Annotated in this window: 101 protein-coding genes and 4 pseudogenes (2 of these 105 cut by a window edge); 53 read left to right on the top strand and 52 right to left on the bottom strand. The window is 70.9% G+C overall.

Annotated features, from left to right (window positions below):
- Nucleotides 1-1,351, top strand: the 3' portion of a protein-coding gene (locus OEIGOIKO_RS08190) for a M20/M25/M40 family metallo-hydrolase (protein ID WP_281288429.1). The gene continues 53 nt to the left of window position 1, outside the view; only the last 1,351 of its 1,404 coding nucleotides appear in the window; its start codon lies beyond the left edge, outside the window; it ends in the stop codon at nt 1,349-1,351.
- Between the two features lie 8 nt (nt 1,352-1,359).
- Nucleotides 1,360-2,958, top strand: a complete 1,599-nt coding sequence (locus tag OEIGOIKO_RS08185; protein ID WP_371859013.1) for a YfcC family protein — start codon at nt 1,360-1,362, stop codon at nt 2,956-2,958.
- 20 nt (nt 2,959-2,978) lie between these two features.
- Here the strand turns inward: OEIGOIKO_RS08185 and OEIGOIKO_RS08180 are convergent, their stop codons facing one another.
- The 4 genes from OEIGOIKO_RS08180 to OEIGOIKO_RS08165 all read right to left on the bottom strand — a co-directional run bounded on the left by OEIGOIKO_RS08180 (nt 2,979) and on the right by OEIGOIKO_RS08165 (nt 6,767).
- Nucleotides 2,979-3,242 carry an SCO5918 family protein gene (locus OEIGOIKO_RS08180; protein WP_125053272.1) on the bottom strand — a complete coding sequence of 88 codons (264 nt, stop codon included), beginning with the start codon at nt 3,240-3,242 and terminating at the stop codon, nt 2,979-2,981.
- A gap of 94 nt (nt 3,243-3,336) precedes the next feature.
- Nucleotides 3,337-4,122, bottom strand: a complete 786-nt coding sequence (locus tag OEIGOIKO_RS08175; RefSeq protein WP_125053270.1) for a VOC family protein — start codon at nt 4,120-4,122, stop codon at nt 3,337-3,339.
- 128 nt (nt 4,123-4,250) lie between these two features.
- On the bottom strand, nt 4,251-5,879 hold the full coding sequence (gene aceB / locus OEIGOIKO_RS08170) for a malate synthase A (RefSeq protein ID WP_125053268.1): 1,629 nt from the start codon (nt 5,877-5,879) through the stop codon (nt 4,251-4,253).
- Between the two features lie 225 nt (nt 5,880-6,104).
- A complete protein-coding gene (locus OEIGOIKO_RS08165; protein ID WP_125053266.1) occupies nt 6,105-6,767 on the bottom strand; it encodes a nucleotidyltransferase family protein in 663 nt (220 codons plus the stop codon).
- Between the two features lie 247 nt (nt 6,768-7,014).
- On the opposite strand from OEIGOIKO_RS08165, the gene OEIGOIKO_RS08160 reads away from it, so the two are divergent.
- A complete protein-coding gene (locus tag OEIGOIKO_RS08160) occupies nt 7,015-7,332 on the top strand; it encodes a DUF5955 family protein (protein WP_246177267.1) in 318 nt (105 codons plus the stop codon).
- 59 nt (nt 7,333-7,391) lie between these two features.
- On the opposite strand, the gene OEIGOIKO_RS08155 is transcribed toward OEIGOIKO_RS08160, so the two are convergent.
- The gene (locus tag OEIGOIKO_RS08155; protein WP_125053264.1) at nt 7,392-8,189 is read right to left on the bottom strand and encodes an IclR family transcriptional regulator; all 798 of its coding nucleotides are present in this window, start codon (nt 8,187-8,189) and stop codon (nt 7,392-7,394) included.
- Between the two features lie 460 nt (nt 8,190-8,649).
- Between OEIGOIKO_RS08155 and allB the strand changes: the two genes are divergently transcribed.
- Nucleotides 8,650-9,984 (top strand): allantoinase AllB, encoded by a 1,335-nt coding sequence (gene allB, locus OEIGOIKO_RS08150; protein ID WP_125053262.1) that lies wholly within the window; start codon nt 8,650-8,652, stop codon nt 9,982-9,984.
- Between the two features lie 59 nt (nt 9,985-10,043).
- Here the strand turns inward: allB and OEIGOIKO_RS08145 are convergent, their stop codons facing one another.
- Together OEIGOIKO_RS08145 and OEIGOIKO_RS08140 are read right to left on the bottom strand one after the other, a co-directional pair.
- Nucleotides 10,044-10,421 carry a hypothetical protein gene (locus OEIGOIKO_RS08145; protein ID WP_125053260.1) on the bottom strand — a complete coding sequence of 126 codons (378 nt, stop codon included), beginning with the start codon at nt 10,419-10,421 and terminating at the stop codon, nt 10,044-10,046.
- 74 nt (nt 10,422-10,495) lie between these two features.
- Nucleotides 10,496-11,446, bottom strand: a complete 951-nt coding sequence (locus OEIGOIKO_RS08140) for an isopenicillin N synthase family dioxygenase (RefSeq protein WP_125053258.1) — start codon at nt 11,444-11,446, stop codon at nt 10,496-10,498.
- Nucleotides 11,447-11,593: 147 nt separating this feature from the next.
- Here OEIGOIKO_RS08140 and OEIGOIKO_RS43465 point away from each other — a divergent pair, with 147 nt between their 5' ends.
- Nucleotides 11,594-12,574, top strand: coding sequence for an Lrp/AsnC family transcriptional regulator (locus tag OEIGOIKO_RS43465; protein WP_170251649.1), 981 nt, complete (start codon nt 11,594-11,596; stop codon nt 12,572-12,574).
- Nucleotides 12,575-12,798: 224 nt separating this feature from the next.
- Here OEIGOIKO_RS43465 and OEIGOIKO_RS08130 read toward each other — a convergent pair.
- Nucleotides 12,799-12,948 (bottom strand): annotated as a pseudogene (locus OEIGOIKO_RS08130) (IS110 family transposase); the annotation flags it as partial.
- A gap of 35 nt (nt 12,949-12,983) precedes the next feature.
- The gene (locus OEIGOIKO_RS08125) at nt 12,984-13,331 is read right to left on the bottom strand and encodes a hypothetical protein (RefSeq protein WP_125053253.1); all 348 of its coding nucleotides are present in this window, start codon (nt 13,329-13,331) and stop codon (nt 12,984-12,986) included.
- 261 nt (nt 13,332-13,592) lie between these two features.
- Between OEIGOIKO_RS08125 and OEIGOIKO_RS08120 the strand changes: the two are divergent.
- Nucleotides 13,593-14,442 (top strand): annotated as a pseudogene (locus tag OEIGOIKO_RS08120) (IS5 family transposase).
- A 108-nt stretch (nt 14,443-14,550) separates the two neighbouring features.
- Here OEIGOIKO_RS08120 and OEIGOIKO_RS08115 read toward each other — a convergent pair.
- Together OEIGOIKO_RS08115 and OEIGOIKO_RS08110 are read right to left on the bottom strand one after the other, a co-directional pair.
- Nucleotides 14,551-15,150 carry a hypothetical protein gene (locus OEIGOIKO_RS08115; RefSeq protein ID WP_125053251.1) on the bottom strand — a complete coding sequence of 200 codons (600 nt, stop codon included), beginning with the start codon at nt 15,148-15,150 and terminating at the stop codon, nt 14,551-14,553.
- A gap of 373 nt (nt 15,151-15,523) precedes the next feature.
- Nucleotides 15,524-16,396, bottom strand: a complete 873-nt coding sequence (locus OEIGOIKO_RS08110) for a ketopantoate reductase family protein (protein WP_125053249.1) — start codon at nt 16,394-16,396, stop codon at nt 15,524-15,526.
- A 69-nt stretch (nt 16,397-16,465) separates the two neighbouring features.
- Here OEIGOIKO_RS08110 and OEIGOIKO_RS08105 point away from each other — a divergent pair, with 69 nt between their 5' ends.
- Entirely contained in the window at nt 16,466-17,095 is a 630-nt protein-coding gene (locus OEIGOIKO_RS08105; protein ID WP_125053247.1) for a TetR/AcrR family transcriptional regulator, read from the top strand.
- Nucleotides 17,096-17,138: 43 nt separating this feature from the next.
- On the opposite strand, the gene OEIGOIKO_RS08100 is transcribed toward OEIGOIKO_RS08105, so the two are convergent.
- A complete protein-coding gene (locus tag OEIGOIKO_RS08100; protein WP_125053245.1) occupies nt 17,139-17,591 on the bottom strand; it encodes a hypothetical protein in 453 nt (150 codons plus the stop codon).
- A 177-nt stretch (nt 17,592-17,768) separates the two neighbouring features.
- On the opposite strand from OEIGOIKO_RS08100, the gene OEIGOIKO_RS08095 reads away from it, so the two are divergent.
- Entirely contained in the window at nt 17,769-18,476 is a 708-nt protein-coding gene (locus OEIGOIKO_RS08095; protein WP_125053243.1) for an RraA family protein, read from the top strand.
- A 53-nt stretch (nt 18,477-18,529) separates the two neighbouring features.
- On the opposite strand, the gene OEIGOIKO_RS08090 is transcribed toward OEIGOIKO_RS08095, so the two are convergent.
- The 5 genes from OEIGOIKO_RS08090 to OEIGOIKO_RS08075 form a co-directional block, all read right to left on the bottom strand.
- Nucleotides 18,530-18,970 carry a DUF732 domain-containing protein gene (locus OEIGOIKO_RS08090; protein ID WP_125053241.1) on the bottom strand — a complete coding sequence of 147 codons (441 nt, stop codon included), beginning with the start codon at nt 18,968-18,970 and terminating at the stop codon, nt 18,530-18,532.
- A 176-nt stretch (nt 18,971-19,146) separates the two neighbouring features.
- On the bottom strand, nt 19,147-19,842 hold the full coding sequence (locus tag OEIGOIKO_RS08085) for a heme oxygenase-like domain-containing protein (protein WP_125053239.1): 696 nt from the start codon (nt 19,840-19,842) through the stop codon (nt 19,147-19,149).
- 103 nt (nt 19,843-19,945) lie between these two features.
- Nucleotides 19,946-21,919 carry a beta-N-acetylglucosaminidase domain-containing protein gene (locus OEIGOIKO_RS08080; RefSeq protein WP_125053237.1) on the bottom strand — a complete coding sequence of 658 codons (1,974 nt, stop codon included), beginning with the start codon at nt 21,917-21,919 and terminating at the stop codon, nt 19,946-19,948.
- A 234-nt stretch (nt 21,920-22,153) separates the two neighbouring features.
- Entirely contained in the window at nt 22,154-22,330 is a 177-nt protein-coding gene (locus OEIGOIKO_RS41505) for a DUF6126 family protein (protein WP_170251647.1), read from the bottom strand.
- A 20-nt stretch (nt 22,331-22,350) separates the two neighbouring features.
- Nucleotides 22,351-22,980, bottom strand: a complete 630-nt coding sequence (locus OEIGOIKO_RS08075) for a helix-turn-helix domain-containing protein (protein WP_125053235.1) — start codon at nt 22,978-22,980, stop codon at nt 22,351-22,353.
- 170 nt (nt 22,981-23,150) lie between these two features.
- Between OEIGOIKO_RS08075 and OEIGOIKO_RS08070 the strand changes: the two genes are divergently transcribed.
- Nucleotides 23,151-23,594 carry a ribonuclease gene (locus OEIGOIKO_RS08070; RefSeq protein ID WP_125053233.1) on the top strand — a complete coding sequence of 148 codons (444 nt, stop codon included), beginning with the start codon at nt 23,151-23,153 and terminating at the stop codon, nt 23,592-23,594.
- A 131-nt stretch (nt 23,595-23,725) separates the two neighbouring features.
- Here OEIGOIKO_RS08070 and OEIGOIKO_RS41500 read toward each other — a convergent pair whose 3' ends face one another.
- The gene (locus OEIGOIKO_RS41500) at nt 23,726-23,899 is read right to left on the bottom strand and encodes a hypothetical protein (RefSeq protein WP_170251420.1); all 174 of its coding nucleotides are present in this window, start codon (nt 23,897-23,899) and stop codon (nt 23,726-23,728) included.
- Between the two features lie 183 nt (nt 23,900-24,082).
- Between OEIGOIKO_RS41500 and OEIGOIKO_RS43865 the strand changes: the two genes are divergently transcribed.
- From OEIGOIKO_RS43865 to OEIGOIKO_RS08055, 3 genes are all read left to right on the top strand, one after another.
- Nucleotides 24,083-24,475: an ROK family protein gene (locus OEIGOIKO_RS43865; protein WP_371858898.1), complete on the top strand. Its 393-nt coding sequence runs from the start codon at nt 24,083-24,085 to the stop codon at nt 24,473-24,475.
- A gap of 164 nt (nt 24,476-24,639) precedes the next feature.
- Entirely contained in the window at nt 24,640-25,308 is a 669-nt protein-coding gene (locus tag OEIGOIKO_RS08060; protein ID WP_125053231.1) for a bifunctional 4-hydroxy-2-oxoglutarate aldolase/2-dehydro-3-deoxy-phosphogluconate aldolase, read from the top strand.
- A 137-nt stretch (nt 25,309-25,445) separates the two neighbouring features.
- Entirely contained in the window at nt 25,446-26,651 is a 1,206-nt protein-coding gene (locus OEIGOIKO_RS08055; protein WP_125053229.1) for a cytochrome P450 family protein, read from the top strand.
- Nucleotides 26,652-26,736: 85 nt separating this feature from the next.
- On the opposite strand, the gene OEIGOIKO_RS41495 is transcribed toward OEIGOIKO_RS08055, so the two are convergent.
- Nucleotides 26,737-27,198: a hypothetical protein gene (locus tag OEIGOIKO_RS41495; protein ID WP_170251645.1), complete on the bottom strand. Its 462-nt coding sequence runs from the start codon at nt 27,196-27,198 to the stop codon at nt 26,737-26,739.
- Between the two features lie 384 nt (nt 27,199-27,582).
- Between OEIGOIKO_RS41495 and OEIGOIKO_RS41490 the strand changes: the two genes are divergently transcribed.
- From OEIGOIKO_RS41490 to OEIGOIKO_RS08015, 8 genes are all read left to right on the top strand, one after another.
- On the top strand, nt 27,583-27,840 hold the full coding sequence (locus OEIGOIKO_RS41490; protein WP_170251644.1) for a type 2 periplasmic-binding domain-containing protein: 258 nt from the start codon (nt 27,583-27,585) through the stop codon (nt 27,838-27,840).
- 127 nt (nt 27,841-27,967) lie between these two features.
- On the top strand, nt 27,968-28,825 hold the full coding sequence (locus OEIGOIKO_RS08045) for a transporter substrate-binding domain-containing protein (RefSeq protein WP_125053225.1): 858 nt from the start codon (nt 27,968-27,970) through the stop codon (nt 28,823-28,825).
- A 162-nt stretch (nt 28,826-28,987) separates the two neighbouring features.
- On the top strand, nt 28,988-29,761 hold the full coding sequence (locus OEIGOIKO_RS08040; RefSeq protein WP_125053223.1) for a GntR family transcriptional regulator: 774 nt from the start codon (nt 28,988-28,990) through the stop codon (nt 29,759-29,761).
- Nucleotides 29,762-30,249: 488 nt separating this feature from the next.
- Nucleotides 30,250-31,263 carry a sugar ABC transporter substrate-binding protein gene (locus tag OEIGOIKO_RS08035; RefSeq protein WP_371858897.1) on the top strand — a complete coding sequence of 338 codons (1,014 nt, stop codon included), beginning with the start codon at nt 30,250-30,252 and terminating at the stop codon, nt 31,261-31,263.
- A complete protein-coding gene (locus tag OEIGOIKO_RS08030) occupies nt 31,260-32,330 on the top strand; it encodes an ABC transporter permease (protein WP_125053221.1) in 1,071 nt (356 codons plus the stop codon). The genes OEIGOIKO_RS08035 and OEIGOIKO_RS08030 overlap by 4 nt, the downstream gene beginning before the upstream one ends.
- 224 nt (nt 32,331-32,554) lie before the next feature.
- Complete coding sequence (locus tag OEIGOIKO_RS08025; protein WP_125058569.1) at nt 32,555-33,409, top strand: ATP-binding cassette domain-containing protein; 855 nt, start codon at nt 32,555-32,557, stop codon at nt 33,407-33,409.
- 350 nt (nt 33,410-33,759) lie between these two features.
- The gene (locus OEIGOIKO_RS08020) at nt 33,760-34,881 is read left to right on the top strand and encodes an ROK family glucokinase (RefSeq protein ID WP_125053219.1); all 1,122 of its coding nucleotides are present in this window, start codon (nt 33,760-33,762) and stop codon (nt 34,879-34,881) included.
- Nucleotides 34,882-34,901: 20 nt separating this feature from the next.
- The gene (locus OEIGOIKO_RS08015) at nt 34,902-35,567 is read left to right on the top strand and encodes a hypothetical protein (RefSeq protein WP_246177266.1); all 666 of its coding nucleotides are present in this window, start codon (nt 34,902-34,904) and stop codon (nt 35,565-35,567) included.
- Nucleotides 35,568-35,634: 67 nt separating this feature from the next.
- On the opposite strand, the gene OEIGOIKO_RS08010 is transcribed toward OEIGOIKO_RS08015, so the two are convergent.
- Complete coding sequence (locus OEIGOIKO_RS08010; RefSeq protein WP_246177265.1) at nt 35,635-36,621, bottom strand: hypothetical protein; 987 nt, start codon at nt 36,619-36,621, stop codon at nt 35,635-35,637.
- 156 nt (nt 36,622-36,777) lie between these two features.
- On the bottom strand, nt 36,778-37,755 hold the full coding sequence (locus tag OEIGOIKO_RS08005; protein WP_125053216.1) for a helix-turn-helix transcriptional regulator: 978 nt from the start codon (nt 37,753-37,755) through the stop codon (nt 36,778-36,780).
- Between the two features lie 123 nt (nt 37,756-37,878).
- Between OEIGOIKO_RS08005 and OEIGOIKO_RS08000 the strand changes: the two genes are divergently transcribed.
- The 5 genes from OEIGOIKO_RS08000 (at nt 37,879) to serC (ending at nt 43,351) form a co-directional block, all read left to right on the top strand.
- Nucleotides 37,879-38,340, top strand: a complete 462-nt coding sequence (locus OEIGOIKO_RS08000; RefSeq protein ID WP_125053214.1) for a VOC family protein — start codon at nt 37,879-37,881, stop codon at nt 38,338-38,340.
- 508 nt (nt 38,341-38,848) lie between these two features.
- Nucleotides 38,849-40,012, top strand: a complete 1,164-nt coding sequence (locus OEIGOIKO_RS07995; RefSeq protein ID WP_125053212.1) for an amidohydrolase family protein — start codon at nt 38,849-38,851, stop codon at nt 40,010-40,012.
- Nucleotides 40,012-40,701 carry an O-methyltransferase gene (locus tag OEIGOIKO_RS07990; protein WP_125053210.1) on the top strand — a complete coding sequence of 230 codons (690 nt, stop codon included), beginning with the start codon at nt 40,012-40,014 and terminating at the stop codon, nt 40,699-40,701. The genes OEIGOIKO_RS07995 and OEIGOIKO_RS07990 overlap by 1 nt, the downstream gene beginning before the upstream one ends.
- 47 nt (nt 40,702-40,748) lie before the next feature.
- Nucleotides 40,749-42,134 (top strand): glutamate-cysteine ligase family protein, encoded by a 1,386-nt coding sequence (locus OEIGOIKO_RS07985; RefSeq protein WP_125053208.1) that lies wholly within the window; start codon nt 40,749-40,751, stop codon nt 42,132-42,134.
- 62 nt (nt 42,135-42,196) lie between these two features.
- Nucleotides 42,197-43,351, top strand: a complete 1,155-nt coding sequence (gene serC, locus OEIGOIKO_RS07980; RefSeq protein ID WP_125053206.1) for a 3-phosphoserine/phosphohydroxythreonine transaminase — start codon at nt 42,197-42,199, stop codon at nt 43,349-43,351.
- Between the two features lie 38 nt (nt 43,352-43,389).
- On the opposite strand, the gene OEIGOIKO_RS07975 is transcribed toward serC, so the two are convergent.
- From OEIGOIKO_RS07975 to OEIGOIKO_RS07955, 5 genes are all read right to left on the bottom strand, one after another.
- Nucleotides 43,390-44,184: a methyltransferase domain-containing protein gene (locus OEIGOIKO_RS07975; protein ID WP_125053204.1), complete on the bottom strand. Its 795-nt coding sequence runs from the start codon at nt 44,182-44,184 to the stop codon at nt 43,390-43,392.
- Nucleotides 44,181-45,725: a class-II fumarase/aspartase family protein gene (locus OEIGOIKO_RS07970; RefSeq protein WP_246177264.1), complete on the bottom strand. Its 1,545-nt coding sequence runs from the start codon at nt 45,723-45,725 to the stop codon at nt 44,181-44,183. The genes OEIGOIKO_RS07975 and OEIGOIKO_RS07970 overlap by 4 nt, the downstream gene beginning before the upstream one ends.
- 292 nt (nt 45,726-46,017) lie before the next feature.
- Nucleotides 46,018-46,524, bottom strand: a complete 507-nt coding sequence (locus tag OEIGOIKO_RS07965) for an aldo/keto reductase (RefSeq protein WP_125053201.1) — start codon at nt 46,522-46,524, stop codon at nt 46,018-46,020.
- Between the two features lie 185 nt (nt 46,525-46,709).
- Nucleotides 46,710-47,294 carry a phosphatase PAP2 family protein gene (locus OEIGOIKO_RS07960; protein ID WP_125053199.1) on the bottom strand — a complete coding sequence of 195 codons (585 nt, stop codon included), beginning with the start codon at nt 47,292-47,294 and terminating at the stop codon, nt 46,710-46,712.
- A gap of 356 nt (nt 47,295-47,650) precedes the next feature.
- Nucleotides 47,651-48,364, bottom strand: coding sequence for an FG-GAP repeat domain-containing protein (locus tag OEIGOIKO_RS07955; RefSeq protein WP_170251642.1), 714 nt, complete (start codon nt 48,362-48,364; stop codon nt 47,651-47,653).
- Between the two features lie 213 nt (nt 48,365-48,577).
- On the opposite strand from OEIGOIKO_RS07955, the gene OEIGOIKO_RS07950 reads away from it, so the two are divergent.
- The 3 genes from OEIGOIKO_RS07950 (at nt 48,578) to OEIGOIKO_RS07940 (ending at nt 51,159) form a co-directional block, all read left to right on the top strand.
- Nucleotides 48,578-49,018 carry an SUKH-3 domain-containing protein gene (locus tag OEIGOIKO_RS07950; protein WP_125053195.1) on the top strand — a complete coding sequence of 147 codons (441 nt, stop codon included), beginning with the start codon at nt 48,578-48,580 and terminating at the stop codon, nt 49,016-49,018.
- A 399-nt stretch (nt 49,019-49,417) separates the two neighbouring features.
- On the top strand, nt 49,418-50,221 hold the full coding sequence (locus OEIGOIKO_RS07945) for a thioredoxin domain-containing protein (protein ID WP_170251640.1): 804 nt from the start codon (nt 49,418-49,420) through the stop codon (nt 50,219-50,221).
- A 257-nt stretch (nt 50,222-50,478) separates the two neighbouring features.
- The gene (locus OEIGOIKO_RS07940; RefSeq protein ID WP_246177262.1) at nt 50,479-51,159 is read left to right on the top strand and encodes a hypothetical protein; all 681 of its coding nucleotides are present in this window, start codon (nt 50,479-50,481) and stop codon (nt 51,157-51,159) included.
- Here the strand turns inward: OEIGOIKO_RS07940 and OEIGOIKO_RS07935 are convergent.
- The 3 genes from OEIGOIKO_RS07935 to OEIGOIKO_RS07925 are packed head-to-tail and all read right to left on the bottom strand — an operon-like array spanning nt 51,102 to nt 56,067.
- The gene (locus tag OEIGOIKO_RS07935) at nt 51,102-52,553 is read right to left on the bottom strand and encodes an MFS transporter (RefSeq protein ID WP_125053191.1); all 1,452 of its coding nucleotides are present in this window, start codon (nt 52,551-52,553) and stop codon (nt 51,102-51,104) included. The genes OEIGOIKO_RS07940 and OEIGOIKO_RS07935 overlap by 58 nt on opposite strands.
- Nucleotides 52,550-54,562 carry a PEP/pyruvate-binding domain-containing protein gene (locus OEIGOIKO_RS07930; RefSeq protein ID WP_125053189.1) on the bottom strand — a complete coding sequence of 671 codons (2,013 nt, stop codon included), beginning with the start codon at nt 54,560-54,562 and terminating at the stop codon, nt 52,550-52,552. The genes OEIGOIKO_RS07935 and OEIGOIKO_RS07930 overlap by 4 nt, the downstream gene beginning before the upstream one ends.
- Nucleotides 54,559-56,067: an ATP-grasp domain-containing protein gene (locus OEIGOIKO_RS07925; RefSeq protein ID WP_125053187.1), complete on the bottom strand. Its 1,509-nt coding sequence runs from the start codon at nt 56,065-56,067 to the stop codon at nt 54,559-54,561. The genes OEIGOIKO_RS07930 and OEIGOIKO_RS07925 overlap by 4 nt, the downstream gene beginning before the upstream one ends.
- A 378-nt stretch (nt 56,068-56,445) precedes the next feature.
- Here OEIGOIKO_RS07925 and OEIGOIKO_RS07920 point away from each other — a divergent pair, with 378 nt between their 5' ends.
- Nucleotides 56,446-57,753 (top strand): PAS domain S-box protein, encoded by a 1,308-nt coding sequence (locus OEIGOIKO_RS07920; protein WP_174857135.1) that lies wholly within the window; start codon nt 56,446-56,448, stop codon nt 57,751-57,753.
- 248 nt (nt 57,754-58,001) lie between these two features.
- On the top strand, nt 58,002-58,598 hold the full coding sequence (locus OEIGOIKO_RS07915) for a ribonuclease FAU-1 family protein (protein ID WP_125053185.1): 597 nt from the start codon (nt 58,002-58,004) through the stop codon (nt 58,596-58,598).
- A gap of 407 nt (nt 58,599-59,005) precedes the next feature.
- Here the strand turns inward: OEIGOIKO_RS07915 and OEIGOIKO_RS07905 are convergent, their stop codons facing one another.
- Nucleotides 59,006-59,404: a hypothetical protein gene (locus OEIGOIKO_RS07905; protein ID WP_125053183.1), complete on the bottom strand. Its 399-nt coding sequence runs from the start codon at nt 59,402-59,404 to the stop codon at nt 59,006-59,008.
- A gap of 67 nt (nt 59,405-59,471) precedes the next feature.
- Entirely contained in the window at nt 59,472-62,834 is a 3,363-nt protein-coding gene (locus tag OEIGOIKO_RS07900) for an ALF repeat-containing protein (RefSeq protein WP_170251638.1), read from the bottom strand.
- Nucleotides 62,835-63,197: 363 nt separating this feature from the next.
- Here OEIGOIKO_RS07900 and OEIGOIKO_RS07895 point away from each other — a divergent pair, with 363 nt between their 5' ends.
- Together OEIGOIKO_RS07895 and OEIGOIKO_RS07890 are read left to right on the top strand one after the other, a co-directional pair.
- On the top strand, nt 63,198-63,725 hold the full coding sequence (locus OEIGOIKO_RS07895; RefSeq protein WP_125053179.1) for a hypothetical protein: 528 nt from the start codon (nt 63,198-63,200) through the stop codon (nt 63,723-63,725).
- Between the two features lie 113 nt (nt 63,726-63,838).
- Nucleotides 63,839-65,374 (top strand): trypsin-like serine protease, encoded by a 1,536-nt coding sequence (locus OEIGOIKO_RS07890; RefSeq protein ID WP_125053177.1) that lies wholly within the window; start codon nt 63,839-63,841, stop codon nt 65,372-65,374.
- Between the two features lie 341 nt (nt 65,375-65,715).
- Here OEIGOIKO_RS07890 and OEIGOIKO_RS43860 read toward each other — a convergent pair.
- Nucleotides 65,716-66,185 (bottom strand): annotated as a pseudogene (locus OEIGOIKO_RS43860) (TraM recognition domain-containing protein); the annotation flags it as partial.
- Nucleotides 66,186-66,669: 484 nt separating this feature from the next.
- Here OEIGOIKO_RS43860 and OEIGOIKO_RS42560 point away from each other — a divergent pair.
- Nucleotides 66,670-66,774 (top strand): annotated as a pseudogene (locus tag OEIGOIKO_RS42560) (transporter); the annotation flags it as partial.
- Between the two features lie 731 nt (nt 66,775-67,505).
- On the opposite strand, the gene OEIGOIKO_RS07875 reads toward OEIGOIKO_RS42560, so the two are convergent.
- The gene (locus OEIGOIKO_RS07875) at nt 67,506-68,747 is read right to left on the bottom strand and encodes an IS701 family transposase (protein WP_125050601.1); all 1,242 of its coding nucleotides are present in this window, start codon (nt 68,745-68,747) and stop codon (nt 67,506-67,508) included.
- Nucleotides 68,748-68,855: 108 nt separating this feature from the next.
- Between OEIGOIKO_RS07875 and OEIGOIKO_RS07870 the strand changes: the two genes are divergently transcribed.
- Entirely contained in the window at nt 68,856-69,971 is a 1,116-nt protein-coding gene (locus OEIGOIKO_RS07870) for an IS110 family RNA-guided transposase (protein WP_125053175.1), read from the top strand.
- Between the two features lie 806 nt (nt 69,972-70,777).
- Here the strand turns inward: OEIGOIKO_RS07870 and OEIGOIKO_RS07865 are convergent.
- Nucleotides 70,778-71,053: a helix-turn-helix domain-containing protein gene (locus OEIGOIKO_RS07865; protein WP_125053173.1), complete on the bottom strand. Its 276-nt coding sequence runs from the start codon at nt 71,051-71,053 to the stop codon at nt 70,778-70,780.
- A gap of 554 nt (nt 71,054-71,607) precedes the next feature.
- A complete protein-coding gene (locus OEIGOIKO_RS07860) occupies nt 71,608-72,228 on the bottom strand; it encodes a hypothetical protein (protein ID WP_125053171.1) in 621 nt (206 codons plus the stop codon).
- Between the two features lie 994 nt (nt 72,229-73,222).
- On the opposite strand from OEIGOIKO_RS07860, the gene OEIGOIKO_RS07855 reads away from it, so the two are divergent.
- The 3 genes from OEIGOIKO_RS07855 (at nt 73,223) to OEIGOIKO_RS07845 (ending at nt 76,624) form a co-directional block, all read left to right on the top strand.
- Entirely contained in the window at nt 73,223-73,417 is a 195-nt protein-coding gene (locus OEIGOIKO_RS07855; protein ID WP_125053169.1) for a hypothetical protein, read from the top strand.
- Nucleotides 73,418-74,963: 1,546 nt separating this feature from the next.
- Nucleotides 74,964-75,581: a hypothetical protein gene (locus OEIGOIKO_RS07850; RefSeq protein WP_125053167.1), complete on the top strand. Its 618-nt coding sequence runs from the start codon at nt 74,964-74,966 to the stop codon at nt 75,579-75,581.
- Between the two features lie 578 nt (nt 75,582-76,159).
- Nucleotides 76,160-76,624 (top strand): SRPBCC family protein, encoded by a 465-nt coding sequence (locus tag OEIGOIKO_RS07845; RefSeq protein ID WP_125053165.1) that lies wholly within the window; start codon nt 76,160-76,162, stop codon nt 76,622-76,624.
- A 146-nt stretch (nt 76,625-76,770) separates the two neighbouring features.
- Here the strand turns inward: OEIGOIKO_RS07845 and OEIGOIKO_RS07840 are convergent, their stop codons facing one another.
- The 8 genes from OEIGOIKO_RS07840 to OEIGOIKO_RS07805 form a co-directional block, all read right to left on the bottom strand.
- Nucleotides 76,771-77,685, bottom strand: coding sequence for a 4-(cytidine 5'-diphospho)-2-C-methyl-D-erythritol kinase (locus tag OEIGOIKO_RS07840; RefSeq protein WP_125053163.1), 915 nt, complete (start codon nt 77,683-77,685; stop codon nt 76,771-76,773).
- The gene (gene dxr, locus OEIGOIKO_RS07835; protein WP_125053161.1) at nt 77,682-78,968 is read right to left on the bottom strand and encodes a 1-deoxy-D-xylulose-5-phosphate reductoisomerase; all 1,287 of its coding nucleotides are present in this window, start codon (nt 78,966-78,968) and stop codon (nt 77,682-77,684) included. The genes OEIGOIKO_RS07840 and dxr overlap by 4 nt, the downstream gene beginning before the upstream one ends.
- Before the next feature lie 271 nt (nt 78,969-79,239).
- Nucleotides 79,240-80,316 (bottom strand): terpene synthase family protein, encoded by a 1,077-nt coding sequence (locus OEIGOIKO_RS07830; protein ID WP_125053159.1) that lies wholly within the window; start codon nt 80,314-80,316, stop codon nt 79,240-79,242.
- A gap of 142 nt (nt 80,317-80,458) precedes the next feature.
- Complete coding sequence (locus OEIGOIKO_RS07825) at nt 80,459-81,475, bottom strand: polyprenyl synthetase family protein (protein ID WP_170251636.1); 1,017 nt, start codon at nt 81,473-81,475, stop codon at nt 80,459-80,461.
- A 380-nt stretch (nt 81,476-81,855) separates the two neighbouring features.
- On the bottom strand, nt 81,856-82,542 hold the full coding sequence (locus OEIGOIKO_RS07820) for a hypothetical protein (RefSeq protein WP_125053156.1): 687 nt from the start codon (nt 82,540-82,542) through the stop codon (nt 81,856-81,858).
- Between the two features lie 355 nt (nt 82,543-82,897).
- Nucleotides 82,898-83,893, bottom strand: a complete 996-nt coding sequence (locus OEIGOIKO_RS07815) for a terpene synthase family protein (protein ID WP_125053154.1) — start codon at nt 83,891-83,893, stop codon at nt 82,898-82,900.
- A gap of 1 nt (nt 83,894) precedes the next feature.
- On the bottom strand, nt 83,895-84,950 hold the full coding sequence (locus OEIGOIKO_RS07810) for a polyprenyl synthetase family protein (protein WP_125053152.1): 1,056 nt from the start codon (nt 84,948-84,950) through the stop codon (nt 83,895-83,897).
- A 59-nt stretch (nt 84,951-85,009) separates the two neighbouring features.
- Nucleotides 85,010-85,912 carry an SAM-dependent methyltransferase gene (locus OEIGOIKO_RS07805; protein WP_125053150.1) on the bottom strand — a complete coding sequence of 301 codons (903 nt, stop codon included), beginning with the start codon at nt 85,910-85,912 and terminating at the stop codon, nt 85,010-85,012.
- 1,041 nt (nt 85,913-86,953) lie between these two features.
- Between OEIGOIKO_RS07805 and OEIGOIKO_RS07800 the strand changes: the two genes are divergently transcribed.
- The 10 genes from OEIGOIKO_RS07800 (at nt 86,954) to OEIGOIKO_RS41480 (ending at nt 97,091) form a co-directional block, all read left to right on the top strand.
- Nucleotides 86,954-88,741 (top strand): 1-deoxy-D-xylulose-5-phosphate synthase, encoded by a 1,788-nt coding sequence (locus tag OEIGOIKO_RS07800; RefSeq protein WP_125058566.1) that lies wholly within the window; start codon nt 86,954-86,956, stop codon nt 88,739-88,741.
- Nucleotides 88,742-88,768: 27 nt separating this feature from the next.
- On the top strand, nt 88,769-89,935 hold the full coding sequence (gene ispG, locus OEIGOIKO_RS07795) for a flavodoxin-dependent (E)-4-hydroxy-3-methylbut-2-enyl-diphosphate synthase (protein ID WP_125053148.1): 1,167 nt from the start codon (nt 88,769-88,771) through the stop codon (nt 89,933-89,935).
- On the top strand, nt 89,932-90,993 hold the full coding sequence (locus tag OEIGOIKO_RS07790; RefSeq protein WP_125053146.1) for a polyprenyl synthetase family protein: 1,062 nt from the start codon (nt 89,932-89,934) through the stop codon (nt 90,991-90,993). Before ispG ends, OEIGOIKO_RS07790 begins: the two co-directional genes overlap by 4 nt.
- Complete coding sequence (locus OEIGOIKO_RS07785; RefSeq protein WP_125053144.1) at nt 90,990-91,970, top strand: 4-hydroxy-3-methylbut-2-enyl diphosphate reductase; 981 nt, start codon at nt 90,990-90,992, stop codon at nt 91,968-91,970. The genes OEIGOIKO_RS07790 and OEIGOIKO_RS07785 overlap by 4 nt, the downstream gene beginning before the upstream one ends.
- 79 nt (nt 91,971-92,049) lie before the next feature.
- Entirely contained in the window at nt 92,050-92,391 is a 342-nt protein-coding gene (locus OEIGOIKO_RS07780; RefSeq protein WP_125053142.1) for a hypothetical protein, read from the top strand.
- Nucleotides 92,388-92,753, top strand: a complete 366-nt coding sequence (locus OEIGOIKO_RS07775) for a hypothetical protein (RefSeq protein WP_125053140.1) — start codon at nt 92,388-92,390, stop codon at nt 92,751-92,753. The genes OEIGOIKO_RS07780 and OEIGOIKO_RS07775 overlap by 4 nt, the downstream gene beginning before the upstream one ends.
- A gap of 31 nt (nt 92,754-92,784) precedes the next feature.
- Nucleotides 92,785-94,314, top strand: coding sequence for an ABC1 kinase family protein (locus OEIGOIKO_RS07770; RefSeq protein ID WP_246177261.1), 1,530 nt, complete (start codon nt 92,785-92,787; stop codon nt 94,312-94,314).
- Between the two features lie 51 nt (nt 94,315-94,365).
- Nucleotides 94,366-94,536, top strand: a complete 171-nt coding sequence (locus OEIGOIKO_RS41485) for a hypothetical protein (RefSeq protein ID WP_170251635.1) — start codon at nt 94,366-94,368, stop codon at nt 94,534-94,536.
- A 560-nt stretch (nt 94,537-95,096) separates the two neighbouring features.
- Entirely contained in the window at nt 95,097-96,674 is a 1,578-nt protein-coding gene (locus OEIGOIKO_RS07760) for a prenyltransferase/squalene oxidase repeat-containing protein (RefSeq protein WP_125053138.1), read from the top strand.
- Nucleotides 96,675-96,923: 249 nt separating this feature from the next.
- Nucleotides 96,924-97,091: a hypothetical protein gene (locus tag OEIGOIKO_RS41480; RefSeq protein WP_170251633.1), complete on the top strand. Its 168-nt coding sequence runs from the start codon at nt 96,924-96,926 to the stop codon at nt 97,089-97,091.
- A 1,121-nt stretch (nt 97,092-98,212) separates the two neighbouring features.
- On the opposite strand, the gene OEIGOIKO_RS41475 is transcribed toward OEIGOIKO_RS41480, so the two are convergent.
- Nucleotides 98,213-98,581, bottom strand: a complete 369-nt coding sequence (locus tag OEIGOIKO_RS41475; protein ID WP_170251631.1) for a hypothetical protein — start codon at nt 98,579-98,581, stop codon at nt 98,213-98,215.
- 835 nt (nt 98,582-99,416) lie between these two features.
- A complete protein-coding gene (locus OEIGOIKO_RS07750; RefSeq protein ID WP_125053134.1) occupies nt 99,417-99,881 on the bottom strand; it encodes a lamin tail domain-containing protein in 465 nt (154 codons plus the stop codon).
- Nucleotides 99,882-100,494: 613 nt separating this feature from the next.
- On the opposite strand from OEIGOIKO_RS07750, the gene OEIGOIKO_RS07745 reads away from it, so the two are divergent.
- Complete coding sequence (locus OEIGOIKO_RS07745; protein WP_246177260.1) at nt 100,495-101,256, top strand: chaplin; 762 nt, start codon at nt 100,495-100,497, stop codon at nt 101,254-101,256.
- Between the two features lie 243 nt (nt 101,257-101,499).
- On the opposite strand, the gene OEIGOIKO_RS07740 is transcribed toward OEIGOIKO_RS07745, so the two are convergent.
- Both OEIGOIKO_RS07740 and OEIGOIKO_RS07735 read right to left on the bottom strand, forming a co-directional pair.
- Nucleotides 101,500-101,895, bottom strand: coding sequence for an STAS domain-containing protein (locus OEIGOIKO_RS07740; protein WP_246177259.1), 396 nt, complete (start codon nt 101,893-101,895; stop codon nt 101,500-101,502).
- A 465-nt stretch (nt 101,896-102,360) separates the two neighbouring features.
- Entirely contained in the window at nt 102,361-103,161 is an 801-nt protein-coding gene (locus OEIGOIKO_RS07735) for an ANTAR domain-containing protein (protein ID WP_246177258.1), read from the bottom strand.
- 131 nt (nt 103,162-103,292) lie between these two features.
- Here OEIGOIKO_RS07735 and OEIGOIKO_RS07730 point away from each other — a divergent pair, with 131 nt between their 5' ends.
- Nucleotides 103,293-103,643 (top strand): helix-turn-helix transcriptional regulator, encoded by a 351-nt coding sequence (locus OEIGOIKO_RS07730; RefSeq protein ID WP_125053132.1) that lies wholly within the window; start codon nt 103,293-103,295, stop codon nt 103,641-103,643.
- Between the two features lie 143 nt (nt 103,644-103,786).
- Here OEIGOIKO_RS07730 and OEIGOIKO_RS07725 read toward each other — a convergent pair whose 3' ends face one another.
- Nucleotides 103,787-104,698 carry a helix-turn-helix domain-containing protein gene (locus tag OEIGOIKO_RS07725; protein WP_246177257.1) on the bottom strand — a complete coding sequence of 304 codons (912 nt, stop codon included), beginning with the start codon at nt 104,696-104,698 and terminating at the stop codon, nt 103,787-103,789.
- Between the two features lie 74 nt (nt 104,699-104,772).
- Entirely contained in the window at nt 104,773-105,015 is a 243-nt protein-coding gene (locus OEIGOIKO_RS07720) for a DUF397 domain-containing protein (RefSeq protein WP_125053129.1), read from the bottom strand.
- Nucleotides 105,016-105,209: 194 nt separating this feature from the next.
- Here OEIGOIKO_RS07720 and OEIGOIKO_RS07715 point away from each other — a divergent pair, with 194 nt between their 5' ends.
- A complete protein-coding gene (locus tag OEIGOIKO_RS07715) occupies nt 105,210-105,611 on the top strand; it encodes a DUF6415 family natural product biosynthesis protein (protein WP_125053127.1) in 402 nt (133 codons plus the stop codon).
- A 238-nt stretch (nt 105,612-105,849) separates the two neighbouring features.
- Here the strand turns inward: OEIGOIKO_RS07715 and OEIGOIKO_RS07710 are convergent, their stop codons facing one another.
- From OEIGOIKO_RS07710 to OEIGOIKO_RS07700, 3 genes are all read right to left on the bottom strand, one after another.
- On the bottom strand, nt 105,850-106,170 hold the full coding sequence (locus tag OEIGOIKO_RS07710) for a SpoIIE family protein phosphatase (protein ID WP_281288342.1): 321 nt from the start codon (nt 106,168-106,170) through the stop codon (nt 105,850-105,852).
- A 244-nt stretch (nt 106,171-106,414) separates the two neighbouring features.
- Entirely contained in the window at nt 106,415-108,007 is a 1,593-nt protein-coding gene (locus OEIGOIKO_RS07705; protein ID WP_125053123.1) for a PHA/PHB synthase family protein, read from the bottom strand.
- Nucleotides 108,004-108,927, bottom strand: coding sequence for an alpha/beta fold hydrolase (locus OEIGOIKO_RS07700; RefSeq protein ID WP_125053121.1), 924 nt, complete (start codon nt 108,925-108,927; stop codon nt 108,004-108,006). Before OEIGOIKO_RS07700 ends, OEIGOIKO_RS07705 begins: the two co-directional genes overlap by 4 nt.
- A gap of 466 nt (nt 108,928-109,393) precedes the next feature.
- On the opposite strand from OEIGOIKO_RS07700, the gene OEIGOIKO_RS07695 reads away from it, so the two are divergent.
- The 3 genes from OEIGOIKO_RS07695 to OEIGOIKO_RS07685 all read left to right on the top strand — a co-directional run.
- Nucleotides 109,394-111,103 (top strand): long-chain fatty acid--CoA ligase, encoded by a 1,710-nt coding sequence (locus OEIGOIKO_RS07695; RefSeq protein WP_125053119.1) that lies wholly within the window; start codon nt 109,394-109,396, stop codon nt 111,101-111,103.
- A 660-nt stretch (nt 111,104-111,763) separates the two neighbouring features.
- Nucleotides 111,764-112,960, top strand: coding sequence for a YncE family protein (locus OEIGOIKO_RS07690; protein WP_125053117.1), 1,197 nt, complete (start codon nt 111,764-111,766; stop codon nt 112,958-112,960).
- 390 nt (nt 112,961-113,350) lie between these two features.
- A protein-coding gene (locus OEIGOIKO_RS07685) for an ANTAR domain-containing protein (RefSeq protein WP_246177255.1) crosses the window boundary here: on the top strand, nt 113,351-113,379 show its 5' portion. The gene runs 595 nt beyond the window's last position; the window shows 29 of its 624 coding nt (coding positions 1-29); its start codon is at nt 113,351-113,353; its stop codon lies off the right edge, out of view.

The raw sequence follows: 113,379 nt of genomic DNA, 5'->3' as shown, positions 1-113,379 counted from the left end.
CGTCGACCACCTGATGCCCGGCATCCGCGACGACCTCAAGCGGCTCGCGGCGATCCCCTCGGTCGCCTTCCCCGGCCACCCGCCCGAGCCGGTCCTCGCGGCGCGCGACGAACTCCTCGCCCTGCTGCGCGCCGCCGGCGTCACCGACCTCGGACAGCTCGACCTCCCCGGCACCGCGCCGGTCGTCATGGGCACCATCCCGCCACCCTCCCCGGACGCTCCCACCGTGCTCCTGTACGGCCACTACGACGTCCAGCCCGCGGGCGACCTCCGGCTGTGGACCTCGCCGCCCTTCGAGCCCACCGACTTCGACGACCCGCACGGCGGCCCCGCCATCCGGGCCCGCGGCATCGCCGACTGCAAGGCGAACCTCCTCGTCCACCTCGGCGCGCTGCGCGCCCACGGCGGCCGGCCCCCGGTCGGCATCAAGATCGTCTTCGAGGGCCAGGAGGAGTACGGCAGCCCCTTCGACGACTACCCGCCCACCGACCCCGCGCGCTTCGCCTGCGACGCGATGGTCATCGCCGACGCGGGCAACCTCCGCGCCGGTACGCCCACCCTCGTCACCGGCCTGCGCGGCGCCGCCGAACTGACCGTGGAGGTCCGCACCCTCGACGAGGCCGTGCACAGCGGCGAGTACGGCGGCGCCGCCCCGGACGCGCTGCTCGTCCTCCTCAATGCCCTGGCCACCCTGCACGACGTACACGGCGACGTCGCCGTCGAGGGGCTGCGCCGCGAACCGTGGACCGGCACCGCCCCCACCGAGGCCGAGTTCCGCGAACTGGCCGGTGTACAGGAGGGACTGCCGCTCCTCGGCTCCGGCAGCCTCGGCGAACGCCTGTGGAGCGGCCCCGCCGTCACCGTCATGGGCCTGGACGCCCCCTCGGTCGACCAGGCCGCCTCGGCCGTCGTGCCGTACGCCCGCGCCAAGCTCAACCTGCGCTGCCACCCGCGCCAGGACCCGAAGGAAGCACTCGACGCGCTCGTACGGCATCTGGAGCGGCTGCGTCCGTTCGGTGTCCCGCTGACCGTGACACCCGGCGACGCGGGCGCCGGCTTCGAGGCCCGTACCGGCGGGCCCGCCTACCGCGCCGCCGAGGCCGCGATGCGCCGGGCCTGGGGCGCCGAACCCGTGCACACCGCGGGCGGCGGCTCCATCCCGCTGGTCAACGGCCTCGCGCGGGCCGTCCCCGAAGCCGAGGTGCTGATCTTCGGCGCCGAGGACAAGCAGTGCAACCTGCACGCGCCCGACGAACGGGTGCTGCTGTCGGAACTGCGCGCCGCCGTCCTGGCGGAGGCCGTCTTCCTGCGCGAGTACGCCGCCGCGTTCCGTACCGGAGCCGCCACGTGAGCGTCCCGATGCCCGACGAGAACCCCCGGCCCGCCGAAGAGTCCCCGGCCGCCGGGCAGTCCGCCACCACCGCCACGGCCGACCCCGCCCCCGACCACGGCGACGGACCGCGGCGCCCCCGGCGCAGGTTCACCTTCCCCAGCGCCCTGACCGTCCTGGTCGTCGTCACCCTCGCGGTCTGGCTCCTGGCCTTCTTCATCCCCTCCGGCACCTACGACCGCGGCGCCGACGGCACCCCGCAGCAGGGCACCTACCACCGCACCCCCTCCGGCCAGTCCTTCACCGACCGCCTCAACGACCTTTTCCTCTCGCCGGTCAACGGCCTCTACGGAGTGCAGGACACCAAGACCGGGCAGGTCGGCCCGACCCTGGCGGGCGAACTGTACGGCAGCGCGGGTGTGTTCCTGTTCGTGCTGGCCATCGGCGCGTTCATCACGGTCGTCTTCTCCACCGGGGCCCTGGACCGCGGCATCGGCCGGCTGGCCCACCACCTCCGCCACCGCGGCGCGCTGCTGATCGCCGGTGTGATGGCGGTCTTCTCGCTGCTCGGCACGGTCGAGGGGTTCGCCGAGGAGACACTCGGCTTCTACGGCCTGGTCGTACCGCTGATGCTGGCACTCGGGTACGACCGGATGGTGGCCACCGCGACGATCATCCTCGGCGCCGGCATCGGCGTCCTGTGCTCCACCGTCAACCCCTTCGCCACCGGCGTCGCCTCCTCCGCGGCGGACATCTCGCTCGGCGACGGCATCGCGCTGCGGGTGGTGATGTGGCTGGTGCTGACCGCCGTCACCATCGGCTACGTGGTGCGCTACGCGCGGCGCGTGCAGGCCGACCCGGACCGTTCCCTCGTCGGCTTCCTGCCCGGCGACCGGGACCGCGCGCGGGCCGCCGACGACGCGGCGGAACCGCCGCCGCTGACCGGGCTGCACAAGACGGTGCTGGTCACCGTGGCACTGGTGTTCGCCTTCATGATCTTCTCGGTGATCCCGTGGGCCGGGGCGCTCACCGGGGACGCCGACGCCGCGCCGTACTCCTTCGAACTGGGCTGGTCCTTCCCCCAGCTGGCCGCGCTGTTCGTCACGGCCTCGATCCTCGTCGGGATCATCGCGCGGATGGGGGAGCAGCAGCTCAGCTCGACGTTCGTGCAGGGCGTCGCCGAGTTCATCTCACCGGCCCTGGTGATCGTGCTGGCCCGCGGCGTCACGACCATCATGAACAACTCGCGCATCACGGACACCGTTCTGCACGCCGTCGAGGGTGCCGTTTCCGGCACCCCCTCGGCCCTGTTCGGCATCATGGTCTACGTCGTCAACCTGCCGCTGGCCTTCCTCATCCCCTCCACGTCGGGCCACGCCACCCTCGCCATGCCGATCCTGGCCCCGCTGGCCGACTTCGCGCACGTCTCGCGCGCGGTGGTCGTCACGGCCTGGCAGGCGGCCAGCGGGTGGATGAACCTGTGGGTGCCGACCACCGCCGTCATCATGGGCGGCGTCTCGCTGGCCAAGGTCGGCTACGACAAGTACCTGCGTTTCGTCTGGCCCCTGCTCGCCCTCCTGGCCGTCCTCATCTGCGGCTTCGTGGGGCTGGGAGCGGCGATGACCTGAGCCGGCCGGACGGCCGCGCGTCACAGGAGGGCGGTCGGCTCCGGTGACGCGGGCCGCGGCTTGCAGGTGAAGCCGAGCCGGCGCAGCGCCCGCACCATCTCCCCGGCGCTGAAGTCCCGCGGGTCCTGGCCGGTGACGATCCGGCCGACCTGCTTGACGGGGTAGGCGACGGAGCCGACGAGCACGGAGTCGCCGTGGATGGGCTCCGGTTCGACCGCGCTCATCTTCTGCTCCACCTCGATCGCCTGAAGGTAGAAGAAGACGCCGGCGATGGTGACACGCATACTGCCTCGACAAGGGTGAGCAGGAATGGAGCCGAGCCCCCACCCTCTCACGTGGCCCCTCCGTACGGTGGCCTGATCGCCGCCGGATTCCGGGTCACGGCGACTGCGGGGCCTCCGCTCCGCGCACCCGCAGCCCGGCGATCTCGGTGTGCGGCGGCCGGTCCCCGGCCAGCAGCAAGGTGGTGATGCGGTCGGCGGGTCCGGCGGCGAAGTGCACCCGGCCGCCTTCGAGCGGTACGACGGTGCCGCTCGCGTCCACCGGGATGCCGGTGAGCGCGCCGAGCCAGGCGGCGGCGCCGTGCGGGTCGGGCGTCTCGACGAGGAACCCGACGAGGTCGAAGGCGCCGCGGTCGACGCGGCCGGACGCCTCGTGCTCGCGGCGGAGCGCGGGGTCGGTACGGACGGTGATGAAGAACGGCGCCCAGGGCGGCACTCCGGAGCCGGTCAGCATCACTTCCTGGAAGGTGACCCGGCCCTCCAGGAAGGAGAAGTCGTGCACATCGGTGCCGTGGCCCGCGCGGCGCAGCCGCTCGGCCGTGGCGGCGGAATCCGTGACGTGCACCGCGAAGTTCAGCGGCCCGCCGCCGGCCGCCAGGAGCGCGTCGATACGGGACTGCCACTGGGCCGTCGCCCGGCCGAACGCGGAGAGCGCGTACGTCTGCGGGTCGACGACGGTGAGGATTTCGACGTACCGGTCGTCCAGCCGCCAGGCGCCGTTCTGGAAGCCCTCGTGCACCGGATTGGTGTGCGCGGGCAGCCCGGCCGCCGTGTACTCCCGTACGGCGGCGGCCACGTCCGGCACGCAGTGCAGCAGATGGTCGAAGCGCGGCGCTTCGACCGGGCGGAGATCCGGGGTGCGGATCGGCTGAGTGGTGGTCATGGACACCCTCCCCAAGTAGGTAAGGGCAGCCTAACCGAACCGGGCCGAGGGGTTCGTGCGGGTGGCACGGGCCCCTCGGCCCGGTGACTGCCGTTCAGGTCGGCGCCCCGCGCGGCGACCGGGGCGAGTCAGTCCAGCAGCTCGTACGCCGGCAGGGTCAGGAACGCGGCGTAGTCCGTGTCCAGAGCGACCTTCAGAAGGAGATCGTGGGCCTGCTGCCAGGTACCGGCGGCGAAGGCCTCGTCGCCGATCTCCGCGCGGACGGCGGCCAGTTCCTCGTCGGCGATCCTGCGGACCAGGTCCGCGGTGGCCTTCTCGCCGTTCTCGAACACGACCCCCGCGTCCACCCACTGCCAGATCTGCGACCGGGAGATCTCGGCGGTGGCCGCGTCCTCCATCAGGCCGAAGATGGCGACCGCGCCGAGGCCGCGCAGCCATGCCTCGATGTAGCGGGTGCCGACCCGGACCGCGTCCACCAGGCCCTGATAGGTGGGCCTGGCGTCCAGGGAGTCGACGGCGATGAGGTCGGCGGCCGAGACCGCGACGTCCTCGCGCAGCCGGTCCTTCTGGTGCGGCCGGTCGCCGAGCACCGCGTCGAAGGAGGCACGGGCGACCGGCACCAGGTCGGGGTGGGCGACCCAGGAGCCGTCGAAGCCGTCGCCGGCCTCCCGGTCCTTGTCGGCGCGGACCTTGGCCAGCGCGGTCTCGTTGGCCTCGGGGTCGCGGCGGTTGGGGATGAACGCCGCCATGCCGCCGATGGCGTGCGCGCCGCGCTTGTGGCAGGTGCGGACGAGGAGTTCGGTGTACGCGCGCATGAACGGCGCGGTCATGGTGACCGCGTTGCGGTCCGGCAGTACGAACTTCTCCCCGCCGTCGCGGAAGTTCTTCACGATGGAGAACAGGTAGTCCCAGCGGCCGGCGTTCAGGCCCGAGGCGTGGTCGCGCAGCTCGTAGAGGATCTCCTCCATCTCGTAGGCGGCGGTGATGGTCTCGATGAGGACCGTGGCGCGGACGGTGCCCTGCGCGATGCCGACGTAGTCCTGCGCGAAGACGAAGATCTCGTTCCAGAGGCGGGCCTCCAGGTGCGACTCGGTCTTCGGCAGGTAGAAGTACGGGCCCTTGCCGAGGTCCAGCAGGCGCTGGGCGTTGTGGAAGAAGTACAGGCCGAAGTCGACCAGCGCGCCCGGGACCGGTGTGCCGTCGAGCTGGAGGTGCCGCTCGTCGAGGTGCCAGCCGCGCGGGCGGACGACGACGGTCGCCAGCTCCCCGGCGGGCTTCAGGGCGTAGGACTTGCCGCTCCCCGGGTCGGTGAAGTCGATCCGGCGCTCGTAGGCGTCGATCAGGTTCACCTGGCCGCCGATGACGTTCGCCCAGGTGGGGGCCGAGGCGTCCTCGAAGTCGGCGAGCCAGACCTTCGCGCCGGAGTTGAGCGCGTTGATGGTCATCTTGCGGTCGGTCGGGCCGGTGATCTCCACCCGGCGGTCGTCCAGCGCGGCGGGCGCCGGGGCGACGCGCCAGCTCTCGTCGTCGCGGACGTGGGCGGTCTCCGGCAGGAAGTCCAGGCTGCTGGTGCGGGCGATCTCGGCACGGCGGGCGTCGCGGCGGGCGAGCAGTTCGTCGCGGCGCGGGGTGAACCGGCGGTGGAGTTCGGCGACGAAGGCCAGCGCGGCCTCCGTGAGGATCTCGTCCTGGCGGGCGGGGGCCTTGCCGGGGTCGACGTCGACGATGGCCAGCGGGGACGGCGCTGGTGCGGACATGAGCTGTCACTCCATTCAGCGGCGGTGCCCGGGCGGCCGCCGGGGCGGGTGCGCGGCACGGGGTGCCGCGGGCCGCGGCCGGCGGTGGCGGGCGCCGTTCGGGTGCAGGGCGCTTCTGACCAGTGGAGAGTAGTTTCCTTATCGCGGAACTTCAATGGTTTGTTGACGTCGAGATTCTCTCCGTCGACAGAAGCGGGGGCCGGATGACTCGGAGTGCCACCGCGGTCACTGCCCCTCGCCTGCCCGTGGGGCGCCCGGCGACGCCAGGCGGAACAGGTCCCGCGGCGTGTCGATGTCGTACGGCTCGGCCACGTCCGCGCACTCGACGAGGGTGAGGGCGGCCGCGTGCTCCTCCAGGTACGCACGGGCCCCTCGGTCGCCCGTGGCACCCGCCGCGACCGCCGCCCACCGGTCCGCCCCGAACAGCACCGGATGCCCGCGCTTCCCGCCGTACGCGGCCGCCACCAGCCCGGCCCCGCCCTCGTACGCGGCGATCACCCGCGCCACCGCCGCCGCGCCGATGCCCGGCTGGTCCACCAGTGAGACCAGCGCGGCGCCCGCCCCGGAGCCCGCCAGGGCGGCCAGTCCGACGCGCAGCGAGGACCCCATGCCCTGCGCCCAGTCCGGGTTCTCGGCCGTCTCGTACGCCGCGAGGTCGGCCCGCTCCCGTACCGCTCCGGCCGCCGCGCCCAGGACGATGTGCACCGGGTCGCAGCCGCCCTCCCGCAGGACCCGGGCCGCGTTCTCGACCAGCGGCCGCCCGCGGAAATCCAGCAGGGCCTTGGGCCGGCCGCCCAGCCGCCGCCCGCCGCCCGCGGCGAGCAGCAGCCCGGCGACCGGGCGGCGTACGGGTGGGGCGTCCGAGGCGGGGGATTGGATGTGTGCCATGGGGCCTGCTTACCTCATGGCCGGGGTCTGCGGGGCAGTACGGGGCCGGTCGTGGCGGCGGGGAGTGAGGCCGGCCGTGGCGGCGGGAAGCAGGGCGGGCCGAGAACGGTACCGCACGGCGGCCGCCGGTGCGCACCGGAATTCGGTGATCCTGATTTCGCTCTCCGTATGGCGCGGACCGCGCAGGGTGGCGTTAACTGGCCCGCGTCGCGGAGCGGGGCCAACGACCGTGGAGGGTACCGTCGTTGTGGAGCAGAGGCAGAAGCACAGGCGAGTCGCAGGAGCCGGGGACGACCCGCGGGACGTCGCCCTGTGCGGGGCGGTGGCCCGGCTACGCCGTGAACTGGCCCTCCACCCGGCGGAGTTGCCCGACCGCGCGGCCGCCGACGACGAACTGGCCGCGCTGCACGCCCTGGTGAGCGCCGGTGACCCCGAGGTGCCCCGGCTGCGCCGCTCCCTGCTGCTGATCGCGGGGGCGGTCGGCTCGGTCAGCGCGCTGGCGCCCGCCCTCGCGGACGTACGCGACCTGATCGGTATGTACGGGGAGGCGCCGCGCCGGTTCTGAGCCCCGGCCGGGGCGCGGGGGCGTACGGCCCGCACCGCGCCCCGGCCGGGGCTGTGGCATCACGCCGGGTTCTGGTTGGCCAGCGCCACGGAGAGTTCGGCCGCGATCTCCTGGAGCACCGGCACGATCTTGTCGATGGACGCCTCGGTCACCCGGCCGGTCGGACCGGAGATGGAGATGGCCGCCGCGGTGGGGGAGTCCGGCACCGGCACCGCGATGCAGCGGACGCCGATCTCCTGCTCGTTGTCGTCCATCGCGTACCCGAGCCGGCGGACCTCTTCGAGGGCGTCCAGGAAACGGTCCGGATCGGTGATGGTCTTCTCGGTCGCGGCCGGCATGCCCGTACGGCCGAGCAGCGCGCGCACCTCCTCCGGCGGGTGGCCCGCCAGCAGTGCCTTGCCCACGCCCGTGGAGTGCGGCAGCACCCGCCGGCCGACCTCGGTGAACATCCGCACCGCGTGCCGGGACGGCACCTGCGCCACGTACACGATCTCGTCGCCGTCCAGCAGTGCCATGTTGGCGGTCTCGCCGGTCTCCTCGACCGCGCGCGCCAGGTAGGGCCGGGCCCAGGTGCCGAGGAGGCGCGAGGCGCTCTCGCCGAGGCGGATCAGCCGGGGGCCGAGCGCGTACCGGCGGTTCGGCTGCTGGCGGACGTAGCCGCAGGCCACGAGGGTGCGCATGAGCCGGTGGATGGTGGGCAACGGCAGTCCGCTGCTCGTCGACAGCTCGCTCAGGCCGACCTCGCCACCGGCGTCGGCCATCCGCTCCAGCAGGTCGAAGGCGCGCTCAAGGGACTGGACGCCACCGCCGGCGGCTGCGGGTCTGGCGGCGGAAGTGCTGGCGCTGGACGGCGGCACGACGCGTTCCTTTCGGGGCAGGTGGTGGCGGACTCGGCGCAGGGCTGGGTGTACGGGTGCCGGGACCGACCCGGAGCAGCCTACCGGTCCCCTCCGGCGGACACACGGTCTGTCGCACACTCGTTCCCGCCGGTCAGAACCCGTCCCCGGTCCGCGCCCGGCCCCTGCTCGGGCGGCGCCCGGGTGCTACCCGCCCGCACCGGCCCGGACCAGTGGCTAAAAGAACATTCCGCTGCCCGATATCCCGTATCCATTCCATGGAATCCTCCAAGCGCCCGCTCTGGCGCCTGATCGCGCCAGGAACCCGCCCCCGCCGCTCCTCCCGTCCGGCGCGATCCGTACCACCGCCCCACCTCCGGCAGGGTCTTGACGGGCCACGGCGCCGGAGGAACACTCCTTCAACAGAAAGTTGAATTCCGTGGTGCGGAAGCCCACGGGGACCGCACGAGGAGGGGACCGGGTGTCCGAGATCGATCTGGTGCTGCGCTCCACGCGCGTCGTCACCCCGAGGGGGACACGCGCGGCGACCGTCACCGTCCGGGACGGGAAGATCGCGGAGCTGCTCCCGCACGACGCCCCCGCCCCGGCCGGGGCGCGGGTCGAGGACTTCGGCGGCGACGTGCTGCTGCCCGGCCTCGTCGACACCCACGTCCACGTGAACGACCCCGGCCGCACCGCGTGGGAGGGCTTCTGGACCGCCACCCGCGCGGCCGCGGCCGGCGGCATCACCACCCTCGTCGACATGCCCCTCAACAGCCTGCCGCCCACCACCACCGAGGCGAACCTGCACACCAAGCGCGAGGTCGCGCGCTCCAAGGCGCACATCGACGTCGGCTTCTGGGGCGGCGCCGTACCCGGCAACGTCAAGGATCTGCGGCCGCTGCACGACGCCGGCGTCTTCGGCTTCAAGTGCTTCCTGTCCCCGTCCGGTGTGGACGAGTTCCCGCAGCTGGACCAGGCACAACTGGCCGCCGCGCTCGGCGAGATCGCCGGCTTCGGCGGCCTGCTCGTCGTGCACGCCGAGGACCCGGTCCACCTGGAGGCCGCGCCGCAGCCGCACGGCCCCAAGTACGCCGACTTCCTCGCCTCCCGCCCCCGGGTCTCCGAGAACGACGCGATAGCCGGACTGATCGCGCTCGCCCGGCGGCTCCGCGCGCGGGTGCACATCCTGCACCTGTCCTCCTCGGACGCCCTGCCGCTGATCGCCGACGCCCGCGCCGAGGGCGTACGGATCACCGTCGAGACCTGCCCGCACTTCCTCACCCTGACCGCCGAGGAGATCCCGGACGGCGCCACCGAGTTCAAGTGCTGCCCGCCGATCCGCGAGGCCGCCAACCAGGACGCCCTCTGGCAGGGCCTCGCCGACGGCACGATCGACTGCGTCGTCTCCGACCACTCACCCTCCACCGCCGACCTGAAGACCCCCGACTTCGGCGACGCCTGGGGCGGCATCTCCTCCCTCCAGCTCGGCCTGCCCGCCGTCTGGACCGCCGCCCGCGAGCGCGGCCACACCCTCGACGACGTCGCCCGCTGGATGGCCACCGCCCCGGCCGCCCTGGTCGGCCTGCACCACAAGGGCGCCGTCGAGCCCGGCCGCGACGCGGACTTCGCGGTGCTCGCCCCGGACGCCACCTTCACCGTCGACCCGGCCGGCCTCCAGCACCGCAACAAGATCACGGCCTACGCAGGGCGCACGCTGCACGGCGTCGTACGGTCCACATGGCTGCGCGGCCGGCGGATCAACGACGGCGGCACACTGTCCGAGCCCGCGGGTGAGCTGCTGGAGCGGCCCTGAGGGCGTACGGTGCCGGTGCAGGCTCTGCGCCGCGAGTGACACGTCCTCACGTACCGCGTTCAGGACCGTGGACGACGTCGTACGAGGGCCGCTCCCGGCACGGCGACGGCCGTGCCGAAGGCGGTCCAGAACACCACCTTGCCGGCCGGCCCGTTGACCGTCCGCAATTCTCCGTCGTCGTGCAGGCAGAACGAGTCGGGCGGGAAGTACCGCGTGACGGGCATGCCGGTGCGGTGGCACGGAGACGTCTCCGGAAACAGAGCCCCGTGCGCCCGCTGCGCGAGAATCCCGCCGACGACCACCGCCAGCCACCCGGCCGGCAAGAACACCGCCCGCATCCAGACGGGAATCTTCGCCCGCCGCCCCAGCGACCAGACGCCGGCCGTGGGCACGACGAACACGATGAGCAGAACGGACAGGAGGAGCAGCGGCTTCACGGCCCGATTACAGCATCGGCTGACGGCAGGCCGCTGCTGGGGTCCCTGCTTCCGGCAACGCGGGGGCGCAGCCCTCAGGGGCTGATGGACCGCAACTTGTCGCGGATCCAGTCGCCGGCGCGCACCGTTTCGTACTGTCTGCGTCCGACGGGCGCGGGCAGCGAGATGATCGGGGTGTCGGGGGCGCAGGCGTGGAAGTACACCAGGGAGGTCAGTTCCTCGGCCGGGGCCTCGGGGGACGGTGGCAGGACGCGGTGGCGGCCGGAGTGCCAGCGGTCGCCGCTCCAGCGCTGCATCAGGTCGCCGATGTTGAGCGTCAGGGTGTCCGGCTGCCACGGTGCGTCCTGCCACCCGGCCGCGGCGTCGTAGACCTGTAGCCCGCCTCGGCCGTTCTGCCGGTCCAGCAGGGTCAGGAGCCCGAAGTCGGTGTGCGCTCCGATGCGGAACTGTCCGGGACGGGCCGGGCCGGTGCTGTGCCGGGCCGGGTACCAGTTGATCAGGACGTTGCCGTTCGGGCGGGTGGTGTGGCGGGTGAAGAAGTCCTCGGGCCGGCCCAGCGCGGTGGCCATGATCTGCAGCAGGGCGTCGGACAGCGTGCGCATACGGTCGGCGAACTCCGTCACGTACGGGCGCAGCAGCGGTACGTGTGACGGCCAGCGGTCGGGCAGCAGCTGGGTGCGGGCGGCGCGGGTCTCGAAGGCGGCCGCCCAGGACTCTTTGAGGTCGGGCGGGGCCGTGGTGCCGCCCTCGGATGCCGCCGTGGTCACCTGGTCGCGGCCGAACCACCCGCACCGGCCGTCCTGTCGGGCGTAGCGGGCCTTGACCTCGTCGGGCAGCGCGAAGAACGTCCGGGCCGCTGCCCGCAGCCGCTCGGGCAGCTGCGGGTCGAGGCCGTGACCGCGCACGAGAAGAAACCCGCCGGCCTGCAGGGAACGGTCGACGGCGGCCGCGAGCCGCTCCCGGGCATCCCGGTCCGCGCCGGACCGTCCGGAGAGATCGATGACGTCAATGGCCGTACGGTGCATGGCAAGGTGCTCCCTTCGCCGCACCGGAGTGCGGAGTCGAATGCCGGGCGTTCCGGCCGTTGCCAGTCACCTTTCCGCCGCCGGCTCCTGAGCCCGAAGCCGTACGCTCGGATACGGCAGGAACCGGCGACGGAACGGGGGACCGCGGTGGATTCCGGCAGTCCGGACGACCTCGACCAGCGCCTGCTGCACGCCCTCCAGCTCGACGGACGCGCCCCCTACCGCCGCCTCGCCCGCACCCTGGACATCTCCGAGCACACCGCCGCTCGCCGCTACCACCGCCTGCGCCGCCTCGGCCTGCGCATCACCGGCCGCCCCGACCCGCAACGGCTGGGACACACCCGCTGGCTGCTGCGCCTGCGCTGCACCCCCGACACGGTCCGCCCCCTCGCCGACAGCCTCGCCCGCCGCTCCGACACCAGCTGGGTCACCCTCACCACCAGCGGCACCGACCTCTACTGCGCCGTCGACGCCCCCACCGCTGACTCACACAACGCCCTGCTGCTGACCGCACTCCCTCGGACGCCGAACCTCGTGTCCGTCACCGCGCACTGCATGCTGCACATCTTCAAGGGCGCCACCACCACCTGGCACGCCACCCGCTACCTCACACCCGCCCCCGCATCCGCGGCAGCTTCCCCCGACCCCACCGCCCCCCTCCACCTCGACACCACCGACCACACCCTGCTCACCGAACTCGCCCGCGACGGCCGCGCCACCCTGCCCGCGCTGAGCAAGGCCGCCGCCCGCTCACCTTCCAGCATCCAGCGCCACCTCGACCGCCTGCGCCACCACGGCGCACTCGACTTCTACGTCGACTTCGCACCCCAGCTGCTCGGCCACCACATGAGCGCACAGTTGTGGTTGACGGTGGCCCCCGCCCACCTGAGCAGCGTCGGCGCGGCCCTGGCCACCCACCCCGCCATCGCCTTCGCCGCCGCCGTCACCGGCTCCGCCAACCTGGTCGCCAACGGCATCTTCCGTACCCCCGCCGACCTGTACACCTACATCGACCAGGACCTCGGCACCCTCCCAGGCATCCACAGCATCGACACCGCCCCCACCTTGTACGAAGTCAAACGCCTCGCCGCCCCCTTCACGCCAGTACGCGCCCGCGCCCGCACGTGACAGGAGGCGTACCGCGCCTTGGTCTACCACCTCACCGACGGCCACAGCCTCGTGGACCGGGAGGTCGTACGCGCCGAGGCCGTCATCCAGGTCGTACGCCGGATCGAGGCGGGCCACGTCATCGAGGACGTCGCGGGCTACCTGTACGTCACGATGCGCCACGCGGCCCGGGCCGCGGTGCGGAAGGCCGTGAAGTCCCGCGAGACGCCTCACGAGGCCAAGAGTCAAGCGGCTGCGGTGAGTGGGGTGGGGAAGGCGATGGTTTCGTCGAACAGTTGGCAGGTGTGCAGGCAGTGGCAGAGCTGGCCGAGGAGGCGGTTGAAGAGGTTGCGCTGGGCGGCGTGCCAGTCTCCGGCTTCGCGTCGTCGGCGGTCCCGGGGCCGAGGGCGGGGCGCGCCGCGGTGGTGTGTCAGGTGCACTTGTTGAGGTGGGAGTGGGTGAGGTTGGTGTCCCAACTGCCCACGTAGCCGGTCTTGCCGAGGCCGTTGTGCCGGGTCCAGTACATCCAGCCCTGGAAGAAGCCGCTCCAGCGCTTGCAGGTGGAGAGCCCCGTGCTGCCGCGAGAGCTGGTCCAGCCGAGCACCGTGTTCCCGTCGACGTCGCCGTACAGGGGCGCGTTCTTGGCGATGGCGATGTCGTGGCTGGACCTGATGCCGGCACTGCCGCTGTCGGTGGCCTGCGCGGCGGGAGCGAAGGCGAGGCCCACGCCCACGGTGACGGAGGCGGTGGCGAGTGCGAGCCGTCGGGTGACGGACATGGTGGTTCCCCCTCGTTCCAGTGGTGTCGTGGTCGGTCGGTGGCTCAGTCTGGGCGATCCGGGGACCCTTCGTGGCGCGGGTCGCCAACAGTTCACCGAGGGGTCACCGGAGGTCGTCACTCCTTCGCCTGGAGCGGCGCCACCGGGCCCGCGGGATCTGGTGGGGCTCTACTGCCCGCTCGGTTTCCACGGCACCTGGGCCTGCCTCGGCACGGCGGGAGACCTGCGCCGCGACGCGGGGCGTTGCTGGGTGCTCCGCAGATGCCGGAGACCGGCCGGACCGTATGGATACGGGAGACCGAGGCGCTCCCCGAGCACCGCCGAGGGGAGAGGGCCCGGCACCGGCGTACTCCGCCTGAGGTGATCGACGCGATCGCCTCCACGTTCCCGTCCGGTACCCCAGTGGGTGCACCTGGCGAGAAGTACGGCACCTGGCGCGGCGTCTGCAACCGGCTGCGGATGTGGGCCGTCGACGGCACGTGGGAGGGGGTGTTCACTGCCCTGGTGGCCCGGGCCGACGCGGACGAAGACGTCAGCTGGGCCGTGTCCGTGGACTCCACCCTCGTGCGCGCTCACCAGCATGCGGCCGGGGCCCGCAAAAAGGGGCCCCGGCCGACGAGCCGGACGACCATGCCGTCGGCCGGTCCCGCGGCGTACTGACCACGAAGATCCACCTCGCGGCCGACGGCCGGTGCCGGCCGCTGGTGTTCGCCCTCACCGCCGGTCAGGCCGCAGACGCACCCGCCGTCACGGAAGTCATGGCCCGTCTGCGCGTTCCCCGCCACGAGGACGGCCCCGCACCAGGCCGGACCCGGTCCCGGCTGACAAGGCGAACTCCTCCCGCGCGATCCGCGACCACCTGCGGCCACGCGGCATCCGCGCGGTGATCCCGGAACGGGCCGACCAGCAGGTCAACGGGCGACAGCGCGGACAGGCGGGCGGCAGACCACCGTCCTTCGACCGCGAGGCGTACAAGAAGCGCAACACCGTCGAGCGGTACAACAACCGCCTGAAGCAGTGGCGCGGCACTGCCACCCGCTACGAGAAGACCGCGGCCACCTACCTCGCCGGTCTTCACATCGCGGGCATCTTCCTCCGATCTGCCTGCTGATCCGAACGAGACCCCAGGGGTATGGGGTGACCACGGGGCGCGGCAGTTGATCAGCTGTGTCGTGCCGGCCTTCCGGTCACCTGCCCACCAAGCGCTGTCGGAGATCGCCTACATACGCGTCCGCCACTTCAACGGGTCGGTGCCTGGGGGGCCTTGATCGTAGATTCCCAGCCTTTCGGTGGGGACGGCTTCGCCTGGGAGCTCCACTTCTTGAAAGGTCCAGCGCTGGTTCTCGTCAGCGCGGTCTGCCAGGCCGACCCGGTGCTTGCGACCGTCCCAGAGCACGGTGACGAATTTGTCGCGGCGTGGCGCCGGCCAGATCCTTCCGTCGCCGGCCTCCCATTGGGTCTGACCCTTCTGGCCCCAGCCGATCAGGCCCAGATCGTCCGGACCGTACGTGATGGTGCTCTCGTTCCTGGGCCCGGCGTGGAGGGTGTACGCGGAGCGGATGTCCCTGTTGGCGTTGACCAGACACCAGGCTTCATCGAACGAGCGCCTCTCCCTGTCGTCGAAGAACCAGACCTCACCCCTCGTATTCTTGACGAGGCCGACGGCCAGGTGCTGGTCGTTGGTGTGGCTGTAGGAGCCTCCCCCTGCCATGTGACTGGCATCGACGTAGGTGGTGCCCCCGGACGCGGCGGACAGGCACACCCCGGTCTGCCTGTTGATGATGCGGAAGAACTTAGCGGTCGGAAATCCGTACCCCATGCCACTCCTGGTGATTTTCGAGTAGCCCTAAGTGACGGTTGGATCGTAGCAAGCATCCTCGCCGCCGCGCTCCGCATCCGGGCATCCCGCTCAGCGGCACCGCCAGAGGTGGCCAGGCGCACAATCCAGGAGACCTTCCGAAGGCCGTAGAACCTGGAAACTTTCCCCTGGTCCGTCAACCGGCGTCGGATCTCATGGGGCCGGAGCCTCCCCGAAGCCTCGGAACGCCCGGGTCCATGGGGCGCCCTCCGGACGTGTCGTCATTCGAACGTTTGACGACAGGCGGTAGGCCTTCTCGCTGGGATCACCGGGCGGACCAGAGGGAGATGCCTGACCAACGACCGGTTTATGCAAGCAAACCGGCCTAGGCTGCTCAACGGGCCTGCGCAGGAGCGCCGAGCTGTTCGGCCAGTCGCTTGAGTTCGGCCGTCGTGGCGGGCGAGGGGGCGTTGAGTCCGCTGTGCGCGGCCGTCGGGCTCTTCAGGAAGAGCCGGAGCGCGGCCACGAGAAGGCCTTGCGGCAGAACCCGCAACGCGGCGAACGCGCGGGGTACCGGCGGTGTCTCCAGCGCGGCGAGGTTGTGCCGCATGCGGTGGAGCATGCCCCGGACCGCGTCCGGGGCGTCGGCCAGCGCTGCCGGGCCGCCCGCCGCGTGTACCGCAAGCCCGAGCGGGACCTCGAACGCGGCGTGCGTCCGGAGCCAGGCATCCATCCGCGGCGCGGCCTTGGCGTTGATCCCGGCGCTACGGAACGTCGCCACGATCCGTTCCAGTCGCGGGGTGGTACGGCCGTCGGGCTCGCCGATCGGCATCGCGATCCGGCGGGTGACGAGGTCGCTCCTGCGGTAGCGGACGACGTCGCCGTCCATCGTGCCGCCCGTCGTGGGGAAGCCGAGCAGCACCCGCTCGTGTCCGATCACCGCGCCCAGCGTCCGCGGACCGGCGGCCCAGTTGAGCAGGAACAGTACGTCACCTCGGACACCGGCGAGTGATTCCAGCACCCCATCCACCTGGTGGGTGCGGACGAAGACGGTGATCAGGTCGTACTCGCCGTCCGGGTGCGCGACCACCGGTACCGGCACCCGCTCGACAACGGAGCCGTCCTCCTCGGCGAGCCGCACTCCGTGCCGGCGCAGGGCGGTCAGGCGCTCGCCCCGGGCGAGGAGCGAGACCTCGTGGCCGGCCTGGTGCATGCGGGCGGCGAACAGGCTGCCGCACACCCCGGCCCCGTACACGAGCAGTTTCAAGGCGGCCTTCTCTCATCGTTCGTCTCACTCATACGTTCGTTTCATTCAAACATATGTATAGTCTTTTGTGTGGCGCCATCAGACACTCGCACCCAGATCCTCGACGCGGCCGAGCACCTCTTCGCCGAGCACGGATACCGCGGCACCTCGGTCCGCGCGATCACCCGGCGCGCCGGGGCCAACCTGGCCGCCGTCGGCTACCACTTCGGCTCGAAGGCGGAGCTGATGGCCGCAGTCGCCCGCCGCGTGGTCGGGCCCGTCACCGCGGCCCAGTGCGCCGGGCTCGACGAACTGCTCGCCCGGACCCCCGAGCCACCGGTCGGCGAACTGGTGGCGGCCTTCGCGGGGCCGCTGTTCGACGAGATGCCGGCCGGTGACGAGGGCGGCGCCCGGACGTCCCGGCTGATCATGACGATCCTCAGCGACCCGGCCGAGGAGGCCCGCGGCTGGACCGGCCCGGCCGAGGAGTCGGTCCGCGAGCGTTACCTCACGGCCTTCGCGCGCGTGCTGCCCGGCCTTTCCCCGGAGGAGCTGTGGTTCCGGATGCGGGGGATCCTTGCCGTGACGGCCGTCGACCGCCTGGAGGCCCACCAGCAGCCGTCCCCCGGCTGCGTGCCCCCGGTGGCGGGCGAGGCGGCCCGGGGGTGGGCGATCACGTTCCTGACGGCGGCGATGAGTGCGCCACCGACTCGTACCTGACGGCCCGGGACAGACGCGGGCGGCGCGGGTGCGGCACTCGGCGCTAGCGGATGCCGCGCGCCAGCCAGGGCGTCAGGCCGGGGCCGGTGATCAGTTCCTTGTACGTCTCGTCACCGGGCAGCGGTAAGACCAGCCACTGACCCGGCGGAAACAGGCGGCTCTTGGTGAAGGCGAGCCCGCCGTAGACGGACCTGAGGAACGCGGGGACCACGTCACGGGGCAGGTCGTGGAACTCCACGCCGTCCACGGTGATCTTCGCGTCGTCCTCGGGGAAGAGCCGGACGCTGACCGACGGTGAGCCCGCCAGCTCCACGAACGCCTCGTGCGGCAGCGAGCCGTCGGGGTCGAACACGGTGAAAGGGGCCGCTGACGTGCGACGGGACGTACGGTCCGCGCCGATGTCGTCGGTGACCGACATCGCCAGGCCGAGTTCCCGCGCGATGTCTCGTATCGCGGTGACCGCGGCCTCGGTGGTCGGAAGGTGGGTGTGCGTCATGGATTCGATCATCCCTGACACCCGCCCAGCGGATCATCCCGGCTTGTGTACGCCTCGTGCGCCGAACCTGTCACCCCCCGCCACCGGCCCTGGCGCGTCCTGGCCGCGGCGGAGGAAAGTGTGCGCACGTTGTCCGTCCGGCACCGGGCGTCGGCCCGGCCGGGGGAGGAGTGCGGTATGGAACACGCAGAGTTGCGACGGCGGTTCGCGGCGCTGACCACGGCTAACCTGGCGGACGCGTGTCTGCGGGCCCGGACGCCGGTGCGCTGTGCGCCCCCGCCGCTGCGGGCGCTGGTGCCGGGTGCCCGGCTGGCCGGTCGGGTGCTGCCCGCCCGGCACGTGGGGAGTGTGGACGTCTTTCTCGAAGCGCTGGAGAGTGCCGCGCCCGGCGATGTGCTGGTGGCCGACAACGGCGGGCGGACCGACGAGAGTTGTGTCGGCGACCTGGTCGCGCTGGAGGCGCAGGCCGCCGGGCTGGACGGCATGGTCGTGTGGGGCCTGCACCGTGACACGGCCGACCTGCGGGAGATCGGCCTGCCGGTCTTCAGTCTGGGGGCGACACCGACCGGGCCGCGGCGCCTGGACGCCCGTCCGGACGGCGCCCTGGACAGTGCCACGGTGGGGGAGTGGTCCGTCGGCCGCGCGGATCTGGTGTTCGGCGACGAGGACGGTGTGCTCTTCCTGCCCGCCGCGGGCGCCGGTGAACTCCTCGCGATCGCGGAGTCGGTCCGCGACACCGAACGCCGGCAGGCCGACCGGATCCGGGGCGGCGAGCCGCTGCGCCGCCAGCTGGCGTTCGCCGCTTATCTCGCCGGGCGGCGGCGCGACCCCGCGCTGACCTTCCGCGCGCATCTGCGGGCCGTGGGCGGAGCCGTCGAGGAATGACGGCCCCGTGCCGCGTCACCCGTGATGTGTGCGGCGGAAAAGGCTCCCGCCGGTCAATTCTTCGGACACAGATGGGTGTGCACGGCCTGCAGAATCTTCTCCGCCTGCTCCGGGGTGAATTGGGTCGCCCCGGAGAAACGCTGCCGGGTCAGATCCACCTGCTTGGCGTGGTCCTTCGGGAAGGAATGGATCGCGCCGCAGGTGCTTCTGCCGCGGCTCACCGCGCGCTCCGGCTTCCCGTTCACGATGTCGCGGGATATCGCGTCGAGGGCGGCGGTGTAGCGCCGCTGGGTCGCGGTGTCGGGCTTCGGGGGGATGCCCAGCCGCGCCTCCGCGTCGGCGATCGCCTTGGACGGTGCCTGCTCCGACGGAGCGCCGGAAGCCGGCGGCGCGGCGGACGGCCGGCTCCCGCCCTTGGCGCCGCCCCCGCACGCGGTGAGCCCCGCGGCGGCGACGAGCGCGGCGGACCAGGCGACGGCGGTGCGGTGTTTCACGATTCTCCCCTGACCGATGAGCAATGACCCATGGCCGGTCACCGGTCATGGGTGACCGGTGACCGGTGGACATGAGCGGTCATTGTGACAGGGAAAATGGCTGGTGCTAAGGGGTGTTGGGGAAAAAATGAAGCTCGTTGTCTTCCGGTGTCGTGATGTGCCGCGTGGGGGGGCGGTCATTCCGCGAGCGCCGTCCAGAACATCAGCTCGTACTCCTGGAGCAGCCGGCCGTGCCGGTGCGCGAGGCGGGGTGTGACCCGCGAGGTGCCGAGACCGTGCCGTACCGCGTCGTGGGCCAGGGCGGCGAGTTCCGAGGCGGGTTCGGCGAAGAAGTCGAAGAAGGCGCACGCCGCTTCGGGAAAGGCGTAGCGGGTGCGCAGGGCGTGCGCGACGGTGGCGCAGTACCCGCCCCAGGCCGCGAAGTTGGCGGACAGCGCGATCACCACGTCGGCGGGCTCCGCCTCCAGCGCCAGCCGCGCCACGTACGACGGGTACGTCTGACACCCGGCCCGCGGCTCGTACTCCCGTAGCGCGTCGGCGTCGAGACCGCAGGCTTCCTCCAGCCCGCTCAGCGCGCCGAGCGCCATCGACTCGCCCTCGGCCAGCGCCTCGAAGAAGGCCGCCACCGGCGGGTCGCCGTCGGCGCGCCGCGCCAGGTGGCGGAAGCTGCCCCGGTCGGTGGTGATGATCTGGTGCTGTTCCAGGGCGAGCACGGTGAACACCTCGCGCGGCGCCTCGCCCGCGGCGATCCGCGCCACCAGCGGATTGTCCGCCGCGCCGGGCGCCAGTCCGCGCACCGCGGCGTCCAGGATGCCGTCGGCGGTGGGCGCTCCCGGCCGCTGCGGAGCGGCCGCGTCGTTCTCACCGGTCATGATCGTGCCTCCCCGCGTGCGGGCTGGTGGATGGACCTGCCGGGGCGCGTACGTACCGGAGAGTCTAGGGCGCCACGCGGCCCGCACCGGGGAGGCCCGCCGGTCAGCGGAGGGGCGCGCCGCCCTGCGTACGGCCCTGCCGGGTGGCTGTGCCGCGCTTGCCGCCGTCCTGTTCGGCGAGGGCGTCCGTGACGAAGGTGTCGATCACACCGTTGGCGACGAGGACGGGCACGCGCTTGCCGTTCATGTCGACATAGACGTACGACTTCGCGTCCGCGACCTGTGCCGCGAGCCGGGTCCGCAGCCGCTGGGCCGTCGCGTCGTCACCCGCGCGCGACGCCTGGACCATGCGCAGCGCCGTGCGGGCGGCGCCGCCCCACGCGGCGGTCGCGTCGAGCCAGGGCCCGCTGTCGGCGACGAAGCCGCGGTCGGGGAGGGAGTCGCGTAGCACTCCCGGTGCGCGCTGGAGCGTGCGCAGGGCCGCGTCCAGGGCCTTCGCGCTCCCGCCGGCCCAGAAACGGCGTACGGCGGCGGCCAGTTCGGGGGACTGCTGAGGGTTGAGGGCGGAGCCGTAGTGGGCGTCGGCGAAGGCGCGCAGGGCCCGTTCGGTGCGTGCGGAGCCGCCGGAGAGTTCCTTGAGCGCCGCAGCCCAGGAGGTGCGGGCGTCGTAGGCGCCGTCGTTCCACGCGTAGTCGGCGACCGTGAACAGGGCGATCTTGGAGGCGGCGGGCTGGATCATGGGGTTGGCGGTGATCCCCGCCAGCCGCCCGGGCAGCCCCTTCGCACGCCCGCTGAAGGGCCCGAGCAGCAGCCGATTCGTCACGTAGTCGTTGACGGGGTAGTTGTCCCAGGTCAGGATCGGGTGCCCGAAGACCTGCCGGGCCGCGTCTGCCTGGGCGACGGTCATCACCGGCGCGATGACCCCCACACCGGTCCACTCCACGAGCACGTCCGGGTCGAGCTGTTCCTTCATCGCCGCCTTGTAGGGCGTCGCCTTCACGTCGTAGTACTCGGTCGGCACCATCTGGAGCGGCTGCGCCCCCGCGTCCCGGTGGGCGGCGATGAACTCGCGGTTCACCCGGTTGAGGAGGTGTGCCTGGGCGCTTCCGGCGGCGCCTCCGCCGGTGCCGAACCGCTCTCTGTCGGCGGCGCAGTTCCAGTCCGTGTAGCTGATGTCGTCCAGCGGCACCGCGAAGGTCCGTACGCCGATGTCCCACAGCGTCTGGAACTTGCCGGTCAGCGCCTTGAGATCGGCGTCCGAGCTGTAGCAGACGGACAGGCCGGGGGAGAGCGCGTAGCTGAACTCGACGTGCCGGGCCCGCGCGCGGTCGACCAGTTCCTTGATCTGCGCGAGCTGCTCCGCCGGGTAGGGGGAGCGCCACTTCTCTCGCAGGTACGGGTCGTCCTTCGGCGAGTAGACGTACGTGTTCATCTTGTGCGCGCCGTAGAAGTCGAGCTGGTCCAGGCGCGCGGCGTGCGACCAGGGGGTGCCGTAGAAACCCTCGATGACGCCGCGCAGCGGGGTGGCGGGCCAGTCGCGTACGGCGGTGCCGCGTATGCGGGCGCCGGGGCGGTCGCGGTGCGGGAGGAGCTGGCGCAGTGACTGGGCGGCGTAGTACGTGCCGGTGGCGTCCGCGCCGGCCAAGGCGATCCGGCCGTCACCGACGGCGAGGGCGTACCCCTCGGCGGGCAGCCCGGCGGTGCCGCGCGCGCCGAGGTCCGCCAGGGTGCGGTCGGCGCCCGGGCCGTCCACGTACACGGTCAGGCCGTGGCCCGCCTTCCCGGCCCGTACGACCCGGTCGGCGCCGGCTCGCTTCAGTGACCGTTCGACGACCTCCAGCGCCGGTCCGTCGGCCTTCGGGCCGGCGACGACCGTGACGGTCGGGGTGATGGTGACCCGGCCGCCGAGGGCGCGGACGGACTGCGGTGCCGGGCTGATGGCAGGCCCGGCGGACGGCGGTCTGTCCCGTCCGCCGCCGTCCCGCTGACCGGCGGCCCCGGCGGGCGGGCCGGTCAGCGGGACGGCGGCCAGGGCCAGGGCGAGGGCGGCGGTGGCCACGGTGCGCGTACGGTGCATCCTTCGAGTCCTCCTCGGTGCCACGAGGTGCGCGGATCTGCCGTGGTGCGTGCGCTGCGAGCGACAGCAGGGTTCACCCGTGGCGGGCGGAGGACAATGGACTTTTGCGCCGGGTGGAGGGATGTTCCGATGGGGCCCCGGTGTGCACCGGGGGTGTGCCGGCAGGACGTCGGTGGCGTCCCGCCCGGTGGCCCGGGCGATGGCGTCCCGTTCGAAGATCCGGGCGGCGGCGCCTCAGCGGTTCTTCGCGATGATGAAGATGATGCTCATGAAGGCCAGCAGGACATGGGTGGCCACGACGTAGATGAAGACGCGCACGTAGACGCCGCGCGGCGGCTTGTTCTCCACGTACTTGCGCGCGGGGGCGGGGGCGGTTTCGGGGACGGCCTGGGGGGTCGGGTCGTCGGACATGGCAGAGGTTCCTTCCTCGGTCACAGGCCGCGGCGCGGAGCGGTGTCGCCGAGGCACAGCTCGGCCGCGCCGCTCTGCAGCAGCGTGTGGACGAACAGCAGCTCCGTGCCGCCTCGGGTGGCGGCGGCGATGCGGTGCGGGGTCAGCGAGTCGAAGTGGGCGGCGTCACCGGGGTCGAGGACGTGGGCCGTCTCGCCGAGCGTGAGCCGCAGCCGCCCCTTGAGGACGTAGAGCCACTCCTCGCCCGGGTGCACCCGCACCAGGTCGCCCTGCGCGCGCTGCGGCACATGCACCCGCAGCGCCTGCATGGCCCGTCCTGCGCCGCCCAGGGTCCAGTACGTCCAGCCGCCCGCCTCGGACGGCTCGGCGCGGCCGGCCCGGATGACCGGGTCCCGTTCCGGCGCCGTCTCGCCCAGCAGATCGGATACCGTTGTTCCGTACATACGTGCCAGGGCGAGCAGCATCGGCAGCGACGGCTGGCGCTGGTTGGTCTCCAGCCGCGACAGGTGCGCGGGCGACAGGCCTACCCGCCGGGCGGCGGTCTCCAGCGTGAGGCCGGTACGGCGCCGCAGCTCGCGCAGCCGGGGCGCGACGGAGGGCAGGTCCTCGGGCAGTTCGCCGGTGGCGGGCTCGGCAGCGGTGTCGCTCATGTACCCGGTATAGCCAGGTTTCGCCTCTCGGGCAAAAGTTTTGCCTCACAGGCAAGTGGATCATTTCCGGGCGTTCCGCTCGCTCGGCCGGGTGGTTTCCGGTGAACTCATGGGAAACATCCGCTCCTTGGCATTGACAGGTACCTGTCTACGCGCGTCATGCTGGGTCCATGAAGATCCCCCCACGCATCACCCGGTTAGGCGCCGTCGGCGCCCTCGCGTCGGCCCTCCTCGTCGGCGGGCCCGCCATCGCAGCCACACCCACCACGACGGCCGCCGCCCCCGTGGCGCACACGGCCACCGTCCGCCCGGCCGCGCACATCAACGCGGTCGGCGACATCTGCTACTCGAAGCTTCCCTCGCAGGCCCACGACACGCTGGGCCTGATCGCCAAGGGCGGCCCCTTCCCGTACCCGAAGGACGGCACGGTCTTCAGCAACCGGGAGGGCATCCTCCCCAAGCAGCAGAGCGGCTACTACCACGAGTACACCGTGAAGACGCCGGGCTCCCCGGACCGCGGAGCCCGGCGCATCGTGACCGGTGAGAAGAAGAACGAGGACTACTACACCGCCGACCACTACAAGTCGTTCGACCTGGTCGACCGGAGCTGCTGAAACGATCGGCCGGCAGGTGCCGACGTGATCGGTCAGTGGCTGCGGAAACGATCAGCCGACAGCTGCTGAAACGATCAGCCGGTCGGCGCGGCGGAGGCCGGGGCGGTGTCCCGGCCTCCGCCGTCGCCCGTTCAGCCGCCGCTGCCCTCGCCCCGGTCCCGGGCCCGGTGCTCCGCGATCAGCAACGGCGTGGGCGAACCGGCCGCCCAGGGGCTGGTGGAGGAGGCGGGCGTGGTCGGCTCGGACGACGGCGCTGTCGTGCACGGCCAGACCGTCGGCTGGGACGCCGTGCCGCTGCAAGCCATGCTGCGCGCCTGCGGCCCGCCCCTCACCGGCCTGCCGCTGTTCCTCGACAACGGCGCCAAGGCGCTGGGCCGCGCCGAGATGAGGTTCGGCGCCGGACGCGGCGCGGACAACGCCGTCATCACGCTCATTGGCCCCGACGTCATCACGCCTATCGGCCCCGGCGCCTGGTGGTGTCCGACGGCATGCCGTACCGCGGTGCCGCCAGCAGCGCGGGCGAGTGGGGGCACCTCGCGATGCGGGTCGGCGGGCGCCAGTGCCGCTGCGGGGCGCGCGGCTGCCTGGAGGCGTACGTCGGCGCCCAGGCGCTGCCGGAACGGTGGTGGGAGACGGGGCGGACGGGGCGCGAGCGGGCGGGGGCCGGACTGCTCCTGGCACCCGGCTGCTGCCCTCCGTACGGGCCGCCGCGGCAGCGTACGCGCTCCGCCGCCCCTTCACGCGCACCGTCATCGAACCGGGGCAGCTCGGCCCCGAAGCCGTCACCGTGGGTGCCGCGGCCCTGCCGCCGGGCCGGTTCCCGGCGTTCGGTGGGCACCGGGACGTACCCCCGCGAGAGGATTGTCAGTGGTCCCCGGTAGCGTTTCGGTAGAAACGACGAATGGGCGGGCAACGGTGGCAAAGGGACCGGGAGGTGTGGTCACCTGCGACGCTGCACGGCCCAGGAGACGCCGTGTGCCCGGCCGTTCCGCGGGCGTACCGCGACGGGTTTGGCGATGGAGACTAAGGAAGGCGGCGAACTGCCGTGTACCGCTGGGAGATCACCCGGGCCGCTCTGGCGCAGCGTGTTTTCGCCGTCGTGCGCAGCGAGACCTACGACGAGGCCAGCGCCACCGCTGACACCCTGCTGTCCGCCGGGATCACCAGCCTGGAGATATCGCTGACCACGCCGTTCGCGCTGGAGGCGGTCACCACCCTCAGCCGCGAGCTGGGCAACGACGCCGTCATCGGCGCCGGCACGGTCCTGGACGCCGTCTCGGCGCGGATGGCGGTGGACGCCGGCGCCCGCTTCCTGGTCTCGCCCAGCCTCGACGCCGAGGTCATCCGCACCGGCCACCGCTACGGCGTACCGGTCTTCCCGGGCGTCGCCACCCCCACCGAGATGGTGCGCGCCCTGGAGCTCGGCGCCGACGCGCTCAAGCTCTTCCCCGCCTCCGCGCACCGCCCGGACTGGCTCCGTGACGTACGCGCCGCCCTGCCGCAGGCGCCGGTGCTGCCCACCGGCGGGGTGACGGTCGAGACCGCGCCCGAGTGGATAGCCGCCGGCGCGGTGGCCGTGGGCATGGGCACGGCGCTCTCGGAAGGCGACCGCGAGACGGTCGCCAAGCGCGCCGCCGACCTGCTCGCCCGCCTCGCCGACGCCGCGCCGCAGCCGTCCGCCGGGCCGGGGACGCCGGGCCTCTACGAAGTCTGAGGCCCGCCCGCGGCAGTACCGCAGGCGAAGCACTCCGTACGGAGGATGCCGGGGCCCCCGGCTCCTCCGTGGGGCCGATGCCGCCCGTCCCCCGTGAACGTACGGTGACGAAAACGTCTACGAGGGGCGGACAGACCATGCCGGAAATCATCGACCTGAACGCATATGGCCCGGATTTCGTCGCCGACCCCCACCCGTACTACGCCAAGCTGCGCGCCCAGGGCCCGGTCCACCGGGTCCGCGTCGCCGAGGCCGACGCCATGGACGTATGGCTCGTGGTCGGTTACGAGGAGGTGCGGGCCGCACTGGCCGACCCCCGCCTCGCCAAGGACTGGACCCGCTCCGCCGCTCCCCTCCTGAGCCCCGACGAGGACGCCGAGTGGCGCCTGATGAACATGCTCGACGCCGACCAGCCGCAGCACACCCGCCTGCGCAAGCTGGTGGCCCGCGAGTTCACCACCCGCCGCGTCGAGGCGCTGCGCCCGCGCGTCCAGCAGATCACCGACGAACTCCTGGACACCATGCTGGCCGCCCCCGACGGCCGCGCCGACCTCGTCGAAGCGCTCGCCTTCCCGCTCCCGATGACCGTCATCTGCGAACTGCTCGGCGTACCCGACATCGAGCGGGAGACCTTCCGCGTCTGGTCCAACGAACTGGTCTCACCGACCAGCCACGAGGCGGCGATGGCCGCCGCCCGCGACATGGCCGCGTACCTGGACGGCCTGATCGAGGCCAAGCGGCGGTCGCCGGGCGAGGACCTGCTGAGCGCTCTGGTGCGCACGAGCGACGAGGACGGCGACCAGCTCTCCCAGCAGGAACTCCTCGGCATGGCCTTCCTGCTCCTGGTGGCCGGCCACGAGACCACCGTCAACCTGATCTCCAACGGCGTACGCGCGCTGCTCCGGCACCCCGCGCAACTGGCCGCCCTGCGCGACGGCTTCTCCCTCCTCGACAACGCGGTGGAGGAGATGCTGCGCTACGACGGCCCCGTGGAGAACGCCACCTGGCGGTTCGCCACCGAGCCCGTCGAGATCGGCGGCACGGTCGTCCCGGCCGGGGACATCGTGATCGTCGGCCTGGCGGCGGCCGGCCGCGACGCCGAACGCTTCGAGGCCCCCGACACCTTCGACATCACCCGCGAGACGCGGGGCCACGTCGCCTTCGGCCACGGCATCCACTTCTGCCTCGGCGCCCCACTGGCCCGTATGGAAGGCCGTATCGCGGTCCGCACCCTCCTGGAGCGCTGCCCCGGCCTGGCACTGGACGCCGGCCACGACGCGCTGACCTGGCGGCCGGGCATGACGATCCGCGGACCCCAGCAACTGCCGGTGCGCTGGCGCTAGAACGGTACGGCCGGCCGGCCGGTTGGAAGCGCGGCACGGCGAGGTGCGGGGCCCGCGCTGAGCCGCGGGCTCCGCACCGGCGTGACTACTCCGTCGTCTCGATCGGGCCCGGGTACTCCAGCGTCCAGGTCTCCTGGAACTCGGGCTCCGGCGTCACGAGTTCGGGCTGCGCGCCACGGTGCCCGGCACGCAGGGCGAGCCCCTTGTCCGACAGGATCTTGACGCCGCCGAGGACCGCCTCGAAGGTGAACCGCGCCCACTCGGGACGCGGCACGCTGTTGACGTAGACCTCGTCCTCGGGCACGACGATGCCCGCGGCAGGCTGGTAGGCGAGGTGGATCACGTACGGCGAGCCGGCCTGGGTCTCCTGCCCGGCCTCGGAGCGGTCGGTGATCCATTCCTGCTCGATCGGGAGCGGGTTGGAGCGGTCGGTGATGACGGGGGTGCCGTGCTTGACGGCGTACTTGGTGGCCGTCAGCAGACTGCTGGGGCCGATGACGTGCGCGTGGATCTTGTATGTGCCGGGCTGGACCGGGAGCGGAGCCATCAACGGACGTCCTCTCTCACGGAGCGCGTCGAGCGATGACCGTGCGCGACCGGCACAGGCTTCCCACCCTCGCCACGCGGCAGTCCGGCACACAGGGTGAAATGCGGCCAAGCCGACTACGGCGCGGACAGTTCGGTCACGGTTGCGAGCGTGAAGGCATGTCGCTGGGCGCATCGACCGGACGTGCCCGCCGCACCCGCCCGCCGGGCCGCAGGCGCGCACCACCCGGGACGAAGAGCGCGGTCAGCGCCGCGACGGCCGCGAACGCGCCGCCCGCGTCCGTACCGCCGACCTGGCCACGCGGACATTCCTGCTGATGAACCACACCTGCGCCCAGTGCGAGCTGATGGGCCGGGAGTTGCGGTCGGCGGGGCCCGGCCGGCCGTGACGGACTTACTGAGCGTGGAGGCCCTCAAGCGCTGCGCCGCTGCCGATCCCGGTGTGGCGCTGCTGCCCGCCGTCGCGGTGGCGGACGGGGCGGCGCGCGGCGAGGTGGCGCGCGGCGAGGTGGCCGTGCCGCCGTGGACCTGTCGGCCCGCGCTCGGCGTCCACCTCGTACGGCACAAGGACCGGAGCCCGGCCGCGGCGCTCACCGCCCACCCCGGCATCGCCCGTGAGCACTGGGCCGCCGAGGCGGGGTGAGGGCCGGGGAGTCGTCCCACCAGCCGGTCGCGCCCTTCACTCCCGTCCGGCCCTCTGCCACGCTGACGGCCCGTTCCGCCTGTTTCCGCCCGTCGCCCACGCCCCCGCCGCGTACAGGAGCCGCCCCATGCGCCGCGCTGTAATCCTCTCCGTCCTGACCTGCGTCCTCGCCCTCACCACGGCCGCACCGACGACCGCTCCGGTGGCCCGGACCACCCACCCGGACCGGCCGGCCACCGCCGCGCACCCCACGCAGCACCCCGCTCCCGTCCCCGCCTCCCTCCTCGACATCATTCCCCGTCGCGGTGTCCTCCGCGTCTGCACCACCGGCGACTACCGCCCCTTCACCCACCGCGACCCCGCGTCCGGGGCGTACCGCGGCGTGGACATCTCGATGGCCCGCGACCTGGCCCGGAGTCTGGACGCCGAGCCCAAGTACGTGCCCACGACCTGGGCGAAGCTGGTCGACGATCTGGCGGCGGGGCGCTGCGACATCGCCATGGGCGGCGTGTCGATCACTCTGCCGCGTGCCCGGAAGGCGGCCTTCAGTGAGCCTGTCCGCACGGACGGGAAGACCCCCATCGTCCGCTGCGCGGACCGGGACACGTACCGGACGCTGGACGAGATCGACCGCCCCGGCGTCACCGTCGTCGTCAACCCGGGCGGCACCAACGAACAGTTCGCCCGTTCCGTCATCAAGCGCGCGACCATCAAGCCGCACCCCGACAACACCACCATTTTCGACGAGATCATCGCGGGCCGGGCGGACGTGATGATGACCGACGCGAGCGAGACCCGCTACCAGTCCAAGATCCACCCTGAGCTGTGCGCGGTCCATCCCGACCGGCCCTTCACTTTCTCCGAGAAGGCATACGCCGTACCGCGCGCCGACTTCCCGTTCAAGGCGTACGTGGACCAGTGGGTCCACCTGGCGAAGCACGACGGCACGTACAGGAAGTACGAGGACGCCTGGATGGCGAAGTGAGGGGAAGACGGTGGTGGTGATGGTGACAGAGGTGGTGACAGAGGTGACAGGGGTGATAACAGTGGCTGAAAGTGCTGGTACGTACCAGCACCGGACGTGATTGTCCGGACAATGTGACCTCTGGACTTCCCGTCATCTTCGCGGCCGGATACGCTCCCGCCCGTGGGGAAACGCGATACAGACTCCAAGGGCGCCGAGAGCCCCGTCCGGTTCAGCGTGGACCGGAGCAGCCCGGTCCCGCTGTACTTCCAGCTGTCCCAGCAGCTGGAAGCGGCGATCGAGACCGGCAAGCTGGCCCCCGGCAGCCTGCTCGGCAACGAGATCGAGCTGGCCGGACGCCTCGGGCTGTCCCGGCCGACGGTCCGCCAGGCCATCCAGTCGCTGGTGGACAAGGGGCTGCTGGTACGGCGCCGCGGCATCGGTACGCAGGTCGTGCACAGCCAGGTCAAGCGCCCGCTGGAGCTGAGCAGCCTCTACGACGACCTGGAGGCCGCCGGGCAGAAGCCCGCCACCCGCGTGCTGCTGAACACCACGACCGAGGCCACGGCCGAGGTCGCCGCCGCGCTCGGGGTCGCGGAGGGCGCCGAGGTGGCGCTCGTCGAGCGGCTGCGGTTCACCCACGGTGAGCCCGTCGCCCACCTGCGCAACCATCTCCCCGCCGGGCTGATCGATCTCAGCACCGAGCGGTTGGAGGAGACCGGCCTGTACCGCCTGATGCGGGCGGCCGGCATCACCCTGCACAGCGCCCGTCAGTCCGTCGGCGCGCGCGCCGCGACGGCCGGGGAGGGGGAGCGCCTCGGCGAGCCCGAGGGCGCGCCCCTGCTGACGATGCAGCGTACGACCTTCGACGACACGGGCCGCGCGGTCGAATTCGGCTCACACGTCTACCGCGCCTCGCGGTACGCCTTCGAGTTCCAGCTGCTCGTACGGCCCTGAGTGCGCCGCGCGCCGGAGAGGCGGTATCTCGTACGGCCTTGAGCGCGCCGCGTGCCGGAGGTCCGATACCTCGTACGGCCCTGAGCTGCCGCTGTGCCGCACGCCGGAAAACCGGCCGCCCGGACCACGCCGGGTAAGAATGTTCTGACAAAGCATTGACGGGGCTCGGTGCGCGCCGCTAGAACTCCTCCAGCCGCCGTCGGGCGGCACGGGAGAGAGGGCGGCCCCATGAGGCGTACCGCGCGCACGGCCCGTACCACCGGCGAGCCCCGGACCGTCCGTGTCCGCCAGGCCCGGCTCCCGGTGATCCGGCGCTGACCGCCCCGGGCCGCCGGAGTACCCGGGGCGCGGGACCCGATGACCCCACGCGGAACAGGCGTAACGGATACTTGGGCGGCCGGGACCGATCATTTTCGGCCCAAACCCGGCACAGCGCCCCGGGCGCACAGTGACAGCAGCAGCAACAGCAACGAGAAGGGCTCGACCTCGTGGCAAGGGTTCGGACAGGGGTACGCGCGGTGACCGCGGTGCTGGCAGCGGTGCTCGCCGCGTCCCTGGCGGGGTGCAGCAGCACCGGCGGCAAGCGCGCCGAGGAAGCGCGCGCCGCCCAGACCGCGGGCGGCAAGGCGGCCGTCAACACCCCGAGGTGGACCTTTGCCATGGTCACCCACTCGGGCGACGGCGACACTTTCTGGGACATCGTGCAGAACGGCGCCCGGCAGGCCGCCGACAAGGACAACATCAAGTTCGTCTACGGGCACGACAAGGAGGCGCAGCGGCAGAGCCAGCTGGTGCAGTCCTACATCGACCAGAAGGTGGACGGGCTGATCGTCACGCTGGCCAAGCCCGACGCCATGAAGGACGTGGTCGCCCGGGCCGAGAAGGCCGGCATTCCGGTGATCACCGTGAATTCCGGCGCCGAGGCGTCCAAGGCCTACGGCGCCCTGACCCACATCGGCCAGGACGAGACGGTGGCCGGCGAGGCCGTCGGCGAGGAGCTGAACGAGCGGGGCCGCAAGAAGGCGCTGTGCGTCCTGCACGAGCAGGGCAACGTCGGCCACGAGCAGCGCTGCGACGGCGCGCGGAAGACGTTCAAGGGCGAGATGCAGAAGCTGTACGTGGAGGGCACCAACATGCCCGACGTCCAGTCCACCATCGAGGCCAAGCTCCAGTCGGACCGCGGCATCGACTCCGTGGTGACGCTGGGCGCGCCGTTCGCGCCGACCGCCGTCAAGGCCAAGGAGCAGGCCGGCAGCGACGCCGAGATCGACACCTTCGACCTGAACGCCAAGGTCGCCGACGGTCTGAAGGACGGCTCGCTCGGCTTCGCCGTCGACCAGCAGCCGTACCTCCAGGGCTACCAGGCCGTCGACCTGCTGTGGCTCTACAAGTACAACGCCGACGTCCTCGGTGGCGGCAAGCCGGTCTTCACCGGCCCCCAGGTGATCACCAAGAAGGACGCGGCGGCCCTGCAGGAGTACACGAAGCGGGGGACCCGATGAGCACCGCGGAGACCCCCGTGAAGGACAGCGGACCGCGGGGCGGCAAGGGGTCGGACGAGCGTCTGGTGCACCGTTCACCGGCGCGCCGCCTGATGAGCCGTCCCGAGCTGGGCGCGGTGGTCGGCGCCGCGGCCGTCTTCCTCTTCTTCTCCTTCGCCGCCGACACGTTCCTGCAGGCGTCCAGCCTCTCCACCGTGCTGTACGCGTCGTCCACGATCGGCATCATGGCCGTGCCGGTGGCGCTGCTGATGATCGGCGGTGAGTTCGACCTGTCGGCCGGTGTCATGGTCGTCAGCTCGGCGCTGGTCTCGTCGATGTTCAGCTATCAGATGACCGCGAACGTGTGGGTCGGCGTCGGGGTGTCCTTGCTGGTCACCCTGGCCATCGGAGTCTTCAACGGCTTCCTGCTGACCCGTACCAAGCTGCCCAGCTTCATCATCACGCTCGGTACGTTCTTCATGCTGACCGGCCTCAACCTCGGCTTCACCAAGCTGATCAGCGGCACCGTCTCGACGAAGTCCATCGCCGACATGGAGGGCTTCGACTCGGCCCGGGCGCTCTTCGCCTCCCATCTGAGCGTCGGCGGGGTGGACATCCAGGTCACCATCCTGTGGTGGATCGGCCTGGTCGCGCTCGCCACCTGGGTCCTGCTGCGCACCCGCGTCGGCAACTGGATCTTCGCGGTGGGCGGTGGCTCCGACGCCGCGCGGGCGGTCGGCGTCCCGGTCACCAAGACCAAGATCGGCCTGTACATGGGGGTCGCGCTGGCGGCCTGGATCTCCGGGCAGCACCTGCTGTTCTCGTACGACGCGATCCAGTCCGGCGACGGCGTCGGCAACGAGTTCCTCTACATCATCGCCGCCGCGGTCGGCGGCTGCCTGATGACCGGCGGCTACGGCTCGGCGATCGGCGCGGCCGTCGGCGCCTTCATCTTCGGCATGGCCAGCAAGGGCATCGTGTACGCCCAGTGGAACCCGGACTGGTACAAGTTCTTCCTCGGAGCGATGCTGCTGCTGGCCACGCTCCTGAACGCATGGGTCCGCAAGCGCGCGGAGGCGACGAAATGAGCAATCCGGACAAAGCTCCGGGCGGGATTCCGGGTGAGGCGCCGGACAGGGATCCGGGCGAAGCGCCGGACAGGGATCCGGACGAGGCGCGGGACAAGAATCCGGACGAGGCGCGGGACAGTGATCCGGGTGACAACCCGGGCGAACCCTTGAGCAGAACCCCGGACGAAGCCCCCGACAAGCCCGCGGCCGGCGCCTCGCCCGCCACGGACGCCTCACCCGCCATGGACGCCCCACCGGCCACCGACGCCCCGTCGGCCGCCGACACCGCCCCGCCCCTCGTGGAGCTGGCGGACGTCAGCAAGTTCTACGGCAACGTCAAGGCCCTGGAAGGTGTCTCGCTGGAGGTGCACGCGGGGGAGATCACCTGCGTGCTCGGTGACAACGGCGCGGGCAAGTCCACCCTCATCAAGATCATCGCGGGGCTGCACCAGCACGACGCGGGCCGCTTCGCGATCGAGGGCGAGGAGACCCGGCTGTCCTCCCCGCGCGAGGCGCTGGACCGCGGGATCGCCACCGTCTACCAGGACCTGGCCGTCGTCCCCCTGATGCCGGTCTGGCGCAACTTCTTCCTCGGCTCCGAGCCCACCAAGGGCGTCGGCCCCTTCAAGCGGCTCGACGTCCAGCTGATGCGCGAGACCACCCGCGCCGAGCTGCTGCGCATGGGCATCGACCTGCGCGACGTGGACCAGCCCATCGGCACCCTCTCCGGCGGCGAGCGGCAGTGCGTGGCCATCGCCCGCGCTGTCTACTTCGGCGCGAAGGTGCTGGTCCTGGACGAGCCCACGGCGGCGCTCGGCGTCAAGCAGTCCGGCGTCGTCCTGAAGTACGTCGCGGCCGCGCGGGACGCCGGGCTCGGCGTGGTGTTGATCACCCACAATCCGCACCACGCCTACCTCGTGGGCAACCGTTTCGTCCTCCTCAAGCGCGGGACGATGGCCGGCCGCCACACCAGGTCGGAGATCGCCCTGGACGAGCTGACGCGCCAGATGGCGGGCGGCAGCGAGCTGGAACAGCTCAGCCACGAGCTGGCCCGCGCGCCCGAGCCCAGCCACCTCGGCGGCCACCCCACGCACTGAGCGGGGCGGCCACGGGCGGTGGCGCGGGTTCCGAAGGGCCCGCGCCGCCATGCGCCGGGTACCGCTGTTAGGGCACAATCGCACCGGACCGTGCACGTCACCGCCGCCGGCACGGCCACCGCGCGCCCTCGGGGCCCGGCCCCGCGAGCGCCCGTATGCGTACGGCACCGTACGAGCGGGACCCGTATGCGTACGGCACCGTACGAGCGGGACCCGTACGCGTACGGCACCGCACGAGCACGACACCGGACCACGCACGCCCGAGGCCCCGGCCTCCCGACACCCGCAGGGACGAGACGACTCTTGCGAGCACGCAGCCGCCGCCACCGCAACGGCGAAGAGGTGGGTCGATGAGCACGTACCGGGACCGGGTGCACCGAGGATCCGCCAGAGCGACCGTGCTGCGCACGGTGGGCACCCGCGAGCGGCGCTCCCACCTGAGCGCGCCGCGCGTGCCGACCGTCGGCATCGACATCGGCGGGACGAAGGTGATGGCCGGCGTCGTCGACGCGGACGGCATGATCCTGGAGAAGGTCCGTACCGAGACGCCCGACAAGTCCAAGAGCCCCAAGGTCGTCGAGGACGTCATCACCGAACTGGTGCTGGACCTCTCCGACCGGCACGATGTGCACGCGGTGGGCATCGGCGCGGCCGGCTGGGTCGACGCCGAACGCAGCACCGTCCTCTTCGCACCCCACCTGAACTGGCGCAACGAGCCGCTGCGGGACCGCCTCGCGGGCCGCTTGGCGGTCCCCGTCATGGTCGACAACGACGCCAACACGGCCGCCTGGGCCGAGTGGCGTTTCGGCGCGGGCCGCGGCGAGGACCACCTCGTGATGATCACGCTCGGTACCGGCATCGGCGGCGCGATCCTGGAGGACGGCGCGGTCAAGCGCGGCAAGTACGGGGTGGCCGGCGAGTTCGGCCATATGCAGGTGGTGCCGGCCGGGCACCGCTGCCCGTGCGGCAACCGCGGCTGCTGGGAGCAGTACAGCTCCGGCAACGCCCTGGTCCGCGAGGCCCGCGAGCTGGCCGCCGCGGACTCCCCGGTCGCGTACAACATCATCGACCGGGTCGGCGGCCGCGTCACCGACATCACCGGCCCGCTGATCACCGAGCTGGCCCGCGAGGGCGACGCCATGTGCGTCGAACTCCTCCAGGACATCGGGCAGTGGCTGGGCGTCGGCATCGCCAATCTGGCCGCCGCGCTGGATCCTTCCTGCTTCGTGATCGGCGGCGGCGTCAGCGCCGCCGACGACCTGCTGATCGGCCCGGCCCGGGACGCCTTCCGGCGCACCCTGACCGGCCGCGGCTACCGCCCCGAGGCCCGTATCGCCAAGGCACAGCTGGGCCCCGAGGCCGGCATGGTCGGCGCCGCCGACCTGGCACGCCTGGTGGCCCGCCGCTTCCGGCGCGCCAACCGCCGGCGCGTGGAACGCTATGAGAGGTACGAACGATCGGGCCGGCGATGACGGAGCTGGACACCCCACCCATGACCGAGGAACACGATCCGGCCTCGCCCGGGGCGGGCCGGACGGCGCGCGAGACGCCTGAGCCTCCGGAGCCGCCGACCGGGCCGCCGGGCGGTCCCCCGTCGGGCCCCCCGCCCGCGCCCTCGGCCGGCGCGTCCGCCGCCCCCCGGCCGAGCCGGCGCCGCCGCTGGCTCACCGCGCTGGTGATCTTCCTGCTGATCGCCATTCCGGCGGGCTACATCGTCATCTCCGCCGAGCAGAGCCGGGACAGCGGCCAGAGCAAGGAGGAGGAAGCGGCCTCCACCGGCCTCTACAACGACTACCCCTCCAAGGTGCAGCAGCGCATCTACAACGTCCCGGTCCCGACCGGTGCCACACCGGTCTACTACTACGAGTCGAACGCCTGGCACCGCAGCTCCCTGTACGTCCAGTTCCGCACCAACGACTGGGGCCTGGACCACTACCTGAAGTGGATCGGCACCAGCCGCGACGCCCTCAAGGACGGCGAGATCACCATCACCGGCGCGCAGGCGGCGAAGGTCGGCTGGGACCTCAGCGGCGGCCAGTGGGCCGGCACCTCCCTCAAGGCCGAGGACCCCCACCCGAGCCAGAACATCACGGTCAACTTCGACGAACCGGGCCAGCCCGTGGTCTACGTCGTCTCGACGGTCCGCTTCGAACGCTGAGCGCCGTACGGGCGGGGCGGGCGGGGCGTTCGACGGCCGCCGCAGCGGCTCGGACCAGTGCGTCCGGTCACCGTCGATACAGAACGATCTCCAGACCGTGCACGCCGCGCCGGTAAGCCGGTGCCAGGCCGGCCCGGGCGGCGAACAGCGGCTCGGCGAGAGACGCGACCAGAAGAACCAGCGGAGGCACGACCAGCCACGGCACGCCGACGGCGAGGACCAGGGACGGAGTCATGCGTCGCCGGGCCGCAAGAAGAGCCACGGTGACGAGGGCCGTAGGAATGAGCAGCAGCTTCAGAGCGCCGGGCAGCGTGCCCTGGCCGGGCGTGAGCAGCCAGGTGAGGAAGTCGTACGGGGTTCCGCCGGTGACCGGCGCGGCCTCACCCACGGCGGAGCGCTGCGAGAACCCGAGGACCAGCAGCGGAACTACGGCGGTGGCACCCGCGGCCTGCGCTGACACCACACGTACGGCTACGAGGCGACCGGGACGCCGCAGAACCACCGTGACCGCGTGCGCGGCCACCAGCAGCAGCCCCAGCACGTTGAACCACCCGAGCAGCGCGATCAGCACGGCATAGGCACCCGACCACCGCCAGTCGCCCGACAGGACCTTCACCAAGGCACCCGTGGCCAGCACCGCCACCGCCATCACAAAGGCGAACGAGCGGGCCTCCTGTGCGTACCGTGACGCGGTCGGCAGAACGGCAAGCAGCAGCCCCGCGCACAGCCCGAGCCGCACCCCGCCGAGCAACTGCCCCAGCCAGGAGAGCCCTGCCGCGGCGACGGACACCGCCACCGCCGAGGGCAGCCGCATCGTGAACTCGTCGACTCCGGCACCCCGCCCGACCAGGTGCATCAGTGCGTAGTACAGCCCGTGCACCGCATCCACCCGCCCCAGCAGCTCCACCAACTGCGCCCCGGACCGCCGCGCCACATCCATGGTGACGATCTCGTCGGTCCACGCGGAGGGGCCCGTGATCCCCCACAGCCCGACACCGAGCCCGACAACCGCCGGCGCCCACAGGGCGGCACCCTCCGGGCTGCTGGGTAGCACCTGGCGAATGACCCGAAGGATGAGCGTTCTCCCAGCGGCTGGCGGCGAACGGGCTACAGGCACACGAAGCGGCCCCGGGCCGCGGCCCGGCCGGGTGCGATCACACGAGGGTACGCCGGATAGCGCCCGATATCGGGCAAATCGCCAGCCCCTCCGTCATGGGCGGGGCGTCGCCCCCGCCGCCAGAAGTCTCTGCGCCAGCACGTGACAGCGCCTGCCGAGCTCCGGAGGGTCGAGCACCTCGAACTCGTGCCCCAGCAGAAGTACGTGCAAGAGCATGGCGTCGAGGCTCGCGGCGCCACTGAGCACCTCGCACAGCCCGTCCCCGCGCCCGCGCACCACCGCCGCCGACGCCGGAATCTGTGCACGCACCGTGTCGGCCGGCGCGCGCACGAGGAAGCGCGCTTGGTGCGCGTAGACCCGGCTCGCCACGCCCTCCTGCACATACGTTGCCGCGTCAGGCGCCGCGCGCGGGCGAAAGCGCCAGGTCCGGGCGGACACGTCGGTCATCCGGTCGACGCGGAAGGTGCGCCAGTCGTCGCGGTCGAGGTCGTAGGCGAGGAGGTACCAGCGCCGGTCGGAGGCGACCAGGCGGTAGGGCTCGACCCGCCGCTGCCGCACATCGCCCTTGGACGCGTAGCCGAACCCGGCCTCGACCTCGTCACGGCAGGCCCTGGCCAGTGTCATCAGCACCCCGGGATCGACCGGCGTCCGGCCTCCGCCGAAGGACTCCACCGAGCCGGACAGCGCCCGTACCTCGTGCCGCAGCCGGGCAGGCAGCACCTGGTCGAGCTTGGTCAGCGCCCGGAGGGCGGCCTCCCCGGCGCCGGTCACCGCACCGTCCGCGCCGGCGAGCAGCGAGACCGCGGTGGCGATCGCCTCCTGATCGTCCAGCAGCAGCGGCGGCAGCTCCTGCCCCCGGCCGAGCCGGTAGCCGCCGCCCACCCCCTGCACGGCATGCACCGGATAGCCGAGCGCGCGCAGCCGCTCCACATCCCGCCGTACTGTGCGCGGGGTGACCCCGAGCCGGTCGGCGAGCTCGGGCCCGGTCCAGGTCTGACGCTGCTGCAACAGCCCGAGCAGGGTGAGCACCCGCTCCGTCGTCCCCCGCTCGCCACCGCTTTCCCCACCCACGCCGCCCGCCCTCCCGCAATAGCGGACCGATTCTGTCCGCCAGAGGTGTCACGGTATCTCCATGGGCAGCCGCCGAACTCGACGGAAACCGCCCACACACCCCGTAACGAACGGAGCAACCCGATGAGCCGCCACCTCCAACTCACCTTCGACGCCCACGACCCGCGCACCCTGTCGTCCTTCTGGCGCGACGCGCTGGGCTACGTCCACCCCGGCCCGCCCGGAGCCGACCTGCCCGAGGGCGCCGACCCCTTGGCCGCGTGGGACGACTTCCTGGCGCGGATCGGCGTACCGGAAGGCGAGCGCAACACCAGATCCGCCATCGAGGACCCGGACGGACACGGCCCCCGCCTGTTCTTCCAACAGGTGCCAGAGGGCAAGACGGCCAAGAACCGCGTCCACTTGGACGTCCGCGCGGCTCCTGGGCTGGAGGGCGAGGAGCGTATGGCGGCCTTGGAGGCCGAGTGCGACCGCCTCGTCGGCTTGGGAGCCACACGGGTACGCCGACATGAGCCGGCTCCTCCGATGAGCGCCGGATTCATCGTGATGGCCGACCCGGAGGGGAATGAGTTCTGTTTGGACTGAGGCGGTCCGGGGGGAGGGCGGCTGGGCTGGCCCCGCGCGCGGGGACCACAAGGGGCTGAACACCACCGACGTCCCGCTGGAGGGGCCACCCCCGCCCACGCGGGGACCACAGGACGCGACCAGCGGCGTTACCAGGAGGGCCGGTGTTTTTTCCTTGCTGTCGAGCATTCCGGCCCACCTGACACGTGGTCAACTACCTCTTCTGCGACAGCGGAAAGGCGGCTGTCGACTGCGCTGAACCTACTTCATCGGGGACCATCCACCCACAGAAGACACCAACGGTACGGAAGTGACGCCAACAACCGCCTGAGACTCCATTGACCGAGCGGCGGTCTTCCCTTTCCCCGTGGGGCGGCCACAATGGTCCGGAGTCTCGGACGCGGGGACGACATCCGTACGGGCGCGCCAACCATCGGCAACCATCACCGACCTGAGTGCGCGTGTGCGGACCCGCGGGCCGGGTGCGCCGACCGACAGACCTTCCCGGGATCTCCCGAAGGAGTGGTACATGGTCGCTCATCGTGACTACCCCGTCATCGACGCCGACAGCCACATCGTGCTGCCCGACTCCGACGACTGGTGGCGGGGGAGGTTACCCGAGAAGTATGCCGCCTGGATGCCGTCCTACCGGGACGATCGGCTGACTGCCGAGGGGCGGGTCATCGAACAGCCCTCGTCCACCTTTCACGGCCGGCCGACCCAGGCCGCCTGGTTCGGTGGTTCTCAAGGGGCCACCTACACCCCTGGCAGCTGGAAGTTCGACGATCCGGCCGCCGTGGACGTGCTCGACGCCCTGCGGCGCGGCGGTCTGGATCCGAAGGACCGGCTCGCCGCGATGGAGCGGGAGGGCATCAGCCGCGCCTACATCTTCCCGTCCAAGGTGCTCGGGCTGCTTCCGGCCCTGCGCAGTTCGGCGTTCGCGTACGAGGTCGCCAAGGCGTACAACGACTGGGTGCTGGCCTACTGCGCCGCGGACCGGGAGCGGCTGTTCCCGGTTGCCGCGCTGCCGCAGCACGACCTCGTGCTGGCGGTGGACGAGGCGCGCCGGGCCCTGGAGCAGGGGGTGCGCACCGTCATCCTGCGGCCCAACACCGTGGCCGGCACCAACGTCGACGACCAGGTGTACGACCTGCTGTGGGAGTTTTGTCAGGAACACGACGTGGCGGTCTGCTTCCACGAGGGGTTCGGGGTCGCCCGTATCCCCCGTATCGGCACCGAACGCACCCACGACACCATGCAGGGCCACCTCGTCAGCCACACCTTCGAGCACATGACGGCGGTCATGCTGCTCATCACCGGCGGTGTGCTGGAGCGCTTCCCCGGAGTGCGGTTCGCGTTCATGGAGAGCGGGGCGGGCTGGGCCCCGTTCTGGCTCAACCGGATGGACGATCACGCCGAGCAGTTCGCCAAGGACCGGCCGCCGCTTCCCGAGCGGCCCAGTACGTACTTCAAGCGGCAGTGTTACCTGGGGGTGGAACCGGAGGATCCGCTGCTGCCCATGCTGATCGAGCAGGGGCTGGCGGAGAACCTGCTGTTCGCGAGCGACTTTCCGCATTTTGACGCCAAGTTCCCCGGGGCTGTCACGGCTCTGGCGGACCGGGAGGACATCGACGAGGCGGCCAAGCGGCGGCTGCTGTGCGACAACGCCCGTCGTTTCTTCGGGATCGGCTGATGGGGCCGGTTCCGGCGGACCCGTACATCCGGTTCACGGCTGTCCTGGCGGGGCTGGAGGAACGGTCCCTCAAAGAGCAGCGGGAGCTGGACGCGCTGCGCGCGCAGGGCGGCACCGCCCTGCGCGACCGCGCCGGGGCCTTCATGCTCGATGTCGGTCCGGACGTTGGTCAGCTGCTGAACACGCTGGTCAGGGCGATGGCCGCCCGTACGGTCGTGGAGGTCGGCGGCTCGGTCGGCTACTCCACCCTCTGGCTCGCCGAGGCGGTACGGGCCACCGGCGGACGCCTGTACTCCATCGAGGTCGACCCCGCGAAACAGGCCGAGCAGCGGGACAACGTGGCGGAGGCGGGGCTCGCCGACGTCGTCGAACTGACCGCGCTGGAGGCGCCCGCCCTCGTCCCCACCCTGCCCGGCCCCGTCGACCTCGTCCTCCTCGACCACTGGAAGGAGCTGTACGTACGGGACTTCGACGCCTGCTGGCCGGCGCTGCGTCCCGGCGGGCTGGTGGTCGCCGACAACATCCTGGTCCCGAAGAAGAACGCCGAGGTCATCGCCGCCTACCGACGGCACGTAGGCGGTGTGCCGGACGCGCAGAGCCAGGTGCTGAAGATCGGGGACGGGGTCGAGTTCACCGTAAAGCGTGAAGCGCGGCCCGGCGTTCCGCGAAGGCCCGGCTCCGGGCCCTAGCGTGGCCCCGCCACCGACGCCCCCTCTTCCGACGGAGAGCCTGGAATATGAAGATCGGCATCGAGTCAGAGCTGCCCGTGGTCGACCGCCGGGGGGCCGCGGCCGACCGCCCGGCCGTCCGGTCCGTCTTCGAACGGCTCGCCGCCCGCCCGGACTTCGACCCGTACCACGACGCCACCACCGGCACGCTGGTCGGCGCCCGGTCGGCCCGCGACCACGGCACCCTGGACGTGGGCAACGACTACGGCGTCTGCACGGTCGAGGCGGCCCTGCCGCCGGAAGAGGGGTTCGCCGCCGCCAAGGCCGCCTGGCACCGCACGCTGGACGACGTGGTGTTCCCGGCCCTGGCGGCCGAGGGGCTGTCCGCCCTCGCACACGGCTGCCAGCCGCTCACCGAGACCCTCGGCGGCCCGTACCTGGCCGACAAGGCGCACTACAACCTGTGGCTGGCCCAGGCCGAGCGGTACCCGGGCCACTACGCCAGCGACGCCTGGCCCGGGTTCGCCGCCGTCCAGTTCAACGTCGACGTCCCGCTGCCGCGGGTGATCGACGCCTGCAACACGCTCGTCAAGATGACGCCGCTGATCTTCGCGTGGGGCGCCAACTCGGCGGTGTTCGGCGGCCGGGTGCAGCCCTGGCACTCCCTGCGACTGCGCGGCTACACGGAACTGTCCGAGACCAACCCGTTCTTCGCCCACCGCCTGCACTACCCCCGCCACCTGTACGGCAGCCTGGCGGACTACATGCGCGAGGCGTGGGCGCTGCCGATCTTCGAGGTCACCCGGCACGGCGTCCCGCACACCCCGCTGGTGCCCGAGCTGACGACGTGGCAGTTCGCCGAGACGGGCCACGCCGAGTTCGTGGACCCGGACGGCACCAAGCGCATCCTGCACTGCACCACCGCCGACCTGGCGTCCGGCCTGGTCTTCTGCTGGCCGGCGGTACGGGTACGGATGCGGCTGGACGAGTCGTGCACCGTCGCCGAGGCGCTGGAGGCGGTGGCGGCCGGCCGGGGCGAGGCGGTGCTCCGGGACGGCGGGCGCGGCACCTTCGTCGAGATCCGCCATCTGCCCACGATGAACCGGGAGGAGACGTTCGCGTGGCTGGCCGTCCTGTTGGGCTGGCTGGGCGACGTCGAGGGCTGCCGCGACCTGTTCGGCGGCTGGTCGCTCCAGGACGCCCGTACGGCCGCCGCCGAGGTCCAGACCCGCGGCTGGGCGGCCGAGGTCGCCGGGGTGCCGCTGCCGGAGTGGGGGCGGCGCGCCCTGGACCTGGCGGCCGAGTCGCTGCGCCGCGACCCGGTGGCGCCCGCCGAGGAGCTGGAACCGCTGGCCCGGCGGCTTCGGGACCGGACGAGCCCGGCGACGGACGCTGTGGCACAGGTCCGTTCCGAGGGCATCGAGGCGTTCGTGGAGGGGCTGCGGATGTGTTGAGGGAGTTGGCGGGGCGGCTGGCGCGCACGTGAGGACGTACGGACGACCGGGAGGGCGGCGGTATGGGCCGACGGCAGGCGGCAGGGAACCGGCGGGGCGCTTCCGGCACGCCGCCGGAGCCCCGGGGCGCCCGGGACGCGTACAACTTCTCCGCGGGGCCCGCGACGCTGCCCCGGCCGGTGGCCCGGCGGGTGCGCGAGGAGTTCGCGGCGCACGCCGGCGACGGTGCCTCGATCGTCGAGATCAGCCACAAGCACCCCCGCTTCACCGGGGTGCTCGACACCACCGTGGCGCTGTACCGGGAGCTGACCGGGCTCCCGGAGGACCACCATGTGCTCTTCGTGCACGGCGGCGCCCGGATGCAGTGCGCCGCCGTGCCGCTCAACCTCATCGGCCGGTCACCGACCCGCACCGCCGGGTACGTCGTGACCGGCCTGTTCGCCCAGCAGGCGCAGCGCGAGGGGGCCCGTTACGGCACCGCCGTGACCGTCGCCGGGAGCGAGGGCAGCGGCTTCGACCGGATACCGGAGGTGTCCGTACGGGACTGTCCGGCGGACGCCGCCTTCCTCCACCTCACCAGCAACAACACCGTCTACGGCACCCGCTGGAACGATTTTCCGCGGGACTGCCCCGCCCCGCTGGTGGCCGACGCCACCAGCGACATCCTCTCCCGGCGGCTGGACCACGGCCGGTTCGGCATCGTCTACGCCGGGTTCCAGAAGAACCTGGGACCCGCCGGCACGGCCCTGGTGACCGTCCGCGACGACCTGCTCGGCCACGCGCTGCCCGAGACACCCCGGCTGCTGGACTACGCCGTCCACGCGGCGTCCAAGTCCCTCGACAACACCCCGAACACCTTCGCCGTCTTCGTCCTCTCCCTCACGCTGGAATGGATACGTGACCAGGGCGGCCTCGCAGCGGTCGAGCGGACGAACCTGGCCAAGGCGCGGCTGCTGTACGAGGAACTGGACCGTACGGCGTTCTACCGCCCCACCGCCCACCCGGACCACCGCTCCGTCACCAACATCGTCTTCCGCCTCGCCGACGAGTCGCTGACCGCGGAGTTCCTGGAGCGCGCGCGGGAGGAGGGGCTCCTCGGGCTGGCCGGGCACCGTCTGGTGGGCGGGGTGCGGGCGTCGGTCTACAACGGGATGCCGCTGGAGGGCGTACGGGCGCTGGCGGACTTCCTCCGGGAGTTCGCGCGGGTACGGGGGTGAGGCGGGGCGGCAGCCGCCCCGCTCCACCCCCGTCCGGCTCAGTCTCCCGGCTTGACCACCGTGAACGCGTACCGCCCGAGGCTGAAGAAGTACTGCCCCGCCGCGTCCAGTTCGCGCAGCTCCCGGCCCCAGGCCTTGGTCTCCTCCGGGTCCGCGCGGGGGTGGCCGGCGAGGAACGCCTCGATGAAGCCGACCTGCCAGTAGCTGTAGGCGTCGCGGTGGCACCGCCGGTTGAGGAAGGTCAGCGTGGTCAGGCTCTCCTCGGCGAACCCGGCCTCTTGCAGCAGCGGGCCGAGCCGCCGGGGCAGCCGGGGGTCGGCGACATGGTCCTCCCACAGGGTGAGGATCCGCCGCATCCGGGGGCGGTCGGCGGAGTGCCACACCAGGGAGTCCCAGTCGGTGTCGAGGATCACCGCGCGGCCTCCCGGGCGCAGCACCCGGTACAGCTCGGCCAGCGCCCGTTCGATGTCGCCGACGTACTCGTACACCTGTGAGGAGACGGCGGCGTCGAACGACGCGTCAGGGAACGGGATCTCCTCGCAGCGCCCCGCCACCAGGTTCACCCGCGCTCCGGCCGGTGCGCACCGCGCCCGCGCCAGGTCCAGCATCGACGCGCTGATGTCGATGCCGCACACCGCGCCGTCCGGGCCGACCGGGTCCACCAGCTCCGAGATCAGGTAGCCGGGGCCGCAGCCGACGTCCAGCACCCGCTGCCCGGGCGTCACGGCGAGCTGCCGGAGCAGATGCTGCCGCTGCCCGCGCATCTCGGGGGTGTGCGCCTCGATGTCGGCCTCGCAGGCCCGTTCGCCGTCGAAGCGCAGGAGTGCGGTCATGAGGGCACCTCCTCCGCGCGGGCCGGCCGGGGGGCGTCGGGTGTCCCGAGCTCCCCGGGCGGCCGGAGCCGGGCACGGGCCACCGCCCGATCGGTCAGGGCGCCGGCCTCGCCCACGTAGCGGGCCGGGTCGAGCAGGTCGTCGAGCGCGGCGGCGGGGATCTGGGACGTGATGTCCACGCACTCGCGTACGCAGGCGCGCAGCGGGCGGCCGTCGCTCTGTGCCTGCTGGCTCACCGCGTAGACGAGGGTGTGCGCGCTCTGCTTGCCGATGCGTTCGCCCAGCGCCAGCATCAGCGCCTCCGTGCACAGGAACTCCGCCACCGAGGCCGCGTTCGCCGCCATCCGCTCGCGGTGCACCTGGAGCCCGGCGAGGACCTCGTTCAGGATCGCCAGCGCCGCCAGCGTGTAGTGCGACACGTCGGCGACGGTGACCCACTCCATCCGCAGGCCGCGCGCGTCGCGCTCGTGCTCCTGCACCATGCCCTCGACGCCGAGCGCGGCGGCGGAGCGGGCCAGCCGGGCCAGCAGGACGACCTGTTCGGAGCGTTCGGGATTGCGCTTGTGGGGCATGGTGCTGCTGCCCACCCGTCCGTACTCCCAGCCCTCGGACAGTTCGCCGACCTCGGCGCGCGAGAGAACCCGGATCTCCTCGGCGATCCGGGCCAGCGTCCCCGTCAGCAGGGCCAGGGTGGTGCCGTACTCCGCCACCCGGTCCCGCGCGACGTGCCAGCCGACGACGGGCTCGCCGAGCCCGAGGCGGGCGGCGAAGTCGGTGAGCAGTTCCTGTCCGCGCCCCTGGAACCCGGCCATGGTGCCGACACCGCCGTGCAACTGGGCCACCAGGGCCCGTTCGCGCAGCTGGGCCAGCCGCTCGCCGTGCCGCCCCAGTTCGTCGAGCCAGCTCGCCACCTTCAGGCCGAAGGTGATCGGCAGCGCGGGCTGGGCGTGGGTGCGGCCCACCATCAGGGAGTCGCGGTGGGCCCCGGCCAGCGCGATCAGACGCGCCGTCATGGCGGCGAGTTCCCGGTCCGCCTCGTCGAGCACGTCCCGCATCTCCAGGGACTGCGCGGTGTCCTGGATGTCCTGGGTGGTGGCTCCCAGGTGCACCGTTTCCCCCGAGCCCGCCTCGCACGCCGCCGCCAGGCCGCGCAGCAGCGGGACGAGGGAGTGGCCCGTACGGCGGAACTCGGGCGCCAGGGAGGCCAGGTCGATCCGTCCCGGCTCGCAGGCCTGGGCCACCTGCGCCGCCGTTCCGGGCGCGAGCATGCCGAGCCGTTCCTGACTGGCCGCCAAGGCCGCCTCCACCCGGAGCCATCGTTGCAGCCGACATCGGTCGCAGAAGATCCGGCGGCTGGTGGCCGTGGCGTACCCCTGCCCGTGGAAAAGGGAATCCAGTACGTGTCCCCGCTCGTGCCCGCACTCCGCCGCCGTGCGGCCGCCGTCACCCCCGAACGCCGGTGGCGGGGGCGCGGCGGGGCCGTGCGGGAGGCCGTCCCCGTACGGGGCGGGTGCCTGCTGGTGCCTGCGAGAAACAGCCATGAATCCTCGCATTCAGTGAGTCGCTTCTAGGTCACTTCGGTCATCCCGGCAGAACTCGCCTCATGGCACCACACGGGGGAGTCGGGGCCAATAGGGTGCGCGGGGGTGGTTCTGTGGGGTGTTCCGGGGCGGCCGCTGAGCCGTACCCGGCGGGAAGGTTCTCTTCACCCACAGCGGTAGGTGTCCCGTCCGCTGCCGTGCCCGTCGACGGTGATGTCGGGCAGGTCCAGGTCCAGGACACGGGGGACGAGGCCGAAGGCCCGGCGGTAGTCCGGGCTCCCGGTAGCCCGGACTACCGGGAGCCCGCCACGGGGCGCGACTTGTAGAAGGACTCCTCCAGGTAGACGGCCGCGTGTGGCTGGTAGGGCGCCTCCAGGTAGGCGGCCTCGTCTGCGTCGAGTTCGACGTCCACCGCGGCGACCGCGTCGGCCGGCTGGGCCGGCTTGGTGACCCCGACGATGGGTGAGGTCACCGCCGGGTTGCGCATGACCCAGGCCAGGGCGACCTGGGCCGGGGACAGACCCCGCTTGCCCGCGATCTCTTGGACGCGCTCGACCACTGCCTGGTCCCCGTCGCGGTAGAGGATCCTGCCGCCCTCGTCGGTCCCGGCACGCGCCGTGGCGGTGCCTCGGGCCCGCGTCAGCCTGCCCCGTACCAGGACCTGCTTGACGATGTCCCGGCTGGCGTCCGCGCCCAGCGACCAGGGCTCACCGCCCCGGCCCGGCTCGCCGAAGCTCATGCAGCCGAGGGTGATGGCGGAGACTTCCAGTCCGGTCGTTCCAAGTCTGATGTATCGCACACCGGCGAACCTGGGAGTGGGAGTGCGTTCTGACGCCATACGTCCCGGTCCGGAGTTCGCCGGGCTCGGGGGCGTACGCCCCGGAGCGCAGGAGGACGGCGTGCCCGTTTTCGCGACTTCAGCGGGGCACTGACGGCGAACCGGTATGCGTGATCGTGCTCCGGCAGTTCCCTCTGCCGGGTCGGTCAGGTGACGAGGAACGCCGCGGCGGTCACCGCGCCGCAGGACGCGCCGGCCACGGTCTGGGCGACGGTGTGGTACGTCAGCGCGACGCGGGACCAGCACACCGCGGCGGTGAGCAGACAGGCCGCCAACCACCAGGGCGAGTGCACGACAGCGAGCAGGGCGGGGACCGCGGAGGCCACGGCGGAGTCCACGGATATCTTCCAGACCGTGTTGACGGCCAGGAGGACGACGGTCATGGCCCACAGGGCGAGCATGGCGACGAGGATGCCGGACGGGGCGTGGCCGAGGACCATGACGAGCGCCCCGAGCCCGAGGGACGCCAGGATCACCAGGAAGATCGGGCCACGCTGCGTACGGTCCACGACGTGCCGGTCACCCCAGGTGCCGCGCTTGCGCTGCCACTCGATGTACCCGGCCGGGACGAGTCCGGCGCACAGCGCGCCGAGCAGGCCCCACGGCAGGCCGGTCCAGTCGCCCGCGGCCGCCAGGCCGATGCCCGACATGCCCACCACGAGGACGTTGCGGGGCTGGAACATGTTGGTCACGGCGCGCGCGGCCGTCGTGGTCGAGGCGGTGGTCGTCATACGGTTGTCTCCGGGGGTTGAGCAGGTCCTGCACCTGTGCCCGGCCATGGTGGCGGGCTGGTGTGCCGGTGCAGTCACCGGGGGGTGTTTGTTCACCCGGGGCGCTACTCCAGCGCAAGACATACGAGAACATCACGTGGCCGGCCCAGTGGCCCAGTGCCCCTGCGGGCCAGGGAGGCAGGACCCCGCGCCGCCGCTGCCGGATGGCGTCCGGATGGCCGTGGGCCGGCCGTACGGCCACAGGCGGACGGGGCCTTGCGCCGGGCCCGGCGCACGACGGCGCGGAAAACGTACGAGCGGCCGGCGTCCCTTGCCGAAGGCGTGGGGGCACCGGCCGCGTACGGTGCGTGCGCCGGTCAGGTGATGGACCTGATCGAGGTCCGCCAACCCCCGTTACCGACGAGCACCGGAGTGCCGTGCATGGTGCCCTTGGCGGGGTGGTACAGCAGTGTGCCGGTGTTCTCGTCGGTGGTGGCCCACAGGTCCGTGAGCTTGTCGCCGTTCGCGTCACCGGGCGTGGCCAGCAGCGGCCGCTTGGCCCGCCACCAGCCACTGGAGCCGTAGACGGTGGTGGTGCCGTTCACCAGGCTCACGGGGTCCGTGCCGCCCGTGGCCGCGTCCGCCGCTCCGTGATGCAGCAGGATCTGGCCGGTCGTGTCGTCGCGGACGAGCAGGTCCGGCCGGCCGTCACCGGTCAGGTCGCCGGGGGCCACGAGATCGCGGCGGCCCCAGCCGGAGTCCGCCAGCGGATAGGCGTCCTCGACGTAGCCCTTGGGGTGGCCGGCCAGGAACCACAGACCGTCGCCGACACGGGCGAGCAGGTCCGGGTAGTCGTCGCCGGTGATGTCTCCCAGGGAGGTGATCTGAGTGATCTTGGCCGGGTCCAGCTCGGGGGCGAACTGCGTGAATTCCTGGGCGTTGTCGGTGTCGATCTCACCGAATCCCGTGTTGGCGTACACCCAGAGTGTGCCGTCGGCGTGGCGGGCGACCAGGTCCTCGTAACCGTCGTTGGTGTAGTCGCCGCGACGGGTGATCAGGGTGTTCTCGAATCCGGACTCGGCGGCGGTCAACGGCGTGCCGAGATTCCCGCCGTCGCCGTTTGCGGTTTGGTCCAGTGTTTGACGCAAGCCCTGGATGCCGGGCTCGATCCGACCGGGGCAACCGCTGCCGCTACCGTGGGGCGCACCAGAACGAACAAGAACTTCAAGAAGCTCATCGGCCCGTGCGATAGTTGCAAGGTGTTGGTCGCGCACTTCAAGATCGATTTCAGGAGGGCGCCGTAGATGCCTCGGTTCTCCCGAGAAGTAGAGGATGTTCTGCGGCGTTCCGGCTGGCTACCGGGTCGGCGGGTTGACCTTGCTCGATGGAAGGTGTCGGCGGCAGAGTTCACCTGGCATTCCGCGGCCGAGGTGTTCCTTCAGGAGTTCGGTGGACTTCGAGTCGATATCGACGGGCCTGGAATCACCTGCGCGCGGGAGCCGTTCGAGTTCGATCCGGAGCTCGCCGTCGGAGAAGGGGAAAGGTTTGCGGAGCTCTCCGCGCTGTTCGGTCTTGGACTCTTCCCTTTGGGGGAAGTGGGGCAAGGGGAATTCTTCCTGGCGATCGATGAAGAGGGCGACATCTACCGCCTTGGGGCTGGGGCGTCCAGATACGGTGTAGGGGATCTGGCCTTGGGGCATCTCGTTACGGGAGTCGCGCCAGAAAGGCTCGGCCCGCCCAGCTGAAATATTTCGTCACCACGTCGCATCGCTGCGGTACGGAGGCCACGGTCGAAGTTCCGTACCAGGTGACGCTCGGAAATGCCGCAGCGGCCCCTCCGAATCTTTTTCGGTGGGGTCGCCGGGGTGTCTGAGGGCAGTGGTGACGGCAGTGTCAGCGGACGGCCAGTGTGCAGACAGCGGGTCGGCGCCGGTCTCTGGACCGTTGGTGGTCTCGGTGGGGTTGTGGAGCGGGTGACTGACGAGTGCCGGAGGGCGTAGTGCCCCCGGAACGGCAGTACGTGCAGCGGCACGACCCCATGAGTGACGGCGGAGGGAAGCTGTCCGGAGGCGGCACGGTGCAGCAGAATGACCAGCCGGTTGCACCAGGGCAACCAAGCGGGGCGGCGCGGGCAGGGAGAGCACATGGACCACGCGGGCGGAGACTCGAACCCGGATACTCGGACGGCTCGGGAGCGGCTGAAGGTCGAGCGTGCGCGGGATGCCGGTAGGAGGCGGGCGCGGTGGCGGTTCTCGGTTGTCGGGGCGGTTGTGGTGGTGGCCGCGGTGATCGGTGTGGTGTTCGCCCTTGGTGGTGGGGCGGAAGACGAGGCGGCGGGGAAGCCGCTCGTCGTGCCGGCCAACACGGTGGGGGAGCAGCGGACTTCCGTGCTGTACGGGAAGGCCGACGCGCGGCACACGTTGGCGGTTGTGGTGGACCCGCGGAGTGCGTCCTGCGCTCGTATGGAGGGCGCCTTGGGGCGGACCATGCGGGAGCTCGCCGGCAAGGGCGCGTACCGGATCGAGTATCGGCTCGCCACTGTCGAGGATGATGCCCGGGGTGGGCAAGGCTCGCGGAGGGCGGTCAACGCGTTGGGGGCGGCGGCCGATGAGGGGCCGGAGGAGTTCGTGCGGTATCTCGGTGCGGTTCTCGCGGGGCGGTCGGGCCGGGAGGAGTGGGACGGTGACGCGTTGGCATCGGCGGACACGTTGCTGGGGATCGCGGGCCGGGTGGACGGGCTGCGGACGTCGGCGTTCGACAAGGCCGTACGGGAACTGACCTATCTGCCCTGGGCGAAGAAGGTGGCCGCGGCCCACAACCAGGAAGGTGATGAGGACGCGTTGCCGGCCGTCACTCTCGATGGCTCGGCGGTCACCGTGCTGGGTGATGACGGTGCCCCGGTCTCTCCGCGGGAGTTCGTCCGGCAGGTGCGTGGGGAGAAGGGGTGAGGCGACTGCGGTGACGCGGGCGTCGGCTGCGTATCGCGTTCCCGGCCACCGCCGAGGCAGCGGGCAACGTCAATGAGCAGTGCGTGTCGGTGAGTGGCGTGTGCTGTTCGGGGGTATGGCGGGAAACAGCGATGACGGGGGAGCGGGTCTCTTCCGGGGGCGCGAGGGGCCGTACGGGCACTTCGTGCGTCTGTTGGTCACGCGGCTGACGTGAGGCGCGTCTGTGGGGCGCGTCGAAGAGAGAGGCGCCGATCGCCATGCAGAGGGTCCTGTTTCGTGGCTTCTTCCGTACCCGTACCTGTATCCGTACCCGTATCCCTTTCCGTGTCGGTCTGGCGTTGCCGGCCGCCGCGGTGGCGTCGGTCATGCTGGGTACCGCGGCGAGTGCGGCCGTGCCGGCGGACGTGTCGCACGGCGTTCCGGCCGGGGCTCGGACGCCTTCGGCGCGTGGCTGTGCCGTCGTCTACTTCGACCTGGGCGAGACTCTGGTGCACACGGCCGCGGACTCCGGCATCAGCTACCTGCCGGGTGCGGCCGCGTACCTGCGTACGTTGCGGGAGCGGCACATCAAGGTCGGGCTGATCACCAACGTGCCGTCCTCGTGGGGCAAGACGGACGCCGAGCGCGCCGCCGCCCTGAAGAAGGAGGTCGACGGCGCATGGAAGGGACCCGTCCCGTTCGCCTGGGAGGACTTCGGCGACCGGATTCTCACGCCGCGCACCGAGGCGGAGCGCAAGCCGGCGCCCGTCCTCTGGAAGCGTGCCAAGACCGCGGCGCACGGCTGCCGCCTCGTCTACGAGGGGGAGACCGCCGAGGAGACGTACGTGGCGGCTTCGCTCGGTTACGTGCCCTATCAGGTCGGACGGCCCTTCCGCCCCGCCTACCTCCCGGCCCGAGTGGTCGAGTGGCTGGCGTACGGCTCCCGGGGGCGCGCCTGAACCGTCGCGGGTGCGTCTGTGCCCGTGCGGGAGCCCGGCTCCTCTGCCGCCTCGGAACCCGGCCGCTCTGCCGCCTCTGCCGCCTCTGTCGCCTTTAGGGCCACAACCCCCTCCGCACCGCGCCGCGTCCGCATGCTCCGCAGCACCAGTTGGAAGGCGCCGAGCAGCACCGCGGTCGCCAGGGCGCTGTGCCAGAGCAGGGCGTCCAGGTGGCCCGCGGAGAGGTAGGCGCCCACGGCGACGGCCGCCAGCGCGCACACCGCGCGGTCCACGATCGACTCGACCGACAGCAGCGTCGCCCGTGGGGCGCCGGCAGGTACGGCGTCGTTGACCAGCTTGCGCTGGATCGGGTAGGCGAAGCCGGCCGCGGCGGCGAACACGCAGAGCAGGGCGACGGCCGTCCACGGTCCGCCGAGGGTGATGCCCGCCAAGGTGCCCGCGAGGACGAGACTGAGGATGGAGACCCAGGCCACCGGTGGCAGGCGGCGGCCCAGCCACTGGGGACGTGCCGAGCCCACGGCCTCGGCCACCGTCATGGCGGCGAGCACCCCGCCGTGTGCGGACTCGCCGATGCCGTGGTCGAGCAGGATCGGCTGGAAGAGGTTGACCTGGCAGATCCTGGACAGGGTGAACACGGCCACGCCTTGCACCATGACCAGCGCCAGCCACGGCGAGGAGACGACGCAGCGCAGCGCGGCCTTCGCGTCGCCCAGCGAGGTGCCGCGCCCGCCCCGTGCCGGTCGGGGCTTTCCGGCCCGGTCCGGCGAGGCCGTACCGCGAGCCTGCGTCGCCGTCCGGGGCAGGGCGATGACGCAAATCAGGGAGCCCGCCGCGCTCAGGGCGCTCAGCAGGTACGGGGCCGGGTGGACGAGGACCATCAGCGGCCCGACCAGGGGCCAGCACAGGATCTTCGCGGCGAGTCCGAGTGCCCGGGCGGTCCCCTCCGCCTTGAGGTAGTGCTCCTCGCACCGCTCGGCGCGCAGCCCGTCGTACAGGTAGGCGCTGGCCGCGCCCGAGGTGAGGGAGCGGCCGGCGGCGATGGCGAGGAAGTGGACGAGGAAACCGGAGTACGAGGAACTGACCACCGGGGCGAGGTTCGCGGCCGTCATCACGACGGCGCCGGCCCGCAGGCAGTTGCGGGTACCGATCCGGTCGGCGATCAGCCCGGTCGGGATCTCGAAGAGGCAGAAGGCCACGTAGTAGATGCTCTGGATACCGAAGATCTGCCCGTCGGAGAGACCTGCGTCCTTCTGGTAGGCGTAGAACACCGGCATCCACCACAGCAGGTTGAACAGCAGCTGGAAGCCGTAGTTGAGCCGGACGATACGCCGGGCGGTGCCGGTCAGGGGCGTGGCAGCGGGCCGCGCCGCGGAGCGCGGGAGGCGGGGGCTCACAGCGCGTAGGGGCGGATCTGGACCAGGCGGAAGTCGCCCTGGTCGGTCAGCAGCCACTCGATGTCCAGGGGGCCGTCCACCTCGGGGGCGCTGAAGTGGGACTGCAGCAGCCGGCCGGTCAGGGACAGGTCGGCGAGCCGGGCCCGGGTGGCGGCGGGCAGGCCCTCGCTCCAGGAACCGAGGGCGACGGTGCGCCCGCCGCCCTCGACGGTGTTGTAGAGGTACTGCTGCGGCAGCACCTCACCCTCGACGACCTGTTCGGGCGAGCCCGGCGAACAGTTGAGGTAGACGTTGCGGAAGTCCTCGCGCCGGGTGGGGTCGCAGGTCACCAGGACGCCGCCGAGCGCGGCGGGGACGTACTCCTGGATGATCACGCCCATGTAGGTGTCGTCCAGGGATATGCCCACCTGGTGGCGCAGCCGCACACTGCGCGGCGAGAGCAGGGAGGCCCATACCTGCCGTACGGCGTCGAGGAGTTCGCCGGTGCCGCGGACGGTGGTGACGGAGTCGTAGACCCCTGCCGCGGAGAAGCCCGGCAGGTCCTCGGCGTTGGAGGAGGAGCGCACCACGAGACGGCCGCCCGCGGCGAGCGGGCCGGGGAAGGACCGGGTGATCTCCCCGGCGACGGCGTCGGGCAGCGCGGTGTGCCGGATCAGGTGCTGGATCTGCAGGCAGAGCGGGTCGAGGACGTCCATGGCGTCGAGTTCGAGCGCCATCTTCAACTTGCCGATGCCCTGCTGGAGCGCGGGGGAGGAGGTGAGGAAGCGGTGCAGGAGGGAGAACGGCAGGGCCACACCCTCGGGGGCCGCGACGGTGCCGGCCACGAAGGAGGAAGCGGCCGCGCGGAGTTCGGCGGCGGAGGGCGCGTCCAGGCCGAGCCGGGCCGCGAGGTGCCCGTACAGGTTCTTACGGGGCGGGCGGGGGCGGCCGTAGAACGCGGTGAGATCGGCCGTGCGGCTGTCGAGCACGTGGTGCAGCTCTCCGAGGTTGGCCGCCTTGGTGCCGTAGCGGTCCCGGTCGGCGTTGCGCAGCCGGTGCAGGGAGAGTACGGGCGTGTCCTCCAGCAGCGGTGGTTCCAGGCGGATGCGCTGCTGGTGCCAGGCCGGGGCCCGCAGCTCGGGAGCCTCCTCCAGCCGCTCCAAAGTGATCTCGTCCGCGCGGACCCGGTAGCGGACCCAGGCCCCGTCCAGGCCGTCCTTCTCGACGAGCTGTTCCAGGTCGCGGACGATCGCGTTGGGGATGCCCCACCCGGAGGCGAGGACGTTGGTGTGGGACAGCGGGGTGATGGGCGCGGTGTTGATGAACCCGGCCACCCGCCGCACGCCGTCCGGCAGGCAGGGCATGGCGACGATGTCCGACCAGCCGAGCCCGCCGGCTGCCGCCTCGTACTCCGCCACGGTCTCGAAGCAGCGCAGCCGGCCGGTGGCTTCCCCGGTGTTGAGCGGCATGCGGACCCGGGAGCCGAAGAGTTCGTGACCGAGGATGCGCGGCACGCGCTGCTCGCTGACCGAGGCCAGTGCCTCTTCCTGGCCGTGGTTGGCGGGCTTGAGAAGGAGCGGCAGCCTGCCGTCGACCCGCTCCCGGACGAAGGTGTAGAAGAACTCCAGCAACTCCCCGTGCATGGTGTCGGCCTCGGTCGTCTCCAGCACGAGGAAGGTGCGCTCGCGGCCCTCCCGGTCCTCGTCGGTGTGCAGGGACAGCACCCCGAGCAGGAAACGGCGCCCGGGGTCCATGTAGACGGACGCGTTGAACTCGTCCAGGGCGGAGTCGAGTTCGTCGAGACTCATGCCGAGGACACGGGTGGCGATGTAGTTCACGTGGAACGGGTGGGCGGCCGTGTCGAGCAGGTGCCAGGTGGCCTCGGCGCGGTCCACGACGACCTTGAGGTACGGGTGGCCCGCAAGGGCCCCGGACAGCGTACGGAACAGCGGCAGGGAGAGGTTCTCACCGACGACCGTGCGGTCGGTCGCGGGATCCGCGACGCTGACGGGGAGCGAAGTGGTGGTCATACGGCGACTCCCTCGGACGGCACGGCCGGCCGGACGCGCGGGCGGGCGGGGGACACGGGTGCCGACGGTGCGGTCACGTTCCGGGGCCGGTCGGCCGGGGGCCCGGACCGCGGTGCGGCGGGTGCGACGGATTCCGACCGCGGCGCGGCGGGTACGGCGGGCGGCAGCACGTAGGGCAGCGCGTCCACCAGAGCCGTGAAGTCGCGCAGCACGGTGCGCGCGTCGGCTGCGGAGAGCAGGCACAGGGCCGCCATCGTGTTGGCGCCGCCGGCGGGGTCGTAGACCGGCACGGTGCTGCCGTCGGGCAGGGAACTCTCCGGTACCACCGAGAGCGTGCTGCCCTCGCTCAGCGCGACGGCCTCCCGCACCACGGGGAAGTCCCACAGCCTGCGGTCCCGCCAGGCCGCGCCGCCGCCGTCCACCGCGAGGACGACGAGGGAACCCGCGGCGCCCCGAGCCTGCTCCGGACCGAGGACCCGCTCGGGCCAGGCGACCGGACGGCCCAGCAGATGGTCCACGAGCATGCCGACGACATCGAGCCCGAACACCTCCTCGATCTGCGGGACAGTCATCGCCCCGCCGAACCGGGCGGCCGTCTCGATCAGCCACATGCGACCGTCGGCGCCGAGCTTGATCTCGGTGTGGGTACCGCAGTCGCGCAGGCCGAGAGCGTCGACGGCCTCCCGGGCGAGGGCGACGACGCGGTCCTGGAGGTCCGCGGGCAGCGACGCGGGCGTGATGCCGGCGCGCTCGGTGAACGGCTGCACCGTCGGCATCCGGCCGCTGACGCAGACCGGCCGGAAGACGCCGCCGGTCACCACGCCCTCGACGCTGACGTAGTCGCCCCAGCCGGGCTCGTCGAACCAGCCCGCGGTGTCTCCGGTCACGATCTCTTCGACCACGAAGTGTCCCGCTGCCTCGGCCACATGGAGTTCGGCGAAGCCCAGCCGGGCGGACTGGTCCATGGTCTCGCGAGAGCGCTGCCAAGCGGCGTCGGCCTCCTGCGGGGAAGCGATGATCTGGTGGGCGGTGGAGCCTGCGCTCCAGGCCGCCTTCAGCAGCAGGGGAGCGGTCAGGGCGGTGACGGCCTCGTGGAGGTCCGTCTCGGTGGCGACGGGGCGGAACGCGGGCTGCGGCAGGCCGTGCCGATGCCAGGTGTGCCGCATCATCCGCTTGTCGCGGGCGAGCGCGGCGGCCTCTCCCGCCCCGGCGAGATTGAGCGCCGCACACGCCTCGGCGACGGCCACGACCGCGTACTCGGAGAAGGTGAGAACCGCGTCCGCGCCGACGGCTTCGGCCCGCGCGACGATCAGCGCGACCAGGTCGGCCCGCTCCGCGTCGGTGGGCAGCACGACCGAGGCGCACAGCCGATCCGCGGACTCGGCGACCGACGGCGGAAGCGCGCTGAGCGCCAGCAGGTGCACGTCCGCTCGCGCGGCTGCCCGGGACAGGACGTGGCCGAGCGGCGGACCGCCCTTGGCGTGCACCAACAGCACCGTGCTCACGGAAATTCGTCTCCTGTCGCTTGTCGCTTGTCACTTGTCTGTTCGCTGGTCCGTCCGGGGCGTCGGGCGGTGGCCGGACCCCGCTGACCGGCCGGGACCCGGACACGGTGACGCAACCCGCGTAGAACACGGCGGGTAACCGGCGGCATACACAAGGGAATCAGAAGGCGGGTGCCGGAAATGCCGCCGGAGGCGGGCACCAATCAGGCAAATGCCAAAGTCGTGGACATCGTTGGAGTGCGCGCGAAGGGTGCGGATCGCCTATGGCGAGCAGCCCCGGCAGTGCGCTCACGTACCGCAGTCGGCCGATAACCGAGCATGGCCGGACCCCGCACGGGATAGGCATCGCCATGTCACTTCCCGCCGCCCGGTGGGGACATGGACGGAAAGGCCGTCGTGGACGATCCCGGTCTCAGAGCACTGCTGGAGCGCCTCCCCGTGTCCTGGTGGGAGGCCGACGAGCAGGGACGCGTCAAGGAGCGGGGCGGCGGGGCCTTCGCCGACCTGCCCACCGCGCAGCGCTTCCTGGACCGCGCGCGCCAAGAGCTGTCCGTTCCGGGGGACGCCCTCCGAGGCGGCCGGCCCCTGGTCCAGTTCGACGGCCGGGCCTTCAACGTGAGCTGGCCCCAGGACGGGAGCCGGGGCTGGACGCGCGGGTTCGCGATGGAGGCCGGTACGCAGCCCGCGAGCGGCCGGCCGTACGCCGCTTTCGCGGACTTCGCCGACTTCGCGCCGGCCGCGGCCTTCCTCCGCGACCGCGACGGCCGCTACTTATGGGCCAATCACGCCTACGCGCATCTCTACGGCACCACACCGGAGCGGGTCGTCGGCAGCCGTATCGAGGACTTCGACACCCCCTCCGACGCCGCCCAGTTCCGCGCGCTGGACCAGGAGATCCTCCGCCGCGGCAAGCCGGTCCGCCACCACCTGCGCTATCACCGTTCGGACGGCAGTGAGGGACAGGCGGCCGGCCACCGCTTCCCGGTCCAGGAGAACGGCCGGACCTGTGTGGCCGGGATCTACGTCGACATCACCGACCACGTCCGCGCGACGAGCCAGCGCCAGGAGGCCGAGGAGAACCTGCGCGCGCTGCGGGACTACAGCGGTCTGCCCTGCGCGCTGCTCTCGGTCGGCGGCCGTATCGAACAGGCGGGTACGGCCGCCGCCGAACTGTTCCGGACACGCCTGTCCGACCTCGTCGGCCGCCGTGCGCACACCCTGCTCGCCGCCACGCCCGACCTCCGCCCCCTGCGTCGCGCCTGGGATGGACTGATCACCCGCCGCATCAGGCGGGCGGAGACCTCCGCCGTCCTCCTGGACACCGAGGGGCGCCAGCGCCGCGCGCGGCTCCACCTGTCCACGGTGAGCGGGCCCGTCGGCCGTGTCGCGCACGTGTGGGCCGTCGTCACGGACCAGAGCATCGCCCACGAGGCCCACCCGCCGCTCACCGCCGCGCAGATCCGGATACTGTCCCTCCTCGCCGGCGGCAGCACCAACGCCGAGATCGCCGCCTCGCTGAAGCTCTCCCGGCAGGCGGTCGACTACCACCTCAGCCGGCTCCGGGACCTGCTGGGCGCCGAGACCAGGCCCGCCCTCGTCGCCCGTGCCTACGTCCTGGGCATCCTCGCCCCCCGCGCCTGGCCGCCGCGCCCGGCCGCGACCCGCGACCCGCTCGGCTCACGCTGAGACGCGCGGGCCGCGCCCGTGACCGGGGCCCGCCCGCCCCGAGAAGGGCCCTTCCGGAGGCAGCCGCAGCCGCGCTCCGGATCCGGTGCGTACGACCGCCCACATTTGAGGCGAGCGCGAACCTTGCGTAAACGGCGTGGGTGACATCGGGATACGCGTGAACCGCCTGCTGTAATGGCAATTTGACGGCCTGTCACGCTGTCGGTGACAGTCGCCGTCGTCCCGCGCCGGCGCGGTACTGTGCGGGCATGAGCCATTTCTTTCGTCCGGGGCACATCATCGAGCGCCGTGAGTTACTGGACGGCCGGGCATGGATCGTCTATCCCGTGCGGGTGGTCGAGGACGGTCCTGAGCTGCTGGCGGTTTTCCTCGCGCAGGGAACTCCGCTCACCTTCGGGACCGGTGATTTCCGTTGGGGGCTGCATCCGTGGATACATTTCGAGCATGCCTGGCAGTCCCCCGGGGTGTTGCAGCTCCAGCGTCCCGGCGACGGCTACTCCGTGTGGCTGTTCTGGAAGGGGCGGGAATTCTCCGGCTGGTACATCAACTTCCAGGAGCCCATGCGGCGCCACGCGGCGGGCTTCGACACCCTGGACCAGGAGCTCGACATATGGATCCCCGGCGACGGCGGTCCCTACCGGTGGAAGGACGTCGAGCAGTTCGAGGAGCGGGAGCGGACCGGCGGCTTCCGGCCGGGTGAGGCGGCTTCCGTACGGGCCGAGGCGCGGCAGGTGGTGAAAATGATCGAGACCGGTTCCGGGTGGTGGGACGAGAGGTGGGCCCACTGGTCGCCTCCGGCCGACTGGTCGGTCCCGGACGCCGTACCGCTGAGCACTCACTCCTGAAACGCATGGCGCCATGGCAGGCTCAGCCGGGGCTCGACGAGAACGAGGCCTCTGTGATCGTCGAGTACGAGCGCGGTGCTGACGCAGGCATGATCAACCAGGGTGTCCGCTGCATGGCCTGGCTGGTGAACCACAAAAGGACGCCTTCCGGAGTCGGGTCCGCACCGTCCGGAATCGGGGCCGGGTTCCGAGAGTTGTCCCCACCCGCGTCGCGCCGCTGGTGAGCTGGTGACGGCATGACACATCCAGCGGACTCCTGGCGCGCCCCGATCCGCTCCTGTTCGCTCGCACAAGGCCGGGGCCGGAGTTCTTCCAGGCATCCGAAAAGGCGCCTGACACGGGCTCTGCCCGTCAGGCGCCTGACTGCTCGATGAGCGGACTGACCTGCTCGCGGATGCCGCCCGGAGTCAACCCCAGTTGAGCCATGCCCACAGGGCGAACGCCACGACGAATCCGACGGACAGCTGAATCGTCAGCCGCTTGTTCGCCGGGCCCGCTTTGCTGGCCGGCGTGCCCAGCGGGTCCTCACCCTGCTTCACCGCTATCAGCATGTCCGCGCGCCGCCCTATGACACCGAGAATCAGCCCGACGGACACGGTGGAATAGATGGAGAGGAGTTTTGTGACATCGTGCCCCCGGAGCTTCCCGAGCACCGTCAGGAAGACAATACCGAAGAGGGGGATCATGGCGATCTGCGTCTTGGCCCGGGACGTCGGCATCATGGGCAGCCAGATCGCGAGGAAAAGGACCGTCATGCCGGCAGCGATGATCCACCAGACATTTACGGGGATGTTCGGGGCGTGCAAGGTTCTCTCCCTTACCACTGTGGGGCCCGCGAGCGGGCCCCACAGCTCAGCTCTACAAAAGGGTCGGTCAGCCGAACAAGCTGGTGACGCCCGAATAGATCGAACCGGCGGCGTCGCCGAACACTTCCTTGGCCTTCGTGCCTGCCGACTTTACTAGACCGGCACCCTTCGAGACGGCGCCCTTGAACTTGCCGCCGACGAAGCCGACGGTGGTACCGAGCGCGGACGCCCAGAATTCATCGCTGCCGAATCCGTAGGCGACACCGGTGAAGATGCTGCTGCCGACTCCTGAGAGGAGGGATATGCCTCCCGCGACAGCGCTGACGCCCTGCGCGACGCCCGGGGCCGGAATCAGGTTCGCGGCTGCAGCGGCCCAGCCGGTCCAGGTGCTGGTCTCACCCATGTAACCGGCCCAGTCGCACCAGGTCTGCTTCCCCGGCGGGCAACCGCCACTGCTGCCGCCGTCGCCGCCGCCACCGCCCTTGCTGCCGGGCAGCTCGGCCTTGTCGTTCTTGGCGTCGTCCTCGGGCCGCTGCTTCTGCTTCGCGGCCTCCTCGGCCCTCTTGCGTGCGGCTTCCGCGGCCGCGCGCTGCTCGGCCTGGTGCTTCTGCAAGGCGATCTGCTTGGCCTGGCTGGCCGCCACGCGCGCGGCCGCCGCGTCCTTGCCGGCTTCTATGGAGGCCGCCCTGGCACGGCTGGCCGACGCTTGGGCGCCGGCCGCGGCGGCAACCGCCTGCTGTGCGGAGTGGGTGGCCTGAGTGGCCGAGTAGTTGGCCTGGCGGGAGGCGACCTGCGCCTTGGCGGCCGCGGCCTTGGCCTTCTTGGCGGAGGCGGCCGCGGAGGCGGCCGACTTGTCGGCCTGGTTGGCGAACTCCTGCGCCCGGTTGGCGTGGCCCTGGGCCTCCTTCGCCTTGGCCTGGGCCTGAGCGGCGTACTTCTTGGCGTCGTCCGCCTTGCCCTGGGCGCGGGCCGCGGCCTCCATGGCGGTCTCGGCGTTCTCGTACGCCTGGGAGGTGGCCTTCGCCGCGACGCTGATCTGGGCCTGCATCGCCGCGGTGTGGGCCGCCGTGTCCTGGTCCGCCTGAGCGGCGCGGTACTGGGCACGCTCGACGAAGACACGGCGCATGGTGTCGGTGCCCTCAAGGGCGACCTGCGCGGCGGCCTTCATCATCGGGCCGCCCTGCTCCAGCTGCCGCAGCGCCTGGAAGCGGTCGTCCTCGGCCTGCGCCTTGGTGTAGCCCTCGGTGAGGAAGGAGTGCAGCGCCTCGGTGGAGCCGTCGTCGAGCGCCTTGGTCGCGGCGTCCTTCACCGCCTTGCCCGCCTCGTTGACGACCTTGAGGATCTGGAAGCGGTACTCCTCCTTCTGCCCCTCGAAGGCCCCCTTGGTCAGGAACTCCTGCACCGCCTCGGGCCCCTTGGCCAGCGCGTCCTCGGCAGCCGCTGCCGTGCGGGGCGTGCCGATCCGGCTGAAGAAGACGGTCTTCTCCCGGTCGTCCTGGTGCTCGGCGTCGATCCGGTCCTGCTTGACCCACGCCTTCATGTCCTCGTCGGAGCCCGACAGGGCGTCCTCGGCCGCCGCGCGGGTCCAGGTGCCCTGGCTCGACAGCAGGTTGACGGCAGCCTGGCGGGCCACCTGTACGGCCCCCTGGTCGTCCTTGCCCAGCTTCTCGCCGGCCTCGGAGATCAGCCGCTTGGTCTCCTCGCCCGTCTGGGCGGCCTGCGTCTCCCGCTTGGCGAGAACCGGCTTGAGTTCGTCCTCGAAGCGCTTGGCGTCGCGCGCCTGCTCCAGCGACGCGGCGAGGTCGGCCTCCAGCATCTTCTTCTCGGCGGCCCGGGCGACGTTGAAGACCTCGGTGGCCTGCTCGGTCGCCTCACCGGCCGTCTCGGCGGCCTTGAGCGCGGCGGCGGCGTGCGCCTTGGACTTGTTGGCCGCGTCCTGCGCCTTGCCCGCCTCGTCCGCGGCCTTGTCGGCAGCCTTGGCCGCCGCGTCCGCGTGCGCGGCCGCGTTCTCGGCCGCGATACGGGTCTGGCGGGCGGCCTTGGCCGCCTGATCGGCCAGGGAGACCGCGCTGTTGGCGGCGGTGGTCGCGCGGTTGGCCTCGGCACGGGCCGTGGCCGCCGCCCGCCTGGCGTGGGCCGCTTCGGCCTGCGCGGCTCCCGCGTTGGCACTCGACTGCGCGGCGGCCTCGGCCGCCGCGGCCGCGTTGCGGGCGGCGCTGGCCGCCGCGGCACCGGACCTGCCGGCCGCCGCGGAGGCGTTCGCCGCCTGGCCGGCCGCGGCTGCGGCGGTACGGGCACCCGCCGCCGCGTCGCGTGCCTGCTCGGCGGCCTGGCGGGCTGCCTTGGCCTGTCCGGCGTCCGACACCGCGGCGTTCGCCGCGCGGTAGGCGCGGGCCGCGGCCTGGCCCGCCGCGGCAGCGGCGGAGGCGGCGTTGGAGGCGGCGCGCGCTGCCGTACGGGCCGCGGCCACCGCGTTGTTGGAGGCGCGGATGGCGGTACGGGCCGCATCGGCGGCGCCCTCAGCGGCCTGCGCGGCCTTGGTGGCGAAGCGGCCGGCCTTGTCCGCGTCGGACTTGGCTTCCGCGGTCTGCCGCGCCGCCTCCTCGGCGGCTGCCTTGGCCTTCGCCGCGGCCTTGTCCGCGACCTCGGCAGCTTCCAGGGCCTCGTCGGTCTGGATCTTGGCCTTCTTGCCGGCCTCGGTGGCGACGTGGGCCAGCTGCGCGATCGTCATCGATTCCTGGTCGCGCGCCCGGGCCAGTTCCTGGCCGCGCTCCAGGAACTCGGCGATGTCCTGTGCGTCCCCGTTCAGCGCACGCTCGGCGGCCTGCTTGACGGCCGGTCCGCCGGAGTTCATCACCTGCAGGACTTCGAAGCGGTTGTCCTCGTTGGTGGCCTTCTCCAGGCCCTCCTGGAGGAACTTCTCCAGCACCTCGGGGGCGCCGTCGTCCAGGGCCCGCTGGCCCTCGCGGTTGACGGCCTTGCCGCCCGCGTTCATGGCGCGCAGGACCGCGAAGCGCCTGTCGTCCTGGAGCGGCTTCTCGTACCCGTCCTTGACGAAGGCGAGGACCTCTTCGTCGGAACCGGTCAGTGCCTTGTCCGACGCGGCGGACACGCCCTTGCCGGCGCTCGCCATCGTCTTGAGGATGGCGAACCGGGCGTCTTCCACCTCGGCCCGGTGCAGCGCACCGCCGAGGAACGCGTTCATGTCGGCGGCCGAGCCGGTCAGCGCCTTGACGGCCTCCCGCTTGGTCGCCGCGCCGCCGGCCTTCCACGCCTCCACGGCCCGCGCGCGGGCGTCCTGCGCGGGCGCCGCTTCGCCGGGCTGCGCCGGGAGCGCGTGCGCCGCGGTCGTACCGAATATCACCGCTGCCGTGGCCGCAGCGGCCACGGCGGTGAGTCTGCCGCGCAGCTGCCGAACTTGGCGCGACATGCTTGACGGTTTCATGTCAGGTGCTTCCCCATCCGGGATCTTTTGTTGAAGTCGAGAAGCGCGGCCACGCGTCCGGAAAGATGATCACACTTACAAAACCTTGACAATGGGGGCTTCTTGCGGGTGGCGGGCTCGTGGGCGGGAGTGCGGCGACAGGCGCGGCGCGTCAACTGCCCGCTGTTTCACGCCAGTTGAGGGCGAATGGGCACCCGGGTATCGATGGATACGTGAGCCGATAGGCGGACGGGTGACGCTTTGATAACAAAGCTCCAGAGTTTGATGGTGTGTGACGCCAAGTGATAATCCTTCCGCTGGGGGCGGTTTGCTCCCTTCAGCCTTCACCGAGCGAAAAGTGAGTCACCGATGCGGATACCCCTGCGCCCGCTGGCCGTCGGCCTGGCCGGAAGCACCCTCGTCGCCGGCGCCGTCCTGCTGACCGGAGCGGCCAGCGCCGCCGACCAGACCTCGGGCCCCCGCGCGGACCGGATCTCGGTCGCCGCCGGCTCGTCCGAGCAGCCCCCGCTCGCCATCGAGGACTTCTCCTACCCCGGTGCGGACCGCATCCTCAAGGAGAAGAACCTCAAGCTGAAGCACGGTGACGGCCACATCGTCCTGGCCGAATGCGACAGCAGCCCGAACCTGCTTCGGTTCATCGCCCGCGACCGCGCGGACTTCTGCTTCAAGGTCCTCGGGGACAGCGGCTACCTCGCGCTGGAGGTCCCCGCGGTCGGCGGCGTGCAGAGCCACGACTACAAGGCCAAGGTCAACATGACCGTCGGCACCGAGAAGAAGTCCTTCGACATCCCGAAGAACTCCTGGAAGGGAATCGGGGAGAACGCCGACCCCGCGGGCCGGGAGCACACGCTGGTCGAAATCATCGCGAGCAAGTAGTCCCGTCCGGGCCCGGGCCCCCGTCAGGCGCTGCCGTGCCGGCCCTCGCGAGCACCCCGCGCCTTTCCCGCCCCCTCCCAGCCATCTCCCTCCCAAGAATTGAGGAAGCAAGAGTGTTTGGCAGACGTCCGCGCGCCACATGGCTCACCGGACTGGCCGCGACCGCCGTCGCGGCCGGCGTCCTGACCGGCACCCCGGCCAACGCTGTCGTGGGTGACGCCGCCAAGGACGGGACGTACCCGTTCACGGCGAAGCTCGACATCGGCAGCGGCAAGCGCGCCTGCACCGGCGCCCTGGTCGACCCGCAGTGGCTGCTCACGGCCGCCAGCTGCTTCGCCGACAACCCCGGCCAGGACAAGGTCGCCGCCGGCAAGCCCAAGCTGGCCGCCTCGGCCACCATCGGCCGAACCGACCTGTCCGGCAAGGGCGGGCAGGTGCGCACCGTCACCGAACTCGTGCCGCGTACGGACCGTGACCTGGTGATGGCGAAGCTGTCCGCACCGGTCGACGACATCACCCCGGTCACCGTCGCCTCCGCCGCTCCGGCCCAGGGCGACACGCTGCGCGTGGCCGGTTACGGCCGCACCAAGGACGAGTGGGTCCCCGGACGCCTGCACAGCGGCGGCTTCTTCGTCGACGCGGTGGACAAGACCACGCTCGCCGTCACCGGCAAGGACGGCGCGAGCGTCTGCATGGGCGACACCGGCGGCCCAGCCCTGCGCGAGACGGAGGCCGGCGGCTACGAGCTGGCCGGGGTCAACCACGCCTCGTGGCAGGGCGGCTGCTTCGGCTCCGAGGAGACCCGTACGGGCGCCGTCGAGACCCGCGTCGACGACCTGCACGGCTGGGTCCAGCAGATCCGCCTGACGGCCCTGTACGAGCATGTCACCGACGTCGTCACCGCGGCCGACTTCAACGGCGACGGCCGTCCCGACGTCGCGGCCGTCCTGGACGACAAGAACCTGCACGTCTTCTACACCGGACCGGACAACAAGCTCGCATACGGCCGCGAGCTGTGGAACCACGACGGTTCCTGGGGCCGCAAGCGCGCGATCGCCGCCGGCGACTTCGACGGCGACGGCCTGACCGACATCGCCGCCCTCAACGTCGACGGCTTCCTCGACCTGTACCCGGGCACCAAGAGCGGCAAGCTGGGCTCGCCCCGCTCGATGGCCAAGGACGGCTCCTGGAAGACCGTCTCGAAGTTCGCCCGCTACAAGGCCGACGACTCCGGCCGCGACGGCCTGGTGGCCATCTGGAACGACGGCTCGCTGTACGCCTACACCACCGCCGCGGACGGTCGGCTGTCCGGCTTCAAGCGCCAGGTCTGGCACGACAAGACCTGGTCCAAGAAGCACCTGACCACCGCCGACTTCAACGGCGACCGCCGCGACGACATCGCCGCCGTCTCCCAGACCGGTGGCCTGGGCCTGTACACCGGCAACGCCAAGGGCACCTTCGACTACGACAAGGCGATGTGGCCCGACGAGAGCTGGGGCGGCTTCCGGGCCGTCATGGGCGGCGACTTCGACGGTGACGGCAAGGCCGACATCGCCGCCATCAACAGCTCGGGCGGCCTGTACCTCTACCCGGGCAACGGCAAGGGCACCCTCGGTTCACGCTCCCCGATGTGGCCCAGCGCGTCCTGACATCAGTACGGCACCACGTTGAGAGGGGCACCCGGCCGCCGCGGCTGGGTGCCCCTCTCCGTTTTTCCCTGGCCAGGCAGGCGCCCCGCGCGGTGCTCGCTCGTAACGCCGGTCACACTCGACGGTGGCTACCGGCCCGAAGCCGTGCGCGAAGTCAACCGGAGCAGGCTCGCGAGTGGGAGAAATGTTCGCCACCAGACGCAGCCGGGCCAGTGCGCCGGTGAACGCCCGAAAGCCACTGGCCGGGAGGCGGGTGGCAGCAAGTGCAGCGGGCGGCCCGGGGCGTTGGGCTGGTGAGCGGTGAAGCCTGGGCCGGTCAGGATGCGCTGGGCCGGGGGAGGTTAAGGAGAGGACGAAGGTGTGGCTGTCGTCGGTGAATCCGATGACGACGTCGTTCTCGTCGAGGAAGGCCATGGTCTCCGAAGGGGCAAAGCGGTGGGGGGAGCTGCCGCCGTTGGCGGCGTCAGCACCGCGATGTGGGCGCCGGGGGGGGAGGCGGCCGTGGTGAAGTCGGACCGTGCCGGGGGCGGCCTTGGCGACGGCGCGCTCGGTGGTGGCCTTCGAGGGGCGGGTGGTGGCGGACAGCTCCTGGCGCATCGGCACGGAGGTCGTCTTCCCGGACTCGGAGGGTGAGGCGGTGCTGGTGCTCTGCATGTCGTGGTTGCCGATCCTGCGGCTCAGCTCGGTCGCGAAGTCCGGATCGTCGGTCCCGCTGCCGATGACCTTCATGGTCGAGGCGGACCACGTGGCGTCCATGCCCGGGCCCCGAGGCTTTCTGGCCCTGCCGGTAGGACCGGAGGTGAGATGTGGGAGCGTGAGCGGGTGAGTGAGACGACGGTGAAGACCCTGCAATTCCGCTCCGACGGGCCGGAAGACGCGCCTTGTCTGGTTTTGGGTGCGGCGCTCGGGACGACCTGGCACAGGTAGGCATACCCGTCTCAGGGCGTCCAGCCAGTCCAATGCGAACACCTATGTCCAGTTCGGTACCTTGGAGTTGGAGGGTGTCCATGGGGTTGGTGACTTTTCGGTGACACGAAGGGGCCCCGCCGGTGATCCGGCGGGGCCCCTTCGTGTGACTGGTCAAGGGTGTCTGCAGCCTGCTTCTTAGGTACTCCGTTGTACTCGGGCTCGCCGCTATCGAGTACCCGGAGCAGGGACATGGAGACCACGCGCGTGCTGCGGCTGATGCGGAGTGTGCGGCACGGAAACTGCCCCTGGCAGAGCAGGTGGTAGCCCTTTGCTCGTGAGCATCCGAACTCCTTGGATGCTTCCGCCACGCAGCCGGTCGCGGGCGGATCGACTTGCCGGGGCTCGACGAGAACGGTGCCCCCGTGATCGTCGAGTACAAGTGCGGCACCTGCGCGGGCGTGATCAACCAGGGTCTCTACTCCATGGGGTTCCACCGCTACCCTGCTTCGCGCTTTAGCAAGGGGCGCCCGCCCTGTCGGTGGGGGAGAATACGATGCTGGGTGTTGAGGGTCGTGACGGCACCGATGTCTCGTCCGCTGCCGCCGGTATCGCGGCTGGTTCAGCCGCGCAGTTGGCTGTCTCGCGTTGGAACGCAGGCCGCCCGCGCATGTGCTCGCGCGGACGTGCGATTCATTGGGGCGCGTGATCCTGGGGCGTGAGCGCTGCCCAGCTTCGATGTATCCGTCACAGGGAGAGTTTTCTGTTACTGCGGGCCTGTGGCTGGGAAGGAAAACGGTGAACACCGCCGCAGCTCCGGGAGCTGACTCCTGACATCTCTGGACCGAAGGGTCCTGACCATCCTGCGTCGTTCATGGGGCCAGGCGGTGCGCTCAGACGTTGGTTCGGGCAGCGTGTCCAGAGCACTGTCCTGCGCGGCGTACGCGCACTGTCTCACTGATGACCGCTCGTCCGGACCAGCGGAATTGCGCACTGGATGACACCACCGACGGGGGTGAATAAACGATCAACTCACCAGAACCTGCCCGCTCTAGTACTCCAGTGGCACTTCACCATTTCCGCTGGTCAGAGGCGTTCTGTCGAGCCTAGCGGGCTGACGGCGGGTCAGGGGACCGTTCGAGGAAACCGTTTCAGGCGCGGGTGCGTCTGCGGTAGTGGCAGGCGCGGGCGATGGCCTGGTGGTGTCTGCGCCAGCGTGACCAGGTCAATGCGCCGACACCGTGGCGCGCGGGGTGGGGGCCGACAACTGCCAGCAGGCGCCGGACCTCCGCCACGGTGAGCGGGGCCAGGTCGGCTGGGTCGTTTCTGCCGCCCCCCTTTCGACCGCGTCCGCGGTCATGGCAGCGAGAAAGGCGTGCGCGAGCATGGCCAGGGTGATGTGCCGATACCAGCCCGGATAACGGCGCACCTCGTACTCGTCGAGACCACACTGGCCCTTGGCGGCCTGGAAGCACTCCTCGATCGCCCAGCGCGAGCCGGCGACGGCCACCAGCTTCTCGACCGTGGTGCCGACGGGCGCGTAGGCCAGGTAGTAGGCGATCTCGTCGGGACGCTTGAGGCTGCGGCGGGCCAGCACCCACCGCTCGTGCGTGGGCGGATCAGGGTCGAAGACGATGTTCACGGGCAGCCTCGCCGCGGCCCAGTCATAGACGCGCGGGCCCTTGGCACCGTCACCGGCCGACAGCTGCTGCCAGGCATCGGCGGGGGCATCATCGATGACCTGGTCGATGCGCCAGACCCCCAATAGCGACTTGAGCTGCTGGGACTTGGGTACCGCGAGCACATAGCCGACCTGGGCCTGCTCGAGCAGGTGGCGAAAGCGCCACTCCTGCCCGTAGAGACTGTCCGCGGTCACCCAGGCGATCGGCAGCGCCGAGGTCAAGGCCCGCAGGACAAGGGTGTGGGCGAGTTCTCCCTTGGTGGCGAAGCCGCGGTCGGCCGGGATGCGGGCGGCCCGGCAGCGGTCTTCGTCACTCGTCCAGGACTTGGGCAGATACAACTCCCGGTCTACCAGTGCCCGCCCCCGGCCGGAGGCATAGGCGGCGAAGACGCCGATCTGGCAGTTCTCGGTCCGCCCGGCGGTGCCGGAGTACTGCCGCTGCACCCCGGCGGAGACGACGCCCTTCTTGAGGAACCCGGTGTCGTCCACGATCAGAACGCCGTCCGGATCACCGAGTCGCTGGGCCACGTACTCCTGCACATCGTCCCGGACCTCGTCCGGGTCCCATCTGCTGCGCGAGAGCAGATGCTGCAGCCCGTAGGGCCCGTTGTGACCGGCGTACTCGGCCAGCTGCCAGCTGTTCTTGCGGCCGACCGGGCCCAACAGCCCCCGCACGTAATCCCGCATCCGGCGCCGCACCTCAACCCGGCCGAACCGTCCACTCACCCGCAAGAACAGGTCCTCGAGCTCGGCACTCCAACGCCCTGTGACGAAGTCCGCCATCATGCCCCGACCCTGCCCGACTCAGACCGCCGTCCACGTCGGCTTCCTCGAACGGGCCCCTGACCCGCCGTCAGCCCGCTAGGCTCGACAGAACGCCTCTGACCAGCGGAAATGGTGAAGTGCCACTGGAGTACTAGGGGTCCTTCCTTGGGCACTACGGAGGCAGTGCTCGGGGTGGATACACATCGCGACTTTCACGTTGCGGCTGTGCTGGCCATGACTGGAAGAACTCTGGGCATCGAGCGCTTTCCCGCCACTGCGAACGGGTATCGACAACTGTTCACGTGGGCGTGCCAGTGGGGCGACATCCGGTGCGCCGGAGTGGAATCATCTGGTACGTACGGCGCGGCTCTTTCGCGATATCTCCTGTCGCAGGGCATCGAGGTCGTTGAGGCTCCGGGCCCTGGGCGTTCGGCCCGCTGCCGACGGAGCAAGTCAGACCGAGCTGACGCGGAGGCCGCCGCGCGTGCCGTGCTCAGCGGTCGGGCGCACTCGCCAGTGAAGTCCGGAAGCGGGCCCGCTGAGACCGCGCGCATCTACATCGTGGCCAAAGACTCTGCAGTGAAGGCTCAACGGCAGGCAGCGAACCAGCTCAAAGCAATTTTGGTCACCGCCGATCCGGCCTTGCGCGAAGAGTTGGCTACGTTGTCCCGCCGCGCGCTTGTCCGCGCCTGCTTGGAACTGAGCGAGGGCGACTACAGAACGGATCCGGTGGTGCGGGCGACACGATTCACGTTACGTGCGCTGGCTGAGCGCATCGAGCAGCTGAGGGCACAGGCTAGAGCGCTGGAGTGTCGACTGACGGACCTGATCCAGTGCCATCACCCCAGGCTTGTTGACGCTGTGGGAATCGGACCGCATAGCGCTGCTGTGTTGCTGACCGTCATGGGTGATAACAGCGACCGCCTGCGGGGTGAGGCGTCGTTTGCCGCGTTGTGCGGGGCAAGTCCGGTTGAGTACTCGTCTGGGAACAGGCAGCATTGCCGGCTCAATCGCGGCGGGAATCGGCAGGCGAACGCAGCGCTGCATCGCATCGTGTTGAGCCGGCTGCGCTGGGATGCTCGTACTCGGGCATATTACGAGCGGCGCGTGACGGAGGGCAAGACGCGGCGAGAGGTCATCCGCTGTTTAAAGCGCTATGTAGCCCGCGAGGTCTACCGGCTGGTTCAGGAGGACCGCCGAAGCCTGAGTTGCACACCGGCTTTGACTTCCGCAGTGCCGCGCTGAACTTCAGCGCCGTCAACTGGACGGACGGGCCGCCGGCGAGGCAAATCCGACCAGGCCAGCAGAAGCTGCCATTCGTGCCGTGATTAGTGACCGTGCAACCTTCCGGGCGAAGTCCGGGACGGGCAGCTAAACGGTTCACGGTGTGCTTCGGGGGAGCGGAAATGCGCCTGCAAGGACACTCGTCGTACGCATCACGCGGCGGCATGGTTGGAGCGCTTTGAGTGGGACCTTGGCGGTTTTGGTGGTGCCCTCCGACATGTGGGTCGGCTGTGGCGGTGGTCATTAACGATGCGGAAGTTCGCTGGTTTGGCTAACCGGCGAACTCGCGCTATGTTGCTCCGCTCCGAATCGGCCTGCGCTCTATGCACCGACTCGCTTGCCCTGAATGAGATCTTGCAGGCAATCTCTGGCGCGGCATGCGCCCGGGGACCCCACTCGCGTTGAAACCACGCCCCGGAATGTGTACTCTCCAAATGCTCTCCTGGGAACAGCACTGCAAGGCGGGGGCCGTCGTTCGCCGTGAACGTCGCTGCGCTCGAAACGGCAAACAGTCCCGCATGCGCGGGGACCGCGCCAGCATCATGTCGTAGAAACCGTCCAGGGTGTCCAGTGGGTCCAGGGGGAGCGCGTAAGTCCAGGGCGGAGCGTTGTGACGTGAGGGTGTCCGTGGGGTTGGTGACTCGGTTGTGATCGCTCGTGACATGTGAGGGCCCTGTCGGCTTGCTTCGACGGGGGCCTGCGTAGACGGGACCTGATATGAGGACGCCCCGCCGGCTTGCTCCGGCGGGGCGTCCTCGTGCAGTTGGTCAAGACGCCTTGGTGCTTGCGCTGGAGGCTGTGTTGTACTCCGGCTCGCCGCTCTCGAGTACCCGGAGGAGCGAGGCGGTGACGACGCGGGTGGTACGGCCTATCGGCAGTACGCGGCAGGGGAATTCCCCGCGGCGAACAAGGTCGTAGCTCTTCGACCTCGACAAGCCGAACGCCTGGGCGGCGTCCTCGACGCTCGCGGTCCCGCTCCAGGTGGCGCGGATGTGCTCAGGGCTGAACGGGTCATGATGCGTCGTGCTGCTCTGGCTGGGCATTCCTATCCGCAGTGCCTTTCGGGTCTGGTTGCTTCCGTGAGTGGGGAAGCAGGAAGAAGCGGTGGACTACCAATAATCCGAGGAATCGCCGGTTTGGGAAACCGGTCGTTTGCGGATACCCTACATTGCTCAGTGTTCAGTGTTAGGGATGAGTTGGAACGGGTCTAGTCGGTGCCAGCATTGCCGGTTGGTGCCGTCGGCATTGCCTCCACGTGTTTCCGGTTACGCATCATGTGGAGTGCGTCGCCATCCTTGAACCGGCCGAGAAGGGCTCCTGACCTGCGGTTTCTCCCGTGCGCATTATGTGCGGTGTGGGCGTTACGGGCGATATCTTGACGCTGAAATGACGCTCGTGACGCTCAAATGACGCTCGTCCTGACGGGGCGTCATATGGTTAATCGTGCAGGTCACGTTGGCTGGGAGGCGCGCTCCCGTGGGCTGGTTTTGCGGGAGCTTGAAGAAGTTTCCGCCGGGTTACGGCGCCCGTCGCTGGTTGCGGTGGCAGGCGCGCTGCTGCCGTACTTCGGCGGGCCGGACGTGTGGCGGAGCGGGCGTCAGTAGGTGGGGCCGTAGGGGCTCCAGTGCCCGAGGAAGGGCTTCAGCTCGTCGGGGCGCGGCTCGGGAATGTCGGGCAGCCGGGGCGGTGTGTTCAGTGGGGCGAGGCGCTCCATGCGGGCTGCTGCCCAGTCGACCCAGGCGTCGGCTTCGGTCCGGGACTGGCCTGGGGGCATGGCCTCGACCCGGGTGCGTACAGCGCTCACGTACTCCGTCAGTCGGGTGGCGTGGCGCCATGTCGCTTCCTGTGCCTCGAAGTGCCTGACGCGGTACGCCTCGGCGTACCGGATTCGGGCTTCTTCCGTGGCGGCTTCCCAGCGGATGCGCTTCTGGCGTGCCACTTCGATCTCGTCCAGGCGTCTGCGTTCAGCGGCTTCGCCGCGGAGGGTGACCTCCTGGGCGATCTCGGCGAGCTGGTCTTCCAGGGGGTGGCCGGGGGTATCGGACCATTCGCTGGCCCGATGCGGTTGGCCGCCGCTGAGGACGAAGCGGAGACGCTCGGACGGGGTGTAGTCGAAGCGGGGGATCCTGACCCAGGAGTCCTTCTTGGCCGCGGTGAGTTCCTTCTCGGTGGCGACGTGCTCGGTCCGGTCTTGCTCCTGGAGGACAACGAGCCCCACAGTCTGGCCCTGTGCGGTGACGGTGAAGTGGGGAGATGCCCTACGACGGCGAGGAGACGGGGGCGCGAAGCCGGTCTGTCCTGCCGAACTGGAATGTCCTACGGCCTCGGCAGCGTTGATCAGCGCCTGGACGAGCCGGAGGGCGCGTCCTTGGACGGGCTTCGTGAGGCCCAGTGGCTGTTGTTCGTTTTGCATGGCCCGGACCACGGTGTGCGGCCGCGTGAGCCGGGAGGGAACGGGGACGGGTTCGAGGACGGCGAGGCGCCAGGCGGGGGTGTCGACGAGCTTGATTTCGTACCCTCCTGGGCACCAACACCCGTACAGTTCCTTCGTCTTCGGGACCTTTCCGGACCTGCGTGCCGCGGCGACGCGGGACGGCCACTTCTCCAAGTCCGGACCTGACGATTCTGCCGCCGGCCTCCGCGAGCTCTTGTAGCAACTGCTCCGTGAACGTCTCCCGAGGCTGTGATGGAGGGCTTGGCCTTCGCCCGGCGGCCGGAGTTTCCTGCGCTCGGGTGGACTGATCTCGTGGAGCGGCGGACTGGCTCTTCGGCGGCGCTGTGGGACAGGGGGCAGCATGCTGGCCAGTCTGGCGGCCGGGTGCCCCGAGTCCTGCGCGGTGGCCCGGGCCGGGACGGGACCCTGCTCGTTGGCCTCGGCCCTACGCCGGGCTCCACGGGGCCGCGCTGCTGCTTTCCGCGGCGCCTCAGATCGGAACCGGGAGCAGCGGTAGAGACTGTTCTCCGGCGGGTCCGTTGCCCGGTCGGCGTAATCGGTGATGCCCCTGTGCTGGCGGAGCCGTTGTCGGAGTATGACCGCATACAGAGCCATGACCGCGCTCGCCCTCACAGGCGCGATGGCGGGCGTAAGCGTGGCCGTCGCACCCGTCGCGTCAGCCGGCGGGATCGGTGTCCTTCTGTCACCGGCGTTCGGCACGCTGTGCGCCAACCGGCCGGGCGCGCACGCAAGCGGAGCCACGACAGGGGGCGGGCCCGTGAGCAACAACATCGCAAAGGTGCCGTTCACCACACCGCTGAACCACTGCGGCGGAGCTGACATGCCGGGAAACCGCCAGGGAAACGAAGCCCCGGATGACGATCCAGGCATTGAGTACATGGCTAACCAGTCCCCCGGCGACACCAGATATCCGGGGGGAGGCCAGACGGATTTCCTGAAATTGTTGAGGTAGAGTCTCGCGCAGCCGCCGAACTGGCCTCCTTGCCGACGGCCCTGCTCCGGCGCGCTGCGCCGAGGGTCTGAACCGCAACAGCCCCGTCATGGTCGTCGTCCCGCGCCTCAGATGCTGGCCCGTCCCCCGGCTGTCGTCATGGCGAACCGACGTACGAGACGGGCACGGCCGATCGGTGCGGGGCCTGTGACCGTCCGCTCCCGGGAAGGCCGCCCAAGACGCCGAGACCACCGCCTACGGTCGGCCAAAATAATGGGCGCGCTACGCGGGCAGTTGATGTTCCGCATGATGAGAGGCGAGTTGTGCACAGACGCCGTACGCACTCGCTCGCCAGCCCCGGGGGCCATGGACATGCCCGTGGAGCCCCGGTCTGCCGGATGGATGCCCGGCTGCGGTACGGGTACGTCGGCAGCTGCCGATGCAGCCGAACGGCGATCAACGCGCACGTTGCAGAACCGCCTGAGCGGCAAGGCATGCGAGCCGCTGGAGTACGTCTCCTGTCCCACCGGGCTGTCCCGGACACCGCTGCGCGACCGCCGGGCCCAAGACGGCTCCGGCAATACCGCAGAGGGCTCTCATCGCTGGCTGGTCCCCGCAGCACAAACCCGCGTGACCCCGGGGCACCTCGGAAGCCGGCCGCACGCCATCGCACTCAGCATGCGGGCACGAAAGGTTTTGACCCGAACGGTGAAGTCAACAGCGCATACACAAACGACGGCGCACCACGGCGCGCACCGGAGGGGCCGAGTGCCTCGACGGCAACCACTCCTTCACCCGGCGGGCTTGCCACGGCCTGACCCGACGGGTGGAGTGAATACAGGCGGCAGGCCGCATCCGTACCGCAATCACTGGCTGGGCCGGTCAGTACCGCATACGCGATGTCCGGTCTGCCGCGTACGGCACACGCGCACGGCGCCGTGCGACGTTCTCGGTGCGCGAGGAAGCCGTCGCACACGTCGATACCCGGCCCCGTAGGCGGCACACTCCTGGCCAGACGCTGCGCCCGATCGTCACAGCGGACCGGATCGCGCGCTTGCACCGGGGTGACGGGCCTGGCCCTGTCCGGTGTGGGAACGAGGCAACGCCCGTCAGGGAGGGTTCGCCGGCCCGGCGCGTCTTCGCGGTAGCCGCGGCGATGCGCGGTGCCGGACGGACCAAGGCGAGACAGCGCGGATTGCCCGCCCGCCGCCCGGCACGGGACATCTTGCACCGCTGACCCCGGCGCGCAGCAACGGCGCACAGCCACACCCCGCGCCCCGGACACACCACGCGGGCGCGCAGGCAGGCGGCACGCGCGTCCCGTCCGCGGTCGTGAAGGGGAAGCATCAGCCCGTCGGGGTACGTCAAATCCTGGTGCAGTCCTGCGGGCGCAGGAGGAGGACGCGTCCGGCGGGCCGGAAGCGGTGGTCGGTGCGGCTTCGACTCCTTTCGGGTGTGGCCCCGGCCCTCCCTGTGGCCGGCTCCCGTCCGTGTGGCAACCATGAGACGACCGCTTCGGGCCAAGCCGTCGCTGCCCGGCCCTGGGCCCGTCAGGAAAGGATCTCGCGTGACCGTCTGGGCCGCTACCACTGTCGTGACTGTCGCGGACCGCCACGACCTCGCCAGGGACCAGGCCGAGGCCCCCTTCGGAACCCGCTTCGGGTGCTGCCTTGCCCGGCACCTGGACGGCCTGGCGGAGCAAAATCACGGCGACCCGGTCGCCTTCGCCGTCTGGAGCTGGACCGTGGCCACCGCGCCGCTCATAAGGCCCGGCTACGTCCGTGTCCGGCCCGACCTGAGTGCCGTACGGCTCACCCGGTCGCGGGACGAGGGCCGCCTGCTGGTCGAGGTCGACATTCCCGTTCCGCACGGCCAGCTTGCCGCCAGCGCCCGCCCGCCGTATGAGGTACGCGACTGGGAACCCGAAGGGCCGCACTCCCGGTGCGCAGAGCCCCGGCGCCTGAAGGTGCCCGCGGACGAGTCGCGGCCCGCGCTGCTGCTGTCCGCCACCTTGCGCCTGCCCGCGAGCGATGGGGCCCTGCACCAGCCCGCCGGAGCCTGGGCCCGCGAGGAAGAGCTGGTTGAAGATGCTGAGCAGGCCGTCGCCGTCGCCGCGAAACACATCAACCGCGTCGCCGGCCGCCGGATCGCCGCCCTGCTCGGCGATAACGCAGGCCGCTGGTGACCAGCTGAACAAGAGTTCCGGGCCGCACCACACCTGCGTGCGGCCGGCCGAGTGGCCGCGTCGCTCGGTGGGCCAGCCAGAAGGTTCCTGACGACCACGGATGCCAGCCAGACGGGAAGCTGCGCGCCTGGCGCTGGCTTCCTCGTGCTGTGGTCAAGCTGATGTCGGCGAACGGCGCGGCGAGCCGTGACACGAACTCGTTCAGGATCTGGTCACCACGTGTGGCTGCAACAGCACCGCTCTCAGTTCACCCCCGCTGCGCAGGCGCCGTCGTCGTCCTTTGCCCCTCAGCGGTCCTTGCGCCAGGTGCGCCGCCGGTCGTCGTGCGCAACGGCGACGCCTGCCCGCCTATCGTGATCGCTTTCACGGCCCTGCTGGTCACGTGCTGCGCCTGGGCAGGCCCCACTGGGTGGCTGGACGGCGTTGAGGCAGCTGCGCCTGCGCCCGGTGCGGAGTGTCTCAGCGGCGGGTTTCGGGCCAGCTCACGCCGGCCGGACGAAACCCGGTGTGGCGGGCGCCGTGCAGGGCACTCGCCACCGGATGCCTACCACAGGCGTGGACACGGATCAAGGAGCGGTATGGGTACGGTCAAGGAATCGGTCGAGGTCGCCGTTGCACTTCGGGCGGCCTACAACCAGTGGACGCAGTTCGAGGAGTTCCCCTCGTTCATGGAGGGGGTGGAAAGGGTGGTTCAGCTCGATGAACGGCATACCCACTGGGTGACCAGGATCGGCGGTGTGCAGCGGGAGTTCGACGCCGAAATCTTCGATCAGCTTCCCGACCAGCGGGTGGCCTGGCGCACCACAGGCGGCGAGGTCCAGCAGCAGGGGGTGGTCACCTTCGACGCCGTGGCACCCGGTCGCACACGGGTGCATCTGACGCTGAAGATCCAGCCGGAGGGGGCAGCGGAGAAGGCGGCGGACCTGCTCGGCATCCTGAGCCGTCAGGCCAGGGGCGACCTGCAGCGGTTCAAGACGTTCATCGAAAAACGCGGCACCGAGACCGGCCAGTGGCGCGGCCGCATCACCCCCAACGACACCTGAACCGAAACCGCCAACGGCGGCGGCACAGGTACCCCGTGCCGTGCCCGCCGCCCTGTGTCCAGCAAGACCGCGGAGCAGATGACCGGGCGAACGGCGGCCGGGGCAGCCCCGCCCCGCGCCCCCGGAGCTGAGGTGCTGATAACACGTCAGGCGGGCCGATGAGCGACGATGTGGGCTCCTGGGACGGGGCCTGAGGCGGCCCGGGCGGTGCAGCAGGTGCCGGAGGCCAGAAGTGCTGCGCAGACCGCGGTGGCGGATGCGGCGTCGCGGGTGAGAAAGGCCGTCGTGGGGCCCGAGCCGCAGACCAGTGCGGCGAGCGCCCCGGCTGCCGTGCCGGCGGCCAGGGTGGCGGCCAGACAGGGGCGCAGGGACAAGGCCGCGGCCTGGAGGTCGTTGGACAGGGCGGGCGCGAGCGCGGCCGCGTCGCCGGTGCGCAGAGCACCGAGCAGAAGTGGCGAGGCTCGCGGGGCCGGCACGGCCTGACCTTCGCGGAGGCGGTCGAACTCGGCGTAGACGGCCGGGGTGGGCAGACCGCCGTCGGCCAGCGCGAAGACCCAGCACAGCGTGCCGCTCACCTCCAGCGGCGTCAGCAGTTCACCGCGGCCGCGGCCCAGTGCCGCCCCGCCGGCCAGGGGGAACGGTACGTCGCTGCCCAGTTCGGCGGCCAGCGACAGCAGACCGTCACGGGAGGCGCCGGTACCCCACAGCCCGTTGCAGGCCATCAGTGCGCCGGCCGCGTCCGCGCTGCCGCCGGCCATGCCGCCCGCGACGGGAATGCCCTTGGCCAGGTGCAGGTGCACGTCGGGCGCGATGCCGTGCCGGGCGGCGAGGAGCTGAGCGGCGCGAGCGGCCAGGTTCGTACGGCCAAGGGGGACGCGGTCGGTGTCCAGCCCGGTGGCGGTGATGCGCAGCGTGTCGGCCGGGGTGGCCGTGACCTCGTCGTACAGGCCGACGGCCAGGAAGACGCTGACCAGCTCATGAAAGCCGTCGGGGCGTACGCCGCCGACGGCGAGCTGCACGTTGACCTTCGCGGGCACCCGCACCGTGACGGGCTTCCTCATCGCCCGCTCCCGCAGCCGCTCTCCACCGGGCGGGCCGTGGCCGCTCGGGCGGCCAGCTCACGGGCGCGGGCGCGCGCCCAGGTTTCCGCCTGCAAGACGTCCGCGACCGTGAGGGAGGTTCCCCTGGCCGGCGTACCGTGCTCCGCGACCACCTCGGCGACCGTATCGACAATTCCTGTGAACGGCAGCCCGCCCTGCAAGAACGCGTCGACGCATTCCTCGTTGGCGGCGTTGAAGACGGCCGGCGCGGTGCCGCCCAGACCGCCGACGTGGCAGGCCAGCGGCACGGACGGGAACGCCTCGGTGTCCAGCGGCAGGAAGTCCCACCGGTGTGCCTCGGTCCAGTCGATGCCGGGGGCGGCGTCCGGCACCCGGTCCGGCCAGCCGATGCCCAGCGCGATCGGCATCCGCATATCGGGCGGGCTGGCCTGGGCCAGGGTGGAGCCGTCGGTGAACTCCACCATCGAGTGGATGTAGGACTGCGGATGGACGACGACCTCGATCCGGTCGAACGGCACGTCGAACAGCAGGTGCGCCTCGATGACCTCCAGCCCCTTGTTGACCAGGGTCGCGGAGTTGACCGTGATGACCGGGCCCATCGCCCAGGTGGGGTGGGCGAGCGCCTGCTCCGGCGTGACGGACGCCAGCTCCGCCTTCGTACGGCCCCGGAACGGCCCGCCGGAGGCGGTGACGACCAGCTTGCGCACCTCCTTGCGGGGCCCGCCCAGCAGGCCCTGGAAGAGGGCGGAGTGCTCGGAGTCGACGGGCACGATCTGGCCGGGACGGGCCGCGGCCCTCACCAGCGGGCCGCCGACGATCAGCGACTCCTTGTTGGCGAGCGCCAGCGCGCGGCCCGCCTCCAGGGCGGCGAGGGTGGGCGCGAGGCCGATGGAGCCGGTGATGCCGTTGAGGACGGTGTGGCAGGGGGACGCGGCCAGCTCGGTGGCCGCGCCGGGCCCGGCGACGATCTCCGGCAGCGGCTCACCCGCGCCGTACCGGGCGGACAGCGCCTCGCGCAGCGCCGGCACCACGTCCTCGCGCGACACCGCCACCGTACGGACCCGCAGCAGGTGCGCCTGCTCGGCCAGCAGCGCCACCCGGCCGCCGGCCGCGGACAGCGCGGTGACCCGGAACCGGTCGGGGTTGCGCAGCACCAGGTCGACGGCCTGGGTGCCGATCGACCCGGTCGAGCCGAGGATCACGATGTCGCGCGGCCCGTCGCCGCCGCCGGTGAGCGGGGCGGGGGTGAAGCGCAGATGCGGGTCAGCGAGGGTGTCCGTCATGATTCCTGCCTCGCTAGGTGAGTACCTCTGCCTGGTGCGCACCGCGGTGTGAGGTGCCCAAGTCGGCGAAGAAGTGCCGACCTGACGCGCTGTTCCTTCGACTCCGGTCCCGCGCTGCGCGTCAGGCTCCGTAAGGGGTGTCGCGCGGCGACGCCCGCGTATCCGCGGCCCTGCCACGGCAGATGCACCTCGGCAGGCCCTCAGCGTTGACAGTCGGTGTCAGCCGCACAGCGATTTCGATGTAGGCTCCGGCCTCGTGGGCAGGGCACGGCTAAAGGCCACTTCCGCTCGGACTGTTGTCGAGAGTTTCCCACCACCAGGCGACGGAGCTGTAGGGCAGGGGCTCAATGCTGGTGTCCGATGGGGTGTCGGTGTAGCGGATGCCGGTGTGCCCGTTTACGGCATAGCGGGGTGAGCGCCGTTGCATCTCGAGTGCGCCTGCGGGAAGGGCGGCCCAGTCGTCGAGACATCTGGCGGCGCTGGGAGATACCAGGGGGCGCACAAGCCGGTACTGGGCCAGAAATCGGGCCAGCATCCTGTCCCGCATCGCCATGGCCGCGCGCAGCGCCTCGGAAAGGGGCAGGTTCTGTTCCGCTGCGACAATGTCGACGAGATTGTGGCCTGTCTCATTGTCTTGCACTTCCTTGGCGCGGGAAACAATGTCGTTGTCGAAGTTGCCGACGGCATAAGCTATTTCCACGCAGGCCCAAAGGGGCGGCAGAGCCCACTCGTGCACCGCAATTTCGGAGCCGTTAACGATCTCATGTGTGTAGGCCACCAGGTGGGTGCCGCTGGCGACGGTGCGCAGTGCCAGGTATTCGTCGAGCGTCGGCCTGGTGTGGTTGACGTGGTGGGACAGCAACCACAGGTGTGCGGAGAAGTACGGGGCGAAAGCTTCACGCCATCGCTTGTGCTGGGCGGGGGTGGCAGCGCTGCGAAACCGTTCGCTGAGTTCCACCAGTGCGGCAACGAACGGATCGTCCACTCGGAGCGGTGTCCCCGGATTCTGCAGCGCACGGACCAGGGTTCCGGTGCGGCGCGCGAGGTCGGCCAGGCGCGATGGCTCCCACTGCGGATCGTCAACGTGGCAGTCGTCGAAGCAGTGCAGCCAGCAGATTAAGTCGGCGTACAGCTGCACCCGGTCGACGGGAGCGCCCGGTGTGAGGTAGGCAGCGAGTAAACCGCTGCGTGCGGCCGTCATGGTTTTGCGGCGGCCGGGTTCGCCGAAGAAGTCGAGCTGCGTCATCCATCGCAGGGAATGCTGTTCCAGCACGTCAGCGGCGGGGTGGAGGCACGCCGGGTGAGGGGTCCAGAACGGCGGGAGCTCATAGGAATTGCTGGTGTCCATCGAATCTCCTGAACGGCCCTGGTTCTTGCACCGAAGGCGGGGCGGAAGGGCTGCTGACGCTCGGGCGCTAGCGGACATGGCCCGGAGCTTGTCGTTCTCTCGGCTCTCGCGTCCGTACCGCACCTAGATGCGGCTGGCGCTGTCAGTCGCCGCCGTGCGTTTGGCTCCGGGGGCCCGCTTCGTTCGAGGGCCTTGGGCGGACGGTACGGGTCACCGTGAAGTTGAGGAGGTCTTCGAGGTCGGCGCGCACCGGTGCGGGCAGGGAAGGGGCGGCGAGTTGAGTCAGGGCCATCTCAAGGTGCTGCCGGCTGACCGCTTCGGCTCCCGCGCGCCCGCCGGCGTCTTCCAGCAGCCGGGCGGCCGCCTTCAGGGCATCGCGGGTGTGCGGTGGATCGCCGAGCAGTGCGGCGAGTTCAGGCACGACAGCCGGATCGTGCTGCGCGGCGAGGATGACCGGGAGGGTGTTCTTGCCCGCACGCAGATCCTGGTAGCAGGGCTTGCCGACCAAGGTCTCGTCGCCCCAGATGTTCTCCAGGTCGTTGACCGCCTGCCAGGCGGTGCCCGCGTGGTGCGCGGCGCGGCGCAGCAGGTGAGCGGTGTTCAGGTCGCCTTCGGTGAGCAGAGCGCTGAGGACGGCCGATACGCCCAGGAGGGCGCCTCCCTTGGCGCCGCAGACGGCCAGGTAGTCGGGGAGGGGGATCTCCTGGGCGGGGGTGCGGTCGAAGAGCGCCTCCCGGCCCGCGGTGTGGATGAGAGCCGACACCGTGGTGTTGAGTTCCGTCACCGCCTGGAGAACTGCTGGGCTGCCGCTGTGCAGCACAGCATCGAAGGCCGCCGCCCACAGGGCGTCCCCGGCCACCACCGAGGTGCCGGCCCCGAAGGCGGCCAGGGCGGTGGGCCGGCCGCGGCGGATGATGTCCTGGTCGACCACGTCGTCGTGCAGCAGCGATACGTTGTGCAGGAACTCGACCGCGACCGCGGCGGGCAGCGCGTCATGAGGGTCGGTACCGGTCGCTTCGGCGGTAAGGAGCACCATGGTCGCCTGCAGGCAGCGGCCGCCGCGGCCGGTGGTGGGGGATCCGTCGGCGTCGCACCAGCCGAAGTAGTAGCCGCATACGCGCGCCAGAGCGGCAGGAAGCGGGGCGACTGCTGCTTCCAAGGCCGGGCGTACGTAATCGCGGGCTCGTTGCGTAACCTGCGGCACGGCCGGGGCAGCGGCTGCCGAAGTGTTGCTCTGTGGGGATTGCGAGGTGCGAGGCATACCAACCACCTTTGAAGGAAGTGCTTCTGCAGTCGTCTGCTGGGCCAGCGCGGAACTGAGCGAAGAGCGGTGGCGTGGGCGTTACCTCCCCGGCCCGGCCGGTGGCGGGCTGCCGGACCGGCCAGGCACAGCAGCATTGACGGCGTCCGTCGCCGCGGCCGCCCGCGCGGCATGAAGGATTGCCACAGGCGGCCTGAAGCAGGAGCGGACAGCCTTCGACATCTCTCATCTCCACAGCGGGAACGGCTGCCCACAGACCTCCAGATTGAAAGCGACCCCTACGGGGCGACACCCGAAGGCTCAGTTACACAGGTGCGCCCCCTCTCTCTGAAATGGATCTTTCCGGTGCGCAGGAGTATCACGGCAATCAGGTAGGAAGCGGCAAGAATGGTCGAGACGGCTCCCATGTAGCCGAGCAGCCAGCGGTCCGTCAGACGGAACTCAGGAGGGGCAAGAAAGAAGGTATTAGGCGCTATGACGGTGAGGAGCAGCCACAGGCTGGCCACCGTCACCGACTGCCCCTGCACGCTTCCGCGGTTGTAGAGCATGACCGGGTAGCACACCGAGACGACGAGAATCGTTGCCACGGCCGCATAGACTCCGTGGGTGTCATGCAGGCTGTGGCTGAGCACAGGGGCGGCTCCGGCGCCGAGTGCCATCACAATGAGGAACACCCAGCGTAACGTCTTCGGTGAAATCCGAGGGAAATCCTTCGGGCCATACGCGAGCACTTGGCATATGAGGAGTGCGTCTGGAATGACGAACACGCTACCCAGCGCCCACATGGGCACAGAAGGAAACCAGCGCTCGTAACTCCCGGCGGTGACGGATACGTCTACGGAGAAGGTAAAGCAGATTGCGCTGGCAGGCATGGCGTAGGAGCGGTCTCGGAAGCCGGTTCGTACGGCGCAAACAAACCACGAGACAGCAATGGCTACGGCGGTGAGCAGCAGGATGCTGAACAAAATGCCCTCCTGTCGGTCGTGCGTGGCGAATTTGCCCTGGTCCGCGAAGACGCCTTGCCGATCACGTCCGACCAGCTGGCCACGGGCTGGCTGGGCCCGGGAGCCACGGCGGCTGAGCAAGGCTGGCTGGCGCCGCCTGGCCCGCCGGACAAGCCAGCGCGGGCGGCGGGCGTAGCGGCCCTAGTGCAGCGCCAGTTGCCCATCGTGCGACCAGGCACGGCATGGTCGGCCGGAGTATCCCAGCGCGGCGGCCCCCGTTGCGGCCGTGCGGCTTCGGGGCGGTGCCCAGCGCTCGGCCGGACCACGTAATGTCACGCGAGAGGACGGCAGCTCGGGCCTCGGGGCCTGCGAGGGGTCATGGCTGGGACGGGCTGAGGTAGCCGGGCTGGTCCGGAGCGGAGCAGGCGGCTTCTTCGGGACCGTATCGGGCGGTGGTGCACTGCCAGTCATAGGCTCCGCGAGCCCATGTGCGCAGGGCCTCTACGTGCCGCGTCACTGCTTGGCGTGTGGACTGCGGCAGGTGGAGGCGGTCACAGAAGTCGTTGACGGCGGCGCTGCGTGTGTGGAGCTGCTGGATGTGCCGGTCGGCGGCTTCTTTGAGCGATTGCAGGGCCTGTTCGCGTGTCTGGTGTCGTTCCCGCATGGCGAGGGAGACCAGGTTGGCGTCGGCGCGGGCGCTTTCTTTCTCCAGCGAGAAGATGTCGTTCGTCAAGATCATGTGGCGCGTCACGTGATGGCGCAGCGTGCTGAGGTAGGCGGCAGGCCAGATGCCCGCGGGGACTTCGTAGCCACCAGTGCGTTCGGCGGCGGCCGCTACCAACGTGGTGCCGATGCTCATGTCCCTGACGCGCAAGTGCTCGTGGTAGGACAAGGTCACGTCGAGTCGGCGGTTCACTGTCTCGGCGAGCATACCGGCGTAGACCTCCTGCCATGTCCAGGCCATGCGCAGGCGCCAGGATTCGGACATGCCCGTGCACAGGCGTCTCCACAGGTCGGCGAATGCGGACGTGAGGGGCGTGGACGGTGTGGAGGTCCGGTACAGCATGCTGGTCAGTTCGGCGGTTACGGTTTCAGCGTGGCCGGGGACGGAGCCCGTGGGGGCATCCATGAAGTCGTCGTAGAGGAAGAGCCATCCGCATACGTGGAACGACAGCCGCAGGTCCTCACTGTTGGGGTCGCCGTAGGCGGCGATGTCGGCGACTGCTGAGCGCAGATAGCGCTCGGTCGACTGCTCGGTCGGGAGCAGGCCGTGCCGGTGCAGCCACTCCACGTGGGCTTCGCGGACCTGTTCCAGGCCGCTGGGGAGCGGCTGGTGGGGCAGGGGCATGGCCAGTGGGATGTTCCGGGGCATGTCAGGCCCGCCTTCCGTGTGGGCTGGGGCGGCGGGTGACGGTGAATTGCAGCAGCTCGGCCAGGTCCTCGTGGACCGCCTTGGGCAGAGAGGCTTCGTCGAGGGTGGCCAGGGCCTGGGTGAGGTGGTGCTGGGCGACCCGTTCGGTAGCGGCCTTGCCGCCGAGCTCTTCCAGCAGATCGGCTGTGGTCTGCAAGGCGTTGTCGTCGGGGGCCGGCTGTGCCAGGAGCTGCCGCAGGTGTCGGGTGTGGGGATGCTGGGACTGCATGGCGGTGATGACGGGGAGGGTGTGCTTGCGCAGCCGCAGGTCCTGGAAGCCCGGTTTACCGACCAGGGCAGCGTTGCCCCAGATGTTTTCCAGGTCGTTGACGGCCTGCCAGGCGGTGCCGGCGTGGTGGGCGGCACGGCGGAGTAGGTCGCCGTCCTGGGCGGGTTTACCGCACAGCACGGTGCCCAGGACTGCCCCGGTGCCCAGCAGGGCGCCGCCTTTGCCGCGGCAGCATTCCAGGTAGGCGTCGAGGCTGATATCGAGGGGATCGGTACGGTCGAAGGCGGGTTCGCTGGCCCAGGCGTGGATCATGTGGGCGACGCCGTCGGTGAACACGCTGACCGCGGTAGTGGCCGCTTGGGTGGCAGCGAGGAGGCGCACGGCTTCGTTGAACAGCGCGTCGCCGGCGACGAGGGTAGGACCGGTGCCGAAGGCGACCCAGGCGGTGGGCCGGTCACGACGGATCTCGTCGCCGTCGGCGATGTCGTCGTGCAGCAGCGAGAAGTTGTGGGTCAGCTCGACCGCGGCAGCGCCGGGGGCGGCGGCTGCCTCGTCTTGCCCGGTGGCCCGGGCGGCGAGCATGACCATGGCGGCCTGGAGGGTGCGGCTGCCGCGACGGTTCGTGGCCGTCCCCTCGGCATCGTTCCACCCGAAGTAGTACCCGCAGATACGGGCGAGGTCGGGGTGGAGGCGGGCGAGGACCTCCTCCAGTCCTCGGCGGGCGAACTCGCGGGCGTGAAGGATGACATCGGGCAGGGGCGGAGGGGCGGCCGCGTCGGGTGTGGTCATGCTCGTCGATCCTTGCCTCGTGTGAAGGGACGTGTCGGGCCCGGGCGGGACGGTCTGGCTCAGTGGGCGGCGGCACCCGGGGTGGCGGGCGTGTCGGGAGGCGGTACGGCGCCGCGGCGAGAGGCGATGCGTATGTAGTTGACGCGGTCACTGCGGTAGCCGTCGAGGTAGTGCTGTTCGATCCCCGTGGCGTAGCGGGAGTAGGAGCGCAGCTCCCAGTAGGGAGTGGCGGGTTGGGTGAGGTCGTCGACCTGGTAGGGGATCAGGCCGCTTTCGATCAGGGCCTTGAGGTAGGTGGTGCGGCGGTGGGTGTGGCAGTGATAGTGCGCGTCGATCGCGGTCGCCTCGGGCGGATGGGGGGCGAGCACGTCGTTGTTGCACCAGGTCAGCAGGACGTAGCGCCCCGCAGGCTTGAGGAGACGGGCGAACTCGGCGAACGTCTCGTACGGGTCGACGTACATGGTGGTCTCGTTGGTGACCACGTAGTCGAAGGAGGCGTCGGGGAAGCCGGTGGCGGCCATGTTGCGGTCGTGGAAGTGCACTTTCTCCGCGCAGTTGTGCTCCTGGGCCTGCCGGCGGGCGAACTCGTTCTGGTAGGCGGAGATGTTGACCCCGTCCACGCGGCAGCCGAACGCCTGGTGGAGCAGGATGGCCGTGCCGCCACGGCCCGATCCGCCGTCCAGGATGCGTGCCTGGGGTGCTACCGGCCCCAGGGCCTCGCTCAGGGCGTCGACCTGCCGGGTTTCCATCCGGTGGAGTTCGGCGTTGATGGCCTGGGCGCGTTCTTCGCCGGAGGTGAGCAGGACCTTGCGGTCGAAGTCACCGACGGCGAAGTGGTGGTGGTAGAAGCCGTCGGTCTCGCCGAGTTTGAGGTTGATGGGGTCGTCGCGCTTGTTGTCGTAGTAGTCGAACGCGGCCTGCTCCAGCGGAGTGCGCAGGGCAGCAGTTGGCTCAGAGGACATGATGTCGCCTTCCGTGACTGGTGGGACCGTGCGGTGACGGGTGCTGCCCCGCGTTGTAGGGCAGCCGGGCATATGGCGCCTGCGGCGGATGTGCAGCTGTGACGGAGTCAGGTGAGTATCTGAGACGTTGTGGCAGCTCGGCCCGGCTCTTCGACGGCCGGCGAACCGGCGTCCGCACCGGGAGGTGTGCCGGTGACTGCTCCGCCTAATCATTGCGGCAGTTCACTTACGCTGGCAGCGCCCGATACGATAGCTTTCAACTAAGCGTCTGCTGCGGCGTTCGGCTCGGCAAAAGAACGGTGGGCCCGTGATGCCGTCGGGCGAGTGCGAGCCGGCGGCCGGTTTGACATGACATCTGCTGCCGCTGACTGCTGATCGGGCATATCTCGTCTGCCAACCCACGACGCTAGGACGGATGTGCGGCCCGCGCCAGACGCTGCGCGAAGTCACCGAGACGTCTAGGGCGTACGGCGGCATACGCCGGTTTTGGTGGAGCACGGGGTGGCGCAGGTCCGGTGGGCTGTGCGCCCCCGGGCGCGGTGCTGGCGGGCAGGACGTGGCCGACGAGGCGTGTTGGCCGGACCGCGGTGACCGCAGGGCGCGGGGTGAAGTGGCCGCGAGACGGCGGGATGCCTTGGCCTACGGGGCGGCGGGCGGATGGGGTGCGGCCGGGGCAGCGTACGCCGGGGCACTTTACGGGGCGGCGCATGGGCTGTGCGGCGGAGCGCGTGCGCGTCCCGGGCGGCGAGGAGGGATACGCCTGTGCGCCGCCTGGCGGTGGGTTGTCAGGTTCTCGGGTTTGCGGTGGGCTCGTAGGGCCTGCGGACCGCCTCGTTGGGGAGAACGGGACGGTGTCCGGGCGCCGCGGTACGGCGCACACCCGGGCAGGGGGCCTAGCCTGTCGATGCCGGATGATGTCCCCGCGCAGGCGCTCAGTGAGCGGGCCGTGAAGGCCCCACAGTTTCTCGGAGTCCTCTTTGCTGAGAGGAAGTCATGCGTCCTGGTGGATTGCCTTCGACCAACGAACACGTCAACGGCCACATGGCCAGCGAGCCGGGGCGGTGGTCGCCGCGGGTGCTGCAGGCGCTGCCGCTGGAGCAGTTGCCGGCGGTGGCCGCGCAGATCCGTGCGCTGCTGATCGAGCAGGTGTGCGCGGCCGGCGGGCACCTGGGGCCGAACCTGGGGGTGGTGGAGCTGACGATCGCGCTGCACCGGATCTTCCACTCACCCCACGACGCACTGGTGTTCGACACCGGGCATCAGGCGTATGTGCACAAGATGCTCACCGGCCGCGCTGCGGGCTTCGCCCGGCTGCGCAAGCGGGGCGGGCTGTCGGGCTACCCCTCGCGCAGTGAGTCGGTGCACGACTGGGTGGAAAACTCCCACGCCTCGACCTCACTGTCCTACGCCGATGGCCTGGCCAAGGCGTTCGCCGCGCGTGGACAGGACGGGCGCTGGGTGGTGCCGGTGGTCGGGGACGGGGCGCTGACCGGGGGGCTGGCCTTCGAAGCGCTGAACAATCTCGGCCGGGCCGGCCACCGCCGCCTGGTCGTGGTCCTCAACGACAACGGCCGCTCCTACGCCCCGACCCAAGGGGCACTCGCCCGCCACCTTCAGGTCCTGAGGCAAGCGGTGGCCGGCCCGGAACCGGGGCCCGGGCGCAACGTCTTCACCGATCTGGGCTTTGCCTATCTGGGCCCGGTTGACGGGCATGACCTGGCGGCCGTGGAGGAGGCGCTGCTTCGGGCGCGGACGGTGGGGGGACCGGTGGTGGTGCACGTGGTCACGGTCAAGGGCAAGGGGTACGCGCCGGCGGAAGGCGATGCTACCGACCGCATGCACACGGTCGGCGTGCTCGACCCGGCCACCGGTACCGCCGCTGCGGGCAGCGCCGCTGTGACGTGGACGAACGTCTTCGGCAGCGAGCTGGCGCGCTTAGCAGCGCAGCGCGAGGATGTGGTGGCGCTGACAGCCGCGATGCAGCAGCCCACCGGTCTTCAGCTGTTCGCCGAGCGGTTTCCGCAGCGGGTCTTCGATGTGGGCATCGCCGAGCAGCACGCGGTGTGCTCGGCCGCCGGGCTGTCCATGGGCGGCCTGCACCCGGTCGTCGCCGTCTATGCGACGTTCTTAAACCGGGCGTTCGACCAGCTGCTGATGGATGTCGCGCTGCACCGGCTGCCGGTGACGCTGGTGCTGGACCGCGCCGGGATCACCGGCCCGGACGGGGCCTCGCACCACGGCATGTGGGATCACACCCTGCTGTCGGTGGTGCCCGGCCTGCGCCTGGCCGCTCCGCGTGACGGCGCGACCCTGCGGGAACTGCTGGCCGAGGCGCTGTCCGACCAGGACGGCCCCACCGTCCTGCGCTTTCCCAAGGGAGCCGTCCCGGCAGACCTGCCGGCCGTGAGCCGGGCGGGGCAGGTGGATCTGCTCACCGAGACCGGTTCGGATGTGCTGCTGGTCGGCTTCGGGGCGATGGCCGGGGCCTGTCTGGCCGCCCGCGACCAGCTCGCCGAGCGCGGCCTGTCGGTGACGGTGGCAGCGCCCCGCTGGGCTCTGCCGGTGCCGCCCGAGCTGATCACCCTGGCCGCCGGGCACCGGCTGACGGTCACGGTCGAGGACAGCTCCCGCACCGGCGGCCTGGGCACCGTCTTGGCACAGACCTGTACCGACGCCGCCATCGGCGCCCCCGTCCACACCATGGGGCTGCCGCGCACGTTCCTGACCCACGGCTCACGCGCCGAACTGCTGGCCTCCACCGGGCTGCTGCCCGACGGCATCACCACCGCCGCCCTGGCGGTCTTGGAGGCCGCCCGCCGCGCCGCCTGATCCTTCTGCACTGTTCGGAGGCTGACGATGAGCACCACCGACCTGCCCCTGCCCGCCTTACGCCCGCCCGTAGCGCCGCGGCGCCGCACCCGCCAGCTGCACGTCGGTGCTGTGCCGGTCGGAGGCGGTGCCCCGGTCTCGGTGCAGTCCATGACCACGACGCTGACCGCGGACGTGGACGCCACCTTGCAGCAGATCGCGGAGCTGACCGCGGCCGGCTGCCAGATCGTGCGTGTGGCCGTCCCGTCCCAGGACGACGCCGACGCCCTGCCCGCCATCGCCAAGAAGTCGCAGATCCCGGTGATCGCCGACATCCACTTCCAGCCCAAGTACGTCTTCGCCGCCATCGACGCCGGATGCGCCGCCGTGCGCGTCAACCCCGGCAACATCAAGAAGTTCGACGACAAGGTCCACGAGATCGCCCGTGCCGCCGCCGACTCCCGCGTCCCGATCCGGATCGGCGTCAACGCCGGGTCACTGGACAAGCGGCTGCTGGCCAAGCACGGCAAGGCCACCCCCGAGGCCCTGGTGGAATCCGCTCTGTGGGAGTGCTCGCTGTTCGAGGAGCACGGCTTCACCGACATCAAGATCTCCGTCAAGCACCACGATCCGGTCACCATGGTCCGCGCCTATGAACTGCTCGCCGACGCCTGCGACTACCCCCTGCACCTGGGCGTGACCGAAGCCGGGCCGCTGCTGCAGGGCACCATCAAGTCCGCCGTCGCCTTCGGCACCCTCCTCAACCGCGGCATCGGCGACACCATCCGCGTGTCCTTGTCCGCCCCGCCGGTCGACGAGGTCAAGGCCGGCATCGGCATCCTGGAATCCTGCGGCCTGCGCCAGCGCCGCCTGGAGATCGTCTCCTGCCCGTCCTGCGGCCGCGCCCAGGTCGACGTGCACACCCTGGCCGAAAGGGTCACCGCCGCCCTGGACGGGCTGCCCTACCCCCTGCGGGTGGCGGTCATGGGATGCGTGGTCAACGGGCCCGGCGAGGCCCGCGAAGCCGACCTGGGTGTCTCCTGCGGCAACGGCAAAGGCCAGATCTTCCGCAAGGGCGAAGTCATCGCCACCGTCCCCGAATCCAAGATCGTCGAGGCACTGGTGGAAGAGGCCCTGCGCATCGGCGAAGCCCAGGCCGCCCCGGACGAGTCCGAGGCCGCTGACGGCGCGCAGGGACGGGAGGCAGCACCGTGAACACCCCGGTGCTCGCAGAGCATCTGGACCTCGACGGGCTGCGCCGACAGATCGACGCCGCGCTGGAGGACTACCTCCGCGGCAAAGCCCTGGCAGCCCGGACCGAGCGGCTGCCATCGGTGCCCGTGCAGGTGTTGCACGAGTTCGTCTTCGCCGGCGGCAAACGCATCCGGCCCCTGATGTGCATCCTGGGCTGGCACGCCGGCCACGGCCACGGCGAGACCGGCCCCATCGTGCGGGCGGCGGCCTCCCTGGAACTCTTCCACGCCTTCGCCCTGATTCATGACGACGTCATGGACCACAGCGCCACCCGCCGCGGCCGGCCCACCGTCCACCGGGAACTGGCCGCCTTCCGCCACAGCGCGGCCTTCGGCGAAAACGCCGCCATCCTCGTCGGCGATATGGCCCTGGTCTGCTCCCAGGAAATGCTCAACGACGCCGGTCTACGTCCCGGCCAGCTGATGGCCGCCCTGCCCGTCATCGACGCCATGCGGAGCGCGATCCTCTACGGGCAGTACATGGACCTGGACGCCGCAGCCCAGCCCGCCGATGACGTGTACCGGGCAATGGCCGTCATCCGCTACAAGACCGCCAAATACACCGTCGAGCACCCGCTGCACCTGGGCACCGCCCTCGCCGGCGCCCCACCTGATCTGCGGAGCGCCCTCAGCGCCTACGCCCTGCCACTGGGCGAGGCATTCCAGCTGCGCGATGACCTGCTCGGCGTCTTCGGCGACCCCAAGACCACCGGCAAGGCGACCCAGGACGACCTGAGCGAAGGAAAACGCACCGTCCTGCTCGCCCTGGCCCTCCGCCACGCCACCCCTGCCCAGAGATCCACCCTGCAGCGGCTGGTCGGCGACCCGCACCTGGACGAGGAACAGGCCGAGACCGTACGGGCCATCCTCACCGATACCGGAGCCCGGGACCGGATCGAGAACCTCATCGACACTCAACACCGCACCGCCCTGCGAGCCCTGGACGCCGCGCCCCTACCCGGCGCCGCCGCCGAGGCCCTGCGGGACGTGGCCCGCACCCTGACGGAGCGCACCCGATGACCGACACCGATGTGGCCGGACGCCGTGTTCTGCTGGCCGCCCCCCGCGGCTACTGTGCGGGCGTGGCCCGCGCTGTGAAGGTCGTGGAAAAGGCACTGGAGCTGTTCGGGGCGCCCGTCTACGTGCGCCGCGAGATCGTCCACAACAAATACGTCGTCAAGACGCTGGAGGCCCGGGGCGCCGTCTTCGTCGAGGAGACCGACCAGGTCCCCGAGGGCGCCACCGTCATCTTCTCCGCCCACGGCGTCGCCCCCACCGTGCATCAGGGCGCGGAGGCCCGGCGGCTGGAGACGATCGATGCGACCTGCCCCCTGGTGACCAAAGTTCACAAAGAAGCCGTGCGCTTCGCCCGCGACGACTACACCATCCTGCTCATCGGCCACCAGGGCCACGACGAGGTCATCGGCACCAGCGGCGAGGCCCCCGACCACGTCACCATCGTCGAAGGGCCCGAACAGGCCGCCACCGTCACGGTCCGCGACCCTGACAGAGTCGTCTGGCTGTCCCAGACGACTCTGTCGGTCGACGAGACCCAGGCCACCGTCGCGGTCCTCAAAAACCGCTTCCCGAATCTGAAGTCCCCGCCGAGTGACGACATCTGCTACGCCACCCAGAACCGGCAGGCCGCCGTCAAACAGCTCGGCACCGACGCCGACCTCGTCCTGGTCATCGGCTCCACCAACTCCTGCAACTCCCTGCGCCTCGTGGAAGTCGCCCTGGAGGCCGGCGCCCGCGATGCCCGCCTGATCGACCACGCCCGCGACATTGATGACACCTGGCTGGCCGATGTGCACACCATCGGGCTGACCTCCGGTGCCTCAGCCCCCGAGATCCTGGTCGACGAGGTGCTGGACTGGCTCGCCGAGCGCGGCTACGCACAAGTCGAGGTGGTACAGGCCGTCGAGGAGCACCAGCACTTCGCCCTGCCCCACAGCCTCACCTCCCGCAAGAGCCCCCCGCACGGCACCGAGACCTGAGCACGTTACGGCGCTGCCCGGTGGCATGTGCCGGCCGGCGCTGAAGACCGCTGACCCCTTACGCAAAGGAGCGCGACTTATGTCCCAGCAGCGCAGCGGCATCACCAAGTACGTCTCCAACGTCCTGGACGACACCAAAACCATGATCGACGATGTGATCGACAAAGTCCGTGACTTCGAGACCGACGCCCGCGACAGCATCAGCCGCAACCTGGGCACCAAGGACACCAAGACGGACATCGCTACTCCGCAGCAGCCCGGCACGCCGCCTGGCCAGGAGACGGAGACCGTCACACGGGCTGAGGCGGCAGCCTTGTACACCCGGCTGGGGCAGATCGAAGAACTCCTGCGCCAGCTGCAGCCCACCAGCGCCCCGGCACAGGGCACGGCGGGCAAGACGGCCGGCAAGTCCTCGACGTGAACGCCACCCCTAACGGCTTTAGCCGCCACGCGGACGGCAGCGACAGCGCTGCCGTCCGCACTCCCTCGGGGCCGCCGCCCGAGCGGCTCCTCAGCCGTCACTTCAGCGGCCAGCTCTACGATATCCGCCTGCAAGAGCCGGTCAGCGTCGGACAGTTGGCCCAGGAACTGCGCGCCGGGCGCACCTTCCGGGCCCACGACCACGCCACCGGCTGCGACTGCAGCTTCCAGGTCCTGGCCGAGGTCCTCACCTGCGCGGTAGGGGCCGCTGTCCTGGGGGCAGGTGACGGCCTGCTGCGTCCGGGCACGCTGCTGGCCCAGGCCGCGGGCCAGGCCACCACGGCCTCAGCCGACCCCGGCTGACCCTCCCCCCGCCGACCCCTGGGAGCCGTGCATGGGTGCTCACCGCACGCACTATGTCTGCTCCACCCTGGCCGGAGTGCTCGCCCACGAAACCCGGCGCACCCTGGCCCGCCGGGTCCGGCCCCGTCGCCCGGCCGACGGGGCCGGACCCACACATGCCGTGGCCCTGCGTGAGGCCCTGGAGAAGCTGGGGCCCTTCTACATCAAAATCGGCCAAATCCTCTCTACCCGCCCGGACCTGGTCTCCCCGGAGGTCATCGCGGAGCTGGAGATGCTCCACGACCGCGTCTCGGTGGCGCCGTTCACCGTCTTCGAGCCGGTGCTCACCCGGGACCTCGGGCCCCGCTGGCCGGCGTTCTTCCGTCACATCGACACCGAGCATCCGCTGGGCGCGGCCTCCCTGGCCCAGGTCTACCGGGCGACACTAACCGACGGCACCCCGGCAGCCCTGAAGATCCAGCGCCCGGGCATCCGGCCGGTCATCGAAGCCGACATGAAGCTGCTGAACAAAGCAGCGCGCTTTGTGGGCCGCCGCGCGCCGCGCTTCACCGCCGTCATCGACACCCACGCCATGCTCGGCGTCATCTTCGACGCCATGCGCCCCGAACTCGACTTCACCCTCGAAGCCCGCAACATGCACCACGCCCGCGAACACATCACCGGCTTCAAACACCTGGCCGTGCCCGCAGTCATCTCCGCCACCCCGAACGTGCTGGTGCAGACCCTGGCACCAGGCTGCTCCATCGCCGACGCCCGCCGAGCGGACTTCACCCTCGAAGAGCGCGAAGGCATCGGCCGGGACCTGATGGCGTTCATGTACCGCTCCTACTTCCTGACCCGCTCCTTCCACGCGGATCCCCACCCCGGCAACATCCTCGTCCACCCCGGAGAAAAAGCCCACCTCATCGACTGGGGCATGGTCGGCCGCATCGACCGGCCGCTGAGCACCAGCATCCTGCTGGTGCTGCTCAGCCTCGCCCAGAACGACGGCGCCGCGGTCGCCAAAGCATGGATCGAGATGGGCCACGCCACCCCCTGGGCGGAGGTCACCGACTTCATCGAGGACATGGCCGCCCTGGTCCCGCAGGTCGCCACCGCCACCCTCGAGGAGCTCAACTTCGGCGTCACCCTCACCAAGATTCTGGAGCAATCCACCCGCCGCGGTATCAAGACCAGCCCCATGATCTCCGTACTCGGCAAGTCCTTCGCCAACCTCGAAGGCTCCATCCGCAACCTGTGCCCGGAGCTGGCCATCATCGACGTCTTCGAGGACGAGTTCCGTCACATCGCCTTCAAACTCGCCACCGAAGCCCTCTCGGAGAAACAGGCCGCCCGCATCGCCCTCGACCTCATCATTGCCGGCAACACCGTCGCGCCCCAGGCGCGCGGCCTGCTGCGCGATCTGTCCAACCGGGAATTCACCGTCCAGGTCAACCAGCTCCCGCTCAAGCGGGCCCTGCAGAGCCTGCCGTTCGGCGGACGCCACACGGTCCGCGACGCCGCCCTGGCCCTCGGCGCCCTGGCCTGGTGGAAGAGACACCGCCACACGCCCGGCCGATGACGGCCGCCCACCCACAGCAGCAGGCCGGGCACCGGCCGGGAAGGGACCACCGTGCTGAGCACACCCCGCGGACTGCTCTTCTGGCTCGTCCTGATCATCCTGCTGTTCTGCATCGCCATCGCCCCCGTCCAGACCGCCCACACCGTCATCGGCCTCATCCACGCCATCGGCAAATTCTTCGCCGGCCTCAAAGCCTTCCTCGAAACCCTCAGCGACCCCTGACCCCCGGTGCCCGTCAGCTACAGCGGAAAGGAAAAGATCATGCGCATCGCGCTGCTCGCACTCCTGGCCTGCGCCGTCCTCGTGGCTGTGGGCTGCACCGCCATACCGCCGATGAGCGCCGAGGTCCGCGTCATCCCGACCATCCCCGCCCCCTCGTCCTCCCCGGCCCCCGCCCAGCCGGCCTCGGCTCCGGCAACTGCCCTGGCGCCCGTACCAGCACCTGCCAACACCATCACCCTGACACTCCGTCCCTCAGCCCCCCGCACAGCAACGCCAACCCCCCAGGACAGCCGCACACCGCCATCCGCCACCCCCACCGTCACCGTCACATCCTGCCCCACACCCTCTGCCACCTCCGCCCACCCCTCAACACCTCCTCCCACGTCTACCGGTGCTCCACCACCGCCCTGCGCCACCTCCTCCGCACCCACGCCGTGCATCTCACCTGACAGCTCCCAATCCTCAGCCCCCGCGACACCGGAAGAAAAAACCGCAGCGCAGCCTGCTGACGCGCCCCCACAGCCGACTGACTCAGCGCGCCCGCCGGAGGGAAACCGTCGATGACAACGCACGGCTTCTTCGAATGCCAGGCCACGGCTTTGCTGACCGAGGCCACCGCGGACGACCTCGGTCAGAGCACCCCCTCGGTCTACGAGAGCGGCCGCCTGGTCAGCGACGCCCCCTGGCTCGCCGGTCACGGGCAACGGCTCCAGGCGCTGTGCGCGAGCCAAAACGCCGACGGCAGCTGGGGCAGCGGCGAGCGCGGCCTGGTGGCGACCCTCAGCGCCGCCGAGGCCCTGCTGAGCGTGCTCACCCGCCGCAACAGCACCCACCCCCCACGCCACCAACTGGTCAACGCCACCGCACTGGCCGTCACCCGGCTCAGCCACTGGCTCGGCGACCACCTGCACCCCCCGACCCTGCCCGACACCATCGAAGCCGGCCTCATCACCCCCGCCCTGACCGAACGGATCCAGCAGCACCTGGGACGCTGCGGCCGCACCGAACCGCCCTTCCTGCCGCCCCGGGCCTCCTCCCTCTTGCTCGCCCACCCCAAAGGCTGCCGGCCCACGGCCCTGACCAGGCTGCGCGCCACCATCCGCGAGGGCCGGCCGCTGCCGGAACACCTCGCGTGCATCTGGGAGATCCTCGCCCCCGCCACTGACTGCCCGCACCGGTGCATCAGACCCCGCGCCGGGACCGTCGGCTGCTCCCCGGCAGCCACCGCCGCCTGGCTGGGCGCCCCGGGCACCAGCAGCGCACAGCAACGCGCCGGCCTCAGCTACCTGCACCGCGTCCAAGACCGCTACCAGGGACCGGTTCCCGCATCCGCCCCCACCACGACCGCCGAACGCGCCCGCCTAACCGCCCTCTTCGCCCGCCACCGCATCCCGCACACCCCACCACGCGCCCTCCTGGCCAGCCTGCGCGCCGCCCTGGACACGCAAGCCCCCTGCCCGCCGTCCAGCGCCGACGACATCGCCGCCGTCCTCTACGCCCTGCTGCACCATGGCGACCGCCTGCGCCCCGACCGCCTCATGCTCTACTACACCAGCGACCACTTCCGCTGCGCCCCCGGTGAAAGCGGCCCGTCCCCGGTCGCCAACGCCCACGCTCTGGAAACCCTGACCCTGTACACCGCACGCCGGGCCGACGACCGCGGCCGCTACCGCCCCGTGAGGCGCAAGACCCTCCAATGGCTGCTGACCCAGCAGCATCCCGACGGCTCATGGCGCGATCCCAGCCACACCTCTCCGTACTACGCCACCGCCTGCTGCACCCAGGCCCTGGCCACCTGCGCCGGCCCTGTTGCCCGCCCGGCCCTGGCCCGGGCCGCCGCCTGGGCCCTGGCCACCGGGCGGCCCAACGGCCGCTGGGGCCAAGCACCGCACGGCACCGACGAGGAAACCGCCTACGCCACATGGATCCTGCTAGCCGGTGCCCCGCAGTCGGCGGCGGCCCGCCACGCACTGACAGCCGCCGGGAAGATCCTGCACCACGCCCACATCAGCGACCGCACTCCAGCCCTGTGGCACGACAAAGACACCTACGCACCCTTGCGGGTCCTGCGAGCCACCCGCCTGGCCGCCCTGCACACCCTGCACCACCTGCCCGACCGGGCACCGACCCCCTGGTAGCCGCGCTCACGCCGCCCGCGCCTCAGCCCCGCGCCAGTTCCCCAATGCACCACCACGACGAACGAGGCCCACGGCTACAGTCCTCGCCCCAGAGACCCGGCACCGGCTTCAGAGTCTGAGGTACCAGTCCCCCCAGCGCGTTCCGGTACCCGGACACACCGCATCAGCGCCGAGGCGTCCATCAAGCCCGGCGTCCGGACAGCGACGTCCGCGATCGGAGTACAGGCCACGGGCAAGGAAGGCGGCAGCATGCGCATGCCCCGCGGATTGCTCTTCTGGTTCGTGCTGATCGTTCTGCTGTTCTGCATCGCCATCGCCCCCGTTCCCACCGCTCACACCCTCCTCGACATCATCCACGCCATCGGCAGACTCTTCACCGGCCTCAAAATCTTCCTCGAAACCCTCAGCCACCCCTGACCCAGCCGTGCCTCCACAGCAGGGGAACCCACGGAAGACTGAGGCCAGCCGGTGCTCAGTAAGAGGGGCTGCCCGTTTCCCAGGCTGCCGTTGATCACTTCCCAGGTGGCCGGACTGCCAACCGGTGGGTTCAACGCCCGGTAGGGAGGGGCCCGAAGGGCCGGTGCACCTCTTGGAGGAGTTTGGAGACCACTTCACCTCCACCATGGACGTCTGGGTGCCACCGAGCGGCAGTTTGCCGATAGAGCAGATGCAGGGCTCCTGTTGTGTCCGGATCGGCGTTGGGGAGCTCGGGCAGAAGGGTACAGGCGGTGGCGCGAACGAGGGCAGAGCGTGCTGATGCGCTCGAAGATCGCGTGATATCGCTTGGCCCCACCGGTGCGGCCGCTCGCTTCCGGCCCGTGGCTGTCGCCATCGCTGGTACGGGGAAACCGCGGTGGCCCGGCAGCTTCGTTCATCCGCTCACGGGTATCGCCCTGCTGACGACGTTTCACCTGAACCCCGGTAAGGCGCTGAGTGAGGGCAGAAACAGGCCGCGGCCAGGAAAGCGCGGAGGGGCGCACCGCTGCAGCCGATGCCGCAGCCTGCGGTTGACGACGGTGTCGATGAGACGGGCTCATCACCCTTGTGCCCGCTTGTGGAGCATCGAGCTTCTGGCGATGTTGTGCCGGAGCTGCCGTTGTCGGCGCCGGGTTCGTTTGGGGCGCCTGCTGCTTACCGGCCTCTGCGGGCCGAGTGCCCGGCGGTGCGGGTACGGCTTCCGGTCGACGCGCCCGGCTGGTTCGTCACCCGCTATGCCGACGGCCGTCTGATCCGCCCCTCCCGGTGGAGACCTGACGCCACCGTAACCGCCGTCGGCAGGGCCTCTCAGCTCATCACCATGATGGAACTGGACTGACCGCGCCATCACGCGCTGCGCGCCGCGGTCGCCGACGCCTTCAGCCTGCGCGCGGTCCGCGAGCGTCGGCCCGTCATCCGGCAGCAGGCCGACCGGTCACTGGGCGAGTTTGAGCGTGGTGGCCGGACCGGGGGCCTGGTCACCGGCTCGCGGAACTGTTCCCCCTGCCCGTGGTGGGCGAACTGACCGGTCCTCCCTACACGGACCGATACGCCTTCCTCCCTCACGCCGACGGCGAGCTGAGCAGCGACGACGTGATCGTCTTCGGCCTCTCCATTCTCGCCGTCGACTTCCGCATCAGCACGATGGTCCTGGCCAACGCCGCCCACCAGCTACTGCTGCGCCCGCCAACCTCGCCGCGCTCCGCGCCGACCGTAGCCTGCTGCTCGGCGCGGCCGAGGAACTGCTCCGCTTCTTGACGGTGATGAAAGGTGCCGAGATCCAGCTGGCCACCGACAAAATCGCGCTGCACGGCAAGACCACCCGGGCCGGTGAAGCCGTCGCCGCAGCCAACCACGAAAACAGGGTCTTCCCCAACGATGTCGAACTGAATCTCCACCGTATACAGAACCCGCATCTGGCCTTCGGACACGGTACCTACAATCACCTCGGTTCCCACCTGGCCCACGCCACACTGCAGATCGGACTGGAGGCATCGCTGAACCGGATGCTCCCGGCTGCGGCTCGCCAGCCGAGGAGACGCTTTCCTGGTGGTGACGGAACTCGTCGCGAACGTCATCCGGCACCATAAGAGTTCCAGCCGGCTGCGCCTGGCCATCTCAGGCTCGCCGCCTGATCGTAGAAGTCCATGACGCCTGCTCCGAGAATCCGCGGATGCGGCCGATGTCCGCGCAGAGGGAGAGCGGGCGGGGCCTGGCCAACGTCGACGCCCTCGCCGAACGCCTCGACTGCCTACTGCCCCCGATGCGCGGCTAGGGCGGTGAAGAAGGGCGGCAGCGCGGGTGGGGCGCCCGCGCGCTGTCGGTGGAGCCCTGGCCCAGCCTCACCGCTCTTCCGTTAGGTGCTGCCTGGTGTCGAAGGACGCCTGCGTAGCTTCGGTTGATCTCGGAGTCGCTGTCTCCTTGCCGCATGGCACTGGGAAGGAGCACGGGGTGGGCAGGAGTCGGTCGAGCCCAGCGGGGCCGTAGGAGATCCGGTAGCCGCACTGCGTGCACTCCTCAGTCATCACGAGGCCGTACTTGGTCTGCGAGCGGTGATGCTCCGGCGTGCACCCGTGCGTGGCCAGGGTGGGAAGCAAGGGCTCCTCCTCGCGCCGGGCACCGGACGGCGCGAGGTTCATGGTTCCAGAGACGGACGGTGGTCCCAAGGACATTACGGGACACCACGATCGGGGGTGCGCCGCAGCCTTTGCCGTGGCTGCTGCGGCGCACCTGGTGGCGAAGCCGCAGGGAGGCGGCTCTGCCCGGTCAACGGCACCCCCAGCGCTTGGTGTCGACCACGTGGCGGTGGTCGTTGCGCAAGGTGGCGGTATCGCGCCGGTTGTCCCAGGCGTAGTCGCGGCGGTCCTGGAAGACATCGCGCCAGGTGTCACGGCCGTGGCCGGTGTGGACCCGGACTTCCTGGCGGCCGCTGAGGCGCAGGTTGCGGAAACGGTAGGTCTTGTGGGTGCGCTCGCTGGTCAGGGTCCAGCCCTTGAGGTTGACCGGGCGGTGGCCGGTGTTCTTGACGGTGACCCACTCGGCGTTCAGGGACCGGTTGGAGCCGTCGTCGCGGCCGGGGGAGTCGGCCTGCACCGCGCCGATGACGACGGGGGAGCGGTGCGGGGCGGGCAGGGTGTGGGAGCCGGTGGCGGCGGTGGCGGGCAGGGCGGCGGCGGTGACCAGGGCGGCCGAGCCGAGGGCGACGGCCGCGAGACGGGCGGAACGGGACATGGCGGACCTCCTGCGCACAGCCCCGCCGCGGGGCGGGGCCGGTGGGACGAGTTGCCCGGACGGCTGCCGGGCGCACTCACTGTGCGCCCGTCGGCCAGGCCGTGGTTGAAGATGCGACGGTCCATTACAGAACACGGACATTTGCACAACCCCTCTCGAACCGCTGCGCACGCCCCGCGCGCGGCCGCCAGTCGCGCGCTCCCAGTGCGCCACATCCCTACCGGTGCTGAGCTGCGGCTTTGCCGAGACAGAGCTTGGTGAGGGTGGCCTTGCGCACAGACGTGCACGCAGGGCGTCGGCTGCTGGGAACGTATGTCCATGACCAGAAGGGCACACTCGGAAGGCGCGGGCGGGTGCAGAACCGTTCAGGTGCCGGGGCATCCCCAGTCCGGGGCGTTTCCTCCTGGCGTGACGATCGTTTGGTCGGATACGACGCGCTCAGCCCCCGGCCCGCCTCTGTCATGGCTGATTAACTGAGGCGGGTGTGAAGGGTGTTCGCCGCATGAGCGGTGATTCCCGGAGTCGGGGGCTGGGCGATATCCCGTACGGGATACGGGCGCCTAGTCAACATCAGGTGCCCGGTTCGTCATCTTCGAAAGATGAAGGACCACACGTGCACCAACTCGTGAAACACAGCGTGCTGGTCGCCGCGACGGCGACCGGGATGCTGGCCGGTGCGGCGGCGGGCGCGCACGCCGACTCCGGCGCCGCGGGGCGCACCGCGGCCTCCCCCGGAGTGCTCGCGGGCAACCTGCTCCAGGCCCCCGTCCATCTGCCGGTGAACCTGTGCGGCAACACCGTCAACGTCATCGGCCTGCTCAACCCCGCCTTCGGCAACCACTGCGCCAACCCCGGCACCCATCACCACCCACCCGGCCACAAGCCGCCCGGCCACAAGCCGCCCGGCCACAAGCCGCCCGGCCACAAGCCGCCCGGCCACAAGCCTCCGGGGAACCATCAGCCTCCCGGCCACAAGCCGCCTGGCCACAAGCCCCCCGGTCATAAGCCTCCTGGCCACAAGCCTCCGGGGCACCAGCCGCCTGGGAACCACCAGCCTCCCGGTCACAAACCACCAGGCCATCAGCCCCCCGGTCATCAGCCTCCGGGGCATCAGCCGCCCGGGAGCCACCAGCCGCCTGGCCACAGGCCGCCGGGGCACCGGCCGCCGTCCGATGTCGCCGGTGAGGTGGACTCCCGTACCCCGTCGGCCGCGTCCCCGGCCGGCGGCAAGGGCCGGGAGGCTGGGCAGGCCGTCCCGGGCCCGGCACTGGCACACACCGGCAGCGATCACCTGGGTGCCGCGGCTGCCGCGAGCGGTGCGCTGCTGCTCGGTGGTGTGGCGCTCGTACGCCGCAGCCGGAGCTTGCGCGCCTGACATGTGCGTCTTCGGCCCTGCGTGACCAGCCCTACTGGCGGCTCCCGGCCCGGGAGCCGCCAGTAGGCATTCCGGCCCGGACAGGCCGACGGGGCGCCTTTCGCCTCCGGGGCTCGACGGTGCTCACGCTTCATCGGCCGTCCCTTCGTGGCCCGGGTGGTCTTCTGGCCGGAGCAACGAACTGGCCCGCGGCCGGTCACGTACCGTTGCGATTCTTTCACCCGATGGTCACGGACGGTGGTGTCAGTGCTGCTCCTGTGCTGGCTCGGAGGAGTGCGTGCTCTCCCCTTCGGACAGCTCGACGCGCTGCCACGCCTGTCCGTCGTCGCTCAGGGCACGGAGCGCGGCCCTGCTGTCGCAGAAGGCGGGCAGCAGCGGTTCGGTACCTGTGCGTGCGATGATTTTGCGCAGGGCCGGTCCGGGGCCGGCGAGCAGCAGTTCACCGCCGGCCGAGCGCAGGCGCATGGCCTTGCGGACCAGGACGGCCAGGGCGTCGATGGTCAGCCGCTCCACCGTCGACACGTCGACGATCACGGTGGGGGTGGTGGCGCGGCACCGGATGGCCGACGCCAGGCAGCTGACCGTCTCCCACGATCCGTCCGGCAGTGACAGCAGGTGGTACTGAGCAGGTCGGGACAAGAGGAACGAGACCTTTCGCGTGCAGGGATGGACGCCTTGGACCCGGAGTGTCTCGGCTCCTCGGTTCGTCGCGCTCACCGTGCCGTTGGCATACCTCTGTGACCTTGCGGCATCTCGGATCGCCTGCGTGGGTTTTCGTACGCACGGGACGCATCGGGTGCCGTGCGGCACCTAGCGTACGGCGGGGGTTTATGGTCCCGAGGCAGGGTTACCCGGCCATGACCTTGGCCGGTTCGCAAGAGGGCAGGGCATGTTCATCGCAGTCGGCCGGCAGGCCACGGTGAGCGGTCGCTGCCGTCGGACAAACGGCGGCGGCGATAAGCCCGCCCCGCCCGGGCACGGCGCGAGCAGCGGGCCGGACGCGGTCTTCCCCCGGTCAGGCCGACGCGGTCCTTCCAGCATGCCGTCGGCGAACTGTTGTTGCCGGCGGGTGCCACAGTTGGCGAAGCCGAGAAGTTGTGGCGGCTACGGGGGTGGTGGGGCGTTGCGTTGTCTGGGGAGGGCGCCGTTGAGGACGGAGGAGTCCGGCGGTCCTGGCGTGTCTGCCTTCACTGCGGCGATCGCGTCCGTCAGGTGCCGTCGTGCGGTGTCGGGCAGGGTGGTGCCCTGGTGGCTGTCGAGGAGGTCCTGGGCGAGGCGGTGCAGTTTGGTATTGGTCTTCTGGGAGGTGGTGACCAGGACGGTCCAGGCCGCTTCGGGGGTCAGGTTGAACGTGGCCATCAGGATGCCGCGGGCCAGGTCGATGACCGGCCGGGTCTGCATGGCCCGGCGCAGCTGGGACACCTCGGCGCACAGTTCCTGGTCAGTGCCGTTCTGGGGGCTGTGACGTTCGCCTGGGGTGGGGGTGGGCGTGGTGTGCTGGCCGTTCGGGGGCGGGGTCTCGAACAGGTCCCGGGTGCCGCTGAGGTCCAGGATCCGCTCGACGGCGCGGCTGGTGGCGGTGATGGTGAGGGTCTTGTCCAGGGCGAGGGCGCGTCTGCGCAGGTCCAGCAGGAGGCCCAGGCCGGCGCAGTCGCAGAAGCGCACAGAGCTCAGACGCAGGTCGAGGCCGTGGACGCAGTGGGCGAGGGCGGCGTGCAGGCCCGGTTCGATGTGCTGGCCAGTGTTCCAGTCGAGTTCGCCCTTGATCGTCAGGCTGGTCCGGTCGCCGTCGGCGGTGACCTCGATCGCCACCAGGTGCGGCCCGAAAACCGCCGCTCCCGGCGGCGGCATGCCGGTGGCGGCGGGCCCGGGGGAGGGGGATGCGCTGGGGGCGGGCTCGGGCATGGCCGTCCTCTCCTTCGTCGGCTCGCCTGCTCGTGTCCAGGTTCGCCCACCCGGGACACACACGTCAACTAATACGTGAAGGATGGTACGTGCTTTGTGGTGCGTGAAGAGCTGTTCGCTATAGTCGGGGCATGTATGAGGTCCCCGAGCCCCACACCGGATGGACGTTTGTGACCAACCATGCCCGGGTGCTGGCGGCCATCGCCGACAACGATCACGCCCGCATCCGCGACATCGCCGCCCACTGCCGGCTGACCGAACGCGCCGTGCAGAAGATCATCGTCGACCTTGAAGACGGCGGGTACCTCTCCCGCACCCGCGAGGGGCGCTCCAACACCTACCGGATCGAACCCGGCAAAACGTTGCGGCACCCGGCCGAAGCGGACCTCGGCCTGACCGTCGCCGCCCTGCTCTCCCTGCTCGTGAAGGACGAACACCAGCGCACCGCACCCGCCGACGACCGCCACACTGACACCAGCTGACCGCCCGGTGGCCTGCCGGCCGCAACGGCACGCAGATCCGTTCGGCGTCAGCGCAGGACGCCGCCAACGCCGGCGCACCTGCGGGCAGTTCGCCGGCGAGCTCGCTCGCGCCGGGAGCCGCGGCCGGCGGTATCGGCCCATGGCTACGTCCCCTCCGCTGCGCTGACCAACTGTTGCAGGATGACCTGGGTCTGCCGAGGGGATGCGGCCTGGGCGCTGAGCTGGTCCGTCACGGCGAGGTAGTGGTCGACGCCCTTGCGTTTGTCCAGGTACAGGGCGCTGGTCAGCTGCTCCAGGTAGACGATGTCGGGCAGGTCCGGCTCCAGGAAGCGCAGGATGGTGATCGGGCCGCCGGCCGCCGCGTGCCCGCCGAGGCGGAACGGGGCCACCTGCACCGTGACATGGGGCAGGCGCGACACCTCCAGCAGGTGCCGCAACTGGCCGGTCATGGTCTCGGAGCCGCCGAGCGGGCGGCGCAGACACGCTTCGTCCAGCACCGCCCACAGCCGGGGCGCACCGGGCGTGCTGAGCAGGGCCTGTCGTCGCAGGCGCAGGTCAACCCGGCGCTCGATGTCCTCTCCGGCCGCCTGCGGGCTGCCGAGCCGGCACACCGCCCGGGCGTAGTCGGGCGTCTGCAGCAGCCCGGGCACGAACTGCACCTCGTAGGTGCGGATGACCGAGGCTGCCTCCTCCAGGCCGAGGAGGGTCTCGAACCAGGCGGGCAGGACGTCGTGGTACTGCTGCCACCATCCGGGCGTGCTGGTCCCGCGCGCCAGCGCCAGGAACTCGGCACGCTCGGCCTCGTCCGTGACCCCGTAGAGCGTCAGCAGATCGGCCACGTCACGTTCCTTGCAGCCGACACGGCCCAGTTCCAGACGGCACATCTTGGCGTGCGAGCAGCGGATGACCTCCCCGGCCGCCTCCCGGGTGATGCCCGCCGCCTCCCGCAGCCGGCGCAACTGCGTTCCCAGGACGATCCGCAGGACCGTCGGGCCGCCCCCGGGCCGCCCGATACGCGGGCGCGGGGACGGAGAGTGCTCGGGCTGCGCGGGCACGCTGACTCCCCTGAGGTCGGATGAACGTTCAGTCTTCCACGCCGGCTGTGGTGAGTATCCGGCCGACATATGCGTCAGCCGGCCGTGGTGAGATCGTCGAAGTCCCCGACCCTGGCCCCCTGGAGGAAAGCCGCGATCTCGGCGCGGGTGTAGACCAGGACCGGTCCGGCCGGGTGGCGGGAGTTGTGCACCGCCACCTGGCCATCAGCCAGCACGGCCAGCTCCACGCAGTTTCCGTTGGGGTTGCTGCGTGATCTCTTGCGCCACACTGCCCCGTCGAGCGCACCGGCAGACATGCCGTTGGAATATGACTCCACCGCGTTTTCTCCTCTTTCTGGGCCGGACGCCGGCCGTTGCGGGACCACCTGCGCATGGCGGGATCTGGGCCCCGCGCGGCCGTTCTTGCCGATGCAATTGCAGATGTACTTGCAGCGGAAGGCAACCGACGAGGATGCTAGCCGTTCCCAACCACGCGGCCCAGCCCCCGAAATGAACCCTGGCGGAGATCGCGATGACCACACCTTCGGCACCGATCAGGCGCGACGCCCTCCACGCGGCGCTGCCCCTCGACCGTGAGCCCTACCTGATGCTGGCCCAGGCCGTCCTGGCCTGGTCCGAACCGCACGACGTGCTCCGGCCCCGCGACTGCGAACAGATCGCTCGGCAACTGGCCGACCATGCCCGCGCCGTCGCCGACGACGTCCGGCACTGCTGCGCCGCGCTGCCGAAGAACAGCGCGATACGGGCCCTGACCGAGGTCGTGCTCGGCGAAGCCGAACGGCGTCTGGCAGCACCACCACGGCCCACGGTCACCGGTGTGCAAAACCTCGCCCGGCTCCTGCGCGCCCTCTACGAGCGCCACGGCCGCCTGCACCACGCACCACAGCTCAGCCGCGCCGCCCTCTCATCCTGACGGCCGACGCGAACTGGTCCAAGGCCGCGGCCGCACCGGCTCTCCCTCTTGCCACCGCAGGCCCAGTTTCCCTTCTGTGAGGCGTAAGCACGGGGCGGACTGCCTCCGCCTACGCTCCTCGCAGATCGACGAAGATGAACCCGTCACCGGCCTCTCGCACCTGACGCGCTCTCGGGATCGTGTCCGTGTTCCGAAGCCTCGATGCAGTGATATGGGGCCGCCAGGGGCGGAGGCGGCGTCAGCAACCGGCCCTCGTGGTGCTCAGCGGGGCTGCCGGGAAGGCGATCAGGAGCAGGGACACATCGTCGGCGGCGTCGGCCGCGGTGACATCGGGCAGCATGGCCTGCACGAGGCGGTCGGCAGCCCTCTCCAGGCCGCCGGCTGGCGAGCAGGCTCGCCCAAGCGCCGCCGTCAGGGCGGTGATGTGGGTGTCGATGTCGCTGTGCGGGGTCTCGACCAAACCGTCGGTGTACAGCGCCAGCGTGGTGCCGGCCCGCAGCGGCAGGCACACCTGCTGGTGCGCCACCCCGCCCACTCCCAGCGGCACGCCCGTCGGCACCTCCAGCGGACTTCGGCGTGGCCCACTGCCGGAGAACGGCCTGCTGCCCCGGCGGCCGCTGTCACAACCCACTCCGGGCCCAACTCATTTCAGCATCCGTCGCAGGCGTGTCACCTGTCACCCACGTCCCGCACAGAACATGTGGGGCTGGAGCGTTTGGCGTGCTACCGGTCGCGCCTTCGGGATGACAGTGATGGCCTCGAACTGGTGAGAGAACAGGGGAGAGGGGGCTGGAATTTCCGGGTCACCCGTCCGGGCGTTTCTGTGGCGGTGCTTGGGCGTAGGTTCCGGGTGCTGGTGTGGCTGCCGGATGGTGGTCGTTTCCGCATGGTCGTGCGGCAACGTGTGGTCCGGACCGGGGGGCCAGCCAGTGTGTCCACGCCGTCCACCAGGACTGGTTGTGGAGGCGGGCGGTGGCCTGCCAGTGCAGCGGGTTGGGCGGCAGGGGGCAGTCGGCGTGCCAGTAGCCGGCCTTGGGGCGCGGGGGGTTGATGACGGAGCCGACGTGGCCGGAGGGGATGAGGTGGAAGTCGGTGCGGCCGCCCAGGGCGCGGGCTCCGTGGTAGACGGTTGGCCAGGGCACGATGTGGTCCCGGACGCTGGCGACGGCGAAGACATCGGTGCTCACGTCCTTGAGGCGGAGCTGCCGGCCGACGAGCTGGAGCCTGCCTTCGGCGAGGAGGTTGTCGCCCATCAGGTGCATGGTGTCGTTGAAGAGGGGGCGGGGGACGGCGATGCCGTCCTGGCTCCAGGCGACGATGTCGAAGGGTGCGGGCCGTTTGCCGTGGAGCCAGCCCTGGGCGAGGGGTTCCCACAGGGTGTCGCCGGAGCGCAGCAGGTCGAAGAAGTCGCTGATGCGGTGGCTGTCGATGAGGGCTTTGCGGCCCATGAGTCCGTTGGACAGCAGCAGGAGCTGGGTGGCGCCCATCGGCTGGTCGGTGTCGGGGTCGGTGTAGTCCAGTCCGGCCATCAGCAGGGTCAAGGAGGCCGTGCGGTGTTCGTGTCCGGCGGCGAGCCAGGCGGCGAGGGCGCCGGCGAAGATGCCGCCGGCGCACAGGCCGACCAGGTGCGTGTGGTCCGTGGCGCAGATGTCTTCGACTACTTGGAGGGCCTGCAGGGGGACGTGGCGGAAGTAGTCCTCCAGTCCTGCGGTCGCCTGGGCGGGGCCGGGGTCGCGGAGGCTGGCGGCGAAGACGGTGAAGCCCTGGCGTACGGCCCATTGGACGAGGCTGCGGCCGGGGGCCAGGTCGTAGATGTAGTACTTGTTGACGAAGGCGGGCAACAGCAGCAGCGGCACGTGGTGGACCTGGGGGGTCTGCGGCTGGTATTGCAGGAGTTCCATGAGGTGGTTGCGGTAGACGACGCGTCCGGGGGTGGCGGCCAGGTCGCGGCCCAGGGTGAAGGCGCCGGAGGGCATCTTGGCCGGGTGTCCCCGGTTGTGCGCGAGATCGTCCAGCAGGTTGCCGGCTCCGCGGACGAGGCTTGCTCCGCGGCTGGTGACCGCGGCGCGTAGCGCGGTCGGGTGGGTGGGCAGGAAGTTGGCGGGCGAGAGGGCGTCGGTGAGGGTCCGGGCGAGGAATTCGGCGGGTCGGCGCCATCGGGGCGGCACCACCGGTGCGGATGCGGCCGCGAGCACGCCGCTGCGCCAGGTCAGGTACGTCTGCAGCAGGGTCCGGTGGTAGGCGCTGGAGTTCCAGGCCGGGTCGTGGTGACGGCGGTCGTCCGGCTCCGGCCGCACCGGTCGCGGCAGCGGCAGTCCGGTCTGGCCGGCCAGTTCGGCCAGGAGGGTGGACAGGCATCGGGCCGGTGCGGGCCACCGGGGACGGGGCACGCTCACGCCGTGCTGCTCGCCGTCTGCGAGGTGGTGTCGTGTTCGGCGCTGTTTGCGGTGTCCGGCAGCGGTTGTGCGGCGAGGAAGGGGGCCGCGACGGCCAGGAGGGCGTCGGGGGCCTCGATGGGCAGCAGATGGCCTGCCAGGGGGATCAGGGCGAGCTGTCCGTGGCCCAGGCGGGCGGCGGCCCGCCGGGCCTGGAAGGCGGGCAGGATGGTGTCCTGTTTGCCCCACACCACCAGGGCGGGCATGGTCAGTTCCGGCAGTCGGTCCGCGACGATGCATTCCTGGCCGCGCAGGCTGGTGGCCTGGCGTATGGTGCTCAGGGCTGCGGCCAGGACGCCGGTCGAGGAGGCGGCCTGGCGCATCTTGGTGGCCCAGGACGCCGGGATCCGCCAGGGGCGCGGGGAGCCCGCCAGGGCCAGCCACAGGACCAAGGACTCGGGGCCGCCGGGGAGCTTGGCGAGGTAGGGGAAGAGCGCGCCGAGCGGGGTGGTGCCCATCAGGATGAAGGCGGGGTGGATGGCCCGGCCCATGCCGGAGGCGCTGACCAGGACCAGGCGCGGCACCCGGGCGGGCCGGGCGAAGGCCATCTCGGCTGCCACGCCGCCGCCTTCGGAGTGGCCCATGAGAGCGGGGCGTTCGAGACCGAGGGCGTCTGCCACGTCCCACAGGAAGTTGGCGATGCCGGCGGGGCTGCTGTCGGGGATGGGGCCGCTGGAACCGTAGCCGGGCAGGTCCACGGCCACCGCCCGGTGACGGCCGGCCAGGTGCGCCAGCACGCTGTTCCAGTCTTCAGAGGTGCCGCCGAGGCCGTGCAGCAGCAGCACGGCCGGTCCGTCACCGGCCTCGGCGTAGGCGACGGGGGTGTCCCGGACGTAGATCGTCTGCTTCGCCGGTTCCGTGACAGTTTTCGTCGCGTTCATATGCCCTCCAGTTCAGTTGTGGAAGCAGAGCAGCCTGCGCACGCGGGGGCCGGTGCGTTGACATACAACAATGCGAAAGTTGAAAGTGCGGCCTATCGCGGGCGCGGCTAATCCGGCGACGTAAATTCGCCCCGCCAGGCAGCTTAGGCAGGATACGCAGGACGGCAAGAGTGCCTCACGAGGAAACGTATGGGCAGTTCCGGACGGCACATCGGTTCGTCATATGCCGCGATCTTTCCTGGCTGCGGAAGTTGTTCTTGACCGGTTTTCGCCACAGCAATGCGGCGCCATTGCGTGGACGAAAGGGGGTGTGCACAGTAAGGTCCAGGCCGGTTTCTTCCGGCAGTTCGGCGCGGCCCGCCGCTGTGCGGCCCGGGGCTCTCCTCGCTCTTCGCCCCGTTCGCCCGCGCCCCGGATGGGTGCCAGTGGCTCTTTCCCGCAGTGTGCAACGCCCAGGAGGACCGCCATGCACAGCACCATGCAGAATGTTCCGCTCAGCGCCGCGCGCCTGCTGCGTCACAGCACCAGCACCCACGGCGATTCGCTCGTCGCGACCTGGCGCGGCGACCACTTCGAGCGCACCACCTACGGACAGGTCGGCCGGCGGGCCGCGCAGCTGGCCCGGGCGCTGCGCGACGAACTGGGCGTGCACACCGGCACCCGCCCGGAGGCAGACCAGAGCGTCGTCGGCACCCTGATGTGGAACAACAGCCGCCACCTGGAATCGTTTCTCGGTGTGCCGTCGATGGGCGCGGTGCTGCACACGCTCAATGTGCGCATCACCACACAACAGCTTGCCTACATCATCAACCACGCAGGGGATGAGGTCGTCGTGGTCGACGGCGATCTCACCGGCCAGCTCGGTGCCGCGCTGCCGCACCTGTCCGGAAAACTGCGGCACATCATCGTCGCCGGGGCCGCAGACCCAGAGGCGCTGGCGCACTTCACCGGCTTTGTGCACGACTATGAAGACCTGCTCGCCCAGCATCCGGCCGACTACCCGTGGGCGGAGGACCTGGACGAGCGCACCGCCGCGGCGATGTGCTACACCTCAGGCACCACCGGGGAGCCCAAGGGCGTGGTCTACAGTCACCGGGCCCTGTATCTGCAGTCCCTGCACCTGGTCAGCCCGGACGGCTGGAACATGAGCGCCCGCGACACCGTCCTGCCCATCGTGCCGATGTTCCACGTCAACGGCTGGGGTCTGCCCCACTCGGCCGCGCACGTGGGCGCCGCCCTGCTGCTGCCCGACCGGCACCTGCAGCCGCGGCCGCTGGCGCAGATGATCGAACAGGGGCGCCCGACCTTCGCCGCGGGTGTGCCCACCGTCTGGACCGCCCTGCACCAGGAGCTTGGCACGGGCCGCTACGACACGAGCAGCCTCCAGCGGGTCGCGACCGGCGGATCGGCGTGCCCGCCGGCGCTGATGCGCTCCTACCACGACCGGTACGGCATCGACTTCGTGCACTCCTGGGGCATGACCGAAACCCTCGGCCTGGCCTCCGCCGCCATCGCCCCCAGCGGACTGCCCGCCGAGCAGCAGTGGTCCTACCGCAGCACCCAGGGCCGCTTCCCGGCCTACGTGCAGTACCGATTAACCGCGCCGGACGGCGAAACCGTCCCCCACGACGGCGTCTCGACCGGCGAACTGGAACTGCGCGGCCCCTCCATCACCGGCGCCTACCACGGAGGCACCGCCGGACAGCCGGCACGCCCCACCGACAGCTTCAGCCCGGACGGGTGGCTGCGCACCGGCGACGTCGCCCGCATCTCCCGTGACGGCTTCCTGACCCTGACCGACCGCGCCAAGGACGTCATCAAGTCCGGCGGCGAGTTCATCTCCAGCGTCGACCTGGAAAACCGCCTCACCGAGCACCCAGCGGTCTTCGAAGCCGCCGTGATCGCCGTCCCCGACCCCCACTGGGGGGAACGCCCGCTGGCCGCCCTCACCTACTGCGAGGGAGCCTGCGCACAGCTGCGCGAACTCAGCGACTTTTTGGCCCAGCACCTCAGTGCCTGGCAGGTCCCCGAACAGTGGGCGGTCCTGCCCGCCATCCCCAAGACCCCCGTGGGAAAGATCGACAAGAAACTCCTGCGGCAGCAGTACGCCGACGGCGCACTGCCCGTCGCCAGGCTTGAGCGCCGCTCCCGCGCCGAGCGCGGCCCAAGCCGCTGACGCAAGGCCGGCGACCCGCAGCGCAGGTACCTCTGATCCGCCAGTGCCGGCACCCCGGCGCACCAGGCCGCGGACGTCTGGATCGGCCGGCCGCTTACGACCAGGGCACGATTCCCACCAGGGCTTGGAGACTTTCGGTGACACAAGGACCCCGCGCGAAAGCCGCGCGGCCCACGCCGCCCCCGCGCAGCGGTCGAAGGCACGCACCCGCCCGCCAGCGGCGCGGACTTCACGCCGCGCTGAAGGCGGTCCGCAGCGGGGCGCAGATGCTGCGGGCCGGCCTGCGGCAGGTCACGGCCCGGCGCGGAGAGCGCCGTCGTTTCCCTGCGGTGCGCCGCACACCCCCGCCTGCGACTGCCCCCGCCGGGCCAAGCGTCCCGAAGCGAACCACGGGCGACGGCCGGGCCGACGGCCACACGCCGCAACCCACCCGGCCCGCACCAAAGGCCCCCGACGCACCCGCCACCAGTTCCCGCCGACAGGGGCTGTGCGGCTTCGACCCCTACTGGGCCGCCCCCGCAGACACCCCCCGTGACACCGACGACCAGAACCGCTCCTGATCCCCCGGCAAGCCCTCAGCGCACGCACGGCCCGCCACGCGGCCTACCCGTTCACCGAAGCTTCCGCCCCAGCTCCTCCGCCTTCCGCAGGAGACCCGCCATGGCCTCACAGCAGCAGACCACGCGATCCCGCCACAACACCAAAGCCGCCCTGCGCGAAGTGCTCTTCGTCGGCAACAACTGGGACGGCACCGTCGACATCCTGGACTCCTCCGCCAGCCTGGAACGCATCGGCCGCATCAACGCCATCCCCGACCGTGAGCAGCGTATGCGCGAAATCCGCGAAAGCCCTGTGAAACACGCCTACTTCCGCGGCGTACGCCAGATCTACGGCGAAGGCCACGACCAGTTCGTCGACGACGTCTTCTCCACCCCCGACGGGTCCGCCATCGCCGTCTCCCGCCCCAGCTTCGCCGACGTCGTCTGCATCGGCCTGGACACCGGCGAGATCCGCTGGCGCTTCCCGGTCGCCGGCCACCGCACCGACCACATGGCCGTCTCCCCCGACAGCACCCGCCTGGCGGTATCGGCCTTCACCGCCCGCACCGTCCACGTCCTCGACATCACCACCGGCCAGGAACACGGATCCTTCCCCGCCGGCGACAAACCCCACGAAAACATCTTCACCCAAGACGGCCGCTACATCTGGAACATGTCCGTCGGCCACGTCGGCACCGACCTGGACGCCCGCTGGCTCGACTGGACCAAAGGCGACCGGCACATCACCATCGCGGATGCCACCTCACTCGAGGTCGTCCGCACCATCAACATGCGCCACCGCCTCAACGCCTACGGCCGACGCGACCTCTCCCACTCCATCAGGCCCACCGTCTTCACCCCCGACGAGACCCTCCTGTACTTCCAGGTCTCCTACTTCAACGGCCTCATCGAATACGACATCAAACGCGACATCATCACACGCATCAAGACCCTGCCGGGAAACGTGGCCACCACCAGCGACAGAAAAGCCTGGGTCAACGACTCCCGCCACCACGGCATCGCCATCAGCCCGGACGGCACCAGACTCTGCATCGCCGGCGTCATGGACAACTACGCCACCATCATCGACCGCGAAACCCTGAACGAAGGCCCCCTGATCCCCGCCTCCAAGCCCTACTGGGCCACCGTCACCGGCGACGGCACCGCCGCCGTCATCTCCGAAAGCGCCGCCAACCGCGTCACCGCCATCAACTTCACCACCGGCCGGCGCGGCGCCTCCACCGACGTCGGAAAACACCCCCAGCGCATCCGCCTCGGACACATCCTCACCAGCTGGACCACCCAAGCGGCCAGATGAACGAACCTTTCAAGAAGTTGGTGACACCCGTCACGCTGTGGTCCGGCATGAGCAACCGTACTGGCGGGTCCGCGACCGCCGGCTCGCGCACAACCTCCCCGCATCCCGCATTCTCCTGCTCTTTCGGCCGGTGAGTGCCGGGTGCCCTGAAACGGTAGTGCCGCGTACCGGCCGGCGCAGGGACTGACGGGCGTATTCCGGTTTGGCCGAAGGGACACGTTGGCCACCGCAGGGAACGGGAACCCGGCACCGGTGTGTCGGCATAACGGAAACAGAAGAGGCAGGATGCCCGGGTTCGACGGGGTACGCCTGGTGCACGCGGCTGCCCGTAAGCGCGACCGAGCCCAGCTTCCGCAGAGATTGTGCGCGGCCTTATGCCGGGGCCTGCCGGTGGAAGAGGTGTCTTTGTGCCTGTCCAC

Origin of the sequence: Streptomyces paromomycinus, assembly GCF_003865155.1 — a bacterium.
Classification (GTDB): Bacteria; Actinomycetota; Actinomycetes; order Streptomycetales; family Streptomycetaceae; genus Streptomyces; species Streptomyces chrestomyceticus.
The sequence above is the reverse complement of the archived record's forward strand: the minus strand, read 5'-3'. Positions and strand labels throughout refer to the sequence as shown.

Bases quoted from the DNA above. Each gene is read 5' to 3' on its own strand.
- OEIGOIKO_RS08045 (WP_125053225.1), top strand. From the start codon at position 27,968: ATGCGCCGCGCTGTAATCCTCTCCGTCCTGACCTGCGTCCTCGCCCTC.
- OEIGOIKO_RS08080 (WP_125053237.1), bottom strand. From the start codon at position 21,919: ATGCACCGTACGCGCACCGTGGCCACCGCCGCCCTCGCCCTGGCCCTG.
- OEIGOIKO_RS07800 (WP_125058566.1), top strand. From the start codon at position 86,954: ATGGCCAGCGAGCCGGGGCGGTGGTCGCCGCGGGTGCTGCAGGCGCTG.
- OEIGOIKO_RS08125 (WP_125053253.1), bottom strand. From the start codon at position 13,331: ATGTCCGTCACCCGACGGCTCGCACTCGCCACCGCCTCCGTCACCGTG.
- OEIGOIKO_RS41480 (WP_170251633.1), top strand. From the start codon at position 96,924: ATGCGCATGCCCCGCGGATTGCTCTTCTGGTTCGTGCTGATCGTTCTG.
- OEIGOIKO_RS07810 (WP_125053152.1), bottom strand. From the start codon at position 84,950: ATGACCACACCCGACGCGGCCGCCCCTCCGCCCCTGCCCGATGTCATC.
- OEIGOIKO_RS08140 (WP_125053258.1), bottom strand. From the start codon at position 11,446: ATGCACCGTACGGCCATTGACGTCATCGATCTCTCCGGACGGTCCGGC.
- serC (WP_125053206.1), top strand. From the start codon at position 42,197: ATGGGCCGACGGCAGGCGGCAGGGAACCGGCGGGGCGCTTCCGGCACG.
- OEIGOIKO_RS08095 (WP_125053243.1), top strand. From the start codon at position 17,769: ATGGAACACGCAGAGTTGCGACGGCGGTTCGCGGCGCTGACCACGGCT.
- OEIGOIKO_RS08015 (WP_246177266.1), top strand. From the start codon at position 34,902: ATGACCGAGGAACACGATCCGGCCTCGCCCGGGGCGGGCCGGACGGCG.
- OEIGOIKO_RS08025 (WP_125058569.1), top strand. From the start codon at position 32,555: ATGGACGCCCCACCGGCCACCGACGCCCCGTCGGCCGCCGACACCGCC.
- OEIGOIKO_RS07930 (WP_125053189.1), bottom strand. From the start codon at position 54,562: ATGACCACCACTTCGCTCCCCGTCAGCGTCGCGGATCCCGCGACCGAC.
- OEIGOIKO_RS07900 (WP_170251638.1), bottom strand. From the start codon at position 62,834: ATGTCGCGCCAAGTTCGGCAGCTGCGCGGCAGACTCACCGCCGTGGCC.
- OEIGOIKO_RS07975 (WP_125053204.1), bottom strand. From the start codon at position 44,184: ATGACCGCACTCCTGCGCTTCGACGGCGAACGGGCCTGCGAGGCCGAC.
- OEIGOIKO_RS07690 (WP_125053117.1), top strand. From the start codon at position 111,764: ATGGCCTCACAGCAGCAGACCACGCGATCCCGCCACAACACCAAAGCC.
- OEIGOIKO_RS07920 (WP_174857135.1), top strand. From the start codon at position 56,446: ATGGACGGAAAGGCCGTCGTGGACGATCCCGGTCTCAGAGCACTGCTG.
- OEIGOIKO_RS07830 (WP_125053159.1), bottom strand. From the start codon at position 80,316: ATGGACACCAGCAATTCCTATGAGCTCCCGCCGTTCTGGACCCCTCAC.
- OEIGOIKO_RS08030 (WP_125053221.1), top strand. From the start codon at position 31,260: ATGAGCACCGCGGAGACCCCCGTGAAGGACAGCGGACCGCGGGGCGGC.
- OEIGOIKO_RS07995 (WP_125053212.1), top strand. From the start codon at position 38,849: ATGGTCGCTCATCGTGACTACCCCGTCATCGACGCCGACAGCCACATC.
- aceB (WP_125053268.1), bottom strand. From the start codon at position 5,879: ATGTCCGCACCAGCGCCGTCCCCGCTGGCCATCGTCGACGTCGACCCC.
- OEIGOIKO_RS07945 (WP_170251640.1), top strand. From the start codon at position 49,418: ATGGACCACGCGGGCGGAGACTCGAACCCGGATACTCGGACGGCTCGG.
- OEIGOIKO_RS08055 (WP_125053229.1), top strand. From the start codon at position 25,446: ATGCCGGAAATCATCGACCTGAACGCATATGGCCCGGATTTCGTCGCC.
- OEIGOIKO_RS41500 (WP_170251420.1), bottom strand. From the start codon at position 23,899: ATGGCTTGCAGCGGCACGGCGTCCCAGCCGACGGTCTGGCCGTGCACG.
- OEIGOIKO_RS08185 (WP_371859013.1), top strand. From the start codon at position 1,360: ATGCCCGACGAGAACCCCCGGCCCGCCGAAGAGTCCCCGGCCGCCGGG.
- OEIGOIKO_RS08070 (WP_125053233.1), top strand. From the start codon at position 23,151: ATGAAGATCCCCCCACGCATCACCCGGTTAGGCGCCGTCGGCGCCCTC.
- OEIGOIKO_RS41505 (WP_170251647.1), bottom strand. From the start codon at position 22,330: ATGTCCGACGACCCGACCCCCCAGGCCGTCCCCGAAACCGCCCCCGCC.
- OEIGOIKO_RS07840 (WP_125053163.1), bottom strand. From the start codon at position 77,685: ATGAGGAAGCCCGTCACGGTGCGGGTGCCCGCGAAGGTCAACGTGCAG.
- OEIGOIKO_RS08100 (WP_125053245.1), bottom strand. From the start codon at position 17,591: ATGACGCACACCCACCTTCCGACCACCGAGGCCGCGGTCACCGCGATA.
- OEIGOIKO_RS07950 (WP_125053195.1), top strand. From the start codon at position 48,578: ATGCCTCGGTTCTCCCGAGAAGTAGAGGATGTTCTGCGGCGTTCCGGC.
- OEIGOIKO_RS08175 (WP_125053270.1), bottom strand. From the start codon at position 4,122: ATGACCACCACTCAGCCGATCCGCACCCCGGATCTCCGCCCGGTCGAA.
- OEIGOIKO_RS08020 (WP_125053219.1), top strand. From the start codon at position 33,760: ATGAGCACGTACCGGGACCGGGTGCACCGAGGATCCGCCAGAGCGACC.
- OEIGOIKO_RS07985 (WP_125053208.1), top strand. From the start codon at position 40,749: ATGAAGATCGGCATCGAGTCAGAGCTGCCCGTGGTCGACCGCCGGGGG.
- OEIGOIKO_RS07730 (WP_125053132.1), top strand. From the start codon at position 103,293: ATGTATGAGGTCCCCGAGCCCCACACCGGATGGACGTTTGTGACCAAC.
- OEIGOIKO_RS07700 (WP_125053121.1), bottom strand. From the start codon at position 108,927: ATGAACGCGACGAAAACTGTCACGGAACCGGCGAAGCAGACGATCTAC.
- dxr (WP_125053161.1), bottom strand. From the start codon at position 78,968: ATGACGGACACCCTCGCTGACCCGCATCTGCGCTTCACCCCCGCCCCG.
- OEIGOIKO_RS08115 (WP_125053251.1), bottom strand. From the start codon at position 15,150: ATGGGGTACGGATTTCCGACCGCTAAGTTCTTCCGCATCATCAACAGG.
- OEIGOIKO_RS08165 (WP_125053266.1), bottom strand. From the start codon at position 6,767: ATGGCACACATCCAATCCCCCGCCTCGGACGCCCCACCCGTACGCCGC.
- OEIGOIKO_RS07780 (WP_125053142.1), top strand. From the start codon at position 92,050: ATGTCCCAGCAGCGCAGCGGCATCACCAAGTACGTCTCCAACGTCCTG.
- OEIGOIKO_RS07770 (WP_246177261.1), top strand. From the start codon at position 92,785: ATGGGTGCTCACCGCACGCACTATGTCTGCTCCACCCTGGCCGGAGTG.
- OEIGOIKO_RS08000 (WP_125053214.1), top strand. From the start codon at position 37,879: ATGAGCCGCCACCTCCAACTCACCTTCGACGCCCACGACCCGCGCACC.
- OEIGOIKO_RS07895 (WP_125053179.1), top strand. From the start codon at position 63,198: ATGCGGATACCCCTGCGCCCGCTGGCCGTCGGCCTGGCCGGAAGCACC.
- OEIGOIKO_RS07960 (WP_125053199.1), bottom strand. From the start codon at position 47,294: ATGACGACCACCGCCTCGACCACGACGGCCGCGCGCGCCGTGACCAAC.
- OEIGOIKO_RS07845 (WP_125053165.1), top strand. From the start codon at position 76,160: ATGGGTACGGTCAAGGAATCGGTCGAGGTCGCCGTTGCACTTCGGGCG.
- OEIGOIKO_RS07875 (WP_125050601.1), bottom strand. From the start codon at position 68,747: ATGATGGCGGACTTCGTCACAGGGCGTTGGAGTGCCGAGCTCGAGGAC.
- OEIGOIKO_RS07715 (WP_125053127.1), top strand. From the start codon at position 105,210: ATGACCACACCTTCGGCACCGATCAGGCGCGACGCCCTCCACGCGGCG.
- OEIGOIKO_RS07915 (WP_125053185.1), top strand. From the start codon at position 58,002: ATGAGCCATTTCTTTCGTCCGGGGCACATCATCGAGCGCCGTGAGTTA.
- ispG (WP_125053148.1), top strand. From the start codon at position 88,769: ATGAGCACCACCGACCTGCCCCTGCCCGCCTTACGCCCGCCCGTAGCG.
- OEIGOIKO_RS08085 (WP_125053239.1), bottom strand. From the start codon at position 19,842: ATGACCGGTGAGAACGACGCGGCCGCTCCGCAGCGGCCGGGAGCGCCC.
- OEIGOIKO_RS07760 (WP_125053138.1), top strand. From the start codon at position 95,097: ATGACAACGCACGGCTTCTTCGAATGCCAGGCCACGGCTTTGCTGACC.
- OEIGOIKO_RS07750 (WP_125053134.1), bottom strand. From the start codon at position 99,881: ATGTCCCGTTCCGCCCGTCTCGCGGCCGTCGCCCTCGGCTCGGCCGCC.
- OEIGOIKO_RS08180 (WP_125053272.1), bottom strand. From the start codon at position 3,242: ATGCGTGTCACCATCGCCGGCGTCTTCTTCTACCTTCAGGCGATCGAG.
- OEIGOIKO_RS41495 (WP_170251645.1), bottom strand. From the start codon at position 27,198: ATGGCTCCGCTCCCGGTCCAGCCCGGCACATACAAGATCCACGCGCAC.
- OEIGOIKO_RS08075 (WP_125053235.1), bottom strand. From the start codon at position 22,980: ATGAGCGACACCGCTGCCGAGCCCGCCACCGGCGAACTGCCCGAGGAC.
- OEIGOIKO_RS07990 (WP_125053210.1), top strand. From the start codon at position 40,012: ATGGGGCCGGTTCCGGCGGACCCGTACATCCGGTTCACGGCTGTCCTG.
- OEIGOIKO_RS07805 (WP_125053150.1), bottom strand. From the start codon at position 85,912: ATGTCCTCTGAGCCAACTGCTGCCCTGCGCACTCCGCTGGAGCAGGCC.
- OEIGOIKO_RS07865 (WP_125053173.1), bottom strand. From the start codon at position 71,053: ATGCCCAGCCAGAGCAGCACGACGCATCATGACCCGTTCAGCCCTGAG.
- OEIGOIKO_RS43865 (WP_371858898.1), top strand. From the start codon at position 24,083: ATGCCGTACCGCGGTGCCGCCAGCAGCGCGGGCGAGTGGGGGCACCTC.
- OEIGOIKO_RS07735 (WP_246177258.1), bottom strand. From the start codon at position 103,161: ATGCCCGAGCCCGCCCCCAGCGCATCCCCCTCCCCCGGGCCCGCCGCC.
- OEIGOIKO_RS07785 (WP_125053144.1), top strand. From the start codon at position 90,990: ATGACCGACACCGATGTGGCCGGACGCCGTGTTCTGCTGGCCGCCCCC.
- OEIGOIKO_RS07870 (WP_125053175.1), top strand. From the start codon at position 68,856: ATGGTGAAGTGCCACTGGAGTACTAGGGGTCCTTCCTTGGGCACTACG.
- OEIGOIKO_RS07940 (WP_246177262.1), top strand. From the start codon at position 50,479: ATGCAGAGGGTCCTGTTTCGTGGCTTCTTCCGTACCCGTACCTGTATC.
- OEIGOIKO_RS07970 (WP_246177264.1), bottom strand. From the start codon at position 45,725: ATGGCTGTTTCTCGCAGGCACCAGCAGGCACCCGCCCCGTACGGGGAC.
- OEIGOIKO_RS07695 (WP_125053119.1), top strand. From the start codon at position 109,394: ATGCACAGCACCATGCAGAATGTTCCGCTCAGCGCCGCGCGCCTGCTG.
- OEIGOIKO_RS07815 (WP_125053154.1), bottom strand. From the start codon at position 83,893: ATGCCCCGGAACATCCCACTGGCCATGCCCCTGCCCCACCAGCCGCTC.